Origin of the sequence: Pseudomonas sp. TWRC1-2 (genome assembly GCF_049896685.1) — a bacterium.
Classification (GTDB): Bacteria; Pseudomonadota; Gammaproteobacteria; order Pseudomonadales; family Pseudomonadaceae; genus Aquipseudomonas.
Window position 1 is genome coordinate 228022 of sequence record NZ_JAFCUU010000007.1, and the last position, 108994, is coordinate 337015.

At 60.8% G+C, this 108994-nt stretch carries 101 protein-coding genes, 1 rRNA gene and 2 pseudogenes; 41 read left to right on the plus strand and 63 right to left on the minus strand.

Translation table 11 applies throughout. The features are described from left to right. Positions 1-77: 77 nt before the first annotated feature. The 8 genes from ACP7B3_RS21280 (at position 78) to ACP7B3_RS21315 (ending at position 7949) form a co-directional block, all read left to right on the plus strand. Positions 78-458 (plus strand): response regulator, encoded by a 381-nt coding sequence (locus tag ACP7B3_RS21280; RefSeq protein WP_145164231.1) that lies wholly within the window; start codon positions 78-80, stop codon positions 456-458. A 193-nt stretch (positions 459-651) separates the two neighbouring features. Continuing rightward, positions 652-1266 (plus strand): biliverdin-producing heme oxygenase, encoded by a 615-nt coding sequence (locus tag ACP7B3_RS21285; RefSeq protein WP_404484829.1) that lies wholly within the window; start codon positions 652-654, stop codon positions 1264-1266. Further along, entirely contained in the window at positions 1263-3506 is a 2244-nt protein-coding gene (locus ACP7B3_RS21290) for an ATP-binding protein (protein ID WP_426180638.1), read from the plus strand. Before ACP7B3_RS21285 ends, ACP7B3_RS21290 begins: the two co-directional genes overlap by 4 nt. Before the next feature lie 218 nt (positions 3507-3724). Continuing rightward, a complete protein-coding gene (locus tag ACP7B3_RS21295; RefSeq protein ID WP_426180640.1) occupies positions 3725-3916 on the plus strand; it encodes a hypothetical protein in 192 nt (63 codons plus the stop codon). 104 nt (positions 3917-4020) lie between these two features. Next, the gene (locus tag ACP7B3_RS21300; RefSeq protein WP_426180642.1) at positions 4021-5916 is read left to right on the plus strand and encodes an alkaline phosphatase family protein; all 1896 of its coding nucleotides are present in this window, start codon (positions 4021-4023) and stop codon (positions 5914-5916) included. A 190-nt stretch (positions 5917-6106) separates the two neighbouring features. Beyond that, positions 6107-6448 carry a type II toxin-antitoxin system RelE/ParE family toxin gene (locus tag ACP7B3_RS21305; protein ID WP_119737164.1) on the plus strand — a complete coding sequence of 114 codons (342 nt, stop codon included), beginning with the start codon at positions 6107-6109 and terminating at the stop codon, positions 6446-6448. A gap of 9 nt (positions 6449-6457) precedes the next feature. Beyond that, positions 6458-6751 (plus strand): XRE family transcriptional regulator, encoded by a 294-nt coding sequence (locus ACP7B3_RS21310; RefSeq protein ID WP_145164243.1) that lies wholly within the window; start codon positions 6458-6460, stop codon positions 6749-6751. Between the two features lie 184 nt (positions 6752-6935). Then, the gene (locus tag ACP7B3_RS21315) at positions 6936-7949 is read left to right on the plus strand and encodes a sensor domain-containing diguanylate cyclase (RefSeq protein WP_404484841.1); all 1014 of its coding nucleotides are present in this window, start codon (positions 6936-6938) and stop codon (positions 7947-7949) included. Between the two features lie 28 nt (positions 7950-7977). Here ACP7B3_RS21315 and ACP7B3_RS21320 read toward each other — a convergent pair whose 3' ends face one another. Further along, positions 7978-9006: an amino acid ABC transporter substrate-binding protein gene (locus ACP7B3_RS21320; RefSeq protein WP_426180645.1), complete on the minus strand. Its 1029-nt coding sequence runs from the start codon at positions 9004-9006 to the stop codon at positions 7978-7980. Between the two features lie 144 nt (positions 9007-9150). Here ACP7B3_RS21320 and ACP7B3_RS21325 point away from each other — a divergent pair, with 144 nt between their 5' ends. Both ACP7B3_RS21325 and ACP7B3_RS21330 read left to right on the plus strand, forming a co-directional pair. Then, the gene (locus tag ACP7B3_RS21325; RefSeq protein ID WP_145164248.1) at positions 9151-10044 is read left to right on the plus strand and encodes a LysR substrate-binding domain-containing protein; all 894 of its coding nucleotides are present in this window, start codon (positions 9151-9153) and stop codon (positions 10042-10044) included. A gap of 89 nt (positions 10045-10133) precedes the next feature. Beyond that, complete coding sequence (locus ACP7B3_RS21330) at positions 10134-11381, plus strand: 2-aminoadipate transaminase (RefSeq protein ID WP_426180647.1); 1248 nt, start codon at positions 10134-10136, stop codon at positions 11379-11381. Here ACP7B3_RS21330 and ACP7B3_RS21335 read toward each other — a convergent pair. Then, positions 11378-11476, minus strand: a pseudogene (locus ACP7B3_RS21335) (hypothetical protein); the annotation flags it as partial. The gene ACP7B3_RS21330 and the pseudogene ACP7B3_RS21335 overlap by 4 nt on opposite strands. A 259-nt stretch (positions 11477-11735) precedes the next feature. On the opposite strand from ACP7B3_RS21335, the gene ACP7B3_RS21340 reads away from it, so the two are divergent. Next, positions 11736-12452 carry a hypothetical protein gene (locus ACP7B3_RS21340; RefSeq protein WP_145164252.1) on the plus strand — a complete coding sequence of 239 codons (717 nt, stop codon included), beginning with the start codon at positions 11736-11738 and terminating at the stop codon, positions 12450-12452. Here the strand turns inward: ACP7B3_RS21340 and ACP7B3_RS21345 are convergent. The 13 genes from ACP7B3_RS21345 to cyoA all read right to left on the minus strand — a co-directional run bounded on the left by ACP7B3_RS21345 (position 12439) and on the right by cyoA (position 26060). Continuing rightward, complete coding sequence (locus tag ACP7B3_RS21345) at positions 12439-13566, minus strand: aminotransferase class V-fold PLP-dependent enzyme (protein ID WP_426180649.1); 1128 nt, start codon at positions 13564-13566, stop codon at positions 12439-12441. The two genes, ACP7B3_RS21340 and ACP7B3_RS21345, sit on opposite strands and share 14 nt — an antisense overlap. A 1-nt stretch (position 13567) precedes the next feature. After that, a complete protein-coding gene (locus ACP7B3_RS21350) occupies positions 13568-14770 on the minus strand; it encodes an MFS transporter (RefSeq protein WP_404484854.1) in 1203 nt (400 codons plus the stop codon). Further along, a complete protein-coding gene (locus tag ACP7B3_RS21355; protein WP_426180651.1) occupies positions 14770-16020 on the minus strand; it encodes an ATP-grasp domain-containing protein in 1251 nt (416 codons plus the stop codon). Before ACP7B3_RS21355 ends, ACP7B3_RS21350 begins: the two co-directional genes overlap by 1 nt. 13 nt (positions 16021-16033) lie before the next feature. Next, complete coding sequence (locus ACP7B3_RS21360; RefSeq protein ID WP_426180653.1) at positions 16034-17005, minus strand: proline dehydrogenase family protein; 972 nt, start codon at positions 17003-17005, stop codon at positions 16034-16036. A 4-nt stretch (positions 17006-17009) separates the two neighbouring features. After that, positions 17010-18080 carry a fatty acid desaturase gene (locus ACP7B3_RS21365; protein WP_369302158.1) on the minus strand — a complete coding sequence of 357 codons (1071 nt, stop codon included), beginning with the start codon at positions 18078-18080 and terminating at the stop codon, positions 17010-17012. A 250-nt stretch (positions 18081-18330) separates the two neighbouring features. After that, complete coding sequence (locus ACP7B3_RS21370) at positions 18331-19047, minus strand: helix-turn-helix transcriptional regulator (protein WP_369302159.1); 717 nt, start codon at positions 19045-19047, stop codon at positions 18331-18333. A gap of 214 nt (positions 19048-19261) precedes the next feature. After that, positions 19262-20347, minus strand: coding sequence for a pyridoxal phosphate-dependent aminotransferase (locus ACP7B3_RS21375; RefSeq protein WP_426180656.1), 1086 nt, complete (start codon positions 20345-20347; stop codon positions 19262-19264). A 77-nt stretch (positions 20348-20424) separates the two neighbouring features. Further along, on the minus strand, positions 20425-21123 hold the full coding sequence (gene queC / locus ACP7B3_RS21380) for a 7-cyano-7-deazaguanine synthase QueC (RefSeq protein WP_145164267.1): 699 nt from the start codon (positions 21121-21123) through the stop codon (positions 20425-20427). Positions 21124-21226: 103 nt separating this feature from the next. Next, complete coding sequence (gene cyoE, locus ACP7B3_RS21385) at positions 21227-22114, minus strand: heme o synthase (RefSeq protein ID WP_106578233.1); 888 nt, start codon at positions 22112-22114, stop codon at positions 21227-21229. An 11-nt stretch (positions 22115-22125) separates the two neighbouring features. Next, entirely contained in the window at positions 22126-22467 is a 342-nt protein-coding gene (gene cyoD, locus ACP7B3_RS21390) for a cytochrome o ubiquinol oxidase subunit IV (RefSeq protein ID WP_010206434.1), read from the minus strand. Continuing rightward, on the minus strand, positions 22467-23093 hold the full coding sequence (locus ACP7B3_RS21395; RefSeq protein WP_056858318.1) for a cytochrome o ubiquinol oxidase subunit III: 627 nt from the start codon (positions 23091-23093) through the stop codon (positions 22467-22469). Before ACP7B3_RS21395 ends, cyoD begins: the two co-directional genes overlap by 1 nt. A 3-nt stretch (positions 23094-23096) precedes the next feature. Further along, on the minus strand, positions 23097-25115 hold the full coding sequence (cyoB, locus tag ACP7B3_RS21400; protein ID WP_145164269.1) for a cytochrome o ubiquinol oxidase subunit I: 2019 nt from the start codon (positions 25113-25115) through the stop codon (positions 23097-23099). A 3-nt stretch (positions 25116-25118) separates the two neighbouring features. Beyond that, a complete protein-coding gene (cyoA, locus tag ACP7B3_RS21405) occupies positions 25119-26060 on the minus strand; it encodes a ubiquinol oxidase subunit II (RefSeq protein WP_119736759.1) in 942 nt (313 codons plus the stop codon). Between the two features lie 27 nt (positions 26061-26087). Between cyoA and ACP7B3_RS21410 the strand changes: the two genes are divergently transcribed. Further along, a complete protein-coding gene (locus ACP7B3_RS21410; RefSeq protein ID WP_145164271.1) occupies positions 26088-26378 on the plus strand; it encodes a hypothetical protein in 291 nt (96 codons plus the stop codon). A 474-nt stretch (positions 26379-26852) separates the two neighbouring features. On the opposite strand, the gene ACP7B3_RS21415 is transcribed toward ACP7B3_RS21410, so the two are convergent. Then, positions 26853-27359: a disulfide bond formation protein B gene (locus ACP7B3_RS21415; protein WP_369302162.1), complete on the minus strand. Its 507-nt coding sequence runs from the start codon at positions 27357-27359 to the stop codon at positions 26853-26855. A gap of 234 nt (positions 27360-27593) precedes the next feature. Beyond that, complete coding sequence (hmpA, locus tag ACP7B3_RS21420; protein ID WP_426180660.1) at positions 27594-28775, minus strand: NO-inducible flavohemoprotein; 1182 nt, start codon at positions 28773-28775, stop codon at positions 27594-27596. Between the two features lie 147 nt (positions 28776-28922). Between hmpA and norR the strand changes: the two genes are divergently transcribed. Further along, positions 28923-30470, plus strand: coding sequence for a nitric oxide reductase transcriptional regulator NorR (gene norR / locus ACP7B3_RS21425; protein WP_426180662.1), 1548 nt, complete (start codon positions 28923-28925; stop codon positions 30468-30470). 40 nt (positions 30471-30510) lie between these two features. On the opposite strand, the gene ACP7B3_RS21430 is transcribed toward norR, so the two are convergent. After that, complete coding sequence (locus ACP7B3_RS21430) at positions 30511-31422, minus strand: DMT family transporter (protein WP_426180664.1); 912 nt, start codon at positions 31420-31422, stop codon at positions 30511-30513. Between the two features lie 137 nt (positions 31423-31559). On the opposite strand from ACP7B3_RS21430, the gene ACP7B3_RS21435 reads away from it, so the two are divergent. Further along, the gene (locus tag ACP7B3_RS21435; protein WP_145164282.1) at positions 31560-32435 is read left to right on the plus strand and encodes a helix-turn-helix domain-containing protein; all 876 of its coding nucleotides are present in this window, start codon (positions 31560-31562) and stop codon (positions 32433-32435) included. Between the two features lie 721 nt (positions 32436-33156). Here ACP7B3_RS21435 and ACP7B3_RS21440 read toward each other — a convergent pair. The 8 genes from ACP7B3_RS21440 to ACP7B3_RS21475 all read right to left on the minus strand — a co-directional run bounded on the left by ACP7B3_RS21440 (position 33157) and on the right by ACP7B3_RS21475 (position 43609). Beyond that, positions 33157-35652, minus strand: a complete 2496-nt coding sequence (locus ACP7B3_RS21440) for a LuxR C-terminal-related transcriptional regulator (protein ID WP_426180666.1) — start codon at positions 35650-35652, stop codon at positions 33157-33159. Between the two features lie 199 nt (positions 35653-35851). Then, positions 35852-37210, minus strand: coding sequence for a DUF1329 domain-containing protein (locus tag ACP7B3_RS21445; protein WP_262209957.1), 1359 nt, complete (start codon positions 37208-37210; stop codon positions 35852-35854). A 26-nt stretch (positions 37211-37236) separates the two neighbouring features. Continuing rightward, positions 37237-39027 carry a DUF1302 domain-containing protein gene (locus tag ACP7B3_RS21450; RefSeq protein WP_426180668.1) on the minus strand — a complete coding sequence of 597 codons (1791 nt, stop codon included), beginning with the start codon at positions 39025-39027 and terminating at the stop codon, positions 37237-37239. A gap of 483 nt (positions 39028-39510) precedes the next feature. Continuing rightward, positions 39511-40422 carry an SDR family oxidoreductase gene (locus ACP7B3_RS21455; protein WP_145164293.1) on the minus strand — a complete coding sequence of 304 codons (912 nt, stop codon included), beginning with the start codon at positions 40420-40422 and terminating at the stop codon, positions 39511-39513. A 289-nt stretch (positions 40423-40711) separates the two neighbouring features. Continuing rightward, positions 40712-41614, minus strand: coding sequence for an alpha/beta fold hydrolase (locus tag ACP7B3_RS21460; protein ID WP_145164295.1), 903 nt, complete (start codon positions 41612-41614; stop codon positions 40712-40714). Then, a complete protein-coding gene (locus tag ACP7B3_RS21465; RefSeq protein ID WP_416365067.1) occupies positions 41614-42396 on the minus strand; it encodes a class II aldolase/adducin family protein in 783 nt (260 codons plus the stop codon). Before ACP7B3_RS21465 ends, ACP7B3_RS21460 begins: the two co-directional genes overlap by 1 nt. A 150-nt stretch (positions 42397-42546) precedes the next feature. Then, the gene (locus ACP7B3_RS21470; RefSeq protein ID WP_145164299.1) at positions 42547-43233 is read right to left on the minus strand and encodes an LrgB family protein; all 687 of its coding nucleotides are present in this window, start codon (positions 43231-43233) and stop codon (positions 42547-42549) included. Continuing rightward, entirely contained in the window at positions 43223-43609 is a 387-nt protein-coding gene (locus tag ACP7B3_RS21475; RefSeq protein WP_426180672.1) for a CidA/LrgA family protein, read from the minus strand. The genes ACP7B3_RS21470 and ACP7B3_RS21475 overlap by 11 nt, the downstream gene beginning before the upstream one ends. 97 nt (positions 43610-43706) lie before the next feature. On the opposite strand from ACP7B3_RS21475, the gene ACP7B3_RS21480 reads away from it, so the two are divergent. Continuing rightward, positions 43707-44603 (plus strand): LysR family transcriptional regulator, encoded by an 897-nt coding sequence (locus tag ACP7B3_RS21480; RefSeq protein ID WP_242201103.1) that lies wholly within the window; start codon positions 43707-43709, stop codon positions 44601-44603. Here ACP7B3_RS21480 and ACP7B3_RS21485 read toward each other — a convergent pair. After that, entirely contained in the window at positions 44584-45039 is a 456-nt protein-coding gene (locus ACP7B3_RS21485) for a flavodoxin (protein WP_145164303.1), read from the minus strand. The two genes, ACP7B3_RS21480 and ACP7B3_RS21485, sit on opposite strands and share 20 nt — an antisense overlap. 129 nt (positions 45040-45168) lie before the next feature. Between ACP7B3_RS21485 and ACP7B3_RS21490 the strand changes: the two genes are divergently transcribed. Both ACP7B3_RS21490 and ACP7B3_RS21495 read left to right on the plus strand, forming a co-directional pair. After that, the gene (locus tag ACP7B3_RS21490; protein WP_145164305.1) at positions 45169-45636 is read left to right on the plus strand and encodes a PAS domain-containing protein; all 468 of its coding nucleotides are present in this window, start codon (positions 45169-45171) and stop codon (positions 45634-45636) included. A 58-nt stretch (positions 45637-45694) separates the two neighbouring features. Then, a complete protein-coding gene (locus ACP7B3_RS21495) occupies positions 45695-46300 on the plus strand; it encodes a hypothetical protein (RefSeq protein WP_145164307.1) in 606 nt (201 codons plus the stop codon). A gap of 2 nt (positions 46301-46302) precedes the next feature. Here the strand turns inward: ACP7B3_RS21495 and ACP7B3_RS21500 are convergent, their stop codons facing one another. Next, positions 46303-47253, minus strand: coding sequence for a MerR family transcriptional regulator (locus ACP7B3_RS21500; RefSeq protein WP_242201109.1), 951 nt, complete (start codon positions 47251-47253; stop codon positions 46303-46305). Between the two features lie 212 nt (positions 47254-47465). Between ACP7B3_RS21500 and ACP7B3_RS21505 the strand changes: the two genes are divergently transcribed. The 6 genes from ACP7B3_RS21505 to ACP7B3_RS21530 all read left to right on the plus strand — a co-directional run bounded on the left by ACP7B3_RS21505 (position 47466) and on the right by ACP7B3_RS21530 (position 50464). Beyond that, positions 47466-48026: an antibiotic biosynthesis monooxygenase gene (locus ACP7B3_RS21505; protein ID WP_242201111.1), complete on the plus strand. Its 561-nt coding sequence runs from the start codon at positions 47466-47468 to the stop codon at positions 48024-48026. 57 nt (positions 48027-48083) lie between these two features. Then, entirely contained in the window at positions 48084-48794 is a 711-nt protein-coding gene (gene folM, locus ACP7B3_RS21510) for a dihydromonapterin reductase (protein WP_145164312.1), read from the plus strand. A gap of 20 nt (positions 48795-48814) precedes the next feature. Then, positions 48815-49375, plus strand: a complete 561-nt coding sequence (gene folE, locus ACP7B3_RS21515; RefSeq protein WP_426180676.1) for a GTP cyclohydrolase I FolE — start codon at positions 48815-48817, stop codon at positions 49373-49375. Between the two features lie 2 nt (positions 49376-49377). Beyond that, on the plus strand, positions 49378-49749 hold the full coding sequence (gene folX, locus ACP7B3_RS21520) for a dihydroneopterin triphosphate 2'-epimerase (RefSeq protein ID WP_003194073.1): 372 nt from the start codon (positions 49378-49380) through the stop codon (positions 49747-49749). 84 nt (positions 49750-49833) lie between these two features. Further along, positions 49834-50130 (plus strand): DUF1244 domain-containing protein, encoded by a 297-nt coding sequence (locus ACP7B3_RS21525; protein ID WP_106578210.1) that lies wholly within the window; start codon positions 49834-49836, stop codon positions 50128-50130. Then, on the plus strand, positions 50123-50464 hold the full coding sequence (locus ACP7B3_RS21530) for a HopJ type III effector protein (protein WP_426180678.1): 342 nt from the start codon (positions 50123-50125) through the stop codon (positions 50462-50464). The genes ACP7B3_RS21525 and ACP7B3_RS21530 overlap by 8 nt, the downstream gene beginning before the upstream one ends. Positions 50465-50647: 183 nt before the next feature. On the opposite strand, the gene trxB is transcribed toward ACP7B3_RS21530, so the two are convergent. Further along, positions 50648-51610, minus strand: a complete 963-nt coding sequence (trxB, locus tag ACP7B3_RS21535) for a thioredoxin-disulfide reductase (RefSeq protein WP_426180680.1) — start codon at positions 51608-51610, stop codon at positions 50648-50650. A 292-nt stretch (positions 51611-51902) separates the two neighbouring features. Here trxB and cysZ point away from each other — a divergent pair, with 292 nt between their 5' ends. Both cysZ and ACP7B3_RS21545 read left to right on the plus strand, forming a co-directional pair. Further along, positions 51903-52667, plus strand: coding sequence for a sulfate transporter CysZ (cysZ, locus tag ACP7B3_RS21540; RefSeq protein ID WP_106578208.1), 765 nt, complete (start codon positions 51903-51905; stop codon positions 52665-52667). Positions 52668-52721: 54 nt separating this feature from the next. Continuing rightward, a complete protein-coding gene (locus ACP7B3_RS21545) occupies positions 52722-53924 on the plus strand; it encodes a glycosyltransferase family 4 protein (RefSeq protein WP_119736716.1) in 1203 nt (400 codons plus the stop codon). On the opposite strand, the gene ACP7B3_RS21550 is transcribed toward ACP7B3_RS21545, so the two are convergent. From ACP7B3_RS21550 to rplU, 7 genes are all read right to left on the minus strand, one after another. Next, positions 53893-54996 carry an NADH:flavin oxidoreductase gene (locus tag ACP7B3_RS21550; protein WP_145164322.1) on the minus strand — a complete coding sequence of 368 codons (1104 nt, stop codon included), beginning with the start codon at positions 54994-54996 and terminating at the stop codon, positions 53893-53895. The genes ACP7B3_RS21545 and ACP7B3_RS21550 overlap by 32 nt on opposite strands. 343 nt (positions 54997-55339) lie before the next feature. Continuing rightward, complete coding sequence (locus ACP7B3_RS21555; RefSeq protein WP_106578205.1) at positions 55340-55822, minus strand: glutathione peroxidase; 483 nt, start codon at positions 55820-55822, stop codon at positions 55340-55342. Between the two features lie 101 nt (positions 55823-55923). Then, the gene (locus ACP7B3_RS21560) at positions 55924-56388 is read right to left on the minus strand and encodes a CreA family protein (RefSeq protein ID WP_145164324.1); all 465 of its coding nucleotides are present in this window, start codon (positions 56386-56388) and stop codon (positions 55924-55926) included. A gap of 16 nt (positions 56389-56404) precedes the next feature. Next, entirely contained in the window at positions 56405-57523 is a 1119-nt protein-coding gene (proB, locus tag ACP7B3_RS21565; RefSeq protein WP_005791305.1) for a glutamate 5-kinase, read from the minus strand. 137 nt (positions 57524-57660) lie between these two features. Then, the gene (cgtA, locus tag ACP7B3_RS21570; RefSeq protein WP_101272965.1) at positions 57661-58884 is read right to left on the minus strand and encodes an Obg family GTPase CgtA; all 1224 of its coding nucleotides are present in this window, start codon (positions 58882-58884) and stop codon (positions 57661-57663) included. A gap of 193 nt (positions 58885-59077) precedes the next feature. Further along, positions 59078-59335, minus strand: coding sequence for a 50S ribosomal protein L27 (gene rpmA / locus ACP7B3_RS21575; protein WP_003176049.1), 258 nt, complete (start codon positions 59333-59335; stop codon positions 59078-59080). Positions 59336-59369: 34 nt separating this feature from the next. Then, positions 59370-59684, minus strand: coding sequence for a 50S ribosomal protein L21 (gene rplU, locus ACP7B3_RS21580; RefSeq protein ID WP_007950961.1), 315 nt, complete (start codon positions 59682-59684; stop codon positions 59370-59372). A gap of 239 nt (positions 59685-59923) precedes the next feature. Here rplU and ACP7B3_RS21585 point away from each other — a divergent pair, with 239 nt between their 5' ends. The 3 genes from ACP7B3_RS21585 to ACP7B3_RS21595 all read left to right on the plus strand — a co-directional run bounded on the left by ACP7B3_RS21585 (position 59924) and on the right by ACP7B3_RS21595 (position 61857). Next, positions 59924-60892, plus strand: coding sequence for a polyprenyl synthetase family protein (locus tag ACP7B3_RS21585; protein WP_145164326.1), 969 nt, complete (start codon positions 59924-59926; stop codon positions 60890-60892). A gap of 205 nt (positions 60893-61097) precedes the next feature. Then, positions 61098-61439: a zinc ribbon domain-containing protein YjdM gene (locus ACP7B3_RS21590; protein WP_017254008.1), complete on the plus strand. Its 342-nt coding sequence runs from the start codon at positions 61098-61100 to the stop codon at positions 61437-61439. Positions 61440-61599: 160 nt separating this feature from the next. Continuing rightward, entirely contained in the window at positions 61600-61857 is a 258-nt protein-coding gene (locus ACP7B3_RS21595; protein WP_145164332.1) for a hypothetical protein, read from the plus strand. 136 nt (positions 61858-61993) lie between these two features. Here the strand turns inward: ACP7B3_RS21595 and ACP7B3_RS21600 are convergent, their stop codons facing one another. Then, the gene (locus tag ACP7B3_RS21600) at positions 61994-62611 is read right to left on the minus strand and encodes an FKBP-type peptidyl-prolyl cis-trans isomerase (RefSeq protein ID WP_106578202.1); all 618 of its coding nucleotides are present in this window, start codon (positions 62609-62611) and stop codon (positions 61994-61996) included. 425 nt (positions 62612-63036) lie between these two features. Between ACP7B3_RS21600 and ACP7B3_RS21605 the strand changes: the two are divergent. Then, a pseudogene (locus ACP7B3_RS21605) lies at positions 63037-63918 on the plus strand (methyl-accepting chemotaxis protein); the annotation flags it as partial. Positions 63919-64116: 198 nt separating this feature from the next. Continuing rightward, complete coding sequence (locus ACP7B3_RS21610; protein WP_404488488.1) at positions 64117-64821, plus strand: methyl-accepting chemotaxis protein; 705 nt, start codon at positions 64117-64119, stop codon at positions 64819-64821. Positions 64822-65449: 628 nt separating this feature from the next. Here the strand turns inward: ACP7B3_RS21610 and ACP7B3_RS21615 are convergent. From ACP7B3_RS21615 to ACP7B3_RS21630, 4 genes are read right to left on the minus strand one after another with little or no spacing between them, the layout of a single operon-like run. Continuing rightward, complete coding sequence (locus tag ACP7B3_RS21615) at positions 65450-65818, minus strand: glyoxalase superfamily protein (RefSeq protein WP_426180686.1); 369 nt, start codon at positions 65816-65818, stop codon at positions 65450-65452. 29 nt (positions 65819-65847) lie between these two features. After that, a complete protein-coding gene (locus ACP7B3_RS21620; RefSeq protein ID WP_426180688.1) occupies positions 65848-67311 on the minus strand; it encodes an N-acyl-D-amino-acid deacylase family protein in 1464 nt (487 codons plus the stop codon). A 1-nt stretch (position 67312) separates the two neighbouring features. Beyond that, on the minus strand, positions 67313-68173 hold the full coding sequence (locus ACP7B3_RS21625) for a MurR/RpiR family transcriptional regulator (protein WP_119736703.1): 861 nt from the start codon (positions 68171-68173) through the stop codon (positions 67313-67315). A 26-nt stretch (positions 68174-68199) separates the two neighbouring features. Continuing rightward, a complete protein-coding gene (locus ACP7B3_RS21630; protein ID WP_242201127.1) occupies positions 68200-69549 on the minus strand; it encodes a gluconate:H+ symporter in 1350 nt (449 codons plus the stop codon). 247 nt (positions 69550-69796) lie between these two features. On the opposite strand from ACP7B3_RS21630, the gene ACP7B3_RS21635 reads away from it, so the two are divergent. After that, entirely contained in the window at positions 69797-70189 is a 393-nt protein-coding gene (locus ACP7B3_RS21635) for a lysozyme inhibitor LprI family protein (RefSeq protein ID WP_404484936.1), read from the plus strand. Positions 70190-70193: 4 nt separating this feature from the next. Here the strand turns inward: ACP7B3_RS21635 and ACP7B3_RS21640 are convergent, their stop codons facing one another. From ACP7B3_RS21640 to ACP7B3_RS21660, 5 genes are all read right to left on the minus strand, one after another. Then, positions 70194-71639, minus strand: a complete 1446-nt coding sequence (locus tag ACP7B3_RS21640; protein ID WP_369302181.1) for a SulP family inorganic anion transporter — start codon at positions 71637-71639, stop codon at positions 70194-70196. A 197-nt stretch (positions 71640-71836) separates the two neighbouring features. Further along, entirely contained in the window at positions 71837-72730 is an 894-nt protein-coding gene (locus ACP7B3_RS21645) for an NAD-dependent epimerase/dehydratase family protein (RefSeq protein WP_426180691.1), read from the minus strand. Between the two features lie 103 nt (positions 72731-72833). Next, positions 72834-73730: a LysR substrate-binding domain-containing protein gene (locus tag ACP7B3_RS21650; RefSeq protein ID WP_426180693.1), complete on the minus strand. Its 897-nt coding sequence runs from the start codon at positions 73728-73730 to the stop codon at positions 72834-72836. Between the two features lie 31 nt (positions 73731-73761). Continuing rightward, on the minus strand, positions 73762-74352 hold the full coding sequence (locus ACP7B3_RS21655) for an NAD(P)H-dependent oxidoreductase (protein WP_426180695.1): 591 nt from the start codon (positions 74350-74352) through the stop codon (positions 73762-73764). 123 nt (positions 74353-74475) lie between these two features. Next, positions 74476-75240 (minus strand): sulfite exporter TauE/SafE family protein, encoded by a 765-nt coding sequence (locus ACP7B3_RS21660; RefSeq protein WP_426180697.1) that lies wholly within the window; start codon positions 75238-75240, stop codon positions 74476-74478. 190 nt (positions 75241-75430) lie between these two features. On the opposite strand from ACP7B3_RS21660, the gene ACP7B3_RS21665 reads away from it, so the two are divergent. After that, positions 75431-76321, plus strand: a complete 891-nt coding sequence (locus tag ACP7B3_RS21665) for a LysR substrate-binding domain-containing protein (protein WP_426180699.1) — start codon at positions 75431-75433, stop codon at positions 76319-76321. On the opposite strand, the gene ACP7B3_RS21670 is transcribed toward ACP7B3_RS21665, so the two are convergent. Together ACP7B3_RS21670 and kynU are read right to left on the minus strand one after the other, a co-directional pair. Continuing rightward, positions 76267-77673: an amino acid permease gene (locus ACP7B3_RS21670; RefSeq protein ID WP_426180701.1), complete on the minus strand. Its 1407-nt coding sequence runs from the start codon at positions 77671-77673 to the stop codon at positions 76267-76269. The genes ACP7B3_RS21665 and ACP7B3_RS21670 overlap by 55 nt on opposite strands. A gap of 101 nt (positions 77674-77774) precedes the next feature. Then, on the minus strand, positions 77775-79025 hold the full coding sequence (kynU, locus tag ACP7B3_RS21675) for a kynureninase (protein ID WP_426180703.1): 1251 nt from the start codon (positions 79023-79025) through the stop codon (positions 77775-77777). Positions 79026-79169: 144 nt separating this feature from the next. Here kynU and ACP7B3_RS21680 point away from each other — a divergent pair, with 144 nt between their 5' ends. Next, positions 79170-79643, plus strand: coding sequence for an Lrp/AsnC family transcriptional regulator (locus ACP7B3_RS21680; protein WP_003194103.1), 474 nt, complete (start codon positions 79170-79172; stop codon positions 79641-79643). 120 nt (positions 79644-79763) lie between these two features. Here ACP7B3_RS21680 and catA read toward each other — a convergent pair whose 3' ends face one another. Genes catA through ACP7B3_RS21695 form a run of 3 tightly spaced genes read right to left on the minus strand, consistent with a single transcriptional unit; the run spans position 79764 to position 82165 of the window. Continuing rightward, complete coding sequence (gene catA / locus ACP7B3_RS21685; RefSeq protein ID WP_145164362.1) at positions 79764-80693, minus strand: catechol 1,2-dioxygenase; 930 nt, start codon at positions 80691-80693, stop codon at positions 79764-79766. 41 nt (positions 80694-80734) lie between these two features. Beyond that, a complete protein-coding gene (gene catC / locus ACP7B3_RS21690) occupies positions 80735-81025 on the minus strand; it encodes a muconolactone Delta-isomerase (protein WP_426180706.1) in 291 nt (96 codons plus the stop codon). A gap of 12 nt (positions 81026-81037) precedes the next feature. Then, complete coding sequence (locus tag ACP7B3_RS21695) at positions 81038-82165, minus strand: muconate cycloisomerase family protein (RefSeq protein ID WP_145164364.1); 1128 nt, start codon at positions 82163-82165, stop codon at positions 81038-81040. Positions 82166-82279: 114 nt separating this feature from the next. On the opposite strand from ACP7B3_RS21695, the gene ACP7B3_RS21700 reads away from it, so the two are divergent. After that, entirely contained in the window at positions 82280-83155 is an 876-nt protein-coding gene (locus ACP7B3_RS21700) for a LysR family transcriptional regulator (RefSeq protein WP_242201149.1), read from the plus strand. A gap of 115 nt (positions 83156-83270) precedes the next feature. On the opposite strand, the gene ACP7B3_RS21705 is transcribed toward ACP7B3_RS21700, so the two are convergent. Next, positions 83271-84263: an AraC family transcriptional regulator gene (locus ACP7B3_RS21705; protein WP_145164368.1), complete on the minus strand. Its 993-nt coding sequence runs from the start codon at positions 84261-84263 to the stop codon at positions 83271-83273. A gap of 326 nt (positions 84264-84589) precedes the next feature. Here ACP7B3_RS21705 and antA point away from each other — a divergent pair, with 326 nt between their 5' ends. The 4 genes from antA to ACP7B3_RS21725 all read left to right on the plus strand — a co-directional run bounded on the left by antA (position 84590) and on the right by ACP7B3_RS21725 (position 89236). Further along, on the plus strand, positions 84590-85981 hold the full coding sequence (antA, locus tag ACP7B3_RS21710) for an anthranilate 1,2-dioxygenase large subunit (protein ID WP_426180709.1): 1392 nt from the start codon (positions 84590-84592) through the stop codon (positions 85979-85981). Then, complete coding sequence (antB, locus tag ACP7B3_RS21715; protein ID WP_124418464.1) at positions 85981-86472, plus strand: anthranilate 1,2-dioxygenase small subunit; 492 nt, start codon at positions 85981-85983, stop codon at positions 86470-86472. Before antA ends, antB begins: the two co-directional genes overlap by 1 nt. A gap of 281 nt (positions 86473-86753) precedes the next feature. Further along, entirely contained in the window at positions 86754-87761 is a 1008-nt protein-coding gene (gene antC, locus ACP7B3_RS21720; RefSeq protein ID WP_426180711.1) for an anthranilate 1,2-dioxygenase electron transfer component AntC, read from the plus strand. Between the two features lie 71 nt (positions 87762-87832). Continuing rightward, on the plus strand, positions 87833-89236 hold the full coding sequence (locus ACP7B3_RS21725; protein ID WP_145164377.1) for an amino acid permease: 1404 nt from the start codon (positions 87833-87835) through the stop codon (positions 89234-89236). Positions 89237-89378: 142 nt separating this feature from the next. On the opposite strand, the gene kynA is transcribed toward ACP7B3_RS21725, so the two are convergent. After that, positions 89379-90236: a tryptophan 2,3-dioxygenase gene (kynA, locus tag ACP7B3_RS21730; RefSeq protein WP_242201155.1), complete on the minus strand. Its 858-nt coding sequence runs from the start codon at positions 90234-90236 to the stop codon at positions 89379-89381. Continuing rightward, on the minus strand, positions 90233-90883 hold the full coding sequence (gene kynB / locus ACP7B3_RS21735; protein WP_262208901.1) for an arylformamidase: 651 nt from the start codon (positions 90881-90883) through the stop codon (positions 90233-90235). The genes kynA and kynB overlap by 4 nt, the downstream gene beginning before the upstream one ends. Before the next feature lie 386 nt (positions 90884-91269). Between kynB and ACP7B3_RS21740 the strand changes: the two genes are divergently transcribed. Then, a complete protein-coding gene (locus ACP7B3_RS21740; protein ID WP_003230905.1) occupies positions 91270-91614 on the plus strand; it encodes a cupin domain-containing protein in 345 nt (114 codons plus the stop codon). A 251-nt stretch (positions 91615-91865) separates the two neighbouring features. On the opposite strand, the gene mmsB is transcribed toward ACP7B3_RS21740, so the two are convergent. Together mmsB and ACP7B3_RS21750 are read right to left on the minus strand one after the other, a co-directional pair. Continuing rightward, positions 91866-92753 (minus strand): 3-hydroxyisobutyrate dehydrogenase, encoded by an 888-nt coding sequence (mmsB, locus tag ACP7B3_RS21745; protein WP_404484976.1) that lies wholly within the window; start codon positions 92751-92753, stop codon positions 91866-91868. A 14-nt stretch (positions 92754-92767) separates the two neighbouring features. Further along, complete coding sequence (locus ACP7B3_RS21750) at positions 92768-94285, minus strand: CoA-acylating methylmalonate-semialdehyde dehydrogenase (RefSeq protein WP_083356770.1); 1518 nt, start codon at positions 94283-94285, stop codon at positions 92768-92770. A gap of 129 nt (positions 94286-94414) precedes the next feature. Here ACP7B3_RS21750 and ACP7B3_RS21755 point away from each other — a divergent pair, with 129 nt between their 5' ends. Further along, positions 94415-95362: a LysR family transcriptional regulator gene (locus ACP7B3_RS21755; protein ID WP_426180715.1), complete on the plus strand. Its 948-nt coding sequence runs from the start codon at positions 94415-94417 to the stop codon at positions 95360-95362. Between the two features lie 327 nt (positions 95363-95689). Then, positions 95690-95980, plus strand: a complete 291-nt coding sequence (locus tag ACP7B3_RS21760; RefSeq protein ID WP_145164389.1) for a DUF3077 domain-containing protein — start codon at positions 95690-95692, stop codon at positions 95978-95980. 1090 nt (positions 95981-97070) lie between these two features. Here ACP7B3_RS21760 and ACP7B3_RS21765 read toward each other — a convergent pair. The 7 genes from ACP7B3_RS21765 to rrf form a co-directional block, all read right to left on the minus strand. Beyond that, positions 97071-97562 carry an OmpA family protein gene (locus tag ACP7B3_RS21765; protein ID WP_145164391.1) on the minus strand — a complete coding sequence of 164 codons (492 nt, stop codon included), beginning with the start codon at positions 97560-97562 and terminating at the stop codon, positions 97071-97073. 4 nt (positions 97563-97566) lie between these two features. Continuing rightward, positions 97567-98829, minus strand: coding sequence for a diguanylate cyclase domain-containing protein (locus ACP7B3_RS21770; RefSeq protein WP_426180718.1), 1263 nt, complete (start codon positions 98827-98829; stop codon positions 97567-97569). Further along, on the minus strand, positions 98826-99392 hold the full coding sequence (locus ACP7B3_RS21775; protein ID WP_106578168.1) for a YfiR family protein: 567 nt from the start codon (positions 99390-99392) through the stop codon (positions 98826-98828). The genes ACP7B3_RS21770 and ACP7B3_RS21775 overlap by 4 nt, the downstream gene beginning before the upstream one ends. Positions 99393-99533: 141 nt before the next feature. Next, on the minus strand, positions 99534-101603 hold the full coding sequence (gene recD, locus ACP7B3_RS21780; RefSeq protein ID WP_426180720.1) for an exodeoxyribonuclease V subunit alpha: 2070 nt from the start codon (positions 101601-101603) through the stop codon (positions 99534-99536). Continuing rightward, on the minus strand, positions 101600-105274 hold the full coding sequence (recB, locus tag ACP7B3_RS21785; RefSeq protein WP_426180722.1) for an exodeoxyribonuclease V subunit beta: 3675 nt from the start codon (positions 105272-105274) through the stop codon (positions 101600-101602). Before recB ends, recD begins: the two co-directional genes overlap by 4 nt. After that, positions 105271-108720, minus strand: coding sequence for an exodeoxyribonuclease V subunit gamma (gene recC, locus ACP7B3_RS21790; RefSeq protein WP_426180724.1), 3450 nt, complete (start codon positions 108718-108720; stop codon positions 105271-105273). Before recC ends, recB begins: the two co-directional genes overlap by 4 nt. A 165-nt stretch (positions 108721-108885) precedes the next feature. After that, a 5S ribosomal RNA gene (gene rrf / locus ACP7B3_RS21795) occupies positions 108886-108994 on the minus strand; the annotation flags it as partial.

Here is a 108994-nt window from a genome sequence, read left to right on the forward strand (position 1 = left end):
CCCGGAATATATCCAATCGAACCTATTCACGCCCGCCCCACTCCACCTTACTGAACCCTGATGGTGGAGTAAGGATCATGGCTCAGCCATCGATTTTAGTGCTGGAAGACGACGAGATCATTCGCTCGTTAATGGTGGATGTACTGGAGGATTTCGGGGCGCACGTCACGTCATTTCCTTCGGCGGATGAAGGGATGATTTACCTGGAGCGCGGCGACGACCCCGTGGATCTGATTGTCAGTGATATCCAGATGCCCGGTTTGCTCAATGGTTATGACTTGAGCAAGGTGGTGGCGCATCGTTGGCCGTCTGTGCCCGTGGTGCTGACCTCCGGCAATACCAAGCTGGCGGCGCAGTTGGGCGGTTCCGTGCGTTTTTTACCCAAGCCGTGGAGCGCCGAACACCTGGTTGAGTGCGTACAAACGGCGCTGAGCCAACAGGGTATGTCCCTGCACTGATATCGTCGCGATATCACTAAAGCGAACTTGAGGTGCTTTTCCGTGGTCATTAATCACGCAAGGAGTGACTTTTCTGATCCGCCGGTCAGCCTTTTCGCCTAGCGCGCACAGGTGATGGCAATGAGTTGTGTAGAATCGTCGCCCATTTACAGCGTCATTCATGGCCGGAAGGCCCACAGTTCGAGCTCATTGAATGCATTCACAGGCCCCTGACGTCAGTGCGCCCTCATTGCTGGAAGCGTTACGTTCAGGCACCGCCCTGCTGCATGTAGCGCTGGAAAAACGCCTGCCGTTTTTCTCCGAGCGTCTGGATGCCGAGTGGTACCAGCGCTTGCTTCAGGCGTACTACGGTTTTTATGAGCCGATGGAATCGGCGCTGTATGACAGTGGCTTGATCCCCGATGGATTCGATACGTCATTGCGTGTGAAAACGCCCACACTCCTGCACGATCTTTACGCCCTTGGCCTGACTGACGACGCCATCAGTGCCCTGCCGCGTTGCACCAGCCTGCCACTGTTCGATACCTCCGCCGCCTGCCTCGGTGCCCTCTATGTACTGGAAGGCGCGACCCTGGGTGGCCAATTGCTGCGCCGGGAAATGGCCCAGCGCCTGGGCATCGATGCCGAACACGGCGGCGCGTTTCTCAATGTGTACGGCGCCGAGACCGGTCGACGCTGGAAAGACTTTCTCGATTACCTGAGCCGCCAACCCCTCGATGCGCACGCCAAACAGCGCGCAGTGCAGGCAGCTTGTTCGACATTCAGCGGCTTCGAGCATTGGCTCGTCAGCCAGGAGGTACTGCTATGAAACCCGAAGATTTTGAAGAGCTGCTTGCCAACTGTGCCGACGAACCCATCCGCACCCCCGGCGCGATACAGCCCCATGGTGTGCTGCTGACGTTGTCGGAGCCGGAGCTGCACATCATTCAGGTCAGCGCCAACGTTGGCAGCCTGTTCGGTCACACGCCCGAGTCGCTGCTGGGTCAGCCGCTGCACAGGTTGATCGGCGCCGAACATGCACAAGCCGTGCAGGCCATGGCTGAACACAACACGTTTTTCGACGCCCCAGCGCTGCATGTCACCTTCAATGGCGCGCAATTCGAAGGCCTGCTGCACCGCCATCAAGCGGTGCTGGTGCTGGAATTCGAACCACGCCTAGAAGATTTCAAACCGCGAGCCCTGAATGGTCGCACCAGCGATCTGGGCAAGATGCTGCAACGCCTGCAGGCAGCGAAAACCCTGCAAGCGCTGTACGAAATCAGCGTGAATGAAATCCAGGCCATGACCGGCTACGACCGAGTGCTGATCTACCGCTTCGAAGAGGAAGGCCATGGCCAGGTGATCGCCGAAGCCTCGGCGCCGTCCATGGAGCTGTTCAACGGGCTGTTCTTTCCGGCGTCCGACATCCCCGAGCAAGCCCGCGAGCTGTACCGCACCAACTGGCTGCGCATCATCCCGAATGCCGCTTATGAACCCGTGCCGTTGCTGCCCAAGCTGCGCCCGGACACCGGCCAACCGCTGGACCTGAGCTTTGCGACCCTGCGCAGCGTGTCGCCGATTCACTGCCAGTACATGCAGAACATGGGCGTGCTGTCGTCCATGAGCATCTCCTTGATGGCAGGCGATAAGCTCTGGGGCCTGATCAGTTGCGGTAACCGCGAGCCACTGCTGGTGCCCAATGACCTGCGCCTGGCCTGCCAAACCATCGGCCAGGTGCTGTCGTTGCAGATCAGCGCCATGGAAGCCCTGGACCTGAGCCGCCAACGCGACGAAAAGCTCGAGGCCCTGGCCCTGCTTGATCGCGCGATGAAAGCATCCGAACAAAACGTGTTCGACGGCCTGGCACAGCAGCCGCAAGTACTGATGGACCTGACGCTGTCGGGCGGCGTGGCAATCATCGAGGACAAACAGTTGCACCGTTACGGCAACTGCCCGCAGCCCGAGCAGATTCGCGCGCTGCACGCATGGCTGCAAGCCAGCGGCGAACCGGTGTTTTCCAGCCACAACCTGACCTCGGTGTACCCGCCGGCCGCCGAGTTCCAGCACGTGGCCAGTGGCGTGTTGGCCATGAGCCTGCCAAAGCCTGTGGATAACGGCGTGCTGTGGTTTCGCCCGGAAGTGAAAGAGAACATCAACTGGAGCGGCAACCCGGACAAGCCGTTGAATCTGGAAGAGTCAGACGCCGGCTTGCGCCTTCGCCCACGGACCTCGTTTGAAATCTGGAAAGTGGAAATGGCCGGCATCTCCACCAAATGGAGCCATGGCGACCGTTTTGCTGCCAACGACCTGCGCCGTTCAGCCCTGGAAAATGACCTCGCCCGCCAAGTGTTGCGCGAACAGCAAGCCGTACGCGCGCGTGATGACCTGGTGGCCGTGGTGTCCCACGACCTGCGTAACCCGATGACCGTTATCTCGATGCTCTGCGGCATGATGCAAAAGGCGTTCAGCTCCGAAGGCCCGCACACCTCGCGACGTATTTCTTCGGCGATCGACACCATGCAACAGGCCGCAGGGCGCATGAACGTGCTGCTGGAAGACTTGCTCGACACCTCGAAAATCGAGGCGGGCCGTTATGTAGTCAAGCCGGTGGTGCTGGACGTCAGCCAGATGTTTGAAGAAGCCTATGCCCTGCTCGCGCCGCTGGCGATGGAGAAGGGTATCGAGCTGTCGTTCAATGCGGAACCGGGGTTGCAGATCAACGGGGACCCTGAGCGTCTGTTCCAGGTGTTGTCGAACCTGATCGGCAACGCCATCAAGTTCACCCCGCGCCAGGGGAACATCGGCGTGAGCGCCATGAGCAATGACGAAGAGATCGTGTTTTCGGTGCGCGATTCCGGTGAAGGCATTGCGCCTGAACAGTTACCGCATGTGTTTGATCGCTACTGGACCCAGACCGAAAACAACCCGACCGGCAGCGGGTTGGGGCTGTACATCACTCAGGGCATCGTTCAGGCCCATGGCGGGCAAATCGACGCGCACAGTGAAGTCGGCCGGGGCAGCGAGTTTCGCTTTACGGTGCCCAAGGGGATCGAGGGGTCACACCCCTGACAGCGGAAAGTGGACTTGATGTGGCGAGCGTGCTTGCTCTCCACATCAGGCCGGCTGGTTAAACCCGCAACATACCACCCTGGCCGCGACGGGTTGGTGGCCGGTAGCCTTGTCATGTTTTGACTCAACGCGTGTATAGCCGCGCCAGCCAAGGCTTTGTAAGTTCTGTGCGCGGTCACAACGCGACAACACTTCCCTGGCCTTACCGAGCACACCCAATGGATTTTTTTCTCAGCGCTAACTTGAACTACATCAACACCATCCAGCTGATCAACGCCGCGCCGCCCCCACAACCGCCGAAGCCAAGCCTCGATCAGGCGTCGACCATAGGCCTGAGCGGCGCAAATACCCCAGACAAGAACAACCGCTCCGGCAACCTGGAAAGCCTGGGCAAGGGCAATCTGCTCTAGCCTATGAATGCGGGGCAAGCCATCCCGCCCCGCCATCCCTTAACAAAACACTGACATCCGCTGGGTTAACCTGCCGGCCTTTCCTGCACAGAGTCCTCATTCCTATGCTTGAAGCAGGCACACTGCCCGCCGTTCTTGCCGGGCCGCTGTTACGGCGGCTGGAGCCTCGCCGCCTGGTGTTGTGGCTGGTGGCAAGCCGTGAACTGTCGCCGACCTTGAGGCTGCACGTTGCCGAACACAGCCGCGATATCCGCCTGGATCAGGGCCAGTGCCAAGTCGTGCCGGTGGGGCGCCACGCCTTCATCCACCTGATCGACGTGGCGCTGGACGACGCCCTGCCGTTGGACGTGGTCATCGGCTATGACCTGCTGATCGACAACCTGGGCATCGCCGAATGGGCGCCGCACCTGCTGTATGCCGACGCCCGGCAGCCGAACTTCGTGCTGCATAGCCGTATCCACCAGTTGGTGCACGGCTCCTGCCGCAAACCGCACCACCGAGCCGACGACGGCTTGCTGTGCGTCGACCGCCTGCTGGCCGAGGCACACACGCCGACCGAACGCCCGGCCTTGCTGATGATGAGCGGTGACCAGATCTACGCCGACGATGTCGCCGGCCCGATGCTGCGCGCGATTCATGCGCTGATCGCGCGACTGGGCCTGTTTGACGAATACTTGGAAGGTGCGGTGGTGACTGACAGCGCCAGCCTCTACGGGCATCGCGCCAGCTATTACCATCGCGCCGAACTGCTCCCGGCGCTGGACAGCAACGAGACCCTGCGCGAGCGGTTTTTTGGTGGCGTAAAGAAGCCGATTTTCACCAGCAGCACGGCCGACAATCATTTGGTGAGCTTTGCCGAGGTGATCGCGATGTACCTGCTGGCCTGGTCGCCCACGCCCTGGCAGTTGATCACGCCACACCCCCCGCAACTGAGCGTCGAGGAACAGCAGCGTTATGCCCGCGAACAGGTGCCTATTGATCAATTCCGACAAGGGTTGCCGGGCGCCGCACGGGTCTTGGCTCATCTGTCGACGCTGATGATCTTCGACGATCACGACATCACCGACGACTGGAACCTCAGTGCCCAATGGGAAGAAACCGCCTACGGCCACCCGTTCTCCAAGCGCATTATCGGCAATGCCCTGCTCGCCTACCTGCTGTGCCAGGGTTGGGGCAACCAGCCGGATGTGTTCGCTGAGCTGCTGAGCCAAACCCAGGCACTGGCCACCCAGGTTAAAGGCAACCATCTGGACGCCGGCCTGCAAGATGACCTGCTGGCGGCGCTGCTGAAATTCCAGCACTGGCATTACGTCCTGCCCACCACACCGGCCCTGGTGGTGCTCGACACCCGTACCCGCCGCTGGCGCAGCGAGTTCACCCTCAAGCAGCCCTCTGGCCTGCTGGACTGGGAAGCCTTGAGTGAGCTGCAACAGGAACTGCTGGACCACCCCTGCGCCATCATCGTGTCGCCCGCGCCGGTCTTTGGCGTCAAGCTGATCGAAACCGTGCAGAAGGTGTTCAGTTGGTGTGGCTACCCGCTGCTGGTAGACGCCGAAAACTGGATGGCCCATCGCGGCGCCGCCCAGGTAATCCTCAACATCTTCCGCCACTCGCGCACGCCGGGTAACTACGTGATCCTCTCGGGCGACGTGCATTACTCGTTCGTCTACCAAGTGCTGATCCGCTACCGCAACGGCGGGCCGAGCATCTGGCAGATCACCAGCAGCGGCATCAAGAACGAGTTCCCCCCACGCCTGCTGGAATGGTTCGACCGCCTGAACCGCTGGCTCTATTCACCGCGCTCACCGCTCAACTGGTTCACGCGCCGCCGTACCATGCAGGTGGTGCCCCATATTCCGGAACATGCCGAAGCGGGCGAACGGCTGTGGAATTCGGCAGGCATTGGCCAAGTGTTTTTCAACGACCACGGCCAACCGGAGGCGATTTACCAGCACAACGCCGATGGAAAACCTCGGACGAGGATGCTGGCGCCGGAGTAAGTTTTCTTACACATGCAAAACCACGCTCGCACTCACTCTGCAGAAAATTCATAACCACCTGTTTTTGCTGTAATTTTCTGCAAAGCTTCGACATCCATCGCTCACAAAAAAAGTGCCAGGCTCTGACCGCTCTTCGCGAAAAGCTTCATCAATCGCCGATTGCCGTATGAACCTATTTTGGTGCACTCTTGTGAACGACTTACCTCTCATGTTGAGCGTCGCGTTTTTCCGAACGCAGGCTGGCAACGAGCCCGTGCGTGAATGGCTGCTGGAACTGCCAAGGGAGTCACGCAGACTCATAGGCATTGACATCAAAGCAGTCCAGATTGGATGGCCGCTGGGAATGCCGCTGGTTCGAAAGCTGGAGCACAGCCTTTGGGAAATACGAAGTGACCTCAATGAGAACATTGCACGGGTCATTTTTACGTTAGTTGACCGCGAAATTGTGTTGCTGCACGGCTTTATCAAAAAGAGCCAGAAAACGACGTCAGTGGACCTGAATACCGCGAGGCGTCGTAAAAGCAAGCTTTGAGGGACCACCATGAATAAACATATCGGCTCCAACTTCGATGATTTTCTAAGTGACGATGGGCTCATAGAAGAAGTGTCCGCTGCCGCATTGAAGCGTGTTATCGCCTGGCAGTTGGCGCAAGCAATGAAGGCGCAGAAAGTCAGCAAGAAAGCGCTGGCAGAACGTATGCACACCAGCCGCACTGCTGTGGATCGGGCGCTGGATCAAAACGATGCCGGCATGACTCTGGCAACCCTGGCAAGTGCCGCAAGAGCGTTGGGCCAGCGGGTAGAAGTGCGGCTTTTACCGAACGCCAATACATGACCGGTGATGACGTGAAAACCGGTCCACGTAAATCAAGCATAGGTGGCTCATAGCCATACATCTAAAGCAGCACACCCGCCCTATTCAAACCGCGCAAGTCCCGATGTACAGTAGCGCCAGCCACGGAGTATCGGCGTCAACGAAGACTGGCCTTACAAACCAGCACACGCAGGGAAGCGCAAAGATGGGCGATAACTCCGGCAATAAACCGCTGCGCAATGACTTTTCCGAGCTCAACGCCGACATGTTGCACGCCGTCATGGAACTGGTCAGCGACGGCATCTGGGACTGGAACGCCAATACCGGCTTCGTCTACCGCAACCCCGGTTGGTACGAAATGCTGGGTTACCCCCGCCACTCCCTGGAAAACACTGTGTTCACCTGGGAGAACGTGATCCACGCCGAGGATTACCCGCGCGTGATGGCCGTGTTTGATGACTACATCAACCAGCGCGCGCCCCATTACCAGGCCGAGTACCGCTGCCGAAAAGAAGACGGCAGCTACCTGTGGATCGAGGACCGGGGCTACGTCATTGCACGTAACCCTGACGGCTCGGTAGCCCGCATGGTCGGCGCCCACCGCGATATTCACACCCGCAAGAACTCCATCGAACAGCTGCAAAAGCGTAACCAATCGCTGGAGGCTCTGGTGGCCGAACGCACCCGTGAATTGTCGCGGGTCAATCAGCAACTGCAATTGCAGCTGGATGAGAACCGCTCCCTGGCCGAACAGGACGCCCTGACGCGTATCGCCAACCGTTATCGCCTGGAAAAAGTGCTGCTGGAGGAGTGTGAGCGTGCCGAGCGCTTCCGCGTGCCACTGGCATTGGTGGCCATGGATATCGATGACTTCAAGCCGATCAATGACCAACACGGCCACGGCGTCGGCGACAAGACCCTGATTCGGGTGGTGGAAAACCTGGAAGCCTGTGTGCGTCCCGGTGATTTGCTCGCGCGCTGGGGCGGTGACGAATTTATGGTGGTGCTGCCCAAAAGCACCCTCGATTCGGCCAAGCAACTGGCCGAAAGCGTGCGGCAGAAGGTCACCGAAATACCCGCCGTGGGTGATTTCAAAGTGACCCTGAGCCTGGGTGTGGTCGAACGTCGTATGGGTGAGGACCCTGCCGCCTTGATGGCACGCGCCGATCAAGCGCTGTATCGGTCCAAGGCGGCGGGAAAGGACGTGGTGTCGGAGTAAATACGGCGACTCCACTGGCTTGGCGTGATCAGCGCACTGGCGGCGCGTACTGGATGCCGCCGTTGCTCCACAAGGCATTGAGCCCACGCTTGATCTTCAACACGCTGCCCTGGCCGATATTGCGCTCGAACACTTCGTCATAGTTGCCCACTTGCTTGACGATCTGCACCACCCAGTCCTTGCGCAGTTTCAAATCTTTGCCGTAATCGCCGTCGGCACCCAGCAGCCGCGCAACGTCGGGGTTCTTGCTGGATTTGGCCTGCGCTTCGACGTTCTGCGAGGTGATGCCCATTTCCTCGGCATTGAGCATGGCGAACAGCGTCCATTTGACGATGCTGAACCACTCGTCATCGCCCTTGCGTACCAACGGCCCGAGTGGCTCCTTGGAGATCACTTCGGGCAGCACCACAAACTCATCCGGGTGAGCCATCTTGATGCGCTGCGCGTACAGGCCCGACTGGTCAGTGGTCAGCACATCGCAGCGCCCGGCTTCGAGCCCCTTGGCACTTTCGTCGGCGGTATCGAAGGTGATTGGCGTGTACTTCATGCCGTTGGTGCGAAAGTAATCCGAGACATTGAGTTCAGTGGTGGTGCCGGCCTGGATGCAGATGGTTGCGCCGTCGAGTTGCTTGGCGCCGGTCACCCCCAGCTTGTTGTTGACCAGAAAGCCGATGCCGTCGTAATAGGTGACGCCGGTGAACACCAGGCCCATGCCCGAATCACGCGAACTGGTCCAGGTGGTGTTGCGTGAGATCAGGTCGATTTCGCCGAACTGCAGCGCGGTAAAACGCTCTTTGGCCGTCAACTGGCTGAACTTCACTTTTGAGGCGTCGCCGAACACCGCCGCGGCGACGGCGTGACACACGTCTACATCGATGCCGGTCATTTTACCGGTGGCGTCCGGCACGCCGAAGCCCGGCAAACCGTCACTGACGCCGCACTGGATAAAGCCTTTTTTCTGGATTGCGTCGAGGGTCACACCGGCGTGGGCACTGCCCGCCAGGCCCACGACCGCAGCAGCGGTGAGGGCGGCCAAGGTGGTCTTGAGGTTGTTCATGCGAAGCACTCCCTGTCGATCTTTATTATTCGGCGCCGCACAGCCCGCGCCGGTTTATAGTGTGGCCGCGCAGTATCGACGGCTTTACGCCCCTGTCACAAACGACCTTTAGGCAAAGGCTCCTTCCGATTTGGAATGAACTGCATGATCTCTAAACGCTTGACCCCTTCGATGACCGCTCTGCAGTGCTTCGAAGCCGCCGCCCGCCACCTGAGTTTCACCCGCGCCGCCCAAGAGCTGCACCTGACCCAAAGTGCCGTGAGCAAGCAGGTCGCGCAGCTCGAAGAGATGCTCTGCCACAACCTGTTCGAGCGCGTGCGCCAGCGTCTCTACCTGTCGCCAGCGGGCTCGCTGTACCTCGCCGAGGTCCACAAGATTTTGACTCAGGTGGACATTTCCAGCCGATACATCCTCACCTACGGCGGCGAGACCGAAGTGCTGCGCATCGCCACCCAGCCGACCTTTGGCGACCGCTGGCTGGTGCCCAAGCTCAAGGATTTTGCGGCCAGACATCCGAACATCCACCTGGATGTGCGCAACGAGCTGGAGCCCTTCGACGTGTTGCAGGCCAAGGCCGATATTGCGTTTTTCTTCGGCCAGGGCTCCTGGCCGGGGGCGACGTGCATCGAGCTGTTTCACGAGGCCGTGGTGCCGGTCTGTGCGCCGGGGTTTGTCGCCGAGGGCAGCGATGCCTCCTCGCGCCACACCTTGCTGCAATGCACGTCACGCCCGCAAGCCTGGCATGAGTGGTTTCTGGAACAGGGCCTGCATTCGCAGAACAGCTACCACGGGCCGCGTTTCGACACGTTCTACATGTGCATTCGCGCAGCGCAGTCGGGCTACGGCGTGGCGTTGGTGCCGCAGTACCTGGTGGCCGAAGAGTTGGCCAATGGCAGCCTGATGACGCCTTGGGATTACACGATGCCCAGCGCCGGCGCGCACTTTATCGCGCACGCCGAACACGCCGGCGAGATCCCTAAAGTAAAAGCATTCTTGAACTGGATGGTCGACTACTTAAAAGCACATCCCGACTTTTAATAATGACCCGGCGACTTTATTTCGTTTGCGGCAAGGCCGGGCGCGCGGCTTAGATAAAAAGACGCCCGCCATTGCCGAGTCCGAGATTCATGAGCCGCGAAACCATCAGCCAGTCGATTTCCATCGTCCACCCCATCAGCCTCAGCCACGGCAAAAACGCCGAGGTCTGGGACACCACGGGCAAGCGCTACATCGATTTTGTCGGCGGCATCGGCGTGCTCAACCTCGGGCATTGCCACCCCGGCGTGGTCGAGGCGATTCGGGAGCAGGCCACCAAACTGACCCACTACGCGTTCAACGCCGCACCTCACGCGCCCTACATCGAACTGATGGACCGTCTTACCGCGTTTATGCCGGTGGATTACCCGGTGAGCGGCATGCTCACCAACAGCGGTGCGGAAGCGGCGGAAAACGCTTTGAAGATTGTCCGCGGTGCCACCGGCCGCACGGCGGTGATCGCGTTTGACGGTGCCTTTCACGGCCGTACCCTGGCCACGCTCAACCTCAATGGCAAGGTAGCGCCCTACAAGCAAAAAGTCGGTGTGTTGCCTGGGCCGGTGTACCACCTGCCCTACCCCAGCGCTGATAACGGCGTGAGTTGTACCGAAGCACTCAAGGCCATGGACCGCCTGTTCAGCGTGGAAATCGACGTTGAGGACGTGGCCTGTTTCATCATCGAACCCGTGCAGGGCGAAGGCGGTTTTCTGGCCCTGGACGCCGAATTCGCCCAGGCCTTGCGACGTTTCTGTGATGAGAAAAACATCCTGCTGATCGCCGACGAAATCCAGTCCGGCTTCGGCCGCACCGGCCAGCGCTTCGCCTTCTCGCGCCTTGGAATTGAACCGGACTTGATCCTGCTCGGCAAAAGCATTGCCGGCGGCGTGCCATTGGGCGCGGTGGTCGGGCGCAAAGCCTTGCTCGACACCTTGCCCAAAGGTGGCCTGGGCGGCACCTACTCCGGCAACCCGATTGCGTGCGCGGCCGCGTTGGCCACGCTGGACGCGATGACGGACGCACACCTGAAAACCTGGGGTTCACACCAGGCCGAAGCCATCGTCAGCCGTTATGAACAATGGCGTGCGCAAGGTGTGCCCTATCTGGGTCGCCTGACCGGCGTCGGTGCCATGCGCGGCATCGAGCTGGCCAATGCCGACGGCACGCCCGCGTCCAGGCAACTGACCCAACTGCTGAGCCTGGCGCGGGACGCGGGGCTGCTGCTGATGCCCAGCGGCAAGTCGCGACACATCATCCGCCTGCTGGCACCGCTGACCACCGAGCCTGCGGTGCTGGAGGAAGGCCTGGATATTCTCGAGGCCTGTCTCAAGCAGCTGACTTAGTAGCGCGCGTCGGCGGGCTTGCCGCCGTTGGGCCAGTCTTTGACCTTGTCCGGGAAATCCGGGCGCGGTTGGCCGGAGAAATACGCCGCAACGTTGTTCTTCGCGGTGAAGTACTACTTCGGCTATCAGCAGGCGGCGCATCTGCTGTTTTTGAACACGCCAGCGATGCTGGTGGCGGTGGGCGGTGTGTCGGGATTTACCGTTGGTCTGTTCTGTGGACGCGCCCTGCGGCTGCAGCGGGCGCTGACGGCGTTGCGCCGCGACAAGGGCATTGTGCTGCCTTGACCTGATCACCCTCCCCGCTGAAAATGCGCGACGCTTTTTTGTCCCGTTTACTGAAGTAGTGAAATTTCAATGTCCGATTCTTACACCGAACACTCCACCGAAGAATCCGTAACAGCCCTGCAGTCCAAAGCTGAATACGAAAACGCCATCAATCTTTCACAGCATGTGCCTGCGGCCAAGATCATCAGCGAGATGGTGCTGGACGCATTCCACACTTCCAAGGAAAGCGACCAGATCCGCGAATTGCGCGTGGCCATCCGCCAGGCCCACGACGCCTTCGACGACGACAAGGCCTACGACCTGATGGGCCAGCTCAAGCAACTCAAGGATGCCGAGGCCGCCGACAACATCGCTCTGGAGGACCTCAGCAGCAAGTTCTCGATCAGCCGCATTCTGTCCAGCTTCAAGGACGATCCCGAGTTCCAGGAACTGGTCTATGGCCTGGCCCTGAAGGTGCTGAACCAGTCTCACCAGGCCATCAGCAACCCCAGCGCCGGCAAGAGCAAGGCAGCACGCGCGAAGAAGGAAGCCGAAGTGTTTGTGATCAGCAAGGATGGCATCAGCGTCACCCTGCCACTGCGTACACCTCGCTCCAAGTTGAACGTTGACCGTGAGGCGCTGGAGTTCCTGGGCTTTACGTTCGTGGGTGAAGGCAACGAGGCGGAACTGGAAACTGAAACCTTTGTGGACAACAGCGGCGTAGAGCAGCCGGTCACGCGCAAAAGCATCGTGACCGCGCTGCAACAACAAAGCGCCTTCGACGGTTACGCCATCACTGCGCAATAAGTGCGCGCAGGGTCACCAGGGCCTGCTCAACCTGGGCCTGGGTGACATGCCGGCCCACCGAGGCGCGCACGAAATGCGTCGCGCCGAGGTCCTTCAACAGCAGCGGCGTATGGGCGGCAGTGCCCGCCCACAGGTTGAGCCCCAACTCGCGGGCCTGGCTGACAAACGCCTTGGCCGACAGGTTGTGCGGCACGAACGAGACAATCCCGGTCTGCTGGAACTGATCACACAGCAGCGTCAACTGCGGCAGGCGCCGTAGCTCTTGCGCCAGCAGCGCATAGGGCTCGGTGCTCACCTTTGCCGCGACCTGCGTGTATTCACTCAACGCAGTGTGCAACCCCACCAACGCTGAAAAGCTCTTTTCTGCAATTTCCAGCACCCGAGCCCCGGACACCTCGATCCGATTAACCAGCCCATCCGTGCTGGCCGCGTGCAAGTCAGCGAAATTCAACACCAACTGGCTGAGCAGGCGTGGCGACACGTAGGCGATCCCACTGCCGCGTGGCCCACAGAGAAACTTGCGGCCCGCGCCGGTCAGCAAATCACAATGGATATCCCGCACGTCCAGCGGCAATTGCCCCAGCGACTGGCACGCATCCACCACATACAGCGTGTTCGTCTCTTTAAGCAGCGCGCCCAGGGCTTCCACCGGGTTGATCACGCCGCAGCACGACGGCAAGTGCGACACGCTGACCAGGAACACATCGTCGTCCAGATGACGTCGCACCCATTCCAGGTCCAGCGGGCTGGTGGCGGTGGTCGGGATCACTTCAACGCGAATATCGCGCGACAGCTTGAGGTAGTTGAAAAAGATCAGGTTCGCGGCGTACTCCGAGGTCGACACCCACACGCGCTTACCACGGGGAAATTTCAGTTTGCCGAGGATGCTGGTCCAGGCTTCGGTGGCACTGCTGAAAAAACCGATGTCCGCAGGCTGTGCATTCAAGAGCCCGGCTGCCGCCTGATACAGGTCGACGTTGAGCAACTCGTCGTAGGCCAGTTCGGTCTCATAACTGCCCATCTGGGCTTCGATGGCCGTAAAGCGCTGGATCGCGTTCAGGGTGGCCGATGACATCAGGCCGGCACCGGCAGTGTTCAAATGCACGATATTCATTTCACGCTTCCTTGTTCCACAAAAGTGTCGAGCTTTTCATCACGCCCACCGCCACCGCGAACAGCAGCAATACGGTGCCGGCCAGCAGCCACGGCGAAGGCAAGGACGGCTGGGACACCAACATGAACGCCAGCGACGGGGTGATCATGACCCCGATGTTGACGCCCGCCGAGTAGTAACCGAGGTTGCGGTCCACGGTATGGCGACTGGAAATACTGCTGACGTAGTGGGTGATGCCGGGAAACACGATCATTTCGCCCAGGCTCCAGAGCACAGTGGCCACCAGCAGCAACGCGCCGATGTGACTGAACCCCATCAGGAAAAACCCCACGCCGGCCACCAGGAAACCGGCCACCAACGAGCGGCTGCTCGACAGGTGCGACATGCGTTGGTTGATCGGCACCTCGAACAGAATCACCAACAATGCATTGATAAAGAAAATGATGCCGACGTAGTAAGCCGGCAACTCGGTGTAATTGATGATGTAGGCCGACAGGAACGTCGGCGGCAACGCGTAGGCGATGTGCACCGGCAATGCCGCCAACAGGATCACCAGCAACCGCGACCGCTCATGCGGCGCGCTCTCCGGCAAGCCATTGCCCTTGCCGGCGAGCGTGGTCACCGGCGCCACCGCAACCGCGCGTCCAAACCGCAGGCAAGCGACGAACGAGACCAACGACAATGCGGCGTTGAGGTAGAACACCGCGTCGGCGTTGCTGAGGAAAATCAGACTGCCCAACAATGGCCCGATGGCCATGCCGATGTTGATGGCCAGACGGTTGCAGGAGAACGCCACTTTGCGCGTCTCACTGCTGCTGTGGGTGACGGTTTCGGAGAACGTCGCCGGCGTGAACGCCTCGTAACAGGCGCCCCACAGAAACGACAACACAAACAGCGCGGCCGTGTTGTCCACTGAAGGAATGATCAGCAACAGCACGGCATTGAGCAGCAACGAACCGAGGATCACCCGGTTGGCGGAAAACCGCTTGATCACCGCGCCGATGATCAAGTCCACAAACAGCGCACCCGCGCCGTACACCCCGACCAGCAAGCCAGCCGTGCCCGCCGACACGGCGTGCTGATGAATCAGGTACGCCGCATAGAAAGGGAACGCCATGGTGCCCATGCGGAACACCAGGGTAATCAGGAACAGCGACTGCAACCGACCGTTGAGCCCGCGTAACGCGCGATAGGTGCCCATCATCAGCGGATCACGTAAACGTTGTCTTTGTACTGGCGGATCTGCTCGTAGTCCTTGTCGATATCGCGCTGGTTTTCCGACACCAGGAACACGCGCAGCGGGCTGCTGAGCAGGTCCACGGTCTTTTTCATCAACTTGCCAGCCTTGTATTTGACACTCAGTTTATGCACCGAGGGCAATGCCTCGATCAGGTGGATGGCGGCGTCATTGAAGCCGGTGACCTCACCTTGCAAGGTGGTATCGGTATTGATCACACAGGCTTCCTTGAGCTTGTGGTAACGCTTGCCGGCATAACCGGCTTTGAACGCCTCACCGTCGCAGTACGCCAGGTAGGTGAGCTGCGCCTGGTTGCCGCCCAGGCTGATGTCATGGAACCTGGGTTCCATGTTGCCATTCAAGCGTGCGCCTACTTCCACCAGCGCAGGGCCGGCCTCGGTGAGGATCACTTCCGAGTGGGCTGGGCCGTTGTTGATTCCCAGCGCCTTGAGCACTTGCACGATGTAGTCCACCAGCACGTTGGCCTCGGGGCTGTCCGGAGCAATCAGCACGTCGCGGTCGTAGATGTTCTTGCCACCACTGATCTCGCGTTTCACATAGCGCCAGATACCGCAGACATAGGTCTGCCCGTCACGGCTGACCGTGTCGACGATGTACTCCGGGCCCTTGAGGTAGGACTGACAAAGAATTTCGGTATTGGCCAGGCCGAAGATATCCAGGTTGGACACCACTTCCTCGCAGGCGCGTTTCACGTCGTCGACGTTGTGGCAGATCGACACGCCGTCGGTTGAAGCCGAGCTCAGCGGTTTGATTACGCAAGGGAACACTTGGCCGTCCTGCACCCAGGCCAGCAGCTCGGCAGGGTCGGCGGACTTGATTTGCCGCGCGGTCAGCAGGCCGGCGGCGGCCACTTTGTTGATCATCTCGAACTTGTCGCGACGTGCCCGGGAACCGGCACTGCCATTGGAGGACGGCAGTTGCAGCTGTTCGCTCAAGTAGTCAGCGAACGGCACGCCGGGTTCCTGGCCGGCGATCACGGCAATCACGTTGAACTCACGCAGGCGACGCACGACGTCTTCGGGGTTGCCGTTGAAAATCAGGTTGTGCTCGAACTCCGAAAGGTTCGGCCCCAGCATGCTCGGCATCAGTTCCGGCGTGCTCTGCACATGGATCAGGCCGATGCCCGCCTCATGGAAGAACTGCGGCAAAAAGTTACCGCTCGAATAGACATCGACCAACGCGACGTACTGCTTCATGAGAATGTCCTTTTCAGTAGTGATTGGCGGTTTCGGAAGGCCGTGGCGAGGCCACGTCATCCAGCGCCAGAAAAATATTCTGTGGGAACTCGGCCACGCGGTGCAGCAGGTGCAGGTACCAGTTGGTGCCGTAGACCGCTGAAACACGCGTCTTGACCTGACCTTGGTCCTTGACCGCCTTGATCAGCTCGGGGCGCACGCCGTGCAGCATCTCCAGCTCGCCTCGGCTGGCAATCCCACTGGCGAGAATCTCCTTCACCAGCAGCGGGTCTTGGGTGGCGAACGCGTAGTTCGCGCTGGCGCCGTTGATGCGGTCCAACAGCCCCAGGTAACGCTCGTTCAGTTGCGCACCGCGCGGCAAGGCAATAGCAGCAGGCTCAGCATAGACGCCCTTGACCAGGCGCACTTTGCAGCCCGTTGCGAGGACTTCCCCCAGGTCATCGGGCGTACGGTTCAACTGCGCCTGCAGGGTGATACCCAAGTTGGCAAAACGCGCACTCAGGTGCATGAAGATATCCAGGATCGAGTCGGTCCACTGGGACCGCTCCATGCTGAGGATCACACCGACCTCCTTGTCGGCTGCATGGGCAAGGATCTTCGAGCAGTTCTCGATCGCCAGTTCACGGGAAATGATCGTGCCGACGTTGGACAGGTCAAAACCCAGCTGTGGTGGCTCGGCCAGCGTGGGGTGCAGCGCCATCAGGTCGATCAGCTTCAAGTATTCGTCGGTGGCCGTGGTCACCTCGGTCAGGGTGGTGGCCTCTTCACCGACGTATTCGACGCCGGTGCGATAGCCTTTGCCTTGCAGGGCGGCCAGCTTGTCGAGCATCTCCAGGCGGTCTTCGGAAATGATGTAGCGCAGGGCGGCCGGGCGCAGGAAGTCGCGCAGCGTGTCACTGGCCAGGAACAGGTCGCGGTACGTCTTGTTCGCCGCCAGTTTCTTCAGGGCCAGGGTCGCCAGCAGGCTGTTGTCGATGTCATTCATGGCGTTAAACCCCGTAGGCCTGGTTCAGCATCCGACGTGCGAAGCTCGAATCGTCGGTGTGGTTGGCAATCTTGTGAGCACGAAACTTGGCCGCGTAACTGAGCATGGTTTCCTTGTGGCGGCCATGGCGGTCACGGGTAAAGATCCCCGCCCACAGGTTGTCCCAACGCGCGTATTCCGGGTGCGACATCAGCAGCTCGTGAGCCTTGCGCATGTTCCAGTGAGGAATGGCCGGGTGCAGGTGGTGCACGAGGTGGTAGTTGTCGTCATGGCGGCCGAAGAAGAAGTTCTCCAGGGCGTTGCCCTTGCGATTGCGGGTGAGCAGCAGCTTCTCGGTCTCAGCAGCCGGCAATGGGTAATGCTCGGCCAACTCGATGATCCAGCCCACGGCCACGGCGGTGGTGAACAGCGGCACCAGCCAGAACAGCAACAGTTGCGCGACAACCCCGAACCAGGCGGCGACGGCGAAGATCACCGCCCAGTAAGCCCACAGCATGATGCGTTCGTTGCGGATGGTTTTGTCCGCACCCTGAGCTTTGACGCGGTCTTTGATGATGTACCGGATGTACTGCACGGTCCGGTAGCCGGACAGCGCCAGCAAGACGTTCTTGAGGAAGAACTCACGTTCACTTTGCTTGACGTCGTACAGGCCGCACTGCAGGTGGAAGGCGTAGTCAGGGTCTTTTTCCGGATCGCCCAGGTGCACGTGGTGGTTCTTGATATGCGACGTGCTGTAGGACTGATGCAGGTGGAAGATCAGGTAGCCGGAGAGAAACGTGCCGGAGACCCAATTGATCACGCGGTTCTTGGCCAGCATTTTGTGCGCTGACTCGTGCAGCACATTCGCCAGGGCGCGTTGCGTGGTGCCGATCAGAAACAGCGAAACCGGGTAGAACCAGTAGCTGATGCCCAAGGACAGGTAGATGGCAAAGGCAATGATTGCGTAATCCTTACCCAACGCGATGGCCCAGTGATAGTTATCTTTTTTGCACAGGTGCTTGAGCATTCCGAAGGTTTCACGGGAAATGCCCGCGGCGTATTCGCCAGCAGGTTCTTTGTTTTTATCGACCAGCATAATCACTCCATAATTAAGCGGCACGCTGCAACACCCGTCTCATTGCTGGGCAAAGGAATTTTTTCAGGTGGTGCGGCTATTGTTTTTTTTGCCTGAGCTAGACTCATCGGCTGCAAAAAAAACTAAAGCACCGCTCGATGGCGAACAAGCTGCCCTTTTAGACAGGTAGGCTGCGACGAGGCGCACGCGTAGACTCGCCGCTGAAAAATCACCGGCGAGCGTAGCGTTTATGAGGAGGGAAGCCTGTAGATCAGGCCTTTTCGCGGATGTACCCCAGGTTCAGGGCCTTGCGAATCGCCGACTTGCCGTTGGTGACGTCCAGCTTGCTGAAGATATTCTTCATATGAAACTTGACGGTACGCGGGCTCATTGAGGTCAGGACGGCTATTTCGTTGTAGGTCTTGCCCAGGCTGGTCCAGGACAACACTTCGGTTTCTCGTGGGGTCAGTACCGTTTCCTGTATCGGCGCAGGTGTGACCGTGGCGCAGCTTTCGAGGGCCTCGTCGTAGACCGAGACCAGCAGCATCTGCAGCTCACTTTTGTTGGCCAACACCGTGTCGCGAAACTGTTGGTCTTCACCGAAGCTGCACAGGTTGAGGATCGAGTAAAAACCGCGGTTGCCATGCACGATAAAGCTCGCGCCCTCACCCACCGGTGCACAGGGCCCAGGCACCGGCACCGCTTCTGCGGCAGGCGCGAGGATGTTTTCATCGCTCCAGAAAAAAGGTTTGACCCGCTCCTTGGACAAGGACAGCAGTTGGCCACGCTGGTAAAAATCGTCCGCCGAGTCGGAGCGGTCCAGCGCGTCGGGGTAATTGGTGATGATCTCTGCTTCATCCAGTGTCGGCCCACACTGATACACCTCGAAGTGCCCCAGGCCGCGCCGGGTCAGTTCGGCATCGAGCAATTGGCGCACATCGGCGGGCTGTATGGACATGGTGTTGCTGGATTGGCCATCGCTTCGCATGAATATCGTCCCTGATGAGTGACAACGTATGAGGCTAATGCTCTGACGGGAAGGCTTCAATCCCGAAGCCTCTGGTCAGAGTCGACCCATACTGTAGGAAATATCTCTACACAAAGACAAGAATGAAACATGCCGTACAGACCTTGTCCAGTGCTTCCTGGGCCGAGCCGACCATCAGCACGCAGTGGCCATTTGCGCTGCCGAGCGCCCAGGCTCAGGCCACCTGCGCGGCAAATACTTCGCGAAACCGCTGCATCTCCTGCTGACTGCCCACCGTCACCCGTACCCATTGCGGCCAGTCTTTCCAGACCCGCCCGATCAACACATTGTGTGCTGCGAGCTTTTCGATGACCTGCTGGGCCGGTTGCTTCACGTCGATCATGAAGCAGTTGCTGTGCGACGCGGTGCAGGCAAACCCCCGCCCCTTCAGCCACGCCACGGTCTCATCACGTAACTGCGCGTTGAGCGCCTTGCGGTGGGGCAGCAGCTTGACGTCTTCCAGGCTCGCCCGGGCCCCGAGCAAGGTGGAGGCGGCAGGCACGTTGTCGCCGCCAAACACCGCCAGCCGTGCCAGCAGCGCGGGGTGGCCAATCGCCAAGCCCAGGCGTGCGCCGGCCATGCCGTAGATTTTCGAGAAGGTGCGCAGCACCAGCAAATCGTCGTGGTCCTTGACCCAGCTCACGCAGCTCGGCGCATCAGAGAAGTCGATGTACGCCTCGTCCACCACCAGCACGCTGCCTTTGGGCTTGTTCGCCAGCGCCTGGCGGATCGCCTCGGTTGACGTCAGGGTGCCGGTGGGGTTGTTGGGATTGCACAGATACAGCATGCCCGCCTGCGGATCGGCAGCAAGCATGGCCGGCACGTCGTGCGCATGCTCGGCATTGAGGCTCACTTCGCGCACCGGCGCCTTCCACGACTCAGCGGCCTGGCGCGGTACTTCGTAGGACGGTGTGGCCATCACCAGCCCGCGTGTTTGGCTGGTAAACGCCAGCACGGCATAGCGCAGCGCGGCCATGGAGCCGGCAAACACGGCGACCTGTTCTTCGGCGATGCCCTGCTGCTGGGCAAACAGCCCAGCCAAGGCGTACATGTGGTCATAGGGATACCGCCCGGAGATGGCCACCCCACGCTGCATCGCCTCACGGGCAGCGCCTGAGGGGCCGTAGGGGCTTTCGTTGTAATTGAGCCGCACCTTGTCAGCGGGTGCCGGCGGCGGGCTGGCCACCGCCCAATCCAGGCGCCCCAGCACCGGCAAGGCCGCGCCAAAGGCGAGAAGTGACCGACGACTTACGCTGACCATGGAACTACTCCTTGTAGTCGTGTGTTGGATTCGCACAGCACGTACAGAGGAGTATGACGAGGCAGGTATGGGCTGATTTAGTTCAGCTGCAACTTCTGCTTGAGGCTGTGCATCACAGCGGCCTTGTTTTGCAGGTAGTCATTCAGGCCGCGAGCCCGCAAGTTGCATGCATCACAGTTACCGCAACCGCTGCCGAGGATGCCGTTGTAGCAGGTCAGGGTCTGGTGCTGAACCAGGTCCAACTGATTATGGTAATCCGCCAGGGCCCAGGTTTCGGCCTTGTTCAGCCACATCAGCGGGGTGTCCAGGCGCAGCGTGTACTCCATGCCCAGTTCAAGCGCCTTGTTCAGCGCTTTGACGAACTCATCGCGGCAATCGGGATAGCCTGAGAAGTCGGTTTCGCACACCCCGGTAATGACGGTCTGCGCCTTTACCTGATAGGCGTAGATCGACGCCAGGGTCAGAAACAGAATATTGCGACCCGGCACAAAAGTGCTGGGCAGGCTGTCGCCTGAACTGTTCACGGTCGGCACCGGGATGTTGTCGCGGGTCAGGCTGCTGATGGCCAACTCGTTGAGCAGGGACACGTCCATGACTTTATGAACGGTAGCGCCCAACTGCTTGGCAAGCTTTTGGGCGACCTCGATTTCTGCCACATGGCGCTGGCCATAGTCGAAGGTAATGCAGTGAACTTCGTCATACAGCGGCAGTGCCTGGATCAGACAGGTCGTCGAGTCCTGCCCGCCACTGAATACGATAACGGCTTTTTTACTCATCGGTTTGCTTCCTGCATTTGTAAAATTCGGGAATAGTTTAAAGGCCACTCCATAAAAAACCCCGCGCTTCTTGCGAAGGCGGGGCTTTTTAATGCTCGATGACTCAGTGTGCGTAGGTCAGCAACAGCTCTTTCGGTACCTGGAAATCCAGGGACATCATCACGCTGAGCGCGGTGATGGTGAAGATCGAGAACACGAACAGCTTGCGCGCCCAGACGGTGTCATCCACCGCCTTGTAGCCGGTCCAGGCCATGTACAACCAGTACATGCCCATGGCGGCAGCGACGGCGAGGTAGCTCATGCCGGCATAGCCACTGAAGGTCAACATCAAGGTCGCCACGAGGAAGGCCAGGATGTAGAGCAGGATGTGTTTCTTGGCCACCTGAATGCCACGCTTGACCGGCAGAACCGGAATCGACGCAGCCAGGTAGTCATTGAAGCGGAAAATCGCGATGGCATAAGAGTGCGGCATCTGCCACAGGCTGAACATCACCAGCAGCACCAGCGCGGCCATGTCGAAGCTATTGGTCACAGCCACATAACCAATCACCGGCGGCATCGCCCCCGACAGACTGCCCACCAGCGTGCCGTGAACCGACTTGCGCTTGAGGTACAGGCTGTAAAGGCCGACGTAGATGACAAAGCCGATCACGGCAAACAGCGCCGCCAACGGGTTGGCCACCTTGTACAACAACACGACGCCGGCAACACCCAGGACGGTCGCGAACAGCAGTGCCAGTTTCAGGGAGATAAGGCCCTGGACCAGCACGCGGTTCTTGGTGCGTTCCATCTTGATATCGATGTCGCGGTCAATGCAGTTGTTGAATACACAACCGGAAGCTACCACCAGGGAGGTGCCGATCATTGCAGCCAGGAAGATGGCCAGATCGACATGTCCCTTGGAGGCCAGGAAGAAACCGCCTGCCACAGAAAGCACGTTACCGAAAATGATCCCCGGTTTGGTGATTTGGATAAAGTGCTTAAGCGACATCGGGTCTTACCTCACTTCGCCATCATGAACGTGTGGATGCTGAACATGATCCATATCGACAGACCAACCAGCAGCAGGATCACAAGGCCTGCGAACACAAATGCAATCACGTTATCGCGCTGCTCTTTGGAACGATCCAGGTGCAGGAAGTACACCAGGTGAACCAGAACCTGAATCACCGCGAAGGCCAGAACGATCATCAACGTGATGGACTTCGGCAGGGTCGGGTACATCACCAGACCAAACGGGATGAGCGTCAGGATTACCGACAGGATGAAGCCGATAGCGTACGACTTAACGCTGCCGTGGCTCGCATCATGGCTGTCATGGTCATGGGAGTGTGCATTAGCCATTACAGGGTCCCCATCAGGTAAACAACGGTGAAGACGCAGATCCAGACCACGTCCAGGAAGTGCCAGAACAGGCTCAGGCAGCTCAGGCGAGTCTTGTTGGTGTTGGTCAGGCCGTGTTTATTGACCTGATACATCATCACCGCCATCCACAGCAGGCCGGCAGATACGTGCAGACCGTGGGTGCCTACCAGCGTGAAGAACGCGGACAGGAAGCCGGAACGGTGCGGGCCGTAGCCTTCGGAGATCAGCAGGTGGAACTCGTTGATCTCCATGCCGATGAAGCCCAGGCCGAACAGGAAGGTCAGTGCCAACCAGCTCAGTACGCCTTTCTTGCTGCCCTTGTAGAAGGCCAGCATGGCGAAGCCGTAGGTGATCGAACTGAACAACAGCAAGGCGGTTTCGCCGAGCACATAAGGCAGTTCGAAGATGTCGTGGCCCGACGGGCCACCCGCTACGTTGTTTACCAGTACCGCGTACACCGCGAAGATCGACGCAAACAAGATGCAGTCGGTCATCAGGTAGAGCCAGAAACCGAATACGGTCATTGGCCCCGAGTCGTGGTGATGGTCATCGTGCCCATGGTCATCGACATGGGCGTGTCCAGCATTGGTCACTAAGTTCGACATGGTTTAAGCCTGTTCCAACGAGGTTTCTACACGGTTGGCCGGGATTTTCTTCTCGGCTACCAGGCGAGCGTGTTGCTCGGCTTCGATGCGCTCGATCGTTTCGACCGGCACCATGTAGCCTTGATCATCACGGGCAGCGTGAATGATGAAGTAACCGATGGTGCCTGCCAGGCCCACGATTGCCAGCCACCAGATGTGCCAGATCATCGCGAAACCGAACACGGTCAACAGCGCGCCCATCACCACGCCAGTGGCGGTGTTGTTCGGCATGTGGATCGGCTCGTAATGCTTGGGTTGCTGGTACGCAGTACCGTCTTCCTTCGCTTCGGTGAACGCATCGATCGTGTTCGCAGTAGGAATCACAGCGAAGTTGTAGAACGGAGGTGGCGACGAGGTCGACCATTCCAGGGTGTGGCCATTCCATGGGTCGCCGGATTCGCAAGCGTTCTGCTTACGGTCACGGATACTCACGTACAGCTGGATCAGCTGGCAGGCGATACCGGCAGCGATCATCAACGCACCGAACATGGCGACGTACAGGTACGGCACCCACTCAGGGTTGGTAGTGGCGTTCAGACGACGGGTCATGCCCATGAAGCCCAGTGCATAGAGCGGCATGAACGCGACGAAGAAGCCCGAGATCCAGAACCAGAATGCAGCCTTGCCCCAGCCTTCGTGCAGCTTGAAGCCGAACGCTTTCGGGAAGTAGAAGCTGAAACCAGCGATGTAACCGAATACAGCACCACCGATGATCACGTTGTGGAAGTGAGCGATCACGAACAGGCTGTTGTGCAGTACGAAGTCAGCACCCGGGATGGCCAGCAGTACGCCGGTCATGCCGCCGATCGCGAAGGTCACCATGAAGCCCAGGGTCCACAGAACCTGGCTGGTGATACGCAGACGGCCGTGGTAGATGGTGAATAGCCAGTTGAATAGCTTCACCCCCGTCGGGATGGAAATCAGCATCGTCGCCAGGCCGAAGAAGGCGTTGACGCTGGCCCCCGAGCCCATGGTGAAGAAGTGGTGCAGCCACACCATGAAGCCCAGTACAGAGATCGCGCCCGATGCGTAAACCATCGAGTGGTGACCGAACAGGCGCTTGCCGGTAAAGGTCGAGATCACTTCAGAGAAGATACCGAACGCTGGCAGGATCAGGATGTACACCTCAGGGTGACCCCATGCCCAGAACAGGTTCACGTACATCATCGGATTGCCACCAAGTTCATTGGTGAAAATGTGGAAATCCAGGTAACGGTCAAGCGACAGCAGCGCCATGGTAGCGGCCAGGATCGGGAACGAAGCCACGATCAGGACGTTGGCCCAGGTGCAGGTCCAGGTGAAGATCGGCATGTCCATCAGTTTCATGCCAGGGGCGCGCATTTTCAGGACGGTGGCCAGGAAGTTGACCCCCGTCAGTGTCGTCCCGAGTCCTGATAACTGTAGCGCCCAGATGTAGTAGTCCACACCCACGCCCGGACTGTACTGAATGCCCGACAGCGGCGGATACGCAACCCAACCGGTCTTGGCGAATTCGCCGACGCCCAGGGACAGGTTGATCAGTACCACGCCGGAAACCAGCAGCCAGAAGCTCAAGGAGTTCAGGAACGGATAGGCAACGTCACGCGCACCGATCTGCAGCGGCAAGGCAAGGTTCATCAAGCCGGTGAAGAATGGCATCGCCATGAAGATGATCATGATCACACCGTGAGCGGTGAAGATCTGGTCATAGTGTTCAGGCGGCAGGTAGCCAGGCGAACCCTCGGTGGCCATGGCCAACTGGGTACGCATCATGATGGCGTCGGCAAAACCACGCAGCAGCATGACCATGGCAACGATGACGTACATGACACCGATTTTTTTGTGGTCGACAGAGGTCAACCACTCGGTCCACAGGTAGGTCCACTTCTTGAAATACGTGATTGCAGCAAACAGTGCCAGACCACCCAGCGCGATCATGGCGATGGTCACCATCACGATCGGCTCGTGGAACGGGACCGCATCCCAACTTAATTTACCAAACATCGTTTACTCCTCTGCCCCAGCAGTTGAATGCGAGCCCGTGTCAGAACCTTCAACCGCGGCCACTTCTTTCTTCTCGTGCTTGACCGGCTTGCCTGGTTTCATACCTTCGTACTTGTCGACGATTTTCTGAAACAGGTCCGGCGTGTACGCGGAGTACAGAGTGGCTGGGTTGTTCTGGCTTGGTTTGGCAAGAGCATCGTATTCAGCTTGATCAAGCTGTTTAGGTGCGGCCTTGACTTTGGCTACCCAGGCGTCGAAATCTTCCTGGCTCGTCGAGATCGCTTTGAATTTCATGCCGGTGAAGCCAGCGCCGCTATAGTTGGCGGAGATGCCTTCCATTTCAGCTTTCTGGTTGGCGATCAGGTGCAGCTTGGTCTGCATGCCTGCCATCGCGTAGATCTGGCCGCCCAGAGCAGGGATGAAGAACGAGTTCATCACAGCGTCGGAGGTGATCTTGAAGTTCAGCGGAGTGTGCTCCGGGAACTGGATTTCGTTAACAGTGGCGATACCCAGGTCCGGGTAGATGAACAGCCACTTCCAGTCCAGCGCGACAACTTCGATGTTGATCGGCTTGACGTCGGATTCCAGCGGACGGTACGGGTCCAGTGCGTGGGTGGACTTGTAGGTCACATAACCCAGGGCAATGATGATGAGGATCGGCACCAGCCACACTGCGATTTCGATCTTGGTGGAGTGCGACCACTTAGGCGCGTAGGTAGCGCTGGTGTTCGACGCGCGGTATTTCCAGGCGAAGGCGAAGGTCATGATGATCACGGGGACCACGACCAGCAGCATCAGCAGGGTGGCGGTGATGATCAGGTTTCGTTCATCCAGACCGACCTGTCCTTTTGGGTCGAGCAAGGTCCACTTGCAGCCTCCCAGCATTAACAACATGCCAAGCAGCGGCAAAAAGCCTAGTAATCGGGGGTACCTGTTTTTACTCATCTCACGACCTCTAAAGCAGCTTGCGCAATGCAGTTGGGTTTTGATCGCCAACACTTCACCCTGCCAAGGGTTGGCATTTCTCTTCGATTGAATAAGAGCCTGCCCGGCACGCCATACATGGACGTTTCACGGACCTGCGGTGAGTTCTTATTCGATTTCGTGGCTAAAGGCCTTGTTACAGACCAATTCCATTTGGTGCGGATAGTTGAAAGGCTGCCGGAACCTGGGGTCGCACAGAGCCATCCATCTGCCCCTCGACCGCTCCAATGCTCAAATATTGAACAGCACCGGACATTCAGTGCGGGCGATTGTAGTTAGCTAGCGATGTATAAACCATGTCTTATAAAGAAATAATTTTTATCGATTCCAGCAACAATCCTTCACCAATCTTGCAAAGGTTCGGGATCTTATCGTGTTCGATTCTCAACAAAAACCACAAAAATTGCCGTGTTATTGCGTGAGGGCGCCCTTCCCTTACACCTTGTAAGGGCATGCAAAACGTATCCAAGTCCCCATAAAACAAGGCATTCGGACATCACCGAATGATGCGAACCGTGCGACGTTCGCGGCACCGCTCAATCGACGAACTGACAGCACATCTTGGCCGTTTTATGCAAATTTATGGGCCGGTGCGGCGCGTCAGAAACGTCCTGCGACAGCGTCCGTGTGACAACATGTCGCACGCTGTGCGCACCTCAAGTTGCCCTTCGTCACGTCCCTTTCACAAAACCCTACATACAAAAACGCCCCGTCCTTCGATTAAGCAAGAACAGGGCGTTTCAGTGGGCCGGGTCAGGCCATGCGTTGGCGATTGCGATAGATGCCCAGCGGAACCAGGATCACCGTCAGCACAAACGCTACCAGCGCCCACTGTGCCAGGGACAGGCCAAGGATCGGCGGGTATGGCGTGCTGCAAAAGCCATCAACCTGGAAGCCCAGGGGAAAGACTTTGGCCAGCGGCAAGTCATCGACAATCGGCTGCAGGACATCGATGCCACAGCTGACCGCAGGGAAAAACTGCGTGTACACATGATGGCCGGCCGCAGCCACGCCGCCCAAGGCGCTGAGTACCACCAACCCTTCAAAAAAGGTGACCGCGCCTTTGCGGCGCATGGCGGCACCGAGGAACGCAAACACCGCGATCAACAGCAAGGCGTAGCGCTGCAGGATGCACAGCGGGCATGGCGCCTCGCCCAGTACCACCTGCATGTACAACGCACCGCCAATCAGCGCCAGGCAGATGATGCCCAGCAACACCAGAAAGCGCCGCTCCCTGCCTAAACGCAATTCGTCACTCATCCCCGTTTCCCTTTGCCTGATTATGGTTGTGCCTGATGGCCGCAAGTTTACACACAGGGGACGGTTAAAACAGAGAGGGGTTAACGGCGGATTAATCGGGAGGAATGCAAAACCAATTGTGGGAGCGGGCTTGCTCGCGAAGGCGGTGGATCAGCCACTTTATAAGTCGACTGACACTGCGCCTTCGCGAGCAAGCCCGCTCCCACAGGTTGAACAGTGCTGTGCCTGGAAACCTTATTCCAGGGCCGCTGCCGGGCCGAAGAATTCGTAGCGTGCCTGTTTGTCCGGCACACCGAGGGCTTTGAGGTGGCGCTTGATCGCTGCCATGAAGCCTTTAGGGCCGAGGAAGTAGGCGTCGAGGTCACGCTGCTCGGGCAACCACGCCGCCAGTTGCGCCTGGCTCAGCATCCCGACCTTGTCGGCCGCCGGGCTCACGCCATCGTCTTCTGCGTAGCAATAGAAGCGCTTGAGTTGCGGGTGCCTGGCCGCCAGGGCGTCCACCCAGTCACGGAATGCATGCACGCCGCCGTTACGCGCGCAGTGGATAAAGTGCACCGGGCGCTCGGTGGCCAGGGCTGCTTCGAGCATCGGCAGCGTCGGTGTGATGCCCACCCCGCCGCTGATCAGCACCAACGGTTTGTCGCTGGCGACCAGGGTGAATTCGCCCGATGGCGGGAACAGGTCGAGGGTCGCGCCGACGTGCATCTGGTCATGCAGGTAGTTGGAGACCCGCCCACCGGCCTCGCGCTTGACGCTGATACGGTACAAACCCGCATCGCTCAGGGCCGACAAGGAATAATTGCGGCGCACTTCTTCGCCATCGATCATCAGCTTCATGCCGATGTACTGGCCCGGCGCGGCCGCCAGGATCGGGCCGTTATCCACCGGGGCAAAATAGAACGAAATGATCTCGTTGCTCTCCTCCACGCGCTTGACCAACTGGAACGGCCGCGCACCGCGCCAGCCGCCCGGGGCCTGGGCCTTTTCGTCGTAGATGGCGGCTTCGGCGCCAATCAGGATATCGGCCAGTTGGCCATAGGCGGCGCCCCAGGCGCTCAGCACCTCGGGCGTGGCAATCTCGCTGCCCAGCACCTCGGAAATGGCCCGCAGCAGGCACGTCCCCACAATCGGGTAGTGCTCCGGCAGGATCTGCAGGGCCACATGCTTGTTGATGATTTTCGCGACCAGATCGCCCAGTTGGTCCAACTGGTCGATATGCCGCGCGTACATCAGCACGCCATTGGCCAAGGCGCGGGGCTGGTCGCCGTTGGCCTGATTGGCCTGGTTGAACAGCGGGCGGACGTCCGGGTACTCGCTGAGCATCATGCGGTAGAAGTGCGTGATCAGCGCTTCGCCGCCGCTTTCCAGCAGGGGCACGGTGGATTTGACGATGGCACGGTCTTGGGCACTAAGCATGGCAGACTCCTGGGTCTTTTTACTGATTACCCTTAGGTAGTCAGTATTCGTGCCAACTTATAAACCGTTATTTTTCAATGAGTTAAATATCGTGTAGTCAATATAACTTCCTACGCTTTATAGTCATAAGGACTACAAGGAGTCATTATGACTGCACAATCGCTGCTCACTACCCTGCTGCCTCTGGTTGCCGACTTGTCGCGCGACCTGCCTGAAGGCGAGCGCTACCGACGCCTGTTGCAGGCCATGCGCGCGCTGCTGCCGTGCGATGCCGCCGCGCTGTTGCGCCTGGACGGTGAATGGCTGGTGCCGTTGGCGGTGGACGGTTTGAGCACCGACACCCTCGGCCGACGCTTCAAGGTCAGCGAGCACCCACGCTTTGCGGTGCTGCTGAGCAGCCCCGGCCCTACCCGCTTTGACGCCGACAGCGAATTGCCGGACCCCTACGATGGTTTGGTCGATGGCCTGCACGGCCACCTGCAAGTGCACGACTGCATGGGTTGCCCGCTGTTTATCGACGACAAACCCTGGGGCCTGCTGACCCTTGATGCGCTGGATACCGAGCGCTTCGAACGTGTCGAGCTCGACGCCCTGCAAGCCTTCGCCAGCCTGGCAGCGGCCACCGTCAACGTCGCCGAACGTATCGAGCGCTTGGCCTTGCGCGCCGACGATGAGCACCAGCGCGCCGAGATCTACCGCCAGGCCAGCGGCCAGCAGCACAAGGAAATGATTGGCCAGAGCAAGGCCCACAAGCACCTGGTCGAGGAAATCAAGCTGGTGGGCGGCAGCGACCTGACCGTGTTGATTACCGGCGAAACCGGCGTCGGCAAGGAACTGGTCGCCCAGGCCCTCCACGCCGCGTCGCCGCGTGCAGACAAACCCCTGATCAGCCTCAACTGCGCCGCACTCCCGGAAACCCTGGTGGAAAGCGAGCTGTTCGGCCATGTGCGCGGCGCCTTTACGGGAGCGCTGAACGAGCGCCGCGGCAAATTCGAATTGGCCAATGGCGGCACGCTGTTTCTGGATGAAGTGGGCGAGTTGTCGCTGACCGTGCAGGCCAAGCTGTTGCGCGTGCTGCAAAGCGGCCAACTGCAGCGCCTGGGCTCGGACAAGGAGCATCAAGTGGACGTGCGCCTGATCGCCGCCACCAACCGCGACCTGGCCGAAGAGGTGCGCAACGGCCGCTACCGTGCCGACTTTTATCACCGCCTGAGCGTGTACCCGCTGCAAGTACCGGCGCTGCCTGAACGCGGCCGTGACGTGTTATTGCTGGCGGGTTTTTTCCTTGAGCAGAACCGTTCACGCATGGGCCTGGGCAGCCTGCGCCTGACCAGCGACGCGCAGGCGGCGCTGCTGGCTTATAACTGGCCGGGCAATGTGCGGGAGCTGGAACATTTGATCGGACGCAGCGCGCTAAAAGCCCTGGGAAACTGTCGCGAACGTCCGAAGATCCTGAGCCTGAGTGCCCAAGACCTGGACCTGCCCGACGTCAGCGCGCCGCCGGCAATCGAAGCACCGGCCGATGTGGCCCCTGTTGTCACCGGCGACCTGCGCCAGGCCACCGAGCACTACCAGCGCCAAGTCATCAGCGCCTGCCTGGAGCGCCACCAGCACAACTGGGCCAGCGCCGCCCGCGAACTGGGCCTCGACCGCGCCAACCTCGGCCGAATGGCCAAACGTCTGGGTCTCAAATAGAACGATCACCCAGGCTGAATGTAGGAACAACCCTCTCACATCAGATTTGCTTTGCCTTGAGCATCGGGTTCACAGGCTGGCTCGGTTTAACCTTACGAAACACCAACACATTCCCCAGCATCACCAGCACCAGCCCCATCAACGCCGGCGCCGTCCACTGATACCCCTCGGCAAACGCCGACACATTCAGCGCCACCACCGGAAACAGCACCGTGCAATACGCCGCGCGCTCCGGGCCCATACGGCCCACCAGCGTGAGGTAGGCGGTAAAACCAATCACCGATCCCGGAATCACCAGGTACCACAGCGCGCCGACATAACGCGCACTCCAATCCATCTCGAACGGTATCCCGCGCACTGCGCAATAGGTCGCCAGCATCACCGAACCGTAGGCCATGCCCCAGGCATTGGTGGTCAACGGCTTAAGCCCGGCCTTCTGCTGCAGGCTCGACAGCAGGTTGCCGGCCGAAAAACACATCGTCCCCAACAGCGCCAAGCCCAAGCCCAGCAACGTCTGCGGGCTGGCGGTGTGCCCGACCAGCTCCGGCCAGAACAGAAAACCCAGGCCGATCAATCCAAGCACGCCGCCCATCAACACGTTGCGCGCCACTCGCTGACCGAAAAACACCCGCGCATTGAGGGCATTCCACAGCGTGGCCGTGGAAAACACCACCGCCACCAGGCCGCTGGGAATCCATTGGCTGGCCGTCAGAAAGCACATGAAGTTGACGCAAAACAGGCAAACGCCCTGAGCGAGGCAAATCAGGTGCCCGCGCCGGTTCATCACCTGCAACTTGCGGCTTAGCAGCAACAGCGCAAACAGCACCAGCGCGGCCAGGCCAAAGCGATAGACAATCGACACGGGAATCGCCACGACGCCCAATTGCCACTTGAGGGCGATCCAGGTAGTGCCCCAGATCAGCACGGTAAGTAAGTACAGGAAAAGGTTCATAGCGGGCTCCGTCGATTGAGCCACAGTGTTGCCCGCAGACCGGCTCGCGCTCTTGCACATTCTTGCGCTTTTGTCGGGCAGCAGGATCACAGCGCCCGCGCTGCGGAGTAGGATGCAAGGCGTCGGAGAGAACAACCATGCCAGAGCTGGAATCCCTGCAAGTCTTTCAAGCCCTTAACCGCTCGCCCAACGCACGCCTCGAAGCCTGCGCCGAGCTCGGTGACGGCTTGTCTGCGGCGTTGTGGAGCAACCATCACGATGCTCAGGACTACCAGGCGCCCACCCACCACACCTTGTCCTGCTACATCGGCGGCGGCACCGGCACTTTTCGCCGTGATCAGCCCGGCACCAAAGGTGGCCCCGACAAACTCTGCATCCTGCCGGCCGAGCATCAGTCAGCCTGGGTGATCAATGGTGAAATTCGCCTGGCCCATGTGTACTTCAGCCCGGAGCAATTTGCCCTCGGCTGCGTCACCCTGCTGGACCGCGAACCGCGCGAATTGCAATTGCGCGAAAGCACCTTTCTGGAAGACGCCAGCCAGGCCCGGCGCTTTCACCAGTTGATCGCCCTCAACTGGCACGAGCCCGCCGAGCGCCTGCTGACCAGCAGCCTGGCCCATGAAATGCTCAGCCACACCTTGCTCAGCCAGGTTGGCGCGCGCGACGGTCTGCGTTTGAAAGGCGGATTGGCCGCGCATCAGCGCCGGCTGTTGGTGGACTACATCGACCATCACCTCGAAGACCCGATCAGCCTGGGGCAATTGGCCGGGATGTGCGCGCTGTCCGAATACCATTTCGCGCGGATGTTCCGCCAAAGCTTCGGCCTGCCGCCCCATCAATACCTGTTGGCGCGACGCTTGGCCCGCGCGCAAAGCCTGCTGCGCGCCGGGACGCTACCCCTGAGCGACATTGCCTGGATGTGCGGCTTCTCCAGCGCCAGCCACTTCACCCATCGCTTTCGCCAAGCCATGGACGCCACACCCAGCGAATACCGCCAAGCCTTCCACGCCTAAACACAACCCCACCAGCCACCCCGCCCCCGTGGCGAGCGGGCTTGCCCCGCGTTGGGCTGCGCAGCAGCCCTAAAAACAGCCGCCACGCTCCACCAGGAAAATCTCAATGCCCTTACAGGGCTGCTGCGCAGCCCAACGCGGGACAAGCCCGCTCGCCACAAAAACATGAGACGCCACACCCAGCCAATACCGCCAAGCCCTCCACGCCTAAACACAACCCCTCCAGCACACCCACTCCCGTGGCGAGCGGGCTTGCCCCGCGTTGGGCTGCGCAGCAGCCCTAAAACAGCCACCGCCCTCCACCAGGAAAATCTCAATGTCCTTACAGGGCCGCTGCGCAGCCCAACGCGGGACAAGCCCGCTCGCCACAAAAACATGAGGCGCCACACCCAGCGAATACCGCCAAGCCTTCCACTCCTAAACACAAACCTCCAGCCGCCCCACTCCCGTGGCGAGCGGGCTTGCCCCGCGTTGGGCTGCGCAGCAGCCCTAAAACAGCCACCACGCTCCACCAGAAAAATCTCAATGCCCTTACAGGGCCGCTGCGCAGCCCAACGCGGGACAAGCCCGCTCACCACAAAAACATGAGACGCCACACCCAGCGAATACCGCCAAGCCCTCCACGCCTAAACACAAACCCTCCAGCCGCCCCGCCCCCGTGGCGAGCGGGCTTGCCACGAAAACGTGAGACGCCATTCCAACGCTATGTAGATCCCGCTGCCTACGCCATCAACCCCAATGTCTTGGCTTTCGCCACCGCCTGGGTGCGCCGCTCCACGCCGAGCTTGCTGTGGATGCGCCGCGCGTGAGTCTTGACGGTGTGCAACGAGATAAACAGCCGGTCGGCGATTTCCAGGTTGGAGTTGCCCAGTGCGATCAATTGCAGCACTTGCAGCTCGCGCTGGCTCAGAGGGTTTTCCGCCACGCCGCTGGGCGCCGCCTGCGCCTCCAGGCCCAATTCACTCAATAGCCCTGGCGAGCGCAACCGCAGTTCGCGAATCGCCTGCTGCACCTGGCAGCGCCCGGCCAGCGCCAGCCCTGCCTCCAGGGCCCGACGAGCCAACAGCGGATCGCCGAGCTGCCAGGCCACCTCGCCCAGCACCAGTTGCAACTCGGTCTCCAGGCACAGCATGCCGCGCTGCCGAGTGGTGTCGAGCAAATCATTGAGCCGTGCAATCGGCTGCTCGGCACAGCCCAGCTTCACTTCGGCCAGCACCAGCAAGTACTCCAGGCGCGGGATCAGTTCCAGCGTGGCCGGCGGCGCCTGCTTGGCACCGGGCCCGCGAAAGTGGCGCAGCACCCGGCGCACCGCTTCCAGCGTCAATTCGGCGCGGCCCTGCTGCAACCAGAAATGCCCGCTGACCAACAGCAGCACCGCGCGATACACCGTGTCCGGTACCTGGCGTTGCTGCATCAAGCGCTCGGCTTCACGCAGCTGGATGAACGCCTGGGCGTAATCGCCTCGGTTCGCTGCCAGCAGCGCCAGGCCGAGAAACCCGTACAGCACGCGTTTGTCCTGGCTGTGCAGGCACATTTCCAACCCGGCCTCAAAGCACTCGGTGGCCAGCGCATCCTGCCCTTGACGCAACGCAAGATGCCCGCGCCGCAAAGCAATCCGCCCCACCAGCGGGCCGGCCTTGAGCCGCTGCCCCATCAGCATCGCCTGCACCTGCTCCAACAGGCTTTGTGCCCGATAGGGCGCGCCGCGTTGTTCCAGCAGTTGCGCGTGATCCAGCTCCAGCAAGGCCTCCAGCACCAACGAACCCTGTGCACGCGCCAGGCACAGGGCTTCGCGGTTCAAGGCCTGGCCCACGTCCAGTTCACCGCGCAGCAGGGCTTGCTGGGTCAGGCCCGAAAGGCACATCAGGCGCGAGGTCCAGGCGCTGTCGGGCAAGGCTTGCAGCGCTTCGAGAAAATGCTCGCGGGAGCGCTGGGCATCGCCGCTCAAGTGCAACAGCCAGCCCCATTGCGCCTGCCAGCGGGCCAACAGATAACGCTGTTGCGCCGCCGTCGGTTGCGGGGCGAACCGCGCCAATTGATCGATACACAAGGCTGCCTGGTCGAAGCGTCCGGCAAACAGCAACGCCGCCGTGACCAGCCCCACCAGTTGCGCCGAGCCAAGCATCAATTCATCGCCATGCTGCTCATGCAGACGCAACAGCAGCACCGCGTTGTGCTGACGGAACAAGTCTTCAAAACTGAAGTGCTGCAACAGGCTTACCGCCACTTCGTAGGCTTCGGCCAGCAGCGCCTGTTCAAAGGCGGCCTGCCAGTCCTGCTGCGCGGTGAACCATTGGCAGGCGCGACGGTGCCAGGAGCGCTTGGCCGGCCAGGGCTCATCGCGGATCAGTTGCGCCAGTGGCGCAAAAATTTGCAGCCAATCGGTGGTGTCCTCCCACGGCTGGATAAATGCGCCCAGCGCTTGCAGGTCGCGCAGGTAGTGATCGCCGTCACCAAAGCCGAACAAGTGCTCACACAGGCCCGGGTTGAAGCGCGGCATATGCGCCAACACGCGCCAGGCCTCCGCCAGCTCGGCGGGCAAGGTGCCGAAGAGTTCGTGTTGCAGGTAGTCGAGCAAGGTTTTGTCCGGGTGCCCGTCACCGAGCAAGGCGATGCGCACGCCGGCGCACCAGCCGCCGCTGAACTGCATCACGCTGTCGACGGTGTGCGTGGGCCCGAGCAGTTGCTGGATTTCCGCCGGGTTGAACATCAACTCACTGCATTCCAGCAACTCATCGTCGAGCAGCAGACGCGGCCAGTTGCACAGCGGGCGCCGCCGGGCGCCCAGCCACCAAGTCAGCGCCGGGCTGGCGGCGCTCAGCAAACGGTCGAGCAAGGCGTCCAGTTCGGGGGCCGGCAGGCGGCAGAAATCGTCGAGAAATATCCACGCCGGGCTGTGCCAGCGGCTGAGGTCGAGCAACAAGGTGGCTTCGTCGACAAACGACAAACCGAGGTGTAGCGCCAACCGCGCGCAAAAATCATCGGGGCTGAGCACGGCGCCATTGAGCGCCAGCCAATACACCTGACACTCCGCCGGCGCCTGCAACGCACACTCGGCGAGCAACGCGCTCTTGCCACTGCCACCCGGCGCGCAGAGCAGCTTCACCCTGACCGGCGCCGCCAGCAAAGGCCCGGCCAGGCGCGGGCGCAACAGATGATGAGCGGACAGCCGTGGCATGAATCCAGGACGGTCCAGGCAGCGTGTCATGGCGGTCATTGCTGCATCCTGCTTTTTATTGTTATGCAACCTGGCGCCTACCCTAGTCCTGTGGTCGGCGGTTGTTGAAGAAGTATTCAGCGGGGTGATTGGTAGCCATGCACAAAACCCGGGATTCCACTCCACCATAAAGTGGAACCCGGTCAATGTGGGAGCTGGCTTGCCGGCTCCCACAGGGTGATCGCATTGCAATTGAAGATCAGCGCACGCCCTCAGACCTCAACGCTGCCGGGGTGTAATCGGCCGCCTTGGCCGCAAAGCCGAACACGAAACTGCTCTTCTCCTCGTTTTTCATCCCCAGCGCGATGTAGCGCCCGGCGATGATGTCGTACAGCGTTTCCACGGTGTAGGCCGGCACCTGGTGGTCGTAGTAGAACTGCGCGTGGCCCTCGGCTACCCGCCACAGTTGGCCACGGCCGTCGTAGTGATCAACCAGCGCGACCTGCCAGCTGTCTTCGTCGATGTACATGTGGCGTTTGGCGTAGATGTGCCGCTCGCTCGGCTTGACGGTGCCGATCACTTCCCACACGCGGTGCAGCTCATAACGGGTCAGGTCCTGGTTGATGTGCCCGGCCTTGATGATGTCGTCGTACTTGAGGGTCGGCGAATCGAGCTTGTAGCTGTTGTAGGGGATGTACACCTCTTTTTTGCCGACCAGCTTCCAGTCATAGCGATCCGGCGCGCCAGAGAACATGTCGAAGTTATCGGTGGTGCGCAGGCCGTCGGAGGCGGTGCCCGGGCCGTCATAGGAGACTTGCGGCGCGCGGCGCACACGGCGCTGGCCGGCGTTGTAGATCCAGGCCAGGCGTGGCTCTTTCACCTGATCAAGCGTCTCGTGCACCAGCAATACGTTGCCCGCCAGACGTGCCGGGGCGGTCACCGATTGCTTGAAGAAGCTCAGCACGTTGGCCGCCTTGGCCTGATCGATGTCCGGGATGGCTTGCGGCACCGCCACTTCTTCCTCGAAACGGATCGGCGTGTAGCTGCCGTTCGTTTGCGGGGTGGCCTGGGTGATGATGCGCTTGAGGTTGCCGCCGTGGTAACGGGTGATGTGGTTCCACAACACCTCCACGCCATTCTTCGGAATCGGGAACGCGTAATAGCGGTTGCCGGTGAAGTTCTCCAGGCCATTGCCGTCGTTGATCGCGTGCACGTTCAATGCGCTGCGCTTGATCGACTCGTAGATCTCCGGTGGCAGGTTGACCGTGCGGTGGGTCGGGTACACCGGGATCTTGTAGGTTTCGGGGTAGCGCTTGAACATCGCCACCTGGCCGTCGGAGAGCTTGTCTTTGTACTTGTCGACCGTGGCGGCGGTGATCACGAACAGCGGTTTTTCATTGGCAAACGGGTCGGCCAGGAACCCCTTGCTGTCCACCGCGCCGGCATTTTTGGGGATACCGCCGGTCCAGGCCGGAATCGAGCCGTCGGCGTTGCCGGCTTTTTCCGCGCCGACCGGCGTCAGAGTGGTGCCAAGCTTGGCGGCTTCTTCGGGCGACACCGCCGCCATGACGTGGGCGGCCAGCACACTCAGGGCCATCACTGCAAATATCTTACGCATAGGTTCTTGTCCTTCCTTAAACCAGATCAGAAGTTCACGCCGAAGCTGAGGGCGATAAAGTCGCGGTCGGTGAGGGTGTTGTAGTCACCGCCGAAAAAGTCGGTGTAGCTCAGGCTCGCGGTGTAGGTGTTGCGGTAATCCGCGTCCACACCGACGCTGATCGCTTTGGCGCCTTCGTTGAAAATCCCGTTCGGCCCATAGCCGCTGACGTCATGGGACCAGGACAGGTTGGGCTTGAGGTTCACCCCGGCAAACACGTTGTTGTAATCCAGGATTGCGCGGGCGCGATAACCCCAGGAATTGGCGGTGACGAAGCCGTCGGTATCGCCGCCGAAACCATAGGCGCCATACACCGAGTCGCGGCCGTAGCGCAGTTTGGTTTTGGCCTCCAGACCGCCGACGTGCACATAGGCCGCCTCGCCCACCAACGTCAGTCGTTCGGCGCCCAGCACCTGATCGAAGAACTGAGTCATGGTGCTTTGGATCTGGGTAATTTCCTTGCGGCGGTAGCCTGAGTTATCCGAGCCGAACGAGCTGCGAATCGGCGAGGCGGTCTGGCCGGCAATCGGGTTGACCAGCGCCAGCGTCAAGTCAGTGGTGTTGAGCTGCACCGGCGCATTCGGGCGGTAGCTGATCTCGCCGGTCCACGCTGTGCCAGTGGGCAAGGTGGTGGAGAAACTGGCGCCGTACAGGCGAATGTCTTCCGGGTAGTCGAGGTAGTACTGGCCGCGACCGAGCATGGTGCTCTGGGCCAGGCCCGAGCCGCTGCCGGGCGCAATGGCGTTGGCGGTGGCCGCGATACGCCCGATGGTGGCCAGGTTGGTGTTGGCGGTAATGGTGCCCACGGTGGGCGTGCGGCTGTGGTAATTCATGAAGTACAGGCCGTACTCGGTGTCATCGCCGAGCCAGCGCAAGGCCGCACCGAACTGCCCGCCATCACGGGCTTCGCGGTCTTTGGCACGCTGCACCACCACGCCTTCGCGGGTGACTTGAAAGCCCTGGCCGAACGCGGCGGCCACCGGTTGCAGCGGCGCAATTGCCGGGCTGCCGACGGTGTAGTTGTTGTTGCAGCCGTGAGCAACCACGTCGTTGCCAAAGAAAGTGCCGCAGTTGTCCACCACGGTGTTTTCCCAGTTCAACTGGTAGAAACCTTCCACCGACAGCTGATTGGTGAGGCTCTGGGACGCGAACAGCATGTTCACCGGGATCAGGCCTTCCTTGATTTCGGCGCCGGGGCGACGAAAGGCCGACACGTCGATCGGGTTGATGCTGTTGATCGAGTTACCGATGAATGTACTTTCGCCCCAGCTGACGACTTGCTTGCCGACGCGCACGTTGCCGGTCAGGTCGCCAATCGAATAGTTGTGATAGACGAAGGCATCCAGCAGCTCATAGCCGGACGACCGCGCGCCTTCGTCGCGATGGTTATTGCTGATCTGCTTGAACTCGCGGTCTTCGTCCTGCAGTTCGAAGTCGTACCAGTACTTGCCGCGCACAAACACGCCGCTGTCGCCGTACTTGAGCTCCAGGTCGTGAATGCCTTTGAAGATCTTGGAGAAGGTTTCGCCCTTCTTGAAGTTGAGCCGCCCGTCATCCCCTGTGGATGCCTGCCCCGTGCCGCCATTGGGAATGCCCACCAGCTTTTTGTCGGCATCGCGCATGCCCCAACTGGCGCCGACCGACAGCGAAGAATCGAATTGCCCTTCGATCTCGCCAATGTTGAACGAAACAGCCTGTGCCTGGGCGCAGCAGCCCAGTGCAACCGCCGCGGCGAGCGCCTGTGGCGTGAAGATGGCGCGCATTGTTGTTTTTGTCATGCGTCTTCCCCGGTGAGTGACAGAAGGCCCCACCCTACTGCCGCCCGCGAGGAGCGATAAGCGCACCAAAGGGGTATTCGCAGTGTCGCTCGAAAGGATTAGCAGCCGCTCTGGCCGGGGTTTTGACCGGGCCATGACTGGGGTAGATAGCGCGCTATCAGGGGAATGGATGGCATGCGCAGCGACTGTTGCCAATTTGGTAACAGTCCTTGTCTCGAACCGCTATTACTCAATTTGTTACAACCGACTATTCTTACCTCGCTCTCAGGGCAAACGGCCCGCTCCCAACCTGGGGAGAACAGCTGAATTTCGACGGATTGGCTAATTTATTCAATCTGTTACCCGTGTTCACTGACGTTGATTTGTCGCTCCTTGATCCAACGTCTTACTTCGGCCGCTGCCTTTGCAGCGGCCTTTTTTATGCCTGAATGAAAACGGGGCGCCATCAGCGCCCCGCAGTATTGGATAGTGTTCCAGCAACGATCAGAGGCTGAACTTCTGCAAGTTGGCCATCATCTCCTTCAATGCCTCGATGTTGTCCTTGGGGTGGGCGGCGCCTTCGAAGTCGCAGATCTGCGCCCAATGCGCGGCCACATCATCGGGTGAGAACCCGGCTTCGGGGTCAAACCCCACGCCCAGGCTGCGCTCCCAGCGGGTCTTGCCGATCCAGCCGCCGCCCACTTCAAACAGGCCCGAGGTTTCCTGGCACGCTTCGCTGCCCAGGTACACCACCAACGGGCTGACCAGCTCCGGCTTGAGGCGGTCGAACACTTGCGGCGGGATCAGGCCTTCGGTCATGCGCGTGCCGCCGGTGGGGGCGATGGCGTTGACCAGGATATTGTTCTTGCGCCCTTCCAGCGCCAGCGTGCGGGTCAAACCGTACAAGCCCAGCTTGGCCATGCCGTAGTTGGATTGGCCGAAGTTGCCATAGATGCCCGAAGTGGACGCGGTGAAAATCACCCGACCATAGCCTTGCTCACGTAAATGCGGCCAGGCGGCACGGGTCACTTTGTAGGCACCCTCGACATGCACCCGATACACCAGGTCCCAGTCGCCGTCGTCCATTTTGTGGAACGTCTTGTCGCGCAGGATGCCGGCGTTGTTCACCACCACATCGATGCGGCCGAATGCATCGAGCGCGTGCTGCACGATTTTGTCACCGTCGGTGACGGAATCATGGTTGGCTTCGGCAATGCCGCCTGCTTCGCGGATCTCGGCGACCACGCGATCGGCAGCCGAGGCGTTGGCGCCCTCGCCCTGGGTGGAACCGCCAAGGTCGTTGACCAGCACCTTGGCCCCGTGTCGGGCGAACAGCAGCGCATGCGCCCGGCCCAACCCGCCGCCGGCACCGGTGACGATCACGACCTTATCCTGGAACTGCACTGACTCACTCATACCGAACTCCGCTGGCGACAATGGGAATGGCATGAGTGTCAGGCACACAGCCTCTGGTCACAATAAAGTCGGCCGAGGCTGAATGGTGCTCGATAAGGCAGCGGGATGATTGTGCGGCCCAGGCTTTCGCAGGGCATCGCCTTCTCAGTGGCGAGCGGGCTTGCCCCGCGTTGGGTGGCGAAGCCGCCCCGATAAGGTTACTGCAGAGTGTCTGGCGTATCGCGGTGGCAGGTTTTAGGGCCGCTTCGCGCCCCAACGCGGGGCAAGCCCGCTCGCCACAACAGGTGGCTCAGGAATAGGCCACTCGTGGCGCGGGCTGGCCGAGGCGCTCGCGAAACGCCAGGTAATGCTTGAGCACCAGCACCGGCGCTTCTATCTGCGGGTAGTGGCCGATATTGGCCAGCAACACCGTGTCGGCGTGCGGCACCAACTGGTGATAACGCTCCACCATATGCACACCGGAGATCGGGTCGACTTCGCCGTCGATGACGCGCAACGGCACCTCGCCGCGCTGCAACGCGTCCACCCAGCGCTCCCGCAAGCGGCGGCGCTGGGGAATGTAGGCAATCAGTTTGTGCAGGATGCGCGTGCCGTCATTGCACTTGATCAGGCTCCAGAAATCATCCAGCGCGCTTTCACTGGGCCGCGTATTCGGGCCAAAAATCTGGCTGAAGCTGTTCGACAAGGCATTGCGCCCGAAGGCTCGGCCGATCATCCAGCCAAGCGGGCTGAGCAGCAGTTTTTGCACCAGCGCCGGGCGATGGGTTTCCGGGAACAGCCCGCCGTTGAGGAATACGCAACTGGCCATCTGAAAACGGCCTTCGTAATGACGGGCGAGTAACTCCTGGGCGACGCTGTCGCCGTAGTCATGGGCCAACACATGCACCGGTTGCTCTACGCGCAGGTGGTCGAGCAGCGCCTGCTGCAGGTCGGCCTGTTCCAACAGGCAATAGTCGTGATCCACCGGCTTGTCCGAGTCGCCGAACCCCAGCATGTCGCAGGCAATCACCAGGTTGCGCTGGGCCAGCGGCTGCCACAGGTAGTGCCAGTCCCAACTGGCCGTGGGGAAGCCGTGAATCAACAGCAGGGGCTCGCCCTGCCCGGCCACCCAGTAACGGATCGTGCGACCACGGAAGACGAATTCCTGGGCGCGTTTGCGCCAGGCTCTGAGCGGGATTTCGGCGAGTGGCATCAGCTTTTATACCCGGGATCTTGCAGGTCCAATTTACGCAGCAGCGCCGGCCAGGCCAGCGCGCCGCCCATGCCCTGGGCGCTCTTGGTGACCGCTGCCACCATGGCCTTGGCCCCGGCAAGAATCTGCGGCTCAATGGCAATCAACTCAGCCGCGCCGTTTTGCGCCAGCACCTGGATATCGCAGGCGCGCTGGAAGGTAAACATCATCAGGAACGTATCGGCGATGGTACCGCCGCAGGTCAGCAAGCCGTGGTTGTGCAGCATCAGAAAATTGCTTTGGCCCAGGTCCGCCTGCAAGCGCGCCTTTTCCTCATGGTTCAGCGCCACGCCTTCGTAGGCGTGATAGGCCAGGCTTGAGAGCACGAACAACGATTGCTGGCTGATCGGCAACACGCCCTGCTTCTGCGCCGAAACGGCAACACCGGCGGGCGTGTGGGTGTGTATCACGCATGCCACATCGTGGCGCACTTCATGGATGGCGCTGTGGATGGTATAGCCCGCGGGGTTGATCTCGTAGGGGCTGTCCATCAGCTTGTTGCCGGCCTGGTCGACCTTGACCAGGCTCGACGCCGTGATCTCGTGAAACATCAGCCCGTAAGGGTTGATCAGGAAATCATCGGTGCCCGGCACCTTGGCCGAAATATGCGTGAAGATCAGGTCATCCCAGCCATGCAGCGCGACCAGGCGATAACAGGCGGCCAGGTCGATACGGGCTTGCCATTCGGCAGCGCTGACCTGGTCTTTGACATTCTGTGGCGATAGAACGGGGGCTAGGCTCACGGCAACGACCTCCTTGGCGCATTTTCTTATTGTTTTTTTGGGTGGAGGGCCAGTCTAGTCAGACGCCATCGCGCAAGTAGTCGCCTTCGCAGCCAGCTTGATGACCGAACGAGTCAGTAACAAGAATAGTTGAAGTCAGTGGGCGCCGCGTCAGAGAAGCGCCGCCAATAAAGGCACGGCGAACAGGTTGAGCAAGCCCGTCAACACCATCACCAGGCCCGCGACCGAGCCTTCTTCACCGCCCACTTCCCGCGCCCGGCTGACGCCGGCGCCATGGGCGCCCACACCAAACAACGCGCCACGCGCCAGGGGCGTGCGCAACGGCAACCATTTGAGCAGCACGCCGCCGAGCATGGCGCCGAACACGCCGGTGAACATCACAAACACAGCGGTGAGTTCCGGCACACCGCCCAGGTCAGAGGAAACCGGCATGGCAAACGGCGTGGTGATCGAGCGCGGCAACAGCGACATCGTCACCGAGCTGTTCAATGCCAGCGCCTTGGCCAGCCCGAACGAGGTGCCGATGGAGGCCGCGCTGCCGGCGACCATGCCCAGCAGCAACGCCGACCAATGACGCGCCAGCAAGCGGCGTTGTTGCCAGATCGGCACCGCAAACGCCACGGTGACCGGGCCCAGCACCAGCATCAGCCAGTGGGTGTCGGCGGCATATTCGGCGTAGGCGGTGTGCATCGGCGCGGCCACCGCCAGCAGCAGCGCCGGCACGAGAATCAGGGGTGACAGCACGTAGCGCCCGGTGCGGCGATAGATCCAGCGGCTGAAAATATAGGCGCCCAGGGTCAGGGCGAGCCAGAACACTGGCATCAGCTCAAGCTTCACGGCGCATGCTCCAGCGGCAGACCATCTCTACGGTAAACGCCGTCACCAGCATCACCGACAGTGTGCTGAAACCGATCACCAGCAAGATGCGCCAGCCGTCGTTGCGCACCAGGCCGCCGTAATCAAGCAGGCTCATCAGCGCGGGGATAAAAAACAGCAGCATCTCTGCCATCAACACCCCGGCGCCCAGTTGCAGGGCGGCCGGCTTGACCAGACCGGTGGCGAACGTCGCCAGCAACAGGCCCAAGCCCACCACGCCACCCGGAATCGGCCACGCCAACCACACGGCAATCTGGGTGCCCAGAAAATAGATAGCCAGCAGCACCACCAGCTCAATCAGCAGGCGGGCGATATGTTTGGAGCTGAAACGGTTCATAAGCGTTGATCCTCGCAGGCGCTCAGTTTAAAGACGGCCCTCTCATCCCCACAGCGAATTGTTAGACTGCCTGCTATTCCAAACTGGAATCAGAGTCATGGAATTCAAACAGCTGCGCAGTTTTGTCGAAGTGATCCACCGGGGCGGCTTTACCCAGGCCGGTAAAACCTTGCACATCAGCCAATCGGCCGTCAGCAAGCAGGTGGCACAGTTGGAGCAGAGCCTCGGTACGCCGCTGCTGGAGCGCACGGGCTCGCACATTCGCCTGACGGCCGCCGGCGAGGTAGTGTTGCAGCGCGCCGAAGCCATGTTGCGCCTGCAAACAGAGCTGCTCAGCGAGCTGGATGACATGCAGCAACTGGCCCGTGGCGAGCTGCGCCTGGGCTTGCCGTTGTTGGCGGGCGACACACTGTTTGCCGGGCTGTTTGCCGAGTACCGCAGGCGTTACCCCAAGGTCACCATCCAATTGCTCGAAGGCGGCACCCGCACGATCGAGCAGGCGATTCTCAGTGGTGAGCTGGACGTGGGTGGCACGCTGATGCCCAGTGATCCGGCCTTTGCCTGGCAACCCTTTTGCGACGAGCCGCTGGATGCTTTGCTGCCGATGGATCATCCATTGGCTGACAATGCCCAGGTGCGCCTGGAGGAACTGGCGGACACGCCCTTCCTGATGTACCAACGCAGTTTTGTGCTCAATGACCGACTGATGCAGGCCTGTCAGCAATTGGGCTTTACACCGAAGGAGATCGGCCGCAGCGGCCAGGCGGATTTTCTCGTCGCTCTGGTCGCGGCCGGTCAGGGCGTGGTGCTGTTGCCCAGCGTGGTCGCCCGTGGGTTGGTGCGACCGGGCGTGGTGCGCCTGACACTCAAGGCGCCCGACTTTTTACGCTGGGACATTGCCTTTATCTGGCGTGAGGGCGCTTATTTGTCCAAAGCCGCCCAGGCCTGGCTGGCGCTGCTGCGCGAATTCCCGGTCAACCGCGCAGTGCAGTGACCAGCTCGGCCAGCCACGGTTCTGCATCGGCTTCCGGGGTGACGCTTTCGCTGGCGTCCAGGCGCAGCATCGGCAGCACTTCGCGCACGCCCAACTCGCCGAACAGCTCGCGCATTTGCTCACCGCCGCCGCAGAAGGTGTCGCCGTAGCTGGCGTCGCCCAACCCGATGACGGCACCGGGCAGCCCGCGCCAGGCGGCGGGGAGTTGGTCACGAATGCTCGAATACAGGGGTTGCAGGTTGTCAGGCAACTCGCCCATGCCGGTGGTGGACGTCACCGCCAGAAAGGCGTCGGGAGCAAAGGCCTGCACATCGGCCAAGGTGGCGCGCGGGTTGTGCCAGGCTTCAAAGCCGGCCGCGTTGAGGATGCCGGCGGCGTGGCGGGCGACTTCTTCAGCGGTGCCGTAGACCGAGCCGGAAAGGATGGCGACTTTCATCAATCTGATCCTGTAGTTGAGCCAAAGCGTGGGATGTTAGCAGCTGGCGCAAATATTTCGGCGCATGCCGCGCAACATTCAGGGCATGCCATACACTGCAATCTCTAAAAACAAGCCATGGACCGCTCTATGATTAACGCCAAACTGATGCAACTGGTCATCAACGCCTCCAACGACGGCATCGTCGTCGCCGAACGCGAAGGCAAAGACAAGCCGCTGATCTACGTTAACCCGGCCTTCGAGCGCATGACCGGCTATGCACTGGACGACATCCTGTATCAGGATTGCCGCTTCCTGCAGGCGGGCGACCGCGACCAGCCAGCCTTGATGGCGATTCGTGAAGCCCTCGACAACGGCGGTTCGTGCCGGGAGATCCTGCGCAATTACCGCAAGGACGGCACTGCGTTCTGGAACGAACTATCGCTGTCGACGGTTTACAACGAAGCCGACAAGCAGACCTATTTTGTGGGCGTGCAAAAAGACGTCAGCGCGCAGGTCAAAGCACAACTACGCGTGGCCCAGCTGGAAGCACAGGTGACCGAGCTCAAAGGCGAGTTGGCGGCGCTCAAAGCGACGAGCGGAATTAACAAAGTGTAAAAAATACGGTCTTTAGAGCGATAATGGCTTTTTAATGTCTCATCGTTGAGCTACATCAATGCACCGCGACGCGCTACTGACGCAGGACGAACTGGATTTTATCCAGGACATGCAACACAACCCGCAGCTCAACCTGCGGGATGCGTGGTCGAGCCTGACGGTCAACGGCGGTGCACAGATTCGGGATTTGCTCACGCGCTTGGCCGCTCACGATCATGTCACCATCCAGGCGCAGTTCGATAACCAGCAACTCACGTTCCCGCTGCACCTGGTCGAAGACGAGTTTCACGCAGTGCATCTGCGCCTGGGTGTGCCGAGCATTTTTGAAGACGGGCCGATGATCCGGCCGTGGCGCCTGGCCCTCGAAACCCCGGTGGCACTGGAAAACGTCAAGGGCAACCCTGCCGCGTTATGGGTTCACGAGGTGTCATTCAAAGGCGTGCTGGTTGAGATTCGTGGCCGGGTCAAACCGCCGAAAACCTTTTCCCTGTGGTTCAGCCCTTCCGGCTACGAACGCATTGCCTTGCGCGGCACGCTGGAGCGGGAAACGGCACGCGGCTTATTCGCCTACCGCTTGAGCCAAAGTGATGCCGATGAGATCGAGCGGCTGCGCCAGTTCATCCTGCACCAGCACCGCCTGGTTCATCCGCACGTACACGCCTGAGCTCAGGTATCCAGCTGCCCACTCAGAAACTGCTGCAAGCGGCGCTGCATCACCAGCCCATCGCTGCCCAGGCAACCGACCGAGGAACCTGCCAGGTCTTTTTCGGCGAAGTCAGACGCGGCGCCCGCCAGAAACAGTGGGCAATCGAGCGTCATCGCCAAGCGACTCAGGCGCTCGGCCAGCTCATGGTTGTGTGAATGGTTGGAGAAGATGACGAGCGCCTGGGGCCGGATTTTCTCACAGACCAATGTCAGTTCGTCCAGGGGCTGGCCCACTTCCAGCACCTTCATGGGCAGATCCTGCCGACCGACCAATAGCGCCGCCACCAGCAATTCCAACTTACGGCATTCGCCGGGCAACGCCGCCAGCAAGACCCGGGACCCGGGCGAGCCGCTGCCCAGTTGCAAGCGCAGCCAGGCTTGCTCACGCAGGAAAGCGTCGAAAAATAACCACTCGCTGGCTTGGCCGAAACGGCCTTGATGCCGCAGCAAGTCGTACCAAAGGGGCATGAGGATGTCTTGAAACGCCACACTCAGCGCACAGGTCGCTGACAACTGGCCGTACACGTGTTCAAGGGCGCGATCATCGAAGGCACTGATGGCCTGCCTCAACCGCGCTTGCCATTGCGTGTCCTCGACCGAGTCTCGCTCGGCGCGAACCACATCGGCTTGCTGATCATCGCGTGCGAGGATTTTGCCGACCTTGCTTACCGCAACACCGCGCTCAATCCAATCGAGGATCCTGTTGACAGTCTCAATATCGGTCCTGGAGTAGAGGCGATGCCCACTTTCGGTGCGCGCGGGCTGAATCAGACCATACCGTCGCTCCCAGGCTCGCAAGGTGACCGGATTGACACCTGTCAATCTCGAGACTTCACGAATCGGAAAAAGCTCGCTGGAATCGGCAAGGCTGCCATGGGCGATTTCGTGAACAGGAGCAGTAATTTCAGGCATCGGGGATCAAAAACATCCGTGTAGATTTGGATCCCATTTAACGCCTTTCTACTTGTCCTTTTCAAGGCCCGTACCCTTCTGACCAATGTCACTGGCGTAATTTTGCAAAACAGGAATAATCCTTGCCTGTTTTTCAGGTGATGGCCTACCCGGCCGCCACCTTCGTGCGCCGTCTACCCGACTCAGCGCACCTGATTATTTGGAGATACACAATGTCTACCTCCCCTGTCACCCTGATGGTTGCGCGCCGCGTGGCCAAAGGGCGCTATGAAGAATTGATGGCCTGGCTGCGCGAAGGCGAGCAATTGGCCACTGACTTCCCCGGTTACCTGGGTTCCGGTGTACTGGCACCGCCGCCCAATGACGACGAATTTCAAATCATCTTCCGCTTTGCCGACGAAAAAACCCTGCATGCCTGGGAGTTTTCCGCCTCGCGCAGTGCCTGGTTGAGCCGTGGCAGCGAGCTGTTCGCCGACCCGTCCGAGCATCGCGTCAGTGGCATCGATGGCTGGTTCGGCGCCGTGGGCGCACGGCCGCCCCGCTGGAAACAGGCTGTGGCGATCTGGCTGGCGTTTTTCCCGGTGTCGCTGCTGTTCAACTTCGTCCTTGGGCCGCTGCTCAACGAATTGGACCTGGCCCCACGCATACTGGTCAGCACCCTGGCCCTCACGCCCTTGATGGTTTTCTGGTTCATTCCGCTGTCGACGCACCTGCTGGCGAACTGGCTGCACCCCACACCGCCGCCGCGCAAGGTCGCCGAAGCTGCCGCTTGAGTACAGGGGCGGCCGGTCGCTGGTATAGTTTCAACCTGCCAGCGACTTGAGCCTCCCATGACTGCAACGAACGCCCCGATCCTGATCACCGGTGCCGGCCAGCGTGTCGGCCTGCATTGCGCCGAGCGCCTGCTGGACGAGGGCCAGCCGGTTATTTTCAGCTACCGCAGCGAGCGTCCAGGCGTTGAGGCCTTGCGCGAGCGTGGCGCGATCGGCGTGTTTGCCGACTTCTCCAGTGAAGCCGGGATTCTGGCCTTCATCGCCCAACTGCAAACCCACACCAACAGCCTGCGCGCGATCATCCATAACGCTTCGGCGTGGGTCGCGGAAACGCCCGGCGACGAAAGCCGCGCATTTACCGACATGTTCAGCGTGCACATGCTTGCGCCGTACCTGATCAACCTGCATTGTTCACCCTTGCTGCAACGCTCTTCACCTGCCGACATTGTGCATATCAGCGACGACGTGGTGCGCAAAGGCAGCCGCCAGCATATTGCCTATTGCGCCACCAAGGCCGGGCTCGACAGCCTCACGTTGTCGTTTGCTGCGCAGTTCGCGCCGTTGATCAAGGTCAATGGCATTGCGCCGGCGATGGTGATGTTCAACGAGGGCGACGACGCGGCCTACCGCGCCAAGGTCCTGGCCAAATCGGCACTGGGCATCGAGCCCGGGCCCGAGGTGATCTACCAGAGCGTGCGTTACCTGCTGGACAACCCTTATGTCACCGGTACCACCCTGACCGTCAACGGCGGGCGGCATATCAAGTAAGCCGTTTGTGAGGATGTTGTATGACCTTGTCCCTGCCCCAACACTACCGCGAAATTCTCAAAGGCCTGGGCGAAGACCCGCAACGCGAAGGCTTGCTCGACACCCCGAACCGCGCTGCCAAGGCCATGCAGTACTTGTGTCACGGCTACGAGCAGAACCTGGACGAAATCGTCAACGGTGCGCTGTTCGCGTCCGACAATGACGAGATGGTGATCCTTAAGGACATCGAGCTGTATTCGCTGTGCGAGCACCATTTGCTGCCCTTTATCGGCAAGGCCCATGTGGCCTATATTCCGACCGGCAAGGTGCTCGGGCTGTCGAAGCTGGCGCGCATTGTCGACATGTACGCCCGACGCCTGCAGATCCAGGAAAACCTCACGCGGCAAATCGCCGACGCGATTCAGCAGGTCACCCAGGCCGCCGGCGTGGCGGTGGTGATCGAAGCCAAGCACATGTGCATGATGATGCGCGGCGTGGAAAAACAGAATTCAACCATGAACACCTCGGTGATGCTCGGCGCGTTCCGCGAGTCGAACACCACGCGCATGGAGTTCCTGCAACTGATTGGACGGAGCAAGTAGCAATGCCACAACTTCAACCAGGCATGGCGCGCATCCGGGTCAAGGACCTGTGCCTGCGCACCTTTATCGGCATCAACGAGGACGAAATCCTCAACAAGCAGGACGTGCTGATCAACCTGACCATCCTGTATGCCGCCCAGGAAGCCGTGCGCGACAACGACATCGACCACGCGCTGAACTACCGCACCATCACCAAGGCCATCATCGCCCACGTCGAAGGCAACCGCTTCGCCCTGCTCGAGCGCCTGACCCAGGAGCTGCTGGACCTGGTGATGAGCAACGAGTCGGTGCTGTACGCCGAAGTCGAAGTGGACAAGCCTCACGCGCTGCGCTTTGCCGAGTCGGTGTCGATAACGCTGGCTGCAAGCCGTTAGCGGCAAGCGATAAGCTAAAGGCCGACCACACTCCAACTTGCAGCTTGAAGCTTGCCCGCTTGAAGCTGTCTCAAAGAGACCACCATGAACGATCAACAACGCCTCGAACTCGAAGCCGCCGCCTTCCGCCGGCTGGTGGCACACCTGGACAGCCGCAAGGATGTACAGAACATCGACCTGATGAACCTCTCGGGCTTCTGCCGTAACTGCTTGTCCAAGTGGTACAAGGCCGAGGCCGACGAGCGCCACATCGAGCTGAGCCTCGATGACGCCCGTGAAGTGGTGTACGGCATGCCGTACGCCGAGTGGAAAGCCCAATACCAGAAAGAAGCCAATGCCGAGCAACAGGCGGCATTTGCCAAAGGAAAAACCCATGACTGATTTGAAGACCCTGCGCGCCAGCCTCAACAGCGGCGAACACGTTTTTGCCGACACCTTGGCTTTTGTCGCTGCCGGTTACGACTACCAGCCGCAAGCCTTCACCAATGGCAGCGTGGAAAACGCCGCCGGGCAGAACGAAGGGTCTTGCAAGACCCTGGGTCTGGCGCTGTTGGAAGGCTTGAGCGATCAGGAAGCGCTGCTGGCGTTTGGCGAGCATTACCGTTCGGTGGTGGCCACGCCTGAGGGCAGTGACCACGGCAATATTCGCGCGTTGATTGCGCACGGTTTGGCCGGTGTGACATTTGCCGCGCAGCCACTGAGCCGTAAATCCTGAGTCGAACATAGATCAAAATGTGGGAGCGGGCTTGCTCGCGAAGACGGTAGATCAGTCAATACATTTACGGCCTGACACACCGCTTTCGCGAGCAAGCCCGCTCCCACATTTGAACGGCGGTGATCATCAAATCCCGCGCATAAAAAAACCGGCCTCGCAGCCGGTTTTTTCATTTCAACGGGTTTAGAACGAAGCGTCCTTCAAACCGTCGAGGTAACGCTCGGCGTCCAGGGCCGCCATGCAGCCGGCGCCGGCCGAGGTGATGGCCTGACGGTAGACATGGTCAGCCACGTCACCGGCAGCAAAAATGCCTTCGATGTTGGTCGCGGTGGCATTGCCTTCACGGCCGCCTTGCACCACCAGGTAACCGTTTTTGGCCTCGAGCACGCCTTCGAACAGCGAGGTGTTCGGGGTGTGGCCGATCGCGATGAACACGCCGTCGACTTTCAGCTCGTCGAAGCTGCCGTCGTTGTTTTTCAGGCGAGCGCCGGTCACGCCCATGTTGTCGCCCAGGACTTCGTCCAGGGTGGCGTTGAGCTTGAGGATGATCTTGCCTTCAGCGACACGGGCGTGCAGCTTGTCGATCAGGATCTTCTCGGCGCGGAAGGTCTCGCGGCGGTGAACCAGGGTCACGGTGCTGGCGATGTTGGCCAGGTACAGCGCCTCTTCGACGGCGGTGTTGCCACCACCGACCACGGCAACAGGCTTGTTGCGGTAGAAGAAACCGTCGCAGGTCGCGCAGGCGGATACGCCTTTGCCCATGAACGCTTCTTCCGACGGCAGGCCCAGGTAACGGGCGCTGGCGCCAGTGGCGATGATCAGCGCGTCACAGGTGTACACACCGCTGTCGCCGGTCAGGCTGTAAGGCTTTTTCGAGAAGTCGACCTGGTTGATATGGTCGAAAACGATCTCGGTTTCAAAGCGCTCGGCGTGTTCTTTCATCCGCTCCATCAGCACCGGGCCGGTCAGGCCATGGACGTCGCCCGGCCAGTTGTCGACTTCAGTGGTGGTGGTCAACTGACCGCCCGCCTGCATGCCGGTGATCAGCAGCGGCTTGAGGTTGGCCCGGGCAGCGTAAACGGCAGCGCTGTAACCGGCAGGGCCGGAACCGAGAATAATCACTCGCGAATGACGGGTATCAGACATGACTCACTCCTATCGACCGTCCGGACTACAGAACGGCTGGAATAAAAAAGGACCGCGAAGCACTTGGGGAAGGCTTGAACTCGCCGGTCCTGAAAAATAATGGGTGCAGCGTATCGAGGGGGGCAAGATTAAGGAAATACGGAATAACAATCCAGCTCATAGGTGGTCTCTATCCCTGCCACCCGATTAATCGACGCCATTGTGCTTAGATGTTACCGCTGATGTCGCTGCTTTCGCCCAGGATGCAAAGGCGGTAAGGTCGGCGCGTTTGTCATTCTGCTCGGAGTTCTCCATGCCCGCCCCTGCTCTTTCCGGCCCGCAATACCTGCGCGAAGGCCTCAAACTGGTATTGAGCCCAGGCCTGCGCCTGTTTGTAGTGCTGCCGCTGGCGATCAACCTGGTGCTGTTCGTCGGTTTGATCTACTTCGCCGGCCATCAGTTCAGCCTGTGGGTCGACACCTTGATGCCGACGCTGCCGGGCTGGTTGAGTTTCCTCAGTTACATCCTGTGGCCGCTGTTTGTGGTGCTGGTGGTGCTGATGGTGTTTTTCACCTTCACCATGCTGGCGAATATCATCGCGGCGCCCTTCAACGGCTTTCTCGCAGAGAAAGTTGAAGTGGTGGTGCGCGGCACCGACGACTTCCCGCCGTTCAGCTGGGGCGAACTGGTGGCGATGGTGCCCCGCACGCTGGCGCGGGAAATGCGCAAGCTAGGCTACTTCCTGCCACGCGCCATCGGCCTGTTTATCCTGTCGTTCATTCCGGTGGTCAACCTGATCGCCGCGCCGTTGTGGCTGCTGTTCGGCGTGTGGATGATGGCGATCCAGTACATCGACTACCCGGCAGACAACCACAAGCTGGGCTGGAACGAGATGCTCGCCTGGCTGCGCCAGAAGCGCTGGCAGAGCATGAGCTTCGGCGGCATCGTCTACCTGGTGCTGCTGGTGCCCGTGGTCAACCTGCTGATGATGCCGGCGGCGGTGGCCGGGGCCACGCTGTTCTGGGTGCGCGAGCAAGGCGCCGAGGCGATGGCAATGCAGAAAGTGACCCGATCATAAATCCATCATGCCAATGACACAATGACGACATGGCCCACGGTGACACTGTGGGTCATGACGACAGCTTCGCTTCACATCACCCTGATCACCGAAACCTTCCCGCCAGAGATCAACGGGGTGGCCAATACCCTTGGCCGCTTGTGTGAAGGTTTGCGCGCGCGCGGCCATCAGGTCGAGTTGGTGCGCCCACGCCAGGGCAGCGATCAAAGCCGCCCCAGCGATGACGCGCTGCTGCTGTGCCGCGGCTGGCCGCTGCCGGGCTACCCCGGCCTGCAATGGGGCCAGTCGTCGATGCATAAGTTGCTGCGCCGCTGGACCCGTCAGCGCCCCGACGTGCTCTACATCGCCACCGAAGGCCCATTGGGCTTGTCGGCGTTGCGCGCAGCACGGCGCCTGGGCATCAGCGTGGTCAGTGGCTTTCACACCAACTTCCAGCAGTACTCGAACCAATACGGTTTGAGCCTGCTCAGCCGCATGGTCACGCACTATTTGCGCTGGTTCCATAACCGCTCGACGCTGACGCTGGTCCCCAGCACCAGTCAGCGCCTGGAGCTGGAGCGGCGGAATTTCGAGCGCCTGGGAATGTTGGCGCGCGGGGTCGACAGCCAGTTGTTCCACCCGGCGAAACGCGACCACGCGTTGCGGGAAAGTTGGGCATTGAACGCTGAACAGATCGCCGTGCTGCACGTAGGTCGACTGGCGCAGGAGAAAAACCTGGGGCTGCTCAAGCGCTGCTTTGAAACCTTGCAAGACACGTATCCGTTGCGCCAGATGAAACTGATCATCGTCGGCGATGGCCCACAACGCACGATGCTGGAAAAGGAACTGCCGGAGGCGATTTTCTGCGGCACCCTGCGCGGTGAAGAACTGGCCCGGCATTACGCTTCCGGCGATGTGTTCCTGTTCCCCAGCCTGACTGAAACCTTCGGTAACGTGGTGCTGGAGGCCATGGCCTCGGGATTGGGGGTGGTGGCCTACGACCAAGCGGCCGCAACCCAGCATATCCGCCATGGCTACAACGGCGTGCTGGCGATGCCCGGGGATGAGGCTGCGTTTTGCGATGCTGCCAATTGGTTGCTGGAAGATGCAGAGAGCCTGCGCCGCATGCGCCTGAATGCTCGCCAACATGCGAGCCGCCAGGGCTGGCCGGCGATTATCGAACAGTTCGAACGCCAGTTACGCGGAGTGTGCAAGGACGGACACCCGGTGCCCGCCCTTTCGCCTCTTACACCAGGGTCGTCAACGCCTCACGACTGAACGGCAGGATGTCGCCCTCGCGCCCCTCGCGCACCTTCACCGCCCAATCCGGGTCCACCAGCAAGGCACGGCCCACAGCGACCAGGTCGAACTCATCGTTGTTGAGGCGCTCCAGCAGCTTTTCCAGGCTGGCGGGCTGCGCGACCTTGTCGGTGTTGACCATAAACTGCAGGAACTCGCCGTCCAAGCCGACGCTGCCGACGGTGATGGTCGGCTTGCCGGTGAGCTGGCGGGTCCAGCCGGCCAGGTTGAGGTCGGAGCCTTCGAATTCCGGCTCCCAGAAACGACGGGTGGAGCAGTGGAAAATATCCACACCCGCGTCGGACAACGGCTTAAGGAACTCACCCAGCGCCTCGGGTGTTTGCACCAGGCGCGCAGTGTAGTCCTGCTGCTTCCACTGCGAGAAACGCAGGATGATCGGGAAGTCCGGGCCTACGGCGGCGCGGGTGGCCTGGATCAATTCGATGGCAAACCGCGAACGGTTGGCCAGACTGCCACCGTATTCGTCGGTGCGCTGGTTGGTGCCTTCCCAGAAGAACTGATCAACCAGGTAACCGTGGGCGCCGTGGATCTCTACGCCGTCCATGCCGATGCGCTGGGCATCCTTGGCGGCTTGGGCGAAGGCATTGATCACGTCCTGGATGTCCTGGGTGGTCATGCCGTGGACGACCACATTGCCGTCCTTGAGTTTTTCCATCGGCCCGTAGGCCGGTACGCTGGCGTCAGGCTCGGTGCCGATACGGCGCACGCTGCCCACGTGCCATAGTTGCGGCACGATCTTGCCGCCTTCGGCGTGTACGGCGTCGACCACTTCTTTCCAGCCGGCCAGCGCGGCCTCACCGTAAAAATGCGGAACGTTCGGGTAACCGTTGGAGGCCTGATGACCGACCACGGTGCCTTCGGTGATGATCAGGCCCACGCCGGCGGCAGCGCGGCGGCGGTAGTATTCGATGACCTTGGCATTGGGCACGCCACCCGGCGAAAACGAACGGGTCATGGGCGCCATGACCACGCGGGTCGACAGTTGCAGTGCACCGAGCTGGAAAGGTTTGAACAAGGCTTGGACAGGCATGGGAGCACTCCGCGGAAGAGGTATTTATGATGCGGATAATATGGGCAGTGCGCAGCGCCTGAAAGCACTATTGATTTGGGTGATTAAGGGGTAAAAGTCAGGAAGTGAATCACCACAGACCTGTGGCGAGCGGGCTTGACTCGGGTTGGGCGGCGTAGTGGCCCTGTTTGAAGCCAGCGCGGTTATCGGCTTAATGCGGTGTGGGTTTTGGGGCTGCTTCGCAGCCCAACGCGGGGCAAGCCCGCTCGCCACAACAAGCCCGCTCGCCACGACAAGCCGGCTCGTCATGACAAGAGCGCTCGCTACAAGGAGCGCGCTTGCCGATAAAAGCCTTTGGCAGCGTTCAGCTCAGGGCTTTTTCGATGGCCTGCACGATCGTCGGATCATCTGGCGCGGTACGCGGCGAGAATCGAGCCAGCACTCGGCCGTCCTTGCCGAGCAGGAATTTCTCGAAGTTCCAAGTGATATCCCCGGGAAACTCGGCGCCCTCGCCCGCCAGTAAGCGGTACAACTGGTGGCGATCGTGGCCGTTGACGTCGAGCTTGCTGCCCAATGGGAAGGTCACGCCGTAGTTCACGTTGCAGAACGCCTGGATTTCTTCCTCGGTGCCCGGTTCCTGGCCTGCAAACTGGTTGCACGGCAGGCCCAATACGGTAAATCCTTGGCCCTTGTACTGCTGATAGAGGTTTTCCAACGCCGCGTATTGCGGGGTCAAGCCACATTTGGAGGCCACATTCACCACCAGCACAACTTGCCCCTTGAAGGGCGCCAGCGGTAGCTCTTGACCGTCCAAAGCTTTGAGTTTCAGGTCGTGGAAAGCACTCATGACGAACTCCAGATATCCCATGTTCTTCGCGTTGCGGCCGTTCGAGATTACAGACTGCAAGCCTGCAATCATAGACGCCGATTACAAAACTCGCCCGCCGGTTACTGAGCGGTCGGCCACGGCAAAATCGGAATCGCCGTGACTGCGTTTTGCGGGCTGCCTTCGATCAAACGATCGCTGTAGACCAGGTAAACCAGGGTATTGCGCTTCTTGTCGAGGAAGCGCACCACCTGCATGGTCTTGAACACCAGCGAGGTGCGTTCCTTGAACACTTCGTCGCCATCCTTGAGCTCACCGTTGAAATGAATCGGGCCAACCTGGCGGCAGGCTATCGAGGCTTCGGCGCGGTCCTCGGCCAGGCCCAGGCCGCCTTTGACGCCGCCCGTCTTGGCGCGCGACAGGTAGCAGGTCACGCCATCAACCTTGGGATCATCAAACGCCTCGACCACGATCCGGTCGTTAGGCCCGACAAATTTGAACACCGTCGACACCTGGCCAATTTCTTCAGCCGAGGCCAGCAGCGGCAGAGCCAGCAACAGGCCGAGTACTCCGTTCATGACGCGCATCGTGTATTCCCTTTATTTAGACCAGGATCAGGTTATCGCGGTGAACCAGTTCGGGTTCGGCCATGTAACCTAATAGTCCGACAATCGCGTCAGACGATTGTCCAATGATTTTCTGCGCTTCAAGGGCGCTGTAGTTGGCCAGGCCACGGGCGATCTCACGACCGTCGGGCGCCACACACACCACCATCTCGCCACGGCGGAAGCTGCCCTGCACCAATTTGACGCCCACTGGCAGCAGGCTCTTGTTGCCTTGGGACAGCGCCGACACGGCACCCTCGTCCAGCACCAGCGTGCCACGGGTTTGCAGGTGCCCGGCCAGCCATTGCTTGCGCGCCGCCAGCATGCCGCGTTCCGGCGACAGCAACGTGCCAATGCGCTCACCGGCCTTGAGACGGTCCAGCACACGCTCCAGGCGCCCGCCGACGATGATGGTATGCGCACCGGAACGCGCGGCCAGGCGTGCAGCACGCAGCTTGGTCTGCATGCCGCCACGGCCCAGGGCGCCGCCGACACTGCCGGCCACGGCATCCAGCGCCGGGTCATCGGCGCGGGCTTCGTAGATCAGCTGGGCATCGGGGTTGTTGCGCGGGTCGGCGTCGAACATGCCGTCGCGGTCGGTGAGGATCACCAGCAGATCGGCTTCCACCAGGTTGGCCACCAGCGCGGCCAGGGTGTCGTTGTCGCCGAAGCGAATTTCGTCGGTGACCACCGTGTCATTCTCGTTGATCACCGGGATCACTTTGAGCTCGACCAACGCGCGCAGGGTGCTACGGGCGTTGAGGTAGCGCTTGCGGTCGGACAGGTCGTCGTGGGTCAGCAGGATCTGCGCCGTGTGGCGGCCATGCTCGGCAAAGCTGGATTCCCAGGCTTGCACCAGGCCCATCTGGCCAATGGCAGCGGCGGCTTGCAGCTCGTGCATCGCGCTGGGTCGCGCGGTCCAGCCGAGGCGGCTCATGCCGGCGGCCACAGCCCCGGACGACACCAGCACCAACTCGACACCGGCCTCATGCAAGGCCACCATCTGCTCGACCCAGACGCTCATGGCTGCGCGATCCAGACCTTTGCCATCCGCCGTCAGCAGCGCACTTCCGATCTTTACGACCCAGCGCTGCGCACCTGTCACTTTGCTCCGCATCATCTTCAACCTTAGATTGAGGGCTGCGCGACCCAGCGCGGCCCATAACGTTATTCGTGACTACTTTAGTGACTGCTCGTATACCCAGATACCAAAACGCCGCTCGAGTGAGCGGCGCTTAAGTTTACTGCAACGAATCAGTCGCGCACGTAAATGATTTCCGGACCGTCTTCATCATCCACGTCTTCTTCGTCCCAATCATCGTCGCCGATGTCATGGACCGACTTCACGCCGCTGCGGCGCAGGGCACGCTGGTCATCCAGGGCTTGCAGCTGGGCACGGGCTTCGTCTTCGATCTGTTGATCGAGCTCAGCGAGTTCGGCCTTGAATACCGGGTCGGCCGCCAGGCGGTCGGCGCGGTCTTCCAGGTAGCGCATGATGTCGCGGGTCAGGCGTTCGGTGCCTTCTTTGGCGATGGCCGAGATCACGTAAACCGGACCTTCCCACTCCAGGCGATCGACGATTTCCTTGACGCGCTCTTCGTGCTCTTCTTCCAGGATCTGGTCGCACTTGTTGAGTACCAACCAACGATCGCGCTCGGCCAGGGCCGGGCTGAACTTGGTCAGTTCGCTGACGATCACTTCGGCGGCGTCCGGTGCGCTGGTCTCATCCAGCGGCGCCATGTCGACGAGGTGCAGCAGCAAACGGGTACGCGACAAGTGCTTGAGGAAGCGAATCCCCAGGCCGGCGCCATCGGAAGCACCTTCGATCAAGCCTGGAATGTCGGCGATCACGAAGCTTTTCCAGCGGTCCACGCTGACCACGCCCAGGTTTGGAACCAGAGTGGTGAACGGGTAGTCGGCGACTTTCGGCTTGGCGGCCGAGACCGAGCGGATGAAGGTACTTTTGCCGGCATTCGGCAGGCCCAACAGGCCGACGTCTGCCAGTACTTTCATTTCCAGCTTGAGGTCACGCTGCTCGCCCGGCTTGCCCGGCGTGGTCTGGCGTGGTGCACGGTTGGTACTGGACTTGAATCGGGTGTTACCCAGACCGTGCCAGCCGCCCTGCACAACCATCAGTTTCTGGCCGGCCTTGGTCAGGTCGCCAATCACTTCCTGGGTGGCCGAGTCGATGATCGTGGTGCCGACCGGTACGCGCAGTACCAGGTCTTCGCCTTTTTTACCGGTGCAGTCGGTGCTGCCGCCGTTGGAGCCACGCTCGGCATCGAAGTGCCGGGTGTAACGGTAGTCGACCAGGGTGTTGAGGTTTTCGTCGGCCATCATGTAGATGGAACCGCCGTCACCGCCGTCACCACCGTTGGGGCCACCGTTTTCGATGAATTTTTCGCGACGGAAACTCATGCAACCGTTACCGCCGTCGCCTGCTTTTACTCGGATGGAAACTTCATCAACGAACTTCATAACAAAACGCCTCTCGTCGCACGGACGAGCTTAAGAAACCAAGACATAAGACTCTTGCAAAAATGAGCGCAGCGACCTCAAACAATGACCGCGTATCCAGCGCCTGAGCTCATTACAAACAGCTTTGCAAGAGACTCACTCCACAAACGAAAAAGCCCCGTCGCGAGACAGGGCTTTTCCAGCGATCGCGCAATTAAGCGGCGACAACGCTCACGTAACGGCGGTTGAAAGCGCCTTTTACTTCAAACTTGATCACGCCTTCGATTTTAGCGAAGAGGGTGTGATCTTTACCCATGCCAACACCGTAACCGGCGTGGAATTGGGTGCCGCGCTGACGCACGATGATGTTGCCCGGAATGATTTTCTGGCCGCCATACATCTTCACGCCAAGGCGTTTGGCTTCTGAGTCGCGACCGTTACGGGTACTACCACCAGCTTTTTTGTGTGCCATGAGTCAATTCTCCTAGTGAGGAATTAGGCTGAAATTAAGCCTGAATACCGGTGATTTTGATCTCGGTGTACCACTGGCGGTGGCCCATACGCTTCATGTGGTGCTTACGACGACGGAACTTGATGATGCGGACTTTATCGTGACGACCTTGGGAGATCACTTCAGCCACAACGGTAGCGCCAGCAACAACTGGAGCGCCGATGTTCACGTCATCGCCATTGGCGACCAACAGAACGCGATCAAAGGTAACGGATTCGCCAGTGGCGACTTCCAGTTTTTCGATCTTCAGGTATTCACCTGGGGCGACCTTGTATTGCTTGCCACCAGTAACAATTACTGCGTACGACATGGTATTTCTCCGATAATCCTGCTCACCCAGCGCTTTATAAGAAGAGGTATTGGCTGGCATGGCTGCATGGGATGGACGTCCCGAATGCAATTGCGTAAGGCAGGTGCTGCCCAGGAAGTTCAGGGTGCGCGATTGTACGCAAGGCAACGGAGCGTTGCAAGAGGCCGTCTATCGCGCCTTGACACCCGGGGGTGAGGGTCCTAGCATGCCGCGCAACCCTTCTGGAGCGACTGTCGCTGATGCAACCCCAAGCTTTCTACCGCGCGGTCGCGGACGATTTTAGCGCCGTCGACGGCATCATCAAGCAGCAGCTGACTTCTAAAGTGCCGCTGGTCTCCAAAATTGGCGACTACATTACGTCGGCGGGCGGCAAACGCCTGCGTCCTTTATTAGTGTTGCTGTGTGGCAAGGCCTTGGGCCGCGAAGGCGATGACCTGCGCCTGCTGGCCGCCACCATCGAATTCCTGCACACCGCCACCCTGCTGCATGACGACGTGGTCGACATGTCCGGCATGCGCCGTGGCCGTGAGACCGCCAATGCCATGTGGGGCAACGCCCCCAGTGTGTTGGTCGGCGATTTTCTGTACTCGCGCTCGTTCGAAATGATGGTCGAACTGGGCTCGATGCCGGTGATGAAGATTCTTTCACAAGCCACGCGCATCATCGCCGAAGGCGAAGTGTTGCAACTGTCGAAGATCCGCGACGCCAGCACCACCGAAGAAACCTACATGGAAGTGATCCGCGGCAAAACCGCGATGCTCTTCGAAGCCTCTACTCACAGTGCTGCCGCCCTGTGCGGCGCCACTGCCGAACAGGCCGAAGCCCTGCGCACCTTTGGTGATCACCTGGGCGTGGCGTTCCAGTTGGTGGACGACCTGCTCGACTACAAGGGCGACGCCGAAACCCTGGGCAAGAACGTCGGTGACGACCTGGCCGAGGGCAAGCCGACCTTGCCGCTGATCTACACCATGCGCGAAGGTACGCCGGAACAGGCCGCCCTGGTGCGCAAGGCGATCCAGAAAGGCGGGATCGAAGACCTGGAGGCCATCCGCGCAGCTGTGGAAGCCTCGGGCTCTCTGGAGTACACCGCGCAACTGGCGCGTGACTACGTCGCCCGCGCCATCAAGTGCCTTGAAGCCCTGCCTGCCAGCGAATACCGGGACGCCCTGGTCGAGCTGAGTGAATTCGCGGTCGCCCGTACGCACTGACGACGATTGATGCAGTGGGCTTGTGTGGGAGCGGGCTTGCTCGCGAAGGCGGTGGATCAGAAACGTATTCAGTGACTGACACTACGCATTCGCGAGCAAGCCCGCTCCCACATTTAGACCTCATTACTCACTCACCGCACCGCCCTCGCTACAAAACCCTATATAATGTGCGACTTTAGCCATTCCTGACTTTCAAGGAGCTTTAGTGAGCACGTTGCCACCCTGCCCGAAATGCAATTCCGAATACACCTACGAAGATGGCGCCCAGCTGATCTGCCCGGAATGCGCCCATGAGTGGTCCGCCAATGGCGAGGCCGAAGCAGCCGGTGATGAAACCGTGAAGAAAGACTCTGTAGGCAACGTCCTGCAAGACGGCGACACCATTACCGTGATCAAAGACCTCAAGGTCAAAGGCACTTCCCTGGTGGTCAAGGTGGGCACCAAGGTCAAAAACATCCGCCTGTGCGACGGCGATCACGATATCGATTGCAAGATCGACGGCATCGGCCCGATGAAACTCAAGTCCGAGTTTGTGCGCAAAGTCTGAATCTGCTGCCTCCATCCCGCGCCCGCCGCGGGATGGCGTTTCGCCCTCTGCGTTGATCACGCGCAATATCCACACAGAAAAACCAGGAAACCGCCAATAGGCACTTGCTATTCTACGAATAAGAATTATTCTCATTGAAACCCATCAAGGAGAACGACTCATGACTTATTTGATAGATGCCTGGCTGGACCGCCCACACCCATACCTGCGAATCCTGCATCGGGAAACCGGTGAAGTCTGTGCAGTGCTGGAAGAAGAAGCCCTGAATGAGCTGCAGGACCAGGGCGACCTGGACGTGAATGGCCTGAGTTCCAGTGAACCTGGGGTGCTGAAGGAAGTGGTGCGTAATCTGTTTCTGTTCTGCTATGCCCGAGCGTTGCGCCCGACGACTGAGGTCAATGGCAAGTTCCATCCATGAGCGAGCCAACACACAGGCCCTATGTGGGAGCTGGCTTGCCTGCGATAGCCTCAACTCGGTAAGGCGTCAGACCGAGTCGTCTGCATCGCGGGCAAGCCCGGCCCCCACATAAAGCCGATGCCAGTGCTATCAGGTCTTACAGAACGTCGAGCAGCTCGACGTCGAACACCAGAACGCTGTGCGGCGGGATGCTGCCAACGCCTTGAGCGCCGTAAGCCAGTTCGCTCGGCACGTACAGACGCCATTTGCTGCCGGCATTCATCAGTTGCAGGGCTTCGGTCCAGCCAGCGATCACGCCGCCAACCGGGAATTCTGCAGGCTGGCCGCGCTCGTAGGAGCTGTCGAACACAGTGCCGTCGATCAGGGTGCCGTGGTAGTGAGTACGCACTTGGTCTTCACGGGTCGGCTTGGCGCCTGTACCGGCAGTCAGTACTTCAAACTGCAGGCCGGAAGCCAGGGTAGTGATGCCATCACGCTTGGCATTTTCAGCCAGGAACGCCAGGCCAGCGCCAGCCGCGGCTTCAGCCTTGGCAGCCGCTTCGGCTTGCATGATTTCACGGATAACTTTGAAGCTGGCCGCCATTTGCTCTTGGTCAACGCGGCTTGGCTTGCCGGCGAACGCGTCGGTCAGGCCAGCCAGGATGGCGTCGATGCTCACGCCCGGTGGCGGGTTGTCGCGCAGTTGGTCGCCCAACTGACGGCCGATACCGTAGCTGACGCGGGTTTCGTCGGTGGACAGATTAACTTCGGACATGAAGAGGCTCCGCTGTAGGGCCATTACGAAAAACGCTGTTTTGCGTGGCGGCCCTGAACTAAAAGGGCCAGCAGACTAGCACACAAGACCGGCCGATGATGAGCCCCCCGTCCCCGGCCTCTGAGGGCCGGCAGGGAATCGATTGCTCTACGGCGATGGCGACCCTTTGTCGCACCCGGATTAAAAACATTTCAGAATCCCCCGCCTGCGCCGATACAGCCCTACACACTTTGGCTGGCTCAAACAACAACACCGTCCAGCAGACATACATCATTCTTGCGGAGCATTCGATGAATAGCTGGTTCGGCAACATCAGCGTCAACCTCAAACTCGGCCTGGGCTTCGGCCTGGTGCTGGTCCTCACGTCAATCCTGGCACTGACCGGCTGGACCAGCCTGGGCGGCCTGATCGACCGCAGCAACTGGATGAGCGACATCACCCAGCTCAATGCCTCGCTGACCAAGCTGCGCATCGTGCGCCTGCAATACATGCTGGCCAACGGCGACGAAGCCGTGGCACAGAACGTACAGACCAGTCTCGACGCCTTCGCCGCCCAGCAACAGAAACTGCTGGACAGCTTCAAGAGCCCGGAAAACCTCAAGCTGCTCAACGAGCAGAAAGCCGTCATCACCGCGTACCAGCAGTCCCTGAACAAAATGCGCGAGGCCTACCGTAACGGTAACGCCGCGCGCCAGGTCATGGGCGACAAGGCCGACATCGCCAACACCCAGATCGACGCGCTGGAAACCAGTGTGCAGCAGATGCCCGACAGTCCGGAGCGCTTCACCCAGTACCAGGCCGTCACGCGCGCCAAGGAAGAGTTCCAGTTGAGCCGCTATGAAGTGCGCGGCTACACCTACAATCCCAGCGCAGAGACCGAAGTCCGCGCCGCCGCACAGATTGAAAAAGCCATCAGTGGTTTGAAAAATCTCAGCGCCGCACTCGGCGCCAGCCAACAAAGCGCGTTGACCTCGTTGGAAACCGCGCTCGGTGCCTATCGCAGCGCCGTGCAAAGTTACAAGGCGGCCAACGCCAACATCGTCAGTGCCCGTGCGGAAATGACCACCCAAGGCGCCGATATCGTCACCATCAGCGACAAGCTGTACGACATTCAACTGAATCGCCGTGACGCCGAAAGTACCCAGGCCCGCAGCCTGCAACTGATCAGCACCTTGCTTGCCCTACTGGTCGGCATCATTGCTGCACTGGTGATTACCCGTCAGATCACTCGCCCGATCCAGGACACCCTGGCCGTGGTGGAGCGCATCGCTTCCGGCGACCTGAGCCACAATATCCAGGTGACCCGTCGTGACGAGTTGGGCGTATTGCAACAAGGCATCCAGCGCATGGGCACCACCCTGCGTGAATTGATCAGCGGTATTCGCGATGGCGTGACCCAGATCGCCAGCGCCGCCGAAGAACTGTCGGCCGTAACCGAGCAGACTAGTGCCGGCGTCAACAGCCAGAAGATCGAGACCGATCAAGTCGCCACGGCGATGCACGAAATGACGGCCACCGTGCAGGAAGTCGCACGCAACGCCGAGCAAGCCTCGCTGGCCGCTGCCGACGCCGACGGCCAAGCCCGCGCGGGCGACAAAGTGGTGGCCGAGGCCATCGCCCAGATCGAACGCCTCGCTGCTGAAGTGGCGCGCTCTACCGACGCCATGACGCACCTGCAGCAAGAGAGCAACAAGATCGGCAGCGTAATGGACGTGATCAAGGCCGTGGCCGAGCAAACCAACCTGCTGGCACTCAACGCCGCGATTGAAGCTGCGCGTGCCGGTGAAGCCGGCCGCGGCTTTGCCGTGGTCGCCGACGAAGTGCGTGGCCTGGCCCAGCGCACACAAAAATCCACCGAAGAAATCGAAGGCCTGGTCGCCGGCCTGCAGAACGGCACTCAGCAAGTGGCCACCGTGATGAACAACAGCCGCAGCCTCACCGACAGCAGCGTTGAGCTGACGCGCAAAGCGGGTGTGTCGCTGGAAAATATCACCCGTACGGTGTCGAACATCCAGTCGATGAACCAGCAGATTGCAGCCGCGGCCGAGCAGCAAAGTGCCGTGGCCGAAGAGATCAGCCGCAGCATTGTGAACGTGCGTGATGTATCCGAGCAGACCGCAACGGCGAGCGACGAGACGGCCAAGTCGAGCGTAGAACTGGCGCGTCTGGGCAGCCAATTGCAGCAGATGGTCAGCCACTTCCGGGTTTAAAAAACCAAAAAACCGCCTCGGCCGAAACCGAGGCGGCTCCACTTCTCAGACCTTACAGGTCATCGAAGCTGTCCCGCAGGAATGTCCACACGTGATAAACACGCAGGGCACTCACTACGAGGTTCCACGTACGTCGTGCAAACTTAGACATACTCGGCCCTCCAAGCGTTGGGCCTTACCTCCAGCGCACTTACCGGAACACGTGAGCCTTGGGATGCACATCACTGCTTCCTTTGAGGCGGCCGGGCTTTGGTTCCTCCCGCATCAATCCGGCACGGATTACTAGCCCGTGGCGTTCGGTCCATTATTCCGCGCGCATACCCAACCACCTACAAAACGACGTACTTGGAACGGCGCTGATACTAACCAACCTCCCGGTAAAAGGTGTGACGGGCATCGATAAAACCTATAGAAAGGTCCGCGAATTCATTGCCAAACTTTACCGCGCATTTTGGGTGAAAAATGAAAAGTCCCGATCGTCGCCAAGTCTTGCCTGGCGTAATAACCAGCAGTAGTATCCGCGTTGCACATCACTGCTTCCAATGAGACAGCAACCCCAGCCACTCACTGGGTTTGCAATAAAAAACCGCCCTACTAAGGCGGTTTTTTATTGCCTGCAATTGCCCTGTCAGCCCTCGCCTTCCTCGACAAACACCAGCCGATTACCAAACGGATCACCGATGCTCATCTCCCGCGAGCCCCACGGCGTTTTTTCAACGCCAGGCTTGGCATACCGATAATCCTTGGCCAGCAATTGCTGCTGATACGCGTCCACGCCTTGCGCCTGAATCCGCACCGCTGACCCCGGCGACGCATCGCCATGATGCTCGGACAAATGCAGCACGCACTCACCCAACGACACCTGCAGATACAACGGGAAATTCGCTTCGAAGCGATGCTGCCAGTCGACCTTGAACCCGAGGAAGTCGACGTAGAATTCCAACGCTTTGGCTTCGTCGAATATCCGCAGAATGGGGGTGACTTTTCCTAAGTGCATGACGACAGCTCCGTGTATGAAAGCGCCCACTATAGAGTCGAAAACCCACCACGCAAATCCCCATTGCGCGCCAAAAACCGCCCTGGCCGCTGACCATTGGCCTGCCCATCGCTGTAGCTCAACACGCCATTGATCCACACGCAATCAATGCCTTCAGCCGCGCGTTGTGGCGCCTTGAAGTCCGCCACGTCGCGCACCCGCAATGGGTCGAACAACACCAGGTCAGCCCAATACCCTTGACGAATTTCCCCACGCTCGGCCAAACCAAAGCGCGCCGCCGACAGCCCGGTCATCTTGTGCACCGCCGTGTGCAGCGGGAACAACCCCACGTCCCGGCTGAAATGCCCCAACACCCGTGGAAACGCGCCCCACAAGCGTGGATGCGGGAACGGGTCTTCCGGCAAGCCATCAGAGCCCACCATCGACAGCGGATGCGCGAGGATGCGTCGTACATCCTCCTCATCCATTCCGTAGTACACCGCCCCCGCCGGTTGCAGGCGACGTGCTGCGTCCAGCAGCGAAACGTCCCACTCGCCGGCAATATCCTGCAAGTCGCGCCCGCCGACTTCCGGGTGCGGCGTCGACCAGGTGATGGTGATGCGAAACGCATCGGTGACCTGCTTGAGGTCCAGGGTCGAAGAGCTGGCCGCATAGGGATAGCAATCACAGCCCACCGGGTGGGTTTTTGCAGCCAGTTCCAGCGACGCCAACAGCTGCGGACTGCGCCCCCAGTTGCCCGCACCGGCGCACTTGAGGTGGGAAATAATCACCGGTGCCTTGGCGTGTCGGCCGATCAAAAACGCTTCGTCCATCGCCTCCAGCACGGGCTCGAATTCGCTGCGCAAATGCGTGGTGTACACCGCACCAAACGCCGTCAGTTCTTCACTGAGTTGCAGCACTTCATCGGTCTGGGCATTAAACGCGCTGCCGTAGGCCAGGCCTGTGGATAAACCCAGCGCGCCAGCCTCAAGACTTGCTCGCAACTGCACACGCATGGCGCCGATTTCATCCGGCGTGGCGGTGCGGTGCAGGTCGTCCATATGGTTGCTGCGCAGCGCCGTATGGCCGATCAACGCCGCGACATTGACCGCCGGATGAGCGCTTTCCACAGCAGCGCGGTAATCGGCAAACCGCGGGTAAGCGAACGCCTCACGCGTGCCCAGCAGGTTCATCGGGTCCGGCGGATCGCTACGTAAACTCACCGGCGAGGCGCTGATGCCGCAGTTGCCGACAATCACCGTGGTCACGCCCTGGCTGAGTTTGGGCAGCATCTGCGGATGGCGGATCACCACCGTGTCGTCGTGGGTGTGCACGTCAATAAACCCCGGCGCCAGAACACGACCCTGCGCCTCGATCTCATGCTCGGCCTGCGCAGTCGCCAGGTCGCCGATTGTCTCGATACGCCCGTCACGCAGCCCTACATCGGCGACATAACCTGGTGTGTTGCTGCCATCAATGATCAGCGCCTGGCGAATCAGCGTGTCGTACTTCATATCAATCTCCAAGCGGCAGGCTATCGGGGCCGCCGCGATAATCGTCCAGGGCCAGCTTGATCCGGCGCAGGCGTTCCTGGTTCTCGTCCGGCATGACCAGCGCCAGCTCGGTGGCGAGCAGGTCGATGGCCAACAGCATTCCGTAGCGCGCCGCGGTGGGCTTGTAGATAAAACTGGTTTCGGCCGGCTGCAGCGGCAACAACACGTCCGCCAGCTGCGCCAGTGGTGAATCGGCCAAGGTGATGGCGACGATGGGCGCATCGTAATTGCGCGCCAGCCTCACCACGTCCAACAACTCGGGCGTGAGGCCAGAGAGCGAACACACGATCAGCGCCTGCTCAGGGCCCAAGGTCGCGGCGGTGACGCGCATCATCACCGGGTCGCGGCAAGCGGCAATCGGGTAACCCAGGCGCACCAGTCGCACTTGCAACTCTTCACTGCACAGGCTCGACGGGCCGCCCATGCCGAATGCGTGAATCATCCGCGCCTTGCCCAACAGGCTGACGGCATCGACAAAACTCGCCTGGTTGAACCCCGACAGATGCTGACGCAAGGTCAGTTCGATATCGCCGAGAATCTGCCGATGAAACGCCGACTGCTCCGGCAACCCCGCCGGGTCCAGGAAGCGGCTGCCCACCCCGCTGGCCTGGGCCAGTTGCAAGCGTAAATCGCGCAAGTCGCGGCAGCCGACGCTGCGGGCAAACCGCGACAAGGTCGCCGTGCTGACTTCGGCGCGTTGGGACAACTCCTCCAGGCTGGCCGACGCGGCGAAGCCCACGTCATCGAGCATCAGTTTGGCGATACGCCCTTCGCCGGCGCTGAAGGAATCCTGGCGGGCGCGGATCTGGTAGAGGATGTCCATCGGGGCTCCGGATTACACAATGAGACTCATAAAACAAGCGACAGACCGTAAGTCAGACCGAACGCGACCACCGAGATCAACGTCTCCAGCACGGTCCAGGTCTTGAAGGTCTGGATCACCGTCATATTGAAGTATTCCTTGATCAGCCAGAAGCCGCCGTCGTTGACGTGGGAAAAGATCACCGAACCCGCGCCAGTCGCCAGCACCAGCAACTCAGGGTGTGGATAACCCAGGCCCATGGCGACGGGCGCGACCACACCGGAGGCCGTGGTCATGGCCACGGTGGCCGAGCCGGTGGCGATGCGCATCAGCGCAGCAAACAACCAGCCCATCACCAGCGGCGACAGATGGAAGGCGTGGGCCAGGCCGAGAATTTCATTGGTGACGCCCGCGTCCACCAAAATGCGATTCAAGCCACCACCGGCGCCCACCAGCAAGGTGATGCTGGCGGTCGGTGCCAGGCATTCGTTGGTGAACTTGAGGATCGCCTCGCGGTTGAAGCCCTGGGCCAGGCCCAAGGTCCAGAAGCTCACCAACGTCGCGACCAACAGCGCGATCACCGAGTTGCCGATAAACAGCAGGAACTGGTTAAAGCCAGTACCGGGTGTAGAAATCACATTGGCCCAGCCGCCGATCATCATCAGCACCACCGGCAACAGGATGGTGCCCATGGTCAGGGTAAAGCTCGGCAAACGGGTGCGCGGCTCGCGCTCGATAAACTGGCGCTCCAGCGGGTTCTGCGCTGGCAGGTGAATGCGCGGCACGATGAACTTGGCGTACAACGGGCCGGCGATGATGGCCGTGGGAATACCGATCAGAATCGCATACAGCACGGTCTGCCCAACCGAGGCGTTATACGCCAGCACCGCCATCATCGCCGCCGGGTGCGGCGGCACCAGCGCATGCACCACCGACAAGCCGGCGACCATCGGCAAGCCGACCATCAGAATCGACACGCCAACTCGCCGCGCCACGGTAAAGGCAATCGGCACCAGCAACACAAAACCGACCTCGAAAAACAGCGGCAGCCCTACCAGGAAGGCAATACACACCATCGCCCAGTGCGCATTGCGCTCGCCGAAGCGGTTGATCAGCGTGCGCGCCACCTGCTCGGCGCCGCCGGACTCGGCCATCATCTTGCCGAGCATGGTGCCCAGCGCCACCACCAGGGCAATGTGCCCCAGGGTTTTACCCACGCCCGCCTCGTACGAGCCCATGATGGTGTCCGCCGGCATGCCGGCCATCAGCGCCAGGCCAATGGACACCAAGGTGATGACGATAAACGGGTTGAGTCGGTAACGTGCGATCAGCACGATCAATGCAATGATGGCGATGGCAGCGTATGCCAACAGCCCCAAGCCCAGTGGTGCGGCCATGCGGTACTCCTTGGAAAGGGTCACGTCGAATTGGTTGTGAAACTCATAAATCATTCCTCGATTAAATTTTCAATTTCTATGAAAGTAATTTTCGCCCACGGATAAGTGCTGTCGCTTGGGGACATGCCCGGCGCCAGCCAATGAAAATCCGAGGGGTGTTCTTACATGAAGTTTTTGCCGTGCCGAAACTCAACCGTAAGGGCCGAGTCTGAGAGGGCAGCCCTACCGTCGTTCAGGAATCCCGACAATGAATCGCAAGACTCTGCTTGTTCCTTTCGCCGCCAGCGCGCTGTTGCTGGCGTTCTGCAGCAGCGCCTCGGCCGCCGAGAATGCGGCGCTGAAAAAATGCATGGACAGCGCCAACACCACCGTCGACATGGTCAATTGCAACGTCAAGGAAACCAAGGTTCAGGACGATCGCCTGAACAAAGCCTATAAAACCGCCCTGGCCGCCCAGGAAGGCGACCGCCAGCAGAAGCTGCAGGACGTGCAGCGCCTGTGGCTCAAATACCGTGACGCCAATTGCGCCTTCGCAGGCTCAGCCACCGGCGGCACCATCGACCAGGTCAACGGCTCCGGCTGCGTGCTGGACATGACCCAGACCCGCGCCCAGGAACTCGAAGACCTGGTCGGGCCGTGATCAGTTACTCATGATGAACGCGCGCACGCTTTAACAGCTTCTTGCAGCGCTCGGACAAATGCAGCACCCGCAGATGTTTGCCGGCCTTGCTGTAGCGCTCTCGCAAGGTCATCAGCGCGGCAATCGCCGAGTAGTCAACAAAGCTCAGGTGACGGCAATCCAGCGTTACCTGAGCCGGGTCGTTGGCCGGGTCGAACTGGTTCAGAAACGGCGTGGTCGAGGCAAAGAACAACGTGCCATGTAGCCGGTACAGCTTGCTGCCGTCGGCCTCCAGATGTTCATCGGCATACAGCTCGCGCGCCTGTTGCCAGGCGAAGTTCAGCGCCGCAATCACAATGCCGCACAGCACGGCCGTGGCCAGGTCGGTAAACACGGTAATCACCGTCACCGCCAGAATCACCAGCACATCATTGGCCGGCACTTTGTTGATCACCCGCAACGAGGCCCAGGCGAAGGTCTGCTGCGACACCACAAACATCACGCCCACCAGCGCCGCCAGCGGAATCCGCTCGATCAGCGGCGACAGAAACAAAATGAACAACAGGATCATCACCCCGGCAAACACCCCGGAGAAGCGCCCGCGCCCGCCGGAGCTCAAGTTGATCACGGTTTGCCCGATCATCGCGCAACCGCCCATGCCGCCGAACAGCCCCGAGACCATATTCGCCGCGCCCAGGGCCACGCTTTCGCGGTCTGGGTAGCCCCGGGTTTCGGTGATTTCGTCGGTGAGGTTCAAGGTCAGCAGGGTTTCCAGCAGGCCGACCATCGCCATCAGGAACGCATAGGGCGCGATGATGCCGAGGGTTTCCAGGGTCCAGGGAATTTGCGGCAGCGCGAAGGTCGGCAGGCCACCGGCGATGTGCGCCATGTCACCCAGTGTGCGGGTTGGCAGGCCGAGCAGGTACACGGCCAAACCGACGCCGAGGATCGCCACCAGCGCGGGCGGCACGGCGCGCGTCAGGCGCGGCAGCAAATAGACAATCGCCATGGTCACCGCCACCAGGCCGATCATCACGTATAACGGCGTGCCGCTGAGCCAGCTTTCGCCGCTTTTGAAATGTTCCAGTTGCGCCAAGGCGATGATGATCGCCAGGCCGTTGACGAAACCGAGCATCACCGGGTGCGGCACCATGCGCACCAGCTTGCCCAGACGCAACACGCCGAACGCGACCATGATCAGCCCGCCCAGCAACACCGTGGCCAACAAGTACTCCACGCCGTGTTGCACCACCAGCGCGACGATCACCACCGCCATCGAACCGGCGGCGCCCGAGACCATGCCGGGCCGGCCACCGAATAACGCGGTGAGGGTGCAAATGATGAAGGCGCCGTAGAGCCCCATCAGCGGGTTGAGGTGGGCGACCAGGGCAAAGGCGATGCATTCGGGCAGCAGCGCAAAGGACGTGGTGAGGCCGGCCAGGGCATCGGCGCGCAGACGAGTGAGGTTCATGAGGTACCAGGGCGTTGCGGGGAATAAGGCGGGGAATGGTACGGAATTGCAGGGAGTGGGGCCAGTAAAGCGTAACAACAAATGACCGAGGCGCCTTCATCGCAGGCAAGCCAGCTCCCACATTTCAATGTATTCACAATCCAAAATGTGGGAGCCGGGCTTGCCCGCGAAGGCAGCACCGCGGTGCTAAGCGAACATCACACCATTTCGTTGCGAATCCACTCCACCACCGACGTACGCTTCGGCGCCCAGCCCAGCAGTTCACGGGCATGCTTGCCCCGCACGCGGCTGTTGGAGCCCAGGCCATAGTTGGCCATTTCATAGCCCCACTCGGCTTCAGCCTCCGCCAACGGCCAATCCTGCGGCTTGCCCAGATTCAGCGCTTCGGCGATGGCGGTGGTCATGTCGACAAACGCCGCTTCACCGCTTTCCACAAAGTAGAAGGTGCCCGGCACATTCTTCTCAAGCGCCAGCAGGTACAGCACTACCACGTCTTCGATGTGCACGTTGGACCAGATGTTCTGCCCAGTGCCCACATGGCGCACCACGCCACTTTTGCGCGCCTGCTTGAGCAGCCGTGGCAATTGCACGCTGTCACGCTTCACACCCAGGCTGTGGCCATAAATCAGGGTGTTGCAGATCACCGCCGAACTCACGCCGTCTTTGGCCGCCGCCAGAATCAGATTATCGATGGCCACGCGCGCAGCCTTGTCGACGGTCGGCTTCGGCAGGTTGTCTTCAAAGTAGACGACATCGCTGGCCTTGCCGCCCGACGCATCGCCAACGATGCTCGAACCGCTGGTGTGCAGGAAGGGCTTGTTCGAGCCCTTCAAGGCGGCCAGCAAGGTTTCGACGGCAGCGCGATGGTCGCTGCTGGCGGCGTTGATAACTGCATCGGCCTTCGAAGCCTGCTCGGTCAACACGGCCGAGTCATCCAGGGTGCCGATCACGGGGGTGATGCCCAGGGCGGTCATTTCAGCGGCTTGTTCGGCGCTGCGCACCAGGCCGGTAACGGTGTGGCCAGCCTTGACCAGACCAGTGGCGATGGAGCCGCCGATAAAACCCGCTGCGCCGGTAACGAATACATTCATGGAGTGTGCTCCTGACGGGGTAAGTGATGGGTCCAGTATCGAGGACTCACCCCTGTCGAATAAGACCGTATTGCCCAATTCAATCTTGCGCACAGGTCACGAATCAGCAGGCATACCGCGCCAGCTTGGTCTGAATGAAGTCCAGGAAGCACTGGATGCGCAACGCCAATTGCGAGTTGCGATAGAACACTGCGTGGATCGGCTGGCGATAACCACTGTTAAACGCCTCCAGCACCGGCACCAGCCGCCCGGCATTGATGTCTTCGACCGTCATGAAGTTCGACAGGCAGCAAATGCCCTGCCCTTCCAGCGCCAACTGGCGCAGGGTTTCGCCACTGGAGGCAGCGATGCTCGGCTGGATCAGCCAACGGTCGCCTTCCACATGGCGCAACGGCCAATGGTTGAGGGTTTCGGTCTGGGTGAAGCCCAGCAACATGTGGTCCGCCAACTCGGCCACCGTCGTGGGCGTACCGTGTTGCTTGAGGTAGTCGGGGCTGGCGAGGATATGCAGCGGCGTGCAGCCAAGGGAACGGGCATGCAACGTGGAGTCGGCCAGGGCGCCGATACGGATGGCAATGTCGGTGCTCTGTTCCAGCAGGTCGATGATCAAGTCATCGCTGTTCAGCTCCAGCTGGATGTCCGGGTAGAGGCTGCGAAACTCGGCGATGTACGGCACGATCCCGTGCAGCATGAAGGGCACGGCGGCATTGATGCGCAGCCGCCCGGCCGGGTTTTTCTGGCGCGACGACAGGCGCTCTTCCAGATCATCCATCTGCGCCAGGATCACCTTGGCCTGCTCGAAGAAGTACTTGCCCTCTTCGGTCAGGTCCATGCGCCGCGTGGTGCGGTTGATCAGCGTGGTGTCGAGCTTGGCTTCCAGGCGCGACAAGGTGCGGCTGACCGCCGACGGCGTCTGCCCGACCTGCTCCGCCGCGGCGGAAATCGAACCGCACTCAATCACGCTGACGAAGATCTGTAACTCATCGGATCGGGCTTTCACAGGCTGTCCTTCTTGATCGGTGGGTAGCAGCTTACACCGACAGGTTAAACACCTGCGCCAGATGCTGCTCATAGCGCGCCACGTCTGCCTCGATGGCTGGGCGTTTCATCACGTCCACGCACAGGAAGGTCGGCAGGCCGGTCATGCCGAGGAACTCGTTGGCCTTGTGGAACGGGAAGTACACCGCGTCCACGCCCTTGGCTTCGAAGAAATCGGTCGGGTCGTCGAAGGCTTGCTGCGGCGCGTTCCAGGTCAGCGACAACATGTACTGCTTGCCCTGGATCAGGCCGCCGCTGCCGTACTTTTGCGACGCATCGGCACGCGTGCGGCCATCGCTGGCATACAGGCTGCCGTTGCCTTCGGTGAAGACTTCGTCGATGTACTTCTTGACGATCCACGGCGCGCCCATCCACCAGCCGGGCATCTGGTAGATGATCACATCGGCCCAGAGGAATTTGGCGACCTCTTCGGCCACGTCGTAGCCTTCATCGATGTGGCTGACTTTGACGTCGATACCGCCACGGTCCAGCACCGCCACGGCAGCCTCATGCAGGGTGGCGTTATAGCGGCCGTCGGAATGGGCGAATTTCTTGCCGCCGTTAAGCAGGAGTACTTTTTTCATGGGAAGGAATCCAAAGGGCTGAAAATGTCTGCCGGCAGGCTATCGACATTCAACCGTTGGAATAAGCAGCAGTGCGACAAAATACATTTGACCCAAACGCACGAATAACGCCGCACTCTTGATTTAACCACTGATCAGCAAATGACCGCCCAACAGCGCCATGCCGATAAAAAATACCCGTTTGAACAGCACCGCACTGATGCGCTGACGCAGTGCCTGGCCCAGCCACATGCCCAACAACGCAGGCACAAGGGCCAGTAGGGAGGCATTCATTTCGCCGCCGCCGAGGGTGCCACGCCACGCCAGCCCCGCCGCCAGCGCCAAGGTGGAAACGGTGAACGACAGCCCCAGCGCCTGCACCAACTGATCACGGTTCAAGCCCAAGGCTTGCAGATACGGCACGGCGGGAATCACGAACACGCCGGTGGCCGAGGTGATGATGCCGGTGACCAGCCCGCACACCGGCCCCAGCCAGCGCTCGGTGTGAGGCTGCACCGTGAACGCGGGCAGAAACAACCCACTCAACGCATACACCAGCAGCGCGCCGCCCAAGGCGCGAACGACCCAATGGCCGCCGTCCATGCCCAGCCACAGCGTGCCGAGCCCGGTGCCGAGGAAAATCAGCACCAGCATCGGCCACAGGCGTTTGAGCAACGCGCTCAAGTGGCCGCCGAATGCCAGTTGCCAGAGGTTGGTGACCGTTGAGGGAATGATCAGCAATGCCGCAGCCTGCGCCGGAAGCATAGCCAGGCCGAGCATGCCCATGGCCACGGTGGGCAGGCCCAGGCCAATCACGCCCTTGACGGTGCCGGCCAGCAGGAAGGTGCCGATAACCAATAGGGTCAGGCCCGCGCCGAGGTTTTGGTAGAACGCCAGGAAGGTAGTCATGAGGGAATTGTGCGACGTTAAGGCGGTTATGAAAATTCGCCATATACTGAGGCAGCCTCTTGTTTTGTGTGAGGCAGAGATCGCTATCGCAGGCAAGCCAGCTCCCACCTTTGAACTGTGTTCACAAATCTAAATGTGGGAGCTGGCTTGCCTGCGATGAGGCCCGTCCAGTCACCCGAGAACCCCGGCCATGCACTTTGACCTGATCGACCTGCGCCTCTACCTGCACATCCTCGACACCGGCAACATCACCGCCGGCGCGGCGCGCAGCCATTTATCCCTGGCCGCCGCCAGTGCGCGCATCCGTGCGATGGAAGCGTCATTGGGCATCGAATTTCTTGAGCGCGGCCGCCGGGGCGTCACACCCACACCCGCGGGCAAAGCCCTGGCCCGCCACGCGCGCTTGCTGCTGCAACAAGCCGAACACCTGCAACAAGACCTCGCCGAATACGCCAGTGGCGTCAAAGGCCAGGTGCGCCTGCTGTGCAACACCACCGCCCTGAGTGAATACCTGCCGGAATTGCTTGCCGATTTTCTGCGCGAACACCCCAACCTCGATATCGACCTGCAAGAACTACCGAGCCTGCGCATCACACAGGCCTTGCGTCAGGGCACCGCGGACCTGGGCATCATTTCCGACGCAGTGGACACCCACGGCCTGCAAACCCTGCCCTTTCGCGACGACCCGCTCGTACTGATCATGCCCCTCGACCATCCGCTGACGACCGCGAGTTTCATCGACAGCCTGCAATACGACTACGTCGGCCTGGCCGCCAACAGCGCACTGGCGGTGTATTTGGAGGAACAGGCGCTGCACGCGGGCTTTCGCCTGCAAACCCGCATCCGCGCCGATGGTTTTGATGGGTTGATTCGCATGGTCGCGGGCGGCGCCGGCCTGGGCATCGTGCCCCAAGCGGCACTGGAGCGCTGGCCGCTGCAGCGCCGCTTCAAAGCCCAACCGCTGCAAGAAGAGTGGGCCCGCCGCACGCTGCTGTTGTGCGCGCGCTCCTTCGAACAATTGCCCGGTTACGCCAAGGCTTTGTTCGACGCCCTCGCCCTGCCCTTGCGGAAAAACCCGTAATACACCGCCGACAGAATCATCAGGAACGGCACGCCAAACACCAGCGTCATCTTGAACGCCTCGGTGAAATACGTGGTGATCATCACCGCGCCCATCAACACCAGGCCCAGCAGCGTGCTGTAAGGGAACAGGCGCAGTTGGAACGACAACTTCGCCCCGCCATGACGCTTGCGATAACGGCGGAAGAACAGGTGCGTGAGGAAGATCATGAACCAGGTGAAGATCGCGCCAAACATTGAGATCGCCATCATCAGCGTAAACGAGCTTTCCGGGTACACCACGTTCAGCAAGGTCGCCAGGGCAATGCCCGAGCTGGACAGCAGCAACGCATTCAGCGGAATCCCGCTCTTGCTCAACGCGCCCATCGACTTGGGCGCAAAGCCTGCGCGCGAGAGGCTGAACATCATGCGTGTGGTGATGTAGAGCTGGCTGTTCATCGCCGACAGCGCTGCGATCAGAATCACAAAATTCATTACCCCGGTGGCGCCGGGAATGCCGATGGTCTGCATCACCGTGACGAACGGGCTCTGGGTCTGACCGGCCTGGTTCCACGGCACGATGGCCAGCATCAGCGCCAGGGTCAGCAGGTAAAACACCACCAGCCGCACGATGGTCGCGCGAAAGGCTTTCTTCACTGCCTGTTCCGGGTCGGCGGCTTCACCGGCGGCCACCGCGATCATCTCCACGCTCAAGTAACTGAAGATCGACACGATCACCGCGATCCACATGCCGCTCAAGCCATGCGGGAAAAAGCCCTCGTGGGCGGTGTAGTTCTGCACGCCGTACGCCGGGTTGCCGGAGCCGAACACCACGTACACCGCAAGGATGATGAAGCCGACGATGGCGCTGATCTTGATCGTCGAAAACCAGTATTCGAAATTGCCGAAGGTCTTCACGCTGATTGCATTGAGCAGGATCAGCACGCTGGAAAACGACACGATCCACACCCATTCCGGCACGTTGGCAAACCAGTACTTCATGTACATCGCCACCGCCGTGACCTCGGCGCCCACCGCCAGCACAATCGCGGCCCAGTAGGCGTAACGCACCAGAAACCCGGCCAGCGGGCTGATGTAGAACTCGGCGTACGCGCCGAATGAGCCCGAGGTGGAATGCGCCACCGTCATCTCCGCCAGGCAGCCCATCAACAGCAAGGTGATCAGCGCGCCGATGGCGTAGCTCACCAGCACGCTGGGCCCGGCATAGCCGATGGCATAGGCGCTGCCCATGAACAGCCCGGTGCCGATGGCGCCACCGATGGCGATCATACTCATCTGGCCGCAAGTGAGCTGGCGCCGCAGGCCCAGTTCGCGGTGGGTGATCTCTGCAAAACCGTTGTCGGGTGTGGTCACGTGGTGTGCCCCTTTATTATTGTGATTGCACAGTTTGGATATTGACGCAGATCCCCTGTGGGAGCGGGCTTGCTCGCTCCCACATTTGGCTCTGCGTTGAATCAGGTGACGCTGTTGCGCACTTTGAATTGCGGCTGGTCCCAGGTTTTCTGGTCGAGGATTTCACCGAGGATTTCCACGGCGTCAAACACCTCGGTAAAGCTCGTGTACAACGGCGTAAAACCAAACCGCATGATGCGCGGCTCGCGGTAATCACCAATCACGCCCCGAGCGATCAGCGCCTGGATCACCGCGTAACCTTCGGGGTGCTCGAAGCTCACATGGCTGCCGCGCCTGGCGTGCTCGCGCGGGGTAATCAGCACCAGGCCGTGGGCGGCGCAGCGGGCTTCGACCAGCGCGATAAACAGGTCAGTCAACGCCAGGGATTTAGTCCGCAGGCTGGCCATGTCGGTCTGGGCAAAAATCTCCAGGCCGCATTCGACCATGGCCAGCGAAGTGATCGGCTGCGTGCCGCACAGGTAGCGCGCAATGCCCGCGCTCGGCGCGTATTGAGCTTCCATCGCAAACTGCCGGGTATGCCCGAACCAACCCGACAAGGGCTGGCGCACCACGTCCACCAGCAGCGGATTGACCCACACAAACGCCTGGGAACCCGGCCCGCCATTGAGGTATTTGTAAGTACAGCCAATCGCGTAATCGGCCCGCGCCGTGTGCAGGTCGATGGGCACCGCGCCCGCCGAATGCGCCAGGTCCCAGAGGCTCAGCGCGCCACATTCGTGGCTCAAGGCGGTGAGCGCCTGCATGTCGTACATGTAGCCGGTTTTGTAGTTGACGTGGGTGAGCATCACCACCGCCACGTCCTGGTCGATAGCCTGCGGCAGTTCATCGGGGCTGTTCACCAGTCGCAATGAATAACCCTGCTGCAGCAACTCGGCCAGGCCTTCGGCGATGTACAGGTCGGTGGGAAAGTTGCTCGCCTCGCTGACGATCACCTTACGGCTCGGCTGGCGCTGGCGCTGCACGCTCAACGCGGCGCTGAGTACCTTGAACAGGTTGATGGAGGTGGTATCGGTGATCACCACTTCGCCGTCGCGCGCGCCGATCAAGGGCGCCAGGCGGTTGCCCAGGCGCTGGGACAGATCTGCCCAGCCAGCGCTGTTCCAGCTGCGAATCAAGCCATTGCCCCACTCTTGGGCGATCACCTGCTGCGCCCGCGCCAACGCCGCCACCGGGCGGGCGCCGAGGGAGTTGCCGTCGAGGTAGATCACGCCCTCAGGCAAGGCGAACTGACGACGCAGTGGCGCCAACGGGTCCTGAGCGTCGAGGGCTTGGCAGTGGCTTCGGGTGGTCATGGGCTGTCCTGATTTTTATAAGTGAAGATGGAGCAAATAATGAACGAAGCTTTAGAGAATTTTCGTGCAAAGTGGTGGGTAACAGGCTAATTAAGCTGTAGGAAATTCGAATTTAACTCCAAAACACGCGGATTTATTCTAAGCATGATTCTCGACGCCACCGACCTGCGCCTCCTGCATTTTCTGCAACAGGATGGCCGCATCAGCAACCAGGAACTGGCCGAAAAAGTCGCCCTGTCGCCCTCCGCCTGCCTGCGCCGTTTGCGCCTGCTCGAGAGCGAGGGAATCATCAGCGGCTACCGCGCGGTGCTGAATGCCGAGCAGCTGGGAATCGAGCTGGAAGCCATCGTGCACCTGTCCTTGCGCCAGGACGTGGAGGATTGGCACGAGACGTTTATCAAAAAGGTGCAAGGCTGGCCGGAGGTGGCCAGCGCGTACGTGATTACCGGCGCGAGCAACTATGTGTTGCGGGTGCAGGCGCGGAATTTGAAGCACTTTTCGGACTTTATCGTGAACCACCTGAACCGCACGGCGGGGGTGATGGATATTCGCTCGGAGATTGTGTTGCAGAAGATCAAGGATCGGGATGAGGTGTTGGACTTGGTCCTGCGCAAATAGCAACAACACCTCAATTCAAATGTGGGAGCTGGCTTGCCTGCGATGCAGACACCTCAGTGCATCAGATACACCGAGTTGATGCCATCGCAGGCAAGCCAGCTCCCACATTTTTATGCGTGTTCAGTCTTCCAAGGCACGCACGCGTTGCATGCGTTTTTGCTCTACCGGCGCATCAGCCCGTTGCAGCTCAAAGTCAAAATCAATCTGCGCAAAGCGCCCTTCCACGCCAAACTCCCGCGCGAGTTGCTGATCGTCACTGAAGCGAATCTCCGCAATCAACTCATCCCGTGTCGCATAGGCAAAGTCATCGTGCAGGTACGGGTCGTCCGACAGGTTGATCTGGGTGGTCAAATGCCGATGCCCCGGCGCCGAGATAAAGAAGTGAATATGCGCCGGCCGCTGCCCATGGCGGCCCAGTTGGTCGAGCAGCTGTTGAGTCGGCCCGGTCGGCGGGCAGCCGTAGCCGGACGGCACGATGCTGCGAAAACGGTAGTTGCCCTGGGCATCGGTCTCGATGCGCCGGCGCAGGTTGAACTCGGACTGCGTCGGGTCAAACCATGAATAGGTGCCACCGGTATTGGCCTGCCACACATCGACAATCGCGCCTGCTAAAGGCTTGCCATCGGTGTCGCGCACTTGCCCGCGCATAAACAGCGGCACCGCGTCGTCCTTGCCATCATCCAGTCGCGCTTCGTATTGGCTCAGCGGCGCCCCGGCCACATACAGCGGGCCTTCGATGGTGCGCGGCGTGCCGCCGGATTTGCCGGCTTCTTCGTCGGCGGCGTCCATCAGCAGATCCAGGTAATGCTCCAGGCCCAAGCCGGCAGCGAGTAAGCCGGCCTCCTGATGTTTACCCAGCTCGTTGAGGTAATTGACCGCCTTCCAGAACTCTTGCGGGGTCACTTCCAGGTCTTCGATGATGTTCACCGTGTCGCGCAGGATCCGGTAGATCAGCGCTTTGGCGCGCGGGTTGCCGGCGTCATTGTGATTGCCGCTGGCTTCTTCGAGAAACGCTTGGGCGTGGGCAGTCTGGGAAAGTCGGATGGACATGGTGCAATCCTCATCTTGTCATTATTGGGTGCAAAACAGGCTCAGCGGTCGTCCTCACGGATCGACGAAGGGTGGCGGCACAAGGCATTCACTTCGATGGCCATGTAAGGGAAAAGCGGCAGCTGCATCAGTAGGTCGTGCAGGTCTTGCACGCTGTCGACGTCGAACACGCTGTAGTTGGCGTAATGCCCGGCGATGCGCCACAGATGGCGCCATTTGCCCTCCTGCTGCAGGCGCTGCGCCAGGGCTTTTTCTTCGGATTTCAGGCCAGCCGCGCGCTCAGGGTTCATGTCCAGGGGCAGGTTCACAGTCATTTTTACGTGGAACAACATGGCAGGCGCCTCTTAGTGGTTGTCACGGCGGAAGAACGCCAGACGCTCTTCATCGATAGCCAGGCCAAGGCCCGGTGCAGTGGAAACATGCAGCGCAAAATCGCGGTACACCGGCGGCTCGGTGAGGATGTCTTCGGTGAGCAGCAAGGGGCCGAACAGTTCGGTGTCCCACGCCAGCTTGTTCAAGGTCAGGAAGGCATGCGCCGAGGCCAGGGTGCCGATGCCGCCTTCGAGCATGGTGCCGCCGTACAGGCCGATACCGGCGGCTTCGGCGATGGCAGCGGTGCGCAACACGGCGCGTGGGCCGCCGTTCTTGGCGATCTTCAGCGCGAACACCGAGGCTGCGCCTTCGCGGGCCAGGTTGAAGGCATCCTCCACGCACTCGATGGACTCGTCGGCCATGATCGGCGCCGGGCTCGATAGATTCAGCCGAGCCATGCCGCTGCGGTTGTTGCGCGAAATCGGTTGTTCGATCAGGTCGATGCCGTTGTCGCCGAGCACCTTGCACGCACGCAGGGCCACGGCTTCGTCCCACGCCTGGTTAACGTCAACGCGCACACTGGCGCGCTCGCCCAGGGCTTTTTTGATCGCGATCACGTGGGCCAGGTCGCGGCCAACCTCACCGGCGCCGATCTTCAATTTGAAGATGCGGTGACGGCGCAGGTCGAGCATCTTTTCCGCTTCGGCAATGTCCTGCGCAGTGTTGCCGCTGGCCAGGGTCCAGGCCACTGGCAAGGCATCCCGCACCCGCCCACCGAGCAGTTCGCTGACGGGCAAGTCAAGCCGTTTGCCCAGCGCATCGAGCAACGCGCTTTCGATGCCGGACTTGGCAAAGGTGTTGCCACGAATGCTGCGCTCCAGGCGCAACATGGCCGCGTTGATGTTGCTCGCGTCCTGGCCAATCAACAGCGGCGCGAAGTGGCGATCGATGTTGACCTTGATGCTGTCAGGGCTTTCGTTGCCGTAGCTCAGACCGCCGATGGTGGTGGCCTCACCGATGCCCTCGATGCCGTCGGCGCAGCGCAGGCGGATGATCACCAGCGTCTGGTTTTGCATCGTGTGCATTGCCAGCTTGTGCGGGCGGATGGTGGGGAGGTCGACGATGACCGTTTCAATCGACTCGATGGCGCAAATCGGCATGGCTATACCCGTGGGGTTCTTTATAAGTTTGAGCCGATTCTGTGCCGTATTTTTTGTGGCTTCCAATATAGAATGGGTCTCGCACAATACCCTCAAGGTATGAAAGGAGCCGCCATGGAACTGCGTCATCTGCGCTATTTCCAGGTGCTGGGTGAAACGCTGAACTTCACCCGCGCCGCCGAACGCCTGCACATCGCCCAGCCGCCGTTGAGTCGGCAGATCCAGCAATTGGAAGACGAACTGGGGGTGATTCTGCTTGAACGTGGCCGACCGCTGCGGCTGACCGCAGCCGGGCGGTTTTTCTATGAACACGCCAATGTGCTGCTCGAGCAACTGGGCAAGGTCTGCGACACCACGCGCCGCATTGGCCAGGGCGAAAAGACCTGGCTGGGCATCGGCTTTGCGCCGTCGACCTTGTACGGCGTGCTGCCGGAGTTGATTCGGCGGCTGCGCAACGATGCGGTGCTGGAGCTGGAATTGGGCTTGTCGGAGATGACCACTTTGCAGCAGGTCGAAGCGCTGAAAGCCGGCCGCATTGACGTGGGCTTCGGGCGCATTCGCATCGACGACCCGGCCATCGTCCAGCGTGTGCTGGTGGAGGATCGACTGGTCGCCGTACTGCCCGCCGGCCACCCGCTGCTGGGTGCGCCCGCGACCCTCGCCCAATTGGCCGCCGAGCCGTTTGTGCTCTACCCCGGCAACCCGCGCCCCAGCTATGCCGACCATGTGATCGCACTGTTCGACGCCCACGGTCTGAGCCTCAAGGTGGCGCAGTGGACCAACGAATTGCAAACCGCCATCGGCCTGGTCGGTGCCGGCATGGGCGTGACGCTGGTGCCGGCGTCGGTGCAAGTGCTGCACCGCGCGGATATCGGCTACACGCCGATTGTGGAAAGCACCGCGACCTCGCCGATCATTCTCAGCCAACGGGTGAATGATCAGTCGCCGGGGCTCAGTCATTGTTTGCAGTTGGTAGAAGAGTTGATCTGAGATCTCCCGCGCACCACAAATCCCCTGTGGGAGCTGGCTTGCCTGCGATGGCGGTGGAACATTCACCACCGCTATCGCAGGCAAGCCAGCTCCCACATTCTGATCTTCATCAGGTTTAGAGACTGCGCAGGCGCTTGCGCTGCAAGGTCTGGCTGGGCGATTCATCAAACAGCTTGCGGTACTCCGCCGAAAACCGTCCCAAGTGAGTAAAGCCCCAACCCAGGGCCATTTCGGAAATGGTCCGAGTAGACCCCTGCTCAAGGATTTCCTGACGCACCGCGCCCAACCGGTACTTCTTCAGGTACGCCATGGGCGACAGCGCAAAGTACTTGCGAAATGCATCGAACAGCTTGAACCGCGACACGCCCGCAGCCGCTTCCAGGTCTTCCAGATGCACCGCTTCGCGGGCGTTGTCGTGGATGTACTGCCGGGCACGAATCAGGTAGTGCGGCAGCTTTACGCCCAGCACGTCGCGCAGCTCTTCTGAATAGTTATTCGGCTGGGCGAGGATCAAGCCTTTGATCAACGAGCTTTCCAAGTCACGCGTAAACGCCGCCTGCTCATACAGCTCGCTGCTGCGCTCAAGCTCGGCAATGAAATACCGCGCCATGCGCCACCACGACGCTGAAGCCCCCTCCACCGCGTCCATCACCGACTCGAAGCGCAGCGGTGCCTCAATCGGCCGTTGCAGCAAGCCTTCCAGGGATTCACTCATCGCCGCGCGGGTGATCACCACCTGCAATTTGCGGCAGTCACCGGAGATCGCCAGCACCTGATGCTCGTTGGGCGACAGGATCACGCCCTGGTCGCGATTGGAACTCAGCCGCTCGCCGTTCTTGCTCAATTCCTGCTCGCCCACCAACGGCAGGCTCAGGCTGTAGCTGCTGAAGTGCTCGGCGTCTTCGATGCCGATGGTCACGTCCGTGCCGTACTCGATCACGCCCAGGGTGGTAGCGCGGGACTTGAACACATTGGCGCTGTGGTGAAAGCGCAGGCGCTCCGGCGTCGACGTCGCCAGGCGGTGTGGCCCACAAATGCCGGACATCCAGCTGCGGGCGCCTTCCAGGTCGAAGCGTTGAATATGGATTTCGCGTGTATGGCTACTCATCAGGGTGCACCCACGGCGGTTAGGCGGTTGCGCGCTCTGGCGGCGCGTCGTTGACAATCGACAGCAAGTTCTACGCCACGCGCGCCGTAATGCAACGGGGTGGATAGCAACGGTCGACTATGTGGATAAGCCGCAGGTTTTTGCGACGTTCCCTTGGTATGACAGTAGCGCATCGCGTCACCTCGCTGCACCGAACTGGGTATTTGCTGCCCAACGATGCGCGCCCAACTATGCGGCCCATCTCTGCCCATTAAGCGGATAGCCCGCACCCTGCCGCGCTGCCTCTAATGAACCACCGATTAGCCCTATCAAAAAAGGTGCCTCCCATGAGTGGTGCAAGAAGCGTCGAGCAGTGGAAAACGTTTATCGAAAGCTGCCTGGATTTTCGCCCGGCGGACGCCGTGTTCCGCATCGCCCGGGACATGTTCACCGAGCCGCAACTGTTCGACCTGGAGATGGAACTGATCTTCGAAAAAAACTGGATCTACGCCTGCCACGAAAGCGAACTGGCCCATAACCACGACTTCATGACGATGCGTGCCGGGCGCCAGCCGATGATCATCACCCGCGATGGCGAAGGCCAACTGAATGCGCTGATCAACGCCTGCCAGCACCGCGGCACCACGCTGACGCGCGTCGGCAAAGGCAACCAATCCACCTTTACTTGCCCGTTCCACGCCTGGTGCTACAAGAGCGATGGCCGGCTGGTGAAGGTCAAGGCGCCGGGGGAATACCCGGAAGGCTTCGACAAGGCCACGCGCGGCCTGAAAAAAGCCCGCATCGAAAGCTACAAGGGCTTTGTGTTTATCAGCCTGGACGTGAATGGCCGCGACAGCCTGGAGGGCTTTCTCGGCGACGCCAAAGTGTTCTTCGACATGATTGTCGCGCAGTCGGCCACCGGTGAGCTGGAAGTGCTGCCGGGCAAATCCGCCTACACCTACGACGGCAACTGGAAGCTGCAGAACGAAAACGGCCTGGACGGTTATCACGTCAGCACCGTGCACTACAACTACGTGGCCACGGTGCAACATCGCCAGCAGGTGAACACCGAAAACGGCAGCGGCTCCGCCAGCACGCTGGACTACAGCAAACTCGGCGCGGGCGATGCCAACACCGACGACGGTTGGTTCGCCTTCAACAATGGCCACAGCCTGTTGTTCAGCGACATGCCCAACCCGAGCGTGCGGTCCGGCTACGCCACCATCATGCCGCGCCTGGTGCAAGAGCACGGCCAGCAGAAGGCCGAGTGGATGATGCACCGCCTGCGCAACCTGAACATCTACCCGAGCCTGTTCTTCCTCGACCAGATCAGCTCGCAGCTGCGCATCATCCGCCCGGTAGCGTGGAACAAGACCGAAATCATCAGCCAGTGCCTGGGCGTAAAGAACGAGTCGGATGCCGACCGCGAAAATCGTATCCGCCAGTTCGAGGATTTCTTCAACGTATCCGGCATGGGCACACCCGATGACCTGGTGGAGTTTCGCGAAGCCCAGCGTGGTTTCCAGGGCCGCCTGGAACGCTGGAGCGATATCTCGCGCGGCAGCCACCGCTGGGAAACCGGGCCCACGCCGAACAGCGAAGCCATCGGCATCCAACCGGCGATGACCGGCACCGAGTTCACCCACGAAGGCCTGTACGTCAACCAGCACCGCAACTGGCAGCACTTCCTGCTTAACGGCCTGGACCAACACGCGCTGAAGCTGCGGGAGGTGAAGTGATGAATGCGCAATTGCAGTACCAGATCGAGCAGTTTTTCTACCGTAAATCCGAGCTGTGCGACGCCCAGGACTGGGACGCCTATGTGCAGCTGTTCGACCCGCAGAGTGAGTTCCACCTGCCGCAATGGGACTCGGAACACGTCTACACCCGCGACCCCAAGCGCGAGATGTCGTTGATCTATTACGCCAACCGTTCGGGCCTGGAAGACCGCGTGTTCCGTCTGCGCACCGGCAAGGCGGCGTCGGCCACGCCAATGCCGCGCACCTTGCACCTGATCAATAACGTGCGGATTGCCGAGCAACCCGGCGGGCTGCTGGAAGTGAAGTTGAACTGGCACACGCTGTTCTATCGGCTGGCCATGTCGGAGCAGTTCTATGGCAGCGCCACCTACAGCCTCAAAGCCCATGGCGACAGCTGGCTGATCACCCGCAAGCACGCCCTGCTGCTCAACGACACCATCAATTCGGTGCTGGATTTTTATCACCTTTGACCATGCCTGGTGTGGCGAGCGGGCCCATTGTGGCCAGCGGACTTGTTGTGGCGAGCGGGCTTGTTGTGGCGAGCGGGCTTGCCCCGCGTTGGGCTGCGAAGCGGCCCCCCTTAAAGTCACCGCATTTCTTCAGTCAAACCGCAGTGGCTGCACCAGGGGCCGCTTCGCGCCCCAACGCGGGGCAAGCTCGCTCGCCACAGCAAGCCCGCTCGCCACAGCAGGCCCGCTCGCCACAAAAGCTCACTCGTCAGCCATCACATCAGATACGCGGAGTTATGCGGATGAATCACAAAGTAGCCTTCAGCTTTGCCGACGGCAAAACCCTGTTTTTCCCGGTGGGCGCCAACGAAATCCTGTTGGACGCGGCCCTGCGCAACGGCATCAAGATCCCGCTGGACTGCCGCGAAGGCGTGTGCGGCACCTGCCAGGGTCGTTGCGAGTCGGGCGACTACAGCCAGGATTATGTCGACGAGGAAGCGCTCTCCAGCCTCGACCTGCAGCAACGTAAAATGCTCAGCTGCCAAACGCGGGTCAAATCCGATGCAACGTTCTACTTCGATTTCGATTCGAGCCTGTGCAATGCGCCGGGGCCGGTGCAGGTGCGCGGCACGGTGAGCGCGGTGCAGTTGGTCTCGGCCAGCACGGCCATGTTGCACGTGCAGGTGGAGGCGCCGCTGGACTTCCTGCCGGGCCAATACGCCCGCCTGTCGGTGCCCGGCACCGACAGCTGGCGCTCTTACTCCTTCGCCAACCGGCCGGGCAATCAGTTGCAGTTTCTGGTGCGCCTGCTGCCCGATGGCGTCATGAGCAACTACCTGCGCGAGCGTTGCCAGGTCGGTGATGAAGTGCTGATGGAAGCACCGTTGGGCGCGTTTTACCTGCGGCATGTCACCCAGCCGCTGGTGCTGGTGGCGGGCGGCACCGGGTTGTCGGCGTTACTGGGCATGCTCGATGAACTGGCGGCCAACGGCTGCGAGCAACCGGTGCACCTGTACTACGGCGTACGTGGCGCCGAGGATTTGTGCGAAGCAACACGCATTGAAGCCTACGCGTCGAAACTCCCGGGTTTTCGCTACACCCAAGTGCTGAGTGACCCGTCGCCCGAGTGGCCCGGCAAGCGCGGTTACCTCACCGAGCATTTCGACCTGGCCGAATTGCGGGACCAATCGGCGGATATGTACGTGTGCGGCCCCCCTCCGATGGTCGAATCCATCCAACAATGGCTGCTGGATCAGGCACTTGTTGGCGTTCAGCTGTATTACGAAAAGTTTACGCAGAGTAATATCTGACCCCTCAGTACTTTGAGGGGCGGGTGCGGCGTGCAATCAACCCTGAGAAAAACAAGTAGAAGGGAATGTTAATGGCGGATGACATGGTTAACCCGGTAGGCCTCAAGCGTGGCCTGAAGAACCGGCATATTCAGCTGATTGCCTTGGGAGGGGCGATTGGCACGGGGTTGTTCCTCGGCTCGGCCGGGGTGCTCAAGTCGGCGGGCCCGTCGATGATCCTGGGGTACGCGATCGCCGGTTTCATCGCCTTCCTGATCATGCGTCAGCTCGGCGAGATGATCGTCGAAGAGCCGGTGGCCGGCTCCTTCAGCCACTTCGCACACAAATACTGGGGCGGCTACGCAGGCTTTCTGGCCGGCTGGAACTACTGGGTGCTCTACGTGCTGGTGGGCATGGCCGAACTGACCGCCGTGGGCAAGTACATCCAGTTCTGGTGGCCGGAGATTCCGACCTGGGTCAGCGCGCTGGTGTTCTTTGTCGCGGTCAACCTGATCAACACCCTGAACGTGAAGTTCTTCGGTGAAGCCGAGTTCTGGTTCGCGATCATCAAGGTGGTGGCAATTGTCGGCATGATCGTGCTCGGCTGCTACCTGCTGTTCAGCGGCACCGGCGGCCCGCAAGCCGCGGTGAGCAACCTGTGGAGTCACGGCGGGTTCTTCCCCAATGGCGGCATGGGGCTGTTGATGTCGATGGCCTTTATCATGTTCTCGTTTGGTGGCCTGGAGCTGGTGGGCATTACCGCCGCCGAGGCCAGCGAGCCGCGCAAAGTGATCCCCAAAGCCATCAACCAAGTGGTGTACCGGATCCTGATTTTCTACGTCGGCGCCCTGACCGTATTGCTGTCGCTGTACCCGTGGGACCAACTGCTGCAAACCCTCGGCGCGTCGGGCGATGCCTACAGCGGCAGCCCGTTTGTGCAGATCTTCTCGCTGATTGGTAACGACACCGCCGCGCACATCCTCAACTTCGTGGTGCTGACCGCGGCGCTGTCGGTGTACAACAGCGGCGTGTACTGCAACAGCCGCATGCTGTTCGGCCTGGCCGAGCAAGGCGACGCGCCAAAAGCGCTGATGAAGCTCAACAAGCAAGGCGTGCCGCTGCGCGCCCTGGCGATTTCGGCACTGGTGACGATGCTGTGCGTGGTGGTCAACTACGTCGCGCCCAAGAGCGCCCTGGAGTTGTTGTTCGCGCTGGTGGTTGCCTCGCTGATGATCAACTGGGCGCTGATCAGCATCACTCACATCAAGTTCCGCAAGGCCATGGGCGAGCAAGGCGTGACGCCGTCGTTCAAGACCTTCTGGTTCCCGTTCAGCAACTACCTGTGCCTGGCGTTCATGGTGATGATTGTCAGCGTGATGCTGGCGATCGATGGCATTCGTGAGTCGGTGTATGCGATGCCGGTGTGGGTGGGGATTATCTACATTGCCTACCGGATGCGGATCAAAAAAGGTAGCGCCTTAGCGAATGCACAATGATCCCTGTGGGAGCCGGGCTTGCCCGCGACGGCGGTGGGTCAGACACCGGATGCAGTGCCTGACCCACTGCCATTGGGGGCAAGCCCCCTCCCACATTCGCTTGCATTGGTCATGAAAAAGCCCCGGGATTCCGGGGCTTTTTTTATAGCGTGGAACGCACTCGCCACAACTCGGGAAACAGCACCGTGTCGAGCATCTTGCGCAAATACCCCACGCCCTCGGTGCCGCCCGTACCAGGTTGAAAGCCGATGATCCGCTCCACCGTGGTCACATGCCTGAAGCGCCACTGGCGGAACGAATCCTCCAGGTCGATAAACTTTTCGGCCAACTGATACAAATCCCAATACCGGCTCGGGTCGCGATACACCTCACGCCAGGCCGCTTCCACCGACTCATCGTGAACCGTGGCCGCCGTCGGGTCGCGCTCGGCGCGTTTGGGGTCAATCGCCAAACCGGCTTTGGCCATCAGGTTGACCGCCTCGTCATACAGCGACGGCGTGGCAATCGCCACTTTCAACTCGTTCAACAACTGCGGCCGGTGCGCGTGAGGCCGCAACAGCGCCGCGCTTTTATTGCCGAGGATAAATTCGATCTCGCGGTACTGGAACGACTGAAACCCCGACGACTGCCCCAGGAACGGGCGAATCGCCTTGTATTCCGACGGCGTCATGGTCGCCAACACCGCCCAGGCGTGCACCAGTTGATCGAAGATCCGCGACACCCGCGCCAGCATCTTGAACGCCGGCGGCAACTCGCCCAGACGCACGTGTTCACGGGCAGCCTTGAGTTCGTGGAGCATCAGTTTCATCCACAGCTCGGACGTCTGGTGCTGGATGATAAAGAGCATTTCGTTGTGATCGGGCGACAGCGGGTGCTGGGCGCTGAGGACCTTGCCCAGGTCCAGGTAGTCACCGTAGCTCATGGACTCGGAAAAATTCAGCTCGGCGTTATGCCATTCTTCCGGGGGCTGGTAATCAGGTGAAAAGGGGCATTGGCTCATCGCGTGGGCTCCTTGAGCGGGCGGAGGATGGCGCGCACCGGGCTCGCGTCCAGGTTGGCAAAGCGCAGCGGCAGCGCGATCAATTCATAGTCGCCCTCCGGCACGTCATCGAGCACGATGCCTTCGAGAATCGCCATACCATGGCGGGCCACGGCGTTGTGCGAATCCATGGTCTTGGACTGTTGCGGGTCCAGGGACGGCGTATCGATACCGATCAGGCGCACGCCCAGGCTGGCGAGCAGTTCGATGGTTTGCGGCGCGATGGCGGTGAAGTTCGAATCCCATTCGGTCAGCGGCGCTTGTGGATAAGTACGCAGCAGCACGCGCTCGGGCAAGTTATCCACACGGCCTTCCAACTGATGCGGCTGCACCAGCGCGCCACTGCCCAGGCAATGCAACACCCGGCACGGGCCCATGTACACGTCCAGCGACACGTCGCCGATCGGCGCGCCGTCAGCGCTGTAATGCAGCGGCGCATCCACATGCGCGCCGGTGTGCGGCGAGAAAGTCACGCGGCCCACATTCACCGGGCACTCGGGGCCGAACTGCCACACGCGCTCTTCCTGAAACGGCGTATCGCCCGGCCAGGTCGGGGTCGCCGTGCTCAAGGGTGGGCTGATATCCCACCACGTTTTTATTGGGTTCATTTGAAGGCTCTCACTCGTTCTGGGGTGAATGATACGAGGGCCAGCCGTGCATTTTCTTGCTAATTCCAGCGCCAGGCGGGAATTCTTTCGCAGTTACTGCGAGGAAATGCCGGATTGGCGCCCGAATATTTTGTCTGACCAAAGCAGCTCAAACACTGGAGATCCAATGTGGGAGCGGGCTTGCTCGCGAAGGCGGTGTGCCAGTCAATACATGTGCGGGCTGACCCACCGCTTTCGCGAGCAAGCCCGCTCCCACAGGAACTGCATGAGTGTCAGAGCAATCGCATTCGCCTGCGCTTCTGGGCATCCCGATGTCGAGTTCAGACCACTGGCACAACGCCCGAGGCCTTAGGGTGCATCTTTCCCTTCCCTGCCTCGGAGCCATCATGTCCAAGCCCATCACCGTACTGCGCGACACCCACCCACTGCCGGTCCTGGATGCCTGCAAATGGGAAAAACTCGAAGGCGACCCGCACACCGTCAACCTCAACGCCTACACCAGCGAAGACGGCAGCAAAATCATGGGCACCTGGATCTGCACACCGGGCAAGTGGTACGTGGAATACGTGAAGTGGGAATACTGCCATTTCCAGGAAGGCTACTGCGTGATCACCCCAGAAGGTATGGAGCCGATCCACCTGCGGGCTGGGGATATCTTTGTGGTGGAGCCGGGGATGAAGGGCACGTGGGAAGTGGTGGAGACGGTGCGTAAGTATTTTGTGTTTGCCTGAGCGATTGAACCCGGACTACTTCTTCCTTGTGGCGAGCGGGCTTGCCCCGCGTTGGGCTGCGTAGCGGCCCCTGGTCCAGGCACTGCGGTTTGGCTGGGAAAATGCATTGACTTTATTGGGGCTGCTGCGCAGCCCGACGCGGGGCAAGCCCGCTCGCCACAACAAACCCGTTGGCCATAACAAGTCCGCCAGCCACAACAAGCCCGTTGGCCATAAAAAGCCCGCTTGCTAAGGCAAGCGGGCTCGGCATTCTACTGGGGCTTGCGATAGCTGTTGATGATCGCCGAGAAGTCCTTGCCGCCTTCCCCGCGCTGGCTCATCGATTGATACAACTGCTGGGCCACAGCGCCCAGAATCACCGGTTGTTTGGCTTGGCGCGCGGCTTCGGTGGCCAGGCCCAGGTCCTTGAGCATCAGGTCGGCACCAAAGCCGCCGGTGTAACCCCGCGACGACGGCGCGGTTTCAATCACGCCCGGCCAGGGGTTGTAGGTGTCGGAACTCCAGCAGCGCCCGGTGGAGCTGTTGATAATCCCGGCCAGCACTTGGGTGTCGATGCCCAGCGCGTCGCCCAGGGCCATGGCTTCGCTGACGCCGACCATGCTGATCCCGAGCAGCAGGTTGTTGCAGATTTTGGCGATCTGGCCGGTGCCTACATCGCCGCAATGCACGATGTTGCGGCCCATCTGCGCCAGCACCGGTTGCAGGGTGGCGAACAGCTCCGGGGTGGCGCCGACCATGAAGGTCAGCGTGCCCGCGCTGGCGCCGCCGGTGCCGCCGGAGACTGGCGCGTCGGCCATCACCACGCCTTGCTTGGCCGCCGCTGCAGCGACATCGCGCGCAGTTTGCGGGTCGATGGTGCTGCAATCCACCGCCGGTACGCCTTTGCCGATGCCGGCCAAAACCCCGTCTTCATTCAGCCACACGCTGCGCACATGGGCCGCCGCCGGCAGCATGGTAATCACCAGCTCAGCGCCTTGGGCTGCGTCACGCGGCGAGTCGCTGATGCTGCCGCCCAGTTCGGCGAGTTCCTTGAGCACGGTCTGGTTCAGGTCGAACAGGTTCAGCGCGTGGCCGGCCTTGATCAGGTTGCGGGCCATGGGCGCGCCCATGTTGCCCAAGCCGATAAATGCAATCTTCATGGTCGTCTCCCGAATCAGCGCAGGTTGATGGTGGTGTTGACGCCATCATTGACCGTGTCGTCGTCGAACCAGCGGCTCGTGACGGTTTTGGTCTGGGTGTAGAACTGCACCACTTGCTTGCCGTACGGGCCGAGGTCGCCGAGCTTGGAGCCACGCGAACCGGTGAAGCTGAAGAACGGCACTGGCACCGGAATCGGAATGTTGATGCCGACCTGGCCTACATCGATTTCGCTCTGGAACTTACGCGCCGCCGCCCCACTTTGGGTGAACAGGCCGGTGCCGTTACCGAACGGGTTGGCGTTGACCAGCGCGATGGCTTCATCCAGCGTGGCAACTTCGAGCACCACCAGCACCGGGCCGAAGATTTCCTGGGTGTAGATCTGCATGTCCGTGGTCACGCCCGAGAACAGGGTCGGGCCCACAAAGTTGCCTTGCTCGAAGCCCGGCACCTTGATGTCGCGACCGTCCAGCTCCAGCTTGGCGCCTTCTTTCACGCCGCTTTCGATCAGTTCCAGGATGCGCGCCTTGGCGCGTTTGGAAATCACCGGGCCGACATCCGTACCGGCTTCGCTGCCAGCATTAACCTTGAGCTTTTGCGCCAGCGCTTTAAGGTCCGGCAGCCATTGCTTGGCCGCGCCCACCAGCACCACCACCGAGGTGGCCATGCAACGCTGGCCCGCTGCGCCAAAACCGGCACCGACCAAGGCATTCAGGGTGTGTTCGCGGTTGGCGTCCGGCAGCACCACGGCGTGGTTCTTGGCGCCCATCATCGACTGCACGCGCTTGCCGTGTTTACCAGCCAGGTCGTACACATGAGTGCCGACGGCGGTCGAGCCGACAAAGGACACGGCCTTGATGTCTTTATGGGTGCACAGCGCATCCACCACATCCTTGCCGCCGTGTACCACGTTGAGCACGCCAGCGGGCACACCGGCTTCCAGCGCCAGCTCCACCAGCAACATGGTCGACAGCGGGTCTTGCTCGGACGGCTTGAGTACAAAGGTGTTACCGCAGGCAATCGCCATCGGGAACATCCACAGCGGAATCATCGCCGGGAAGTTGAACGGGGTAATACCGGCGCACACACCGATAGGTTGGCGCAGGGTGTAGGTGTCGACGCCACCGGCGACGTTTTCGGCGAATTCGCCCATCTGCAACGTGCCGATGGAGCACGCGTGCTCGACCACTTCCAGGCCGCGGAAAATATCGCCTTCGGCATCGGCAATGGTCTTACCTTGCTCGGCACTGAGGACTACAGCGATGCGCTTGGAATGTTCACGGATCAAGGCCTGCAGCTTGAGCATGATGCGCATGCGCGCGCCGATCGGCGTCAGCTTCCAGGTCTGGAAGGCTTGATGGGCAGCGTCGATGGCCGCGTTGACTTCATCGGCGGTCGCGAAAGGGACTTTGGCCAGCACTTGCTGGGTGGCCGGGTTAACGATGTCTTGCCAATGGGTAGTCTTGGACTCGACCCATTCACCGTTGATCAGCAACTTGACCTGTTGCACGGAAATGTCGGCAGAAGCGTTCATGTGGTCTCCAATCTTGTAGTTATGCAGAGACAAGGCGCGTGAATCGCCTTGGGAATGAGGCGTTCGGACTGTTTTTGGAGTATAGATGTGCAAATCTCTAATAAGAACGCACATAAAAGCCGGTCCAATATGCAAAAAAACATCACGTCCTTGGGCTCCCTGAACTGGGATGACCTGAAGTTTTTCCTCGAAGTGGCCCGCACCCGCAAGGCCAGCGTCGCCGCCAAACGCCTGGCGGTGGACTACACCACTGTGTCGCGGCGCATCAGTTCACTGGAAGTGTCGCTCGGCACGCTGCTGTTCGAAAAATCCCGGACCAACGGCTTCGTGCTCACCGCCGAAGGCCAGCGTTTGCTGGGTTACGCGGAGTCCATCGAAAGCACGCTGCACATGGCTTGCGAGCAGGTGTCCGGCTCCGGCGTGGCGCTGTCCGGCCATGTGCGCATGGGCTGCACCGAGGGTTTCGGCAGTTTTTTCGTTACGCCGCAGCTCAGCCATTTTGTCGACACCTACCCCGCCATCTCGGTCGACATCCTGCCCCTGCCCCACTTCATCAGCCTGTCCAAGCGCGAAGCCGACATCGTCATCGCCCTGGAACGCCCGGAGCACGGGCCGTATGTGTGCTGCAAGCTGTGCGACTACAAACTGCAGCTGTACGCGACCCAGGATTACCTCGACCAACACCCGCCCATCCAGCGGCCGGCGGATTTGGCTGAGCACCCGTTTATCAGTTATGTGGATGACTTGGCGTTCAGCTCGGAGCTGCTGTACCTGGCGAATGTGGTGCCGGGCGCCAGCGCGAGTTTGCGCAGCACCAGCGTGATCGCGCAGTACGTGGCCGCGCAGCAGGGGCGGTCGATGGCGATATTGCCGTGCTTTTTGGCCGCGCAGGACCCGCGGCTGTTGCCAGTTTTGGGGGAGCAGATTTCGATCACGCGGCAGTTCTGGATGTATTGCCGGGAGGATTTGCGCAAGTTGAAGCGGATTACGTTGTTGTGGGATTACATCCGAGAGGTGACGGAGCAGAACACCGGGTTGTTGATGGGGGAAACGCGGGAGATAAAGTTCGCGGATTAAAGGGCCATCAATGACGATTCGCTTTAATTTGCAGGACGTTTCCTAGAGACTCTCTAGCCCATTGCGCCTTACCGTTTGGGTCACTAGCCTCCCTGGGTCGCTGCACATCAGCGATCGGGTTTAGCGACTCGGATTAGTTGGGGATGTGATGCCAAAGTATTGCCAGGCGTTTTACCTGTCTTTACCGTTTTATGGCGGCTGTACGCGGGAGACCTTCGGGTCTGCCGGGTTCCCAAATTTACCGGTTCGCTAACCCGTGTACAGCTGCCACCTCTTCATGTTTAGCGACATGCCGTGGTGACCCCTACTGCAAATTTGGGAAACATCATGTCAAAAATCGTCCCTGATCCACCGCTTTCCTCCATCACCACCCTCGGCGTCGTCACGTTCGGCGACTACGGCGAAAACCAAAAACCCCTGTTCCGCGTCAACGCCGGCATGCCGATTGAGCAAGCCCTGGAACACGCATCCACCTTGCTTTTTTACTCCAAGAAACTCGCGATGGAAGCCGCCATGGACGTGCGCGGCGAGCAATACGCATGGGCCGCGCATTACCTGTGTGAGATGGGCAAGGCCGTGGTGGATGACCTGACGCAGGCGATGACGCCGGGCAGTTAAGCGAACACTGCGGCATAAAGGTGGGAGCGGGCTTGCTCACGAATGCAGTGGGCCAGCCAACACATCATTGCCTGAACGACCGCCATCGCGGGCAAGCCCACTCCCCCATTTTGGACTGCGGCGGATGGGAAATTTTGAGTCAGGCACAAATCAGTGTGGGAGCTGGCTTGCCTGCGATGGCGGTGGGTCAGCCAGATTATCTGCGGCTGATACACCGCATTCGCGAGCAAGCCCGCTCCCACAGTTGGGACTGTGGCGAGTGGGAAACTTTGGTCGGGCACAAATCAGTGTGGGAGCTGGCTTGCCTGCGATGGCGGTGGGTCGGCCAGATTATTTGCTGCTGACACACCGCATTCGCGGGCAAGCCCGCTCCCACATTTTTGAACTGTGGCGGGTGGGAATTTTGCGTCAGGCACAAATCAGTGTGGGAGCTGGCTTGCCTGCGATGGCGGTGGGTCAGTCAGATTATTTGCTGCTGATACACCGCATTCGCGGGCAAGCCCGCTCCCACATTTTTGAACTGTGGCGGGTGGGAAATTTTGCGTCAGGCACAAATCAGTGTGGGAGCTGGCTTGCCTGCGATGGCGGTGGGTCGGCCAGATTATTTGCGGCTGATACACCGCATTCGCGAGCAAGCCCGCTCCCACAGTTGGGACTGTGCCGAGTGGGAAATTTTGCGTCAGGCACCAATTAATGTGGGAGCTGGCTTGCCTGCGATGGCGGTGGGTCAGCCAGATTATCTGCGGCTGATACACCGCATTCGCGGGCAAGCCCGCTCCCACAGTTGGGACTGTCGCGGGTGGGAAATTTTGCGTCAGGCACAAATCAGTGTGGGAGCTGGCTTGCCTGCGATAGCGGTGGGTCAGTCAGCTTAATTGCTGCTGATACACCGCATTCGCGAGCAAGCCCGCTCCCACAGTTGGGACCGTGGCGGGTGGGAAATTTTGCGTCAGGCACCAATTAATGTGGGAGCTGGCTTGCCTGCGATGGCGGTGGGTCAGTCAGATTATTTGCTGCTGATACACCGCATTCGCGAGCAAGCCCGCTCCCACAGTTTGATGGCATTTCAGATTGAGAGAGGTGAACCCGCTCAGTCCGCGATCACCACAATCGACACGCGCCGGTTTTCGGTGCGCCCCGCTACCGTGGTGTTCGGCGCCACCGGCTCGCTGCTGCCCAAACCGCGCAGCTGGATGTTTTCTTCCTTCATGCCCACACCGGTCAGCACGTTGCCCACGCTTTTGGCGCGGCGCAGGGACAGTTGCTGGTTGTAGGTTTCTTTGCCAGAGGCGTCGGTGTGGCCGTCGACGCGTACGCGGTCGATGCCGGCGCCGACCAGGGCTTTGCCGATGCGTTCGACGATGTCGGTGCTGGCTTTGTTGAGGCTTTCAACGTCGCTGCCAAACAGCACTTTGCCCGAGAGGCCAAACGCCCATCCTTCGTCAGTCAGTTCAAAACCCTGCTGTTTGAGGACTGCGATTTGCGCCGGTGTCAGGCCTTTGGGTGGGGCCGTCTGGCAGCCGCCAAGGGCAAGGAATGCCACCAGTAACGTGATAAACATGAAACGCGCGGTCGAGAACAAGGGATCAACTCCTGTCGGTAACGTTTGCGGCGGTGGGCTCCGAATCCGCCGTTTGCTGGCCGCCCTGGGACAAGCGTTTGGCCTGGTACATCGCCGCATCGGCGGCATTGAGCAAGGTGCCGGGAGTGGCGCCATGATCGGGGTAGATGGCAATGCCGATACTGAGGGAGGTCAACACCTCGGTGTTGCCGGGCACCGGGATCGGCGTGTCCATGCTGGCAATGATCTTGTCGGCGATACGCTGAGCATCCTCCGCTTTATGCAGTGGCGCCAGCAGCACCGCGAACTCATCACCGCCCAGGCGCGCCACCAGGTCATCTTCACGCAACTGCGCGCGCACCCGCTCGGCGACGGCCACCAGCACCGCATCGCCGGCGGCGTGGCCGAAGTTGTCATTGATGTCTTTGAAACGGTCGCTGTCGAGAAACAACACGGCGACCCGTTCATTGACCTTGGCGGCGCTGCGCAGCGCGCGGATCAGCCGGCCTTCGAAATACGCGCGGTTGGGCAAGCCGGTCAGGCTGTCGTGGCTGGCCTGGTGAGCGAGGGTTTCGTTTTCACTTTGCAGGTGGCTTTGCCAGGCTTCCATCTCGCCGAGCAGGGCGTTGAAGTCGCTGCCCAGGTTGTCGAGTTCGGCGATCTGCGCCGGTGGCACGCGTCGGTCAAAGTCTCGCTCGCTGCGGGCGGCATGGGCCACCGCGGCCAGGCTTTGCAACGGTTTGGTGATGCCTTGCAGCAGGCGCCGCGCCAAGTACAACGCCACCCAGGCGCTGAGGGCGGTGCAAATCACGATGCCGGCCAGGCCGCTGAGCAGAAAGCGCAGCAGGCTACCGCCGTGGCCGACCACGTGAATGCTGCCCACGGTTTGCCCCTGGTGCAGGATCGGCTGGCTGATGGGCTGTTCGAGCAAGGCATGCGCCAGCGCCAGTTCGACCTGGGACAGCATGCCGGTTTCCGGCCGCTCCCATTGCGCCAGCAGCTTGCCGCTGGCATCGAAGACTTCGGCCTGGGCCACTTCTTCGGTGGAGGCAATCAGGCTGAGTGCTTCAGTGGCGGCGGCGCTGTCGTTGAACACCACCGCCGCTTCCACGGTGTAATTGATCGAGCGCGCGATCAGGTGCAGGTTGTGCTCGGCATACACGCGCAGCGCCAGCACGCCGAGCAGGGTCAAGGACACACTGGCCAGGGTCACCGCCACCAACGCCAGGATCAAATGCCCACGGCCGATGACGGAACGCAAGGTCGGCCGTGCTTTCGGGGTTCTCATGACGCAGGCGCTCGACGGCGGGACAACTGCAACACGCTGGGGTGAATGCGCACGCCGCTGCGGGCGACGGAGTCCAGGTTGACCTCAAATGACACTTGCTCATCGCCCACGCGCAGGCAGAACAGGCTGCCCACGGTGCATTGGTCGCCGCCTTCGCTGATGCTCAGCACCGGGTGGCCGATCAGTGAGGTAAACAACCGCGAGCGTTCATCGGCGCTGAGTTTGCCGATGTACACGGCGTCGCAGGCACTGACGATATCAGGATGATCGGCGAGCAAACGCTGCACCACCACCGGACGGCCGGTCGCCTGGGTGGTGCCTTTGACCAGATCGTCGGTGTATTGGGTGGGGCCGACGATGCACAAGCGCAGTTGCGCAGGCTCCACCGGCCAGCGTGCATAGCTGAGGATGCCGAGCACCACTTGCGTCACCGCCTGGGCGCGCTGGTCTGCCGGGCCGGGGGCCTGGGCAAATGCTCGCGGGGCGAGCACGCACAGAAGTGCCACCAGTAACATGCGTCTCCAGCTCAAACTGCGCTCTGTGGGCGAGACAGCCACGTTCATGCAGCGATTCTCTTCAGTTTTTTCAGGGTGATGCCGCAACGATAGCACAGCGGCGGAAGACCCCGCGAAGCCGGGCCTTCGCGAAGTTCGCTATTTTTTCAGAAAATTCAGACGACTGAATCAGAAGTATTTAATGACCAATCAGTCAGTTTCTCCAGCCGGTACGTCCAATTCCAGCATCAACCCGCTCAAACGCTTGACCTTGCGCCGCACGGCTTCTTCAAACACGCCGCCACGCGGTTCGATCAGGCTGAACCAGCGCTTGGCGCGGGTGATACCGGTGTAGATCAGTTCTTTGGTCAGCACCGGGTTCAGCGCATCCGGCAGGATCAGCGCGGTGTGGGTAAATTCCGAGCCCTGGGACTTGTGCACGGTCATGGCGTACACGGTTTCCACATCGTTCAGACGGCTGGGCAGTACAAAACGCACACCGCCTTGGCCATCGTTACGTGGGAAAGCCACGCGCAGCACGTGGGGGCCGCCGTCGCTTTCGGGCAGTTTGAGCGCGATGCCGATGTCGCCGTTCATCAGGCCCAGGCCGTAATCGTTTCGGGTCATCAGCACCGGGCGGCCTTCGTACCATTGCTCGTCCCCCTCGATCAGCCGCACTTTGCGCAAGGCCGCGGTGATGCGCAGGTTCAGCCCTTCTACGCCCCACGGGCCTTTGCGCACAGCGCAGAGCAACTGGAAGGCGTCGAAGGCTTGCAACAGTTGCTGCGCCCAGTGCGTCCAGGCGAGGTCTTCGCGCGGGGTGTCGAGGGCCGGGCGCGCGCTTTGCAGCAAGTTGAGGTAATAACGATAGCCCTGGGCGTCGCCGCCCTGCCCGTCCAATATCAGCCGCTCGAGGGCGTGGTCATGCTCGCCCTTGAGGCTGAGGCAGAACAGGTCATCGTGGCTGCGCGCGGCGAGCAGTTGGCGCGCCTCTTCGGCATTTTGCTGGTTGACCCAGCGTGCCAATTGGCCGATGCCGCTGCCTTCACCAAAACGTCGCGAATAGCGCAGCATCACCACTTGTTGAGCCAGCGGATGGCTGCCGTCGAGGTCTTCGTGAAGACCACTGGCGCTGAGGTCTTCGCCACTGACCGCCTGCAGCCATTGGCGCGTGTCGGGGCTGTACCAGCCGGCTTCAGCGTCGCGGCATAAATCGCCCAGTACGGCGCCGGCCTCGACCGAGGCAAGTTGGTCCTTGTCACCCAGCAACACCAAGCGCGCGTGGGGCGGCAAGGCGTCCAGCAAGTTGGCCATCATTTCCAGGTCGATCATTGAGGCTTCGTCCACCACCAGCACATCCAGGGGCAATGGGTTGCCGATGTGATGGCGGAAGTGCCGCGTGCCCGGGCGACTGCCCAGCAAGCGGTGAACGGTGGTGACCTCTGTGGGGATTTTTTCCCGCACGCTGTCGGGCACGGTCAACGACTGCACTTGCTGGCTGATGGATTCGGTAAGGCGTGCGGCAGCTTTGCCGGTGGGCGCAGCCAGGCGGATGCGCAACGGGCTGCCGGCTTCCACGGCCGGCGCCTGCAACAGCGCGAGCAGGCGCACCACGGTGGTGGTCTTGCCGGTGCCGGGGCCGCCGGTGACGATGCTGAAAGCACCGCGCGTGGCCAAGGCGCAGGCGAGCTTTTGCCAGTCGATCACGCCGTCGGGCGGCGGTTGCTTGAAGAGGCTGTTGAGGCGTTGCGGCAAATCGGCGGCGACGCTTTCCTGGGTGGCCAGGCGCAGGCGCAAGGCTGTGTCGATGCGCCGTTCGTAGGTCCAGTAGCGGCGCAGGTAAAGGCGTTTGCCGGACAAGACCAACGGGCGGCTCTGCGCGACTTCGCTGCCATCAACCGCCAGGGCGACCAATTGGCTGGCCGCCAGCGCGTGACACCAGTGGGCACCGTCGAGGCCGTCGAGCAACTGCGACGGCAGCAGCATTGCGCCGGTTTGCAGGTCGCCTTCGGGCGGCAGCGACAGGGCGAAATCCGGCGCCTTGAGGGTTTCGAACAGGTCGAGGCACACATGGCCATGGCCCAACTGGTGGCTGGTTAACGCCGCGGCCAGCAACACCAGAGGGTCGGCCTGCGGATCAAGTTCGTGCAGGAAGCCGACAAACGCCTTGTCCAACGCGCGCAGCCAGCCCCGGTCAACCCAGCGTTCGAGCAGTTGCAGCAGGTCGGCGGCGCGGTTGAGCGGCATCAGCGCCTCAAGCGGTAACGGCGACAGGCTCATAGCAGCACTCCTTGTTCCCAGGCGGGCTCAACCTTGGGCGGTATGGGTTTGCCCTGGAACAACGCGTCCAAGCCTTCGATCAGTTCACGTGGCGGCTGGGTGAAATACGCGCCTTTGCTCACCGACTCAGTGCCGCGCAGGAACACGTAAAGCGCACCGCCGACGTGGCGGTCGTAGTCATACTCGGGCAGGCGCGCCTTCAGCTGGCGGTGCAGGGCCAGCAGGTAAAGCACGTATTGCAGGTCGTACCGATGCTCGAGGATCGAGTGTTCCATGGCCTCTAAGGTGTAGGCCGAATCGTCAGGGCCGAGCCAATTGGATTTGTAGTCGGCCACGTAGTAGCGGCCGTCGTGTTCGAAGGTCAGGTCGATAAAGCCTTTGAACATGCCGTTGAGCAGCACCGGTTCGGCGGCGACGCGGGACACGCCGTTGTGGGTGTACTGGCACACCAGTTTGTCGAGGGCCAGCACATCGACTTTGTGGCTGGCGAACCAGAACTCCATCTCGATCTGATACTGCTGCAGGCTGCTCAGGGTGACCTGATCGTTATCCACCGGCAGCGGCGTTTGCAGCAGGTGGCCCAGCCAAGCGCTGAGGGTGACGATCCAGCCTTCCCAATTGCGCCGGTTACAGCGCGCGCCCACGGCTTTTTCGATGGCCTCGGGGGTGACGTTGAAACCCTCCTCGCCCGCCCATTCCAACAAGCCATGAAGGAAGGTGCCGGGGTTTGGTCCGCGTGGGAAACGGTGTATGTCGCCACCAGACGCCGCCACTTCACGCGGTGCGTCGGGGTCGAGACGCTCGTCGTCAAACAGCTTCTGGGCTTGTGGGCTCTCCGGAGCTTCGAGGGGCGCGGCGCTCATGCTGTCGCCGATGCGCAATGCGCTGTAAGAGGCGATCCACCAGTTTTCGGCGGCCTTGCGCTTGGGCAGCAACGGCGCGAGCAACGTGGCTGCGTTGCGCGGCGGGTGGAACAGCGCGTCTTGCGCGTCCGGGACATGGGCGTAGTGGATCGCGGCGCAGCCTTGCTGTAAATCCAGCAACCAGCGCGCCAGGCCGGCAGACTCGCCCAGCGACGCACCGGCGCCGAGCAGATAGCCCAGCGCTGACAGGTGCAGGACCGAGCTGCTGTTATTGCCGCGCTTGAGGTCGGCGATGCCCAGCCAGCATGCGTGCTTGGCGCGCGTGAGCGCGACGTAGAACAACCGCAGGTCTTCGGCGAGGCGCTCATCATCGGCCTGAGCAATCAACTCGGCGGTGGGCCGCAGGCTGACGTGCGATTTGCCCTGTTCGTCGTGGTAATGCAGCGGCAGGCGGCTGCCATCCACGGGCTTGGCCGAGCAGATGAACGGCAGGAAGACCAGGTCGTATTCCAGGCCTTTGGATTTATGGATGGTCACTACCTTGACCAATTGCTCATCGCTTTCCAGGCGCAGAATCTGCTCTTCACCGGCCTGCCCCGACAGCGCGAGGTGTTCAGCCAGATGACGGATCAGCGCTTGCTCGCCGTCCAGCTCCGACGCGGCCTGCTGCAGCAACTCGCTGAGGTGCAACAGGTTGGTCAGCACGCGTTCGCCGTCGCTGCGCGCGATCAAGGTTTGCGGCAGTTTGAAATCATGCAGCAGGCGCCGCAGCATCGGCAGCACGCCTTGGGTGCGCCAGATCGCGCGGTAGCCACGGAACTGCATCACGCGGGTTTCCCACGCCAGTTCGTCCTGATTCAGACGCTCCAGTTCCGGCAGTGACAGGTTCAAGGTCACGCAGGCCAGCGCGGCACGCAGCGGGCGCTCGACGTCGGGCTCTGCGCAGGCCTTGAGCCAGGCGAGCAGGTCGTGGGCTTCCTGAGCGGCGAAGACCGAGTCTTTGTCAGACAGGTACACGCTGCGCACGCCCCGAGCGGCCAATTCGGCGCGCACGGCTTGGGCCTCCTTGCCGTCACGTACCAGGATGGCGATGTCTGACGGAAGTACGCCGCTGAAGCTGGAGTCCGCCTGTAGGAAACCGGCGGTACCTTGCTGGCCGCCATTGAGCAACGCGACGATTTGCGTGGCGCAGGCAGCCGCCAGTTGCTGGCGATACACCGCGTTGGAAATCGGCTGATCGGTGGGCAGGTGCCAGAGGTTCATCGCCGGCAACGTGTGGCCATCGACTTGCAGTTGCTCCCTGCGGCCCTGGGACAGCACCGAGTGGAACGGCACCGGGTTGTCGCCGTTCGGCTCGCGGAACAGGAAAGCCCCCCGGCCGCTTTCGGCGCGCTGGAACACGTGGTTCACCGCCTCGACCATTGCGTGGCTGGAGCGGAAGTTGGTGCCCAAGGTGTGGTGGCGGCCGGTGGTGGACTGACGGGCGCGCAGGTAGGTGTAGATATCGGCGCCACGAAAGGCATAGATCGCCTGCTTGGGGTCGCCGATCAGGAACAGGCCGCTGTCGAGGTGGTTTTCTTCGATGCGGTAGATGCTGTCGAAGATGCTGTATTGCACCGGGTCGGTGTCCTGGAATTCGTCGATCAAGGCGACCGGGAATTGCTCGCGGATCACACTGGCAAGACGCTCGCCCCCGTCGGCCTGCAGGGCGGCGTTGAGGCGGATCAGCATGTCGTCGAAGCCCATTTCGGCGCGACGGCGTTTTTCTTCTTCGAAGCGTTTACCCACCCAGCCGGCGGCGTGTTGCAGCACGGCGGCGTCGGGTGTTGGCAACGCGTCGAGGCTGGCTTTGAGAGTGGCCATGGCGTCGATGCCGGGGTGATTCGGCGGCTCGCCCTTCCAGGCTTCGGCCATACCGTCGGGCGTCAGGCGCGTGAAGCCGGTGCCGATGTCCAGTTGTTCGAGGGTTTCGTCAGCCGCCCAGGCACTGATTTTTTCAAACCAGGGCTCGAAGTAACGCGCCTGCATCTTGCGGCCGTCGACGGCTTTCGCGGCCACGGCTTGCAGGCAGATATCACGCAGTTCGGCGGCCCATTGCTGCCACGGCGCCTTGAGGCTTACCAAGGCTTCGCGGCGCTCTTGCAGGCAAGCGTTGATCAGCTCGGCGGGCTCACGGCTTTCGCCAGTGGGCCGTTCGCTGCCGAACAGCGCCCGCACGCGGGGCATCAGGGCCGCGGGGCCGCTCCAGTTTTTGCGCACCCAGTTAAGTGCGTCGTCGTGCATCGGGTAGCAAAACAGCCGCCAGTAGTCACGCAGCACTTCGCCGAGCAGGTCGCTGTGGTCGGTTTCCAGGGTTTGGGTGAACAGGCTGCCGCTGTCGAACGCGTGTTCGCGCAGCATGCGCTGGCACCAACTGTGGATGGTCGAGACGGCGGCCTCATCCATCCATTGCGCGGCGATGTCCAGGCGATTGGCGCAGGCGGGCCATTGTTCGGGAAGATATTGGTCGCGCAGGTCGGCGATCAATGCATCCGGCTGCTCGATTTCGTCGCGGAAGAACCGTGCGGCTTCAGCCAGGCGAATGCGGATGCGTTCGCGCAGCTCTTTGGTGGCGGCATCGGTGAAGGTCACCACCAGAATTTGCGGCGGCAGTAACTCGCGGCCAAAGCCGGCTTCGTCACCGCCGTGGCCAAGCACCAGGCGCAGGTACAGCGCGGAAATGGTGAAGGTCTTGCCGGTGCCGGCGCTGGCTTCAATCAGCTGGCTGCCTTTTAACGGGAAGGCCAGGGCTAAAGGTTGACCCATCATGCGCTGGCCTCCTCACTGCTGAGCGATCGCCAGGGTGCGTTGAGCAATGGGCGATATAGGGTTTCGGCCCAGCCTTCGAACTCTTCGCTGGCGATGAGCGTGACGAAGTCGGGGAATTGGCGGGTGAGTGCAGGGGTTTCGCGGCGCTCACCGTCGGTGGTCAGGCCGTCGCCTTCATAGGCTTTGCTCGCGGCGGCCAGGGCTTTGGCGGGATCGGTTTGGCCGAGCCAGGCGAAGGCGGTTTTGACGGCTACCGGGAGCGGTTTGCGCATGCCGGTGTGCCAGGCCAACAGCAGGTTGCCAAGGATTTCCCGGGCATTGGATTGATCCAGCGGGGCGAGTAACAAGGTGTCGTCACTCGCCACCAAACCGGTGCTGAGTGGCAGGCCGCAGGCGCACGCCACCACGTGATTGACCCATGGGCGAATCAGACGGTGCCATTTACGCGTTTTGATCGAACCGATGCTGTTGGGAATGGTGGTCACGCTGAGCAAGCCGCCATCACTGCGTCGGTGCAGGCCGCTGATCCAGCCTTCCAACTGGATGCCATGATGCTCAAAACTGATCGGCTCGGCGGTGGTTTGTGGCGTGGGCCACAGTGCCAATAAGTGTTGGTAGCGTTGCAGCAAATCGGGCAACGGCTCGATCAGTTCGTTACGCAGGCACTCGCCGAAACCCACCATGGGCAGCAGGCCGCTGCCCTGCAGGCGCAGGGCCTGGGCGTTGAGTGCTTGATCCACGTGATCGGGCTGGGTCAGTGCGGCGTTCAGCAGGCTGTCGCTGAGGCTATAGCGTTGCAGCGCGTCGAGCACGAAGGGTTCTTCATCGGCGAGCGGCACTTCGGCGGCCTCGAAGAACACTTTCAGACGTTGACTGAAGAAATGTTTGACCGGGTTGCGCAGGAAATCCTGCAACTGGCCGAGGCTCAGGGGTTCTTCTTGTTGGTGCTCTGCCAGTTCGTGTTCTTTAACTGGAACGTCGGCGGCCTCGTGAAGCAACTGCCACTCGCGGGCGTAGCTGAAGAGCGCGTCGCCTTCATGGAAATAGCGCGCACTGAAGGGTTGGAGCGGGTGCTCCTGGGTCATTGCTTCCAGCAGTTCTTGCTGGTGTGCGTTATGCCAGCCGCTGGCGATATGGTCACGCAGTTGGCCGATCAGTACCGAGGCCGGCCGGTCGCTGTTGTCGCGGATGCTGCGGCCGACCCAACTGATGTAGAGCTGGTCGCGGGCGGACAGCAGGGCTTCGAGCAGCAGGTAGCGATCGTCCTCGCGGCGTGAACGGTCGCCGGGGCGGTAGTCGCTGCCCATCAGGTCGAAGTCCAACGGCGGTTGCGCGCGCGGGTAGTCGCCGTCGTTCATGCCGAGCAGGCAGACGAGTTTGAACGGGATGGCGCGCATGGGCATCAGGGTGCAAAAATTGACAGCTCCGGCGAGGAAGCGCTGGGACAGGCGGCCCTGGTCCAGGCCGGCCAACCAGGCCTCGCGGACTACGGTGAGGGGTAACTCGTCCTGCAGGCCGACGGACTCACAGGTTTCCAGCCATTCTTCTCTCAGTTGTTCGAGTTGGCCTAAGAGGTAGTCGTCGTGTTCGCTGCTGGGCAGGAAGAACAGTTGCATCAGGCGTTGCAGGCGTTCACCCCACTCGCGGGGCGCTGCCGGTTGAGACAAAGCCTGATGGGCGTCGTTTAGCGCATCGAGCAAGGAGACCAACGGGCCGATCAGGGCCGCGTCGAGGCCGCCGATTTCATCGTAGGGTTCGATGCCATCGCAGGCGACGCCGGTGCCGACGGCGTAACCCAACAGCATGCGGCGCAAGCCGAATCGCCAGCTGTTTTGTTCCAGTTCATGCGGCAGGCCGAGCCCGGCGCGTTGCTCGGCATTGAGGCCCCAACGGATGCCGGCCCCTTCGATCCAGCGGTGCAGCGTCGGCAGGTCGCGCTCCTTGATGGCAAAACGTTCACGCAAGGCGGGAACGTCGAGCAGGTCGAGGATTTCGCTGACGGGGAAGCGGCTGTCCGGGAGTTTTAGCAAGTGTTCGACGGCGATCAGCAGAGGGTCGCGGCCACGTTGGCCTTGGTCGGTAAGGGTGAAGGGAATGAAGCGTGGGTCGCTTCGCTCAAGTTGACCAAACACGGCCCGAATGTGCGGCGCGTAGCTGTCAACGTCTGGGACCATGACGATAATGTCGCGCGGGCGCAGCGTCGGGTCGGCACTGAAACGTTGGAGCAATTGGTCGTGGAGAATTTCCACTTCGCGTTGTGCGCTGTGGGCGATGTGGAAGCGGATGGAGCTGTCGTTATCTAGATCGACGGCCGGCCATAGCTCGCGCGTTTCGTTGAGCGGGCGCAGTTCGAGGATGTCGTCCTGCAGTTGGTTGAGCAGCGTGGTGGGTTCGCTGTCGCTGAACAGGTCGATGCGACCATCACGGAAGGCGGCGCGGTAGCTGTTGGGGTCGTCGTAACTGTCCAGCAGGCTGATGTAGTCACGGCCCTGTTTGCCCCAAGCGGCCAGCAGCGGGTGGGCGTGCTGGTGCAGGGTTTGTGGATCGATGGTGACCGGCATGCCGGCTTTGCGCGCTTGGCGTTTGTATTCATTACGCAGCAGGTCCTTGTCGGCAACGATGTCGGACCAGTGATGACGGCAAGGGTTGTGCACGCAGAGCAGGACTTGGCTGAACCTCGCTAAGCCGGCGAGCGCCTCAAGGGCTTGCGCAGGCAGTGAGGAAATGCCGAAAACGATCACTCGGGATGGTAAGCCTGCGGGCGCCTGTTCAAGGGTATTGATGCGTTCAATAAAGCGCTGGTGCACACCGGCGCGGCTTTCGGCCATGCCTTCTTCACCGACATCGACCAGCAATGCACGCCACAATTCGGCCTGCCAGCAGTTTGCGGGATTAAGGGGCTTGGATTCGCCTCGCCCGTTGCGCAATTGGTGGCGGCCAGCAGCCCAGTCTTCCAGCCAGTCGGCACGGTAGACCTGGTATTGGTCGAACAGGTCGGCCAGGCGTTCAGCCAGTTGATAGCGTTTGCGCAGGTCGGTGTCGTGGGTAAGGAAGCGCTGCAGCGGCTCGAAGTGCGGTTGATCGATGAGTTCAGGGAGCAGGCGCATCAGGCGCCACGTCAGAGGCGCTTTATCGAGCAGGGACTTGGGCGGGATTTCGTCACGGCCCAGGACCATGCGATAGAGCTGCCACATGAAGCTGCCGGGCAGTTGCACGTCGATTGCCGCAGCGATGCCGCAGCCACCCATGTCGTCGTCTTCCGGGTCTTCGGCCAGGGCTAACTTGAGCCATTGGGCGATGCCGTTGCTTTGTACCAGGGCGATTTCGTTTTCCAAGGGCGCGAGCGGATAGCGGCGCATCCAGCTGACTACCAGGCTGCGCAACTCATCCAGGCGGTTGCCGTGAACCACCATGAATCCAGCGCTGAGGGACGTCGCATCCGGCATAACGGCTTCCTTGGGAAAAGCAAAATCGAGGCAGCGACTTTAGCATTGAAGGCGGCCGCAGGCTGCAAGTGAGGCAGGCCGACTGAACGGGGGTGACTGGAATGTTTTCGACCGCCCAAAACAAAGCCCCTGTTTGCGTTAGCAAACAGGGGCTTTGGAATTTAATCTTGACGATGACCTACTCTCACATGGGGAAACCCCACACTACCATCGGCGATGCATCGTTTCACTGCTGAGTTCGGGATGGGATCAGGTGGTTCCAATGCTCTATGGT

Bases quoted from the DNA above. Each gene is read 5' to 3' on its own strand.
- ACP7B3_RS21280 (WP_145164231.1), top strand. From the start codon at position 78: ATGGCTCAGCCATCGATTTTAGTGCTGGAAGACGACGAGATCATTCGC.
- ACP7B3_RS21285 (WP_404484829.1), top strand. From the start codon at position 652: ATGCATTCACAGGCCCCTGACGTCAGTGCGCCCTCATTGCTGGAAGCG.
- ACP7B3_RS21290 (WP_426180638.1), top strand. From the start codon at position 1,263: ATGAAACCCGAAGATTTTGAAGAGCTGCTTGCCAACTGTGCCGACGAA.
- ACP7B3_RS21295 (WP_426180640.1), top strand. From the start codon at position 3,725: ATGGATTTTTTTCTCAGCGCTAACTTGAACTACATCAACACCATCCAG.
- ACP7B3_RS21300 (WP_426180642.1), top strand. From the start codon at position 4,021: ATGCTTGAAGCAGGCACACTGCCCGCCGTTCTTGCCGGGCCGCTGTTA.
- ACP7B3_RS21310 (WP_145164243.1), top strand. From the start codon at position 6,458: ATGAATAAACATATCGGCTCCAACTTCGATGATTTTCTAAGTGACGAT.
- ACP7B3_RS21315 (WP_404484841.1), top strand. From the start codon at position 6,936: ATGGGCGATAACTCCGGCAATAAACCGCTGCGCAATGACTTTTCCGAG.
- ACP7B3_RS21320 (WP_426180645.1), bottom strand. From the start codon at position 9,006: ATGAACAACCTCAAGACCACCTTGGCCGCCCTCACCGCTGCTGCGGTC.
- ACP7B3_RS21325 (WP_145164248.1), top strand. From the start codon at position 9,151: ATGATCTCTAAACGCTTGACCCCTTCGATGACCGCTCTGCAGTGCTTC.
- ACP7B3_RS21330 (WP_426180647.1), top strand. From the start codon at position 10,134: ATGAGCCGCGAAACCATCAGCCAGTCGATTTCCATCGTCCACCCCATC.
- ACP7B3_RS21340 (WP_145164252.1), top strand. From the start codon at position 11,736: ATGTCCGATTCTTACACCGAACACTCCACCGAAGAATCCGTAACAGCC.
- ACP7B3_RS21345 (WP_426180649.1), bottom strand. From the start codon at position 13,566: ATGAATATCGTGCATTTGAACACTGCCGGTGCCGGCCTGATGTCATCG.
- ACP7B3_RS21350 (WP_404484854.1), bottom strand. From the start codon at position 14,770: ATGATGGGCACCTATCGCGCGTTACGCGGGCTCAACGGTCGGTTGCAG.
- ACP7B3_RS21355 (WP_426180651.1), bottom strand. From the start codon at position 16,020: ATGAAGCAGTACGTCGCGTTGGTCGATGTCTATTCGAGCGGTAACTTT.
- ACP7B3_RS21360 (WP_426180653.1), bottom strand. From the start codon at position 17,005: ATGAATGACATCGACAACAGCCTGCTGGCGACCCTGGCCCTGAAGAAA.
- ACP7B3_RS21365 (WP_369302158.1), bottom strand. From the start codon at position 18,080: ATGCTGGTCGATAAAAACAAAGAACCTGCTGGCGAATACGCCGCGGGC.
- ACP7B3_RS21370 (WP_369302159.1), bottom strand. From the start codon at position 19,047: ATGCGAAGCGATGGCCAATCCAGCAACACCATGTCCATACAGCCCGCC.
- ACP7B3_RS21375 (WP_426180656.1), bottom strand. From the start codon at position 20,347: ATGGTCAGCGTAAGTCGTCGGTCACTTCTCGCCTTTGGCGCGGCCTTG.
- queC (WP_145164267.1), bottom strand. From the start codon at position 21,123: ATGAGTAAAAAAGCCGTTATCGTATTCAGTGGCGGGCAGGACTCGACG.
- cyoE (WP_106578233.1), bottom strand. From the start codon at position 22,114: ATGTCGCTTAAGCACTTTATCCAAATCACCAAACCGGGGATCATTTTC.
- cyoD (WP_010206434.1), bottom strand. From the start codon at position 22,467: ATGGCTAATGCACACTCCCATGACCATGACAGCCATGATGCGAGCCAC.
- ACP7B3_RS21395 (WP_056858318.1), bottom strand. From the start codon at position 23,093: ATGTCGAACTTAGTGACCAATGCTGGACACGCCCATGTCGATGACCAT.
- cyoB (WP_145164269.1), bottom strand. From the start codon at position 25,115: ATGTTTGGTAAATTAAGTTGGGATGCGGTCCCGTTCCACGAGCCGATC.
- cyoA (WP_119736759.1), bottom strand. From the start codon at position 26,060: ATGAGTAAAAACAGGTACCCCCGATTACTAGGCTTTTTGCCGCTGCTT.
- ACP7B3_RS21410 (WP_145164271.1), top strand. From the start codon at position 26,088: ATGCAGTTGGGTTTTGATCGCCAACACTTCACCCTGCCAAGGGTTGGC.
- ACP7B3_RS21415 (WP_369302162.1), bottom strand. From the start codon at position 27,359: ATGAGTGACGAATTGCGTTTAGGCAGGGAGCGGCGCTTTCTGGTGTTG.
- hmpA (WP_426180660.1), bottom strand. From the start codon at position 28,775: ATGCTTAGTGCCCAAGACCGTGCCATCGTCAAATCCACCGTGCCCCTG.
- norR (WP_426180662.1), top strand. From the start codon at position 28,923: ATGACTGCACAATCGCTGCTCACTACCCTGCTGCCTCTGGTTGCCGAC.
- ACP7B3_RS21430 (WP_426180664.1), bottom strand. From the start codon at position 31,422: ATGAACCTTTTCCTGTACTTACTTACCGTGCTGATCTGGGGCACTACC.
- ACP7B3_RS21435 (WP_145164282.1), top strand. From the start codon at position 31,560: ATGCCAGAGCTGGAATCCCTGCAAGTCTTTCAAGCCCTTAACCGCTCG.
- ACP7B3_RS21440 (WP_426180666.1), bottom strand. From the start codon at position 35,652: ATGACCGCCATGACACGCTGCCTGGACCGTCCTGGATTCATGCCACGG.
- ACP7B3_RS21445 (WP_262209957.1), bottom strand. From the start codon at position 37,210: ATGCGTAAGATATTTGCAGTGATGGCCCTGAGTGTGCTGGCCGCCCAC.
- ACP7B3_RS21450 (WP_426180668.1), bottom strand. From the start codon at position 39,027: ATGACAAAAACAACAATGCGCGCCATCTTCACGCCACAGGCGCTCGCC.
- ACP7B3_RS21455 (WP_145164293.1), bottom strand. From the start codon at position 40,422: ATGAGTGAGTCAGTGCAGTTCCAGGATAAGGTCGTGATCGTCACCGGT.
- ACP7B3_RS21460 (WP_145164295.1), bottom strand. From the start codon at position 41,614: ATGCCACTCGCCGAAATCCCGCTCAGAGCCTGGCGCAAACGCGCCCAG.
- ACP7B3_RS21475 (WP_426180672.1), bottom strand. From the start codon at position 43,609: ATGAACCGTTTCAGCTCCAAACATATCGCCCGCCTGCTGATTGAGCTG.
- ACP7B3_RS21480 (WP_242201103.1), top strand. From the start codon at position 43,707: ATGGAATTCAAACAGCTGCGCAGTTTTGTCGAAGTGATCCACCGGGGC.
- ACP7B3_RS21485 (WP_145164303.1), bottom strand. From the start codon at position 45,039: ATGAAAGTCGCCATCCTTTCCGGCTCGGTCTACGGCACCGCTGAAGAA.
- ACP7B3_RS21490 (WP_145164305.1), top strand. From the start codon at position 45,169: ATGATTAACGCCAAACTGATGCAACTGGTCATCAACGCCTCCAACGAC.
- ACP7B3_RS21495 (WP_145164307.1), top strand. From the start codon at position 45,695: ATGCACCGCGACGCGCTACTGACGCAGGACGAACTGGATTTTATCCAG.
- ACP7B3_RS21500 (WP_242201109.1), bottom strand. From the start codon at position 47,253: ATGCCTGAAATTACTGCTCCTGTTCACGAAATCGCCCATGGCAGCCTT.
- ACP7B3_RS21505 (WP_242201111.1), top strand. From the start codon at position 47,466: ATGTCTACCTCCCCTGTCACCCTGATGGTTGCGCGCCGCGTGGCCAAA.
- folM (WP_145164312.1), top strand. From the start codon at position 48,084: ATGACTGCAACGAACGCCCCGATCCTGATCACCGGTGCCGGCCAGCGT.
- folE (WP_426180676.1), top strand. From the start codon at position 48,815: ATGACCTTGTCCCTGCCCCAACACTACCGCGAAATTCTCAAAGGCCTG.
- folX (WP_003194073.1), top strand. From the start codon at position 49,378: ATGCCACAACTTCAACCAGGCATGGCGCGCATCCGGGTCAAGGACCTG.
- ACP7B3_RS21525 (WP_106578210.1), top strand. From the start codon at position 49,834: ATGAACGATCAACAACGCCTCGAACTCGAAGCCGCCGCCTTCCGCCGG.
- ACP7B3_RS21530 (WP_426180678.1), top strand. From the start codon at position 50,123: ATGACTGATTTGAAGACCCTGCGCGCCAGCCTCAACAGCGGCGAACAC.
- trxB (WP_426180680.1), bottom strand. From the start codon at position 51,610: ATGTCTGATACCCGTCATTCGCGAGTGATTATTCTCGGTTCCGGCCCT.
- cysZ (WP_106578208.1), top strand. From the start codon at position 51,903: ATGCCCGCCCCTGCTCTTTCCGGCCCGCAATACCTGCGCGAAGGCCTC.
- ACP7B3_RS21545 (WP_119736716.1), top strand. From the start codon at position 52,722: ATGACGACAGCTTCGCTTCACATCACCCTGATCACCGAAACCTTCCCG.
- ACP7B3_RS21550 (WP_145164322.1), bottom strand. From the start codon at position 54,996: ATGCCTGTCCAAGCCTTGTTCAAACCTTTCCAGCTCGGTGCACTGCAA.
- ACP7B3_RS21555 (WP_106578205.1), bottom strand. From the start codon at position 55,822: ATGAGTGCTTTCCACGACCTGAAACTCAAAGCTTTGGACGGTCAAGAG.
- ACP7B3_RS21560 (WP_145164324.1), bottom strand. From the start codon at position 56,388: ATGCGCGTCATGAACGGAGTACTCGGCCTGTTGCTGGCTCTGCCGCTG.
- proB (WP_005791305.1), bottom strand. From the start codon at position 57,523: ATGCGGAGCAAAGTGACAGGTGCGCAGCGCTGGGTCGTAAAGATCGGA.
- cgtA (WP_101272965.1), bottom strand. From the start codon at position 58,884: ATGAAGTTCGTTGATGAAGTTTCCATCCGAGTAAAAGCAGGCGACGGC.
- rpmA (WP_003176049.1), bottom strand. From the start codon at position 59,335: ATGGCACACAAAAAAGCTGGTGGTAGTACCCGTAACGGTCGCGACTCA.
- rplU (WP_007950961.1), bottom strand. From the start codon at position 59,684: ATGTCGTACGCAGTAATTGTTACTGGTGGCAAGCAATACAAGGTCGCC.
- ACP7B3_RS21585 (WP_145164326.1), top strand. From the start codon at position 59,924: ATGCAACCCCAAGCTTTCTACCGCGCGGTCGCGGACGATTTTAGCGCC.
- ACP7B3_RS21595 (WP_145164332.1), top strand. From the start codon at position 61,600: ATGACTTATTTGATAGATGCCTGGCTGGACCGCCCACACCCATACCTG.
- ACP7B3_RS21600 (WP_106578202.1), bottom strand. From the start codon at position 62,611: ATGTCCGAAGTTAATCTGTCCACCGACGAAACCCGCGTCAGCTACGGT.
- ACP7B3_RS21610 (WP_404488488.1), top strand. From the start codon at position 64,117: ATGACGGCCACCGTGCAGGAAGTCGCACGCAACGCCGAGCAAGCCTCG.
- ACP7B3_RS21615 (WP_426180686.1), bottom strand. From the start codon at position 65,818: ATGCACTTAGGAAAAGTCACCCCCATTCTGCGGATATTCGACGAAGCC.
- ACP7B3_RS21620 (WP_426180688.1), bottom strand. From the start codon at position 67,311: ATGAAGTACGACACGCTGATTCGCCAGGCGCTGATCATTGATGGCAGC.
- ACP7B3_RS21625 (WP_119736703.1), bottom strand. From the start codon at position 68,173: ATGGACATCCTCTACCAGATCCGCGCCCGCCAGGATTCCTTCAGCGCC.
- ACP7B3_RS21630 (WP_242201127.1), bottom strand. From the start codon at position 69,549: ATGGCCGCACCACTGGGCTTGGGGCTGTTGGCATACGCTGCCATCGCC.
- ACP7B3_RS21635 (WP_404484936.1), top strand. From the start codon at position 69,797: ATGAATCGCAAGACTCTGCTTGTTCCTTTCGCCGCCAGCGCGCTGTTG.
- ACP7B3_RS21640 (WP_369302181.1), bottom strand. From the start codon at position 71,639: ATGAACCTCACTCGTCTGCGCGCCGATGCCCTGGCCGGCCTCACCACG.
- ACP7B3_RS21645 (WP_426180691.1), bottom strand. From the start codon at position 72,730: ATGAATGTATTCGTTACCGGCGCAGCGGGTTTTATCGGCGGCTCCATC.
- ACP7B3_RS21655 (WP_426180695.1), bottom strand. From the start codon at position 74,352: ATGAAAAAAGTACTCCTGCTTAACGGCGGCAAGAAATTCGCCCATTCC.
- ACP7B3_RS21660 (WP_426180697.1), bottom strand. From the start codon at position 75,240: ATGACTACCTTCCTGGCGTTCTACCAAAACCTCGGCGCGGGCCTGACC.
- ACP7B3_RS21665 (WP_426180699.1), top strand. From the start codon at position 75,431: ATGCACTTTGACCTGATCGACCTGCGCCTCTACCTGCACATCCTCGAC.
- kynU (WP_426180703.1), bottom strand. From the start codon at position 79,025: ATGACCACCCGAAGCCACTGCCAAGCCCTCGACGCTCAGGACCCGTTG.
- ACP7B3_RS21680 (WP_003194103.1), top strand. From the start codon at position 79,170: ATGATTCTCGACGCCACCGACCTGCGCCTCCTGCATTTTCTGCAACAG.
- catA (WP_145164362.1), bottom strand. From the start codon at position 80,693: ATGTCCATCCGACTTTCCCAGACTGCCCACGCCCAAGCGTTTCTCGAA.
- catC (WP_426180706.1), bottom strand. From the start codon at position 81,025: ATGTTGTTCCACGTAAAAATGACTGTGAACCTGCCCCTGGACATGAAC.
- ACP7B3_RS21695 (WP_145164364.1), bottom strand. From the start codon at position 82,165: ATGCCGATTTGCGCCATCGAGTCGATTGAAACGGTCATCGTCGACCTC.
- ACP7B3_RS21700 (WP_242201149.1), top strand. From the start codon at position 82,280: ATGGAACTGCGTCATCTGCGCTATTTCCAGGTGCTGGGTGAAACGCTG.
- ACP7B3_RS21705 (WP_145164368.1), bottom strand. From the start codon at position 84,263: ATGAGTAGCCATACACGCGAAATCCATATTCAACGCTTCGACCTGGAA.
- antA (WP_426180709.1), top strand. From the start codon at position 84,590: ATGAGTGGTGCAAGAAGCGTCGAGCAGTGGAAAACGTTTATCGAAAGC.
- antB (WP_124418464.1), top strand. From the start codon at position 85,981: ATGAATGCGCAATTGCAGTACCAGATCGAGCAGTTTTTCTACCGTAAA.
- antC (WP_426180711.1), top strand. From the start codon at position 86,754: ATGAATCACAAAGTAGCCTTCAGCTTTGCCGACGGCAAAACCCTGTTT.
- ACP7B3_RS21725 (WP_145164377.1), top strand. From the start codon at position 87,833: ATGGCGGATGACATGGTTAACCCGGTAGGCCTCAAGCGTGGCCTGAAG.
- kynA (WP_242201155.1), bottom strand. From the start codon at position 90,236: ATGAGCCAATGCCCCTTTTCACCTGATTACCAGCCCCCGGAAGAATGG.
- kynB (WP_262208901.1), bottom strand. From the start codon at position 90,883: ATGAACCCAATAAAAACGTGGTGGGATATCAGCCCACCCTTGAGCACG.
- ACP7B3_RS21740 (WP_003230905.1), top strand. From the start codon at position 91,270: ATGTCCAAGCCCATCACCGTACTGCGCGACACCCACCCACTGCCGGTC.
- mmsB (WP_404484976.1), bottom strand. From the start codon at position 92,753: ATGAAGATTGCATTTATCGGCTTGGGCAACATGGGCGCGCCCATGGCC.
- ACP7B3_RS21750 (WP_083356770.1), bottom strand. From the start codon at position 94,285: ATGAACGCTTCTGCCGACATTTCCGTGCAACAGGTCAAGTTGCTGATC.
- ACP7B3_RS21755 (WP_426180715.1), top strand. From the start codon at position 94,415: ATGCAAAAAAACATCACGTCCTTGGGCTCCCTGAACTGGGATGACCTG.
- ACP7B3_RS21760 (WP_145164389.1), top strand. From the start codon at position 95,690: ATGTCAAAAATCGTCCCTGATCCACCGCTTTCCTCCATCACCACCCTC.
- ACP7B3_RS21770 (WP_426180718.1), bottom strand. From the start codon at position 98,829: ATGAGAACCCCGAAAGCACGGCCGACCTTGCGTTCCGTCATCGGCCGT.
- ACP7B3_RS21775 (WP_106578168.1), bottom strand. From the start codon at position 99,392: ATGAACGTGGCTGTCTCGCCCACAGAGCGCAGTTTGAGCTGGAGACGC.
- recD (WP_426180720.1), bottom strand. From the start codon at position 101,603: ATGAGCCTGTCGCCGTTACCGCTTGAGGCGCTGATGCCGCTCAACCGC.
- recB (WP_426180722.1), bottom strand. From the start codon at position 105,274: ATGATGGGTCAACCTTTAGCCCTGGCCTTCCCGTTAAAAGGCAGCCAG.
- recC (WP_426180724.1), bottom strand. From the start codon at position 108,720: ATGCCGGATGCGACGTCCCTCAGCGCTGGATTCATGGTGGTTCACGGC.